A 98363-nucleotide genomic window follows, 5' to 3' on the forward strand; every position below is an offset into this window, starting at 1 on the left:
GGACTTAACCAACGCTTTTTGAAAAATGAAATACCTTCTTATTATTATCTAGTTTTGAAGGAATGAAAATTTCTTCTTGCATTTTGGTTTCATACATGGTATGATAGTAAATGTGAAAAAAAGATTAAATGTTTGGTGGCGATAGCGAAGAGGTCACACCCGTTCCCATTCCGAACACGGCAGTTAAGCTCTTCAGCGCCGATGGTAGTTGGGGGTTTCCCCCTGTGAGAGTAGGACGCCGCCAAGCTATAATCTTTGTATTCTTTTTGAGTGATTGGGAATACTATATTTATAAAAGAAACATTTATACCGTCGCGGGGTGGAGCAGTCCGGTAGCTCGTCGGGCTCATAACCCGAAGGTCGCAGGTTCAAATCCTGTCCCCGCAATCATGAAAAAAACGAAACTTAGGTTTCGTTTTTTTGTTTTATCCGAAATTCGAATAATTATGTCCCTAACTTATTTGTTTCTTCTTTTGAAACAAGGTAAACTACATATAGAATGGTTTTTGTTCCATAATATTGCGTTTATGGTTCTCGACATGAACTTTAGGACGTTTTCCTAATAATGATAAAGGTGATTGATATATGCATCAGGTTGAATGGATTTCTCAGAATGAGGAAGAAACAGCGCGATTTGCGCATGAATTGGCACAAAAGCTTTCAAGTGGCGATGTGCTGGCTTTAGAAGGTGACTTGGGTGCTGGAAAGACGGCATTCACAAAAGGGTTGGCTAAAGGATTAGGTGTTACCAGAATGGTGAATAGCCCTACCTTTACGATAATAAAGGAATACATGGGTCGATTGCCTTTATATCATATGGATGTATATCGGGTAAGTGAATCGGAAGAAGATTTAGGCTTTGAAGAATATTTTGATGGTGATGGTGTGACTGTCGTTGAATGGGCCCATTTAATAAAGGATCACCTTCCAGAGGAAATCCTGACCATCTATATTTATCGTCTGAGCGATACAAGCCGGCGTTTTGTTCTGGAAGCCAAAGGCGAACGATATGTAAAGTTATGTAAGGAGATTATTTGATGAAGGTTTTAGCTATAGATACATCGAATTTCACATTAGGGGTTGCCCTGGTAAACGGGAGTCAAGTAATTGGTGAGTATACGACGAACCTAAAGAAAAATCATTCGGTGCGGGTTATGCCAGCAATTGAAACACTGCTGAGGGATTGTGATACTAAACCGAAGGATTTGACTAAGATAGTGGTCGCTCAAGGCCCGGGATCCTATACAGGCGTCAGGATTGGAGTGACGATTGCAAAAAGCTTGGCATGGACACTTCAGATTCCGTTATCGGGTGTTTCCAGCTTAGAGGTTTTAGCAGCTAATGGACGTTATTTTAACGGGGTGATCTCTCCATTGTTCGATGCAAGAAGAGGGCAGATTTATACTGGATTATATGAAATGGAAAATAACTCTTTAAAGACAGTCATTGAAGATTGTAATATTCTATCCTCTGAGTGGGCGAATCAATTGAAGGAATTAAATCGTCCTGTTTTATTCGTTGGTCAAGATGTGGACATTCACCGGGATGCAATTACGGAAGCATTAGGTGATTTAGCTGTATTTGCTCCGGTACAGACATATAACTCAAGACCAAGCGAACTGGCCTTCATTGGCCTTGATAAGGCTGAAGTCGATGTTCACCAGTTTGTACCGAATTATATCCGCATGGCTGAAGCAGAAGCTAAGTGGCTTGAACAGCAGGGGAAATAAACAAGGAAAGCGACCGATTATTATGAGTAAAACATTGACGTTCCGAAAAATGAATACGGAAGATATCGAGCAAGTGCTTAATGTGGAAAAACAGTCCTTTACTTTGCCTTGGAGCCGGGAAGCTTTTTTTAATGAACTGAATCATAATCAATATGCTGTATACATGGTGATAGAGGATGAAGGGAAAATTGCCGGTTATTGCGGTGCGTGGATAGTCATTGATGAATCGCACATTACCAATATAGCGATATTGCCAGAATACCGAGGGCAAAAGCTTGGGGAAGCTTTGCTCAGGAAGATGATTGAAATCTCCATTTCGATGGGTGTGGTGAGGATGACGCTTGAGGTCCGTGTCAGTAATGCAGTAGCCATTTCGCTTTATGAAAAACTTGGTTTCCAAAAGGGTGGAATCCGAAAAAATTATTATACAGACAATCAAGAAGATGCTTATGTTATGTGGGTGAATTTTTCATGAAAAAAGATCAATTTATATTAGGAATTGAAACGAGCTGCGATGAAACTGCGGCAGCTGTCATAAAAAATGGAACGGAGATACTGAGTAATGTCGTGGCTTCACAAATCGAAAGCCATAAACGTTTTGGCGGTGTTGTCCCGGAAATAGCTTCCCGTCATCATGTAGAACAAATTACGATCGTTCTTGAAGAAGCACTGCTTCAGGCAGGTGTGACATATGAAGACTTGGATGCCATTGCCGTTACAGAAGGTCCCGGACTTGTAGGGGCACTATTAATAGGCGTGAATGCGGCGAAGGCTGTAGCTTTCGCACATGGAATACCTATTGTCGGTACGCATCATATCGCGGGTCATATTTATGCGAATCGGCTTATTCAGGAGATCGAATATCCTGCGCTTTCTTTAGTCGTTTCGGGAGGCCATACGGAATTGGTGCTTTTAGAAGAACCGGGTTCTTTCAAGGTGATAGGGGAGACGCGGGATGATGCAGCAGGTGAGGCGTATGATAAAGTGGCCCGAACCTTGGGGCTCCCTTATCCTGGCGGCCCTCATATCGATAGGCTGGCACAAGAAGGCTCACCAACTTTGAAACTGCCTCGGGCATGGTTGGATGGCAGCTATGACTTTTCTTTCAGCGGGTTGAAATCAGCGGTAATCAACACTTTGCATAATGCTGAACAGCGCGGGGAAAAAATTGAACCTAAAGATTTAGCGGCAAGTTTCCAAGCTAGCGTGATAGAAGTGCTTGTAATGAAAGCTGTAAAGGCAGCAAAGGAATATAATGTGAAGCAGGTATTGCTTGCTGGAGGAGTTGCCGCAAATAAAGGCCTTAGGGAAGCATTAACGGAAGCTTTTAAGGATTTACCTATGGATATATCCATTCCGCCCCTATATCTTTGTACGGACAATGCCGCCATGATCGGTGCTGCTGGCAGTGTCATGTTTGAAAAGGGAAAACGATCTGGTTTGGATTTGAACGGAAATCCTGGATTGGATATCGAAGCATTTTAATTGAAGAGAAGACAGGATCCCTCACTTTGGCATCCTGTCTTTTTATCGTGTTTATAAAAAAATAGAATATTCTGTGGATAAAGTTTTTTTGATAATCATACTGCATGTGTATAAGTGGTGTTTTTGTGGATAAGTGGATATGTTTCTGTGGATAATGTGTATAACTCAAATTAATGGCTAGTGAACGGTAAGTGGTTTGTTAACAAGTTTGTGGATAACTTTCAAGCGACGTTTTGAATGGAAAAGAAAAAGACCGAGTCAATTGACTCGGTCTTTTGTCATTCTTCCAGTTCAGTCCATTCTTCGAGAAGCTGGTCCAAACTTTCCTGTGCAGTATCAAGCTTTGTTTGGACCTCCATTACTTTTTCATGGTCCTGAAAAACATTTGGATCACAAAGGAGGTCATTATATTCGTTTATTTCGATTTCAAGAAGCTCCATGGCTGCCTCGATTTCCTCAATGCGCCGTTTTCGCTGGCGTTCAGCTTTTTTTGCTTCTTTATCAATTTTGTAATTCGTTTTTTCTACAGCTGCATCTAAAGTATTAGCCTTTTCCTGCTGTTCAAGTGCTTGGATTTCAGCCTGCTCCTGTTTCTTCTCTAGATAGTAATCATAATCACCGAGGAATTCTTCGTTGCCGTCTTTGGAGAGCTCTATCACTTTCGTTGCTATTCGATTTATGAAATAACGGTCATGTGAAACGAAAAGAATAGTTCCCGGATAATCGATCAATGCGTTTTCAAGCACCAATTTACTATCGAGGTCCAAATGGTTCGTTGGTTCATCAAGAATTAAAAAATTCCCTTTTTGCATCATCATTTTGGCTAGAGCAAGCCGGGCCTTTTCGCCCCCGCTTAGTGTGGAAACGGTTTTCAAAACATCGTCCCCGCTAAAAAGGAAATTACCGAGTACGGTGCGAATGTCCTTTTCCGGTTTAAGGGGATAGTCGTCCCATAATTCATTTAGTACGCGTTTATTGGAAACAAGGTTAGCCTGTTCTTGATCGTAGTAGCTGACTTCTACGTTCGTTCCAAAACGGAAACCCCCAGAAAGTGCAGGCAGCTTAGAAATGATCGTTTTCAATAAAGTAGATTTTCCAACTCCATTTGGGCCAACAAGTGCTATGCTCTCACCTTTAGTCATCCGGGAATTTATATTCTTTGATACCGTTTCCCCTTCGTATCCAATAGCCAAGTCCTGGAGGTGAAGTACTTCATTTCCGCTTTGCCTTTCAATCTGGAAAGAAAAATTCGCAGATTTTTCATCACCTTGCGGCTTGTCCAATACATCCATCTTTTCGAGCTGTTTGCGTCTGCTTTGTGCTCTTTTCGTGGTGGAAGCCCTGGTGATATTACGTTGGACAAAGTCGCGAAGCTTTTCAATTTCCCCTTGTTGCTTCTCGAACAGTTTCATGTCCCGCTCATAATCCTCCGCTTTTCCCTCTAGGTAAGAACTATAATTACCATGGTATTTTTTAATGTTATTTCGGGAAATCTCATATACGAGGTTTACTACTTTATCTAAAAAATAGCGATCATGGGAAACAATAAGGACAGCTCCCTGGTAGCCTTGTAAATATTGTTCAAGCCAAGAGAGGGTTTCGATATCCAAATGGTTCGTCGGCTCATCCAGAATCAATATATCCGGTTTCCTTAAAAGCAGCTTCCCTAATGCAAGCCTTGTTTTTTGCCCACCGCTTAAAGTGGAAATTGGGGTAGAATAGTCAAAGTCAGCAAACTGAAGTCCATGCAATACGGAACGGATATCCGCTTCATATTGATAACCGCCCTTCTCTTTGAATGTCACCATCAAAGTGTCGTATTCATTCAGCACTTTTTGGTAAATTGTTTCGTTTTCAAAGATGTCAGGTCTGGCCATATCAGCCTCAAGGCGACGCAGTTCCTTTTCTTGCTCTATAAGATCCGTGAATACAGTCAGCATCTCATCCCAAATGGACAGTTCGGATTCCAATCCCGTATCCTGGGCCATATAGCCGATGGTGACGCCTTTTGGTTTGATTATTTCACCGCCATCATGGGAAAGCTGCCCAGCTATGATTTTAAGCAGAGTGGATTTACCGGCGCCATTTCGGCCGACAAGTGCAATTCGATCTTTATTTTGAACTTCGAGCTTCATATTTGATAAAATAAGTTCAGCTCCATAATATTTCGATAGTTGATTGATTTGTAATAAAATCATAGATTTCACCTCAATTGATTATTGTTAGTGTAACGTATTTTAGTTATTATCGGCAACAGCTTGGTTCCAAGCTGAAACAAAAGCTGTTACATAAAGTGGAATAATAGTGTATGATTTAGGAGGGGTTACTTAAATGGGAGACTTAACGCATTTTAATGAACAGGGCAGGGCCAAAATGGTCGATGTGAGTGCTAAGCCTGAAACAACCCGGACGGCAGTAGCTCAATCGAGCATTTTATTGAATGATGAAATATATGAATTGGTCACGAACCATAAAATGAAAAAAGGTGATGTACTGGCTGTTGCGCAAGTTGCAGGAATAATGGCCAGCAAAAATACATCCAATATAATTCCGATGTGCCATCCCATTGCTCTGCAAGGGGTCAATATAGCCTTTGATTGGGAAAAAGAAGAACAAGGATATAGGCTTAGGATTGAAACGGAAGCTAAGACAAAAGGGAGTACAGGTGTGGAAATGGAAGCGTTAACAGCTGCATCCGTGACTGCCTTGACTGTTTATGACATGTGTAAGGCCATTGATAAGGGAATGGTGATCGGGCCTACATTCTTAGTGGAGAAAACGGGCGGAGTGTCTAGTAGCGATTATAAAAGGCAAGTAAAACAAACAGATAGAGATTAAGTTGAAAAGCATGTGTGAAAGCGGGGAAGAACAATGAACCATGACCCAAAGATACCGCAGGCGACAGCCAAAAGGTTGCCATTGTATTATCGATTTTTAAAGAACTTACATTCCTCAGGCAAACAAAGAGTTTCCTCGGCAGAGCTAAGTGAAGCTGTAAAAGTGGATTCTGCCACAATTCGCCGTGATTTTTCCTACTTTGGCGCGCTTGGGAAAAAAGGCTACGGCTACAATGTCAATTATTTATTATCCTTCTTTAGAAAAACACTAGATCAGGATGAATTGACCAAAGTCGCTTTAATCGGGGTAGGAAATTTAGGAACCGCTTTTTTAAATTACAATTTCATGAAAAATAATAATACTAAAATTGAAATGGCTTTCGAAGTTTCTGAAGAAAAGGTCGGCAAGCGAATAGCTGATGTGCCCATCTATCATATGGATCAAATCGATACACTATTGCAGGAAAATAATATTACTGCGGCTATATTGACAGTGCCTGCACAGGTAGCCCAGACGATAACCGATCGTCTAGTCAAAGCTGATATAAAAGGAATATTGAATTTCACACCTGCACGGCTGACCGTGCCTCCATCCATAAGGGTTCACCACATTGACCTGGCCGTGGAGCTTCAGTCGCTCATCTACTTCCTGAAACATTATCCAGTAGTGGAAGAAGCCGCATTGGAGGAATGAAAAAAACGCTGCATCATTGCAGCGTTTTTTTATTTTTTCTTATTTTTTTGTGCGGCTTTAATCTTAAAGTGCAGCATGATCATGCGTAATCCCGATCCAAAATCAAGAGTTGCAATAAGGACAAGTATGTAGGCAAAGAGTCCCCATCCGGAAGAATTGACGGTTTGAATCGCGATAGCGGTAAAAAGAGCTCCTAAGCCTGCATAGATGATGCCCATGAATAATGGTGATTGACGTTTCATAATAAACCTCCGATGAAGGCCTGTGCAGTATCTAGCATCTTCTCAATATCCTCCCGATATACCACTTGAAGGATGATAACAAGCGTATTCATCGCAATATGTGCGCTCATGGAAACAAGAATGCGGCCTGTTTTCGCATAAAGGAAAGCAAAGGTGAAGCCCATTGCCGTATATAAAAGAAGATGTTCAAATTCACCATGCGCCAAGCCGAAAATAACTGAGCTGATTAAGGCTGAAATAAAGAAGTTAAAGCGTTTATGAAGTGATCCGAAAATGATTTTCCGGAAAATTAATTCTTCCAATATAGGTCCAATTACTGAAGTGACGAAAATGACCATGGGGACTTTGTAAATGAGTGAAATAAGTTGCTGCGTATTTTCAGATTCAGACTCCACCCCAAGCATTTGTTCAATGCTGCCGGCAATGCTTTGTGCAAAAAGAGCCATGAACACTCCTGCAATTGCCCATAATACGGACAACGAAACGGAAGTTTGATTTCTCGTGTCCAACTTTTCCCTCATATCTTTTCTTATTAAAAAAAGAATCAATAATAAAGCAACGAGAAAACTGAAAACTATCCAGTATGCTGCAGACTTCACTTCGAGTTCATCTGCCGGCATTCCAGTATAAGACCCGATCAGCATGAAAATGGGTACCCCAACAATACTGGATAATTGCATGGCAATATAAGTGATGATGACGAACCAATATTCTTTTTTCAAAAATGAAAACTCCTTTTATAGTCACCCATCCCGTTCGGAACGTTCCTGATATGGGGACAATCTATAAACGCATACTCCAAAATGGTATCAAATATTGAGGCAGAACACCACTTAAAGGTACCCCTAACATAACATTTCAATTACATTGTTAAGGAAATCATTATGCTAAAGTAGTTTACCCATAATTTATCAGAAATTAATAAAAAATTTTCAATAAGATACTTGCAAAAAAGGCTCGGTTTATTTAATATTATAAATGTGTTAGCACTCGATGATGAAGAGTGCTAATAATCATGAAACAAATTATCAAGAGAATATGAGGAGGTTGTTTCACTTGTTAAAACCATTAGGTGATCGCGTTATTATTGAACTAGTTCAAACTGAAGAAAAAACTGCAAGCGGTATTGTTCTTCCTGATACTGCTAAAGAAAAGCCACAAGAAGGTAAGGTAGTAGCAGTTGGTACTGGCCGTGTCCTTGAAAATGGCGAACGTGTTGCTTTAGAGGTTGCCCAAGGCGATCTAATTATCTTCTCAAAATATGCAGGTACTGAAGTTAAATACGAAGACACTGAATACTTAATTTTACGTGAAAGCGACATTCTAGCTGTTATCGGCTAATTATACATCATACTTAACTGAACGAAAATTTTCTTAAAATTTTAGGGAGGTACTTATAAATGGCTAAAGAAATTAAATTTAGTGAAGAAGCTCGCCGTTCCATGCTTCGTGGTGTGGACGCACTTGCAGATGCAGTTAAAGTAACGCTTGGACCAAAAGGTCGTAACGTGGTTCTTGAGAAAAAATTCGGTTCACCGCTTATCACAAATGACGGTGTGACGATCGCTAAAGAAATCGAATTGGAAGATGCATTCGAAAACATGGGTGCGAAATTGGTTGCTGAAGTAGCAAGCAAAACAAACGACGTAGCTGGTGACGGTACAACTACTGCAACGGTTCTTGCACAAGCGATGATCCGTGAAGGTCTTAAAAACGTAACAGCTGGTGCTAACCCAATGGGTATCCGTAAAGGAATCGAGAAAGCGGTCAATTCAGCAATTGCAGAATTGAAAGCCATTTCCAAACCTGTTGAAAACAAAGAATCAATTGCACAAGTTGCTGCCATCTCTTCAGCTGATGAAGAAGTGGGCCAACTGATTGCAGAAGCAATGGAGCGCGTTGGTAACGACGGCGTCATCACAATCGAAGAGTCTAAAGGTTTCACAACTGAATTGGACGTAGTAGAAGGTATGCAGTTCGATCGTGGATATGCATCTCCATACATGGTTACTGATTCAGATAAAATGGAAGCTGTCCTTGAGAATCCATATATCTTGATCACAGATAAAAAAATCACGAATATCCAAGAAATCCTTCCTGTCCTTGAGCAAGTTGTTCAACAAGGGAAACCGCTATTATTGATTGCTGAAGATGTAGAAGGCGAAGCGCTTGCAACTCTTGTTGTGAACAAACTTCGTGGAACATTCAACGCTGTTGCGGTTAAGGCTCCTGGATTCGGTGACCGTCGTAAAGCAATGCTTGAAGACATCGCAGCTCTTACAGGCGGCGAAGTAATCACTGAAGAAATCGGACTTGATCTTAAATCTGCAACAATCGATTCATTAGGCCGTGCGTCTAAAGTGGTTGTTACAAAAGAAAATACAACGATCGTTGAAGGTGCTGGAAATACAGCTCAAATTCAAGCTCGTGTAAACCAAATCCGTGTTCAATTAGAAGAAACAACTTCTGAATTCGACCGTGAAAAATTACAAGAACGCCTTGCTAAATTAGCTGGTGGTGTAGCGGTAATCAAAGTCGGTGCAGCTACCGAAACAGAATTGAAAGAACGTAAACTTCGTATTGAAGATGCATTGAACTCCACTCGTGCCGCTGTTGAAGAAGGTATCGTAGCCGGTGGTGGTACAGCGCTTCTTAACGTATACAATAAAATCGCTGAAATTCAAGCGGAAGGCGACGTAGCAACAGGCGTGAAAATCGTTCTTCGTGCAATCGAAGAGCCTGTTCGTCAAATCGCTCACAATGCCGGTCTTGAAGGCTCTGTAATCGTAGAGCGCCTTAAAGGCGAAGCAGTAGGCACTGGCTTCAATGCAGCTACTGGACAATGGGTGAACATGATCGAATCCGGTATCGTCGATCCTACTAAAGTAACTCGTTCAGCTCTACAAAACGCTGGTTCTGTAGCAGCTATGTTCTTAACAACAGAAGCTGTTGTTGCTGACAAACCAGAACCTGCTGGCGCTGGCGGCATGGGCATGCCTGATATGGGCGGCATGGGCGGAATGGGCGGCATGATGTAATCATTCGCTAAATCCCTTAGAGGGGTTTAACGAGGATTCAGAATGAATGCTCACCAAACATGTGAATATCTTTAAAGTTGAAGGCCTCCCACAGTTTACTGTGGGAGGCCTTTTCTTTATATTTGAATTCTGTATGTCCTAATCGTTGTTGATTTTTTTATTTCCTGCAGCTGCTTGATCAGTAACTATGTATGCGTATGCCTGAATGGATGCAACGTAATTTTCTTGTTGTTATGCGGTAATTTCTTAAGAAGACGTTGTAATCGTATTGCAGGCAGTTTTTGCACCAATGTATATCCCTCTGGTGAAGTGAAGACAAAGTTTTCATCCATGTAATGATGACTGTTTTGAATTTTCATTTTATTTTGCTGTAGTAGATGCCTTTTTAATAACTTCATGACCTGATCGTCCATCAAAATGGTAAATCGCCTAGGGGATGTAAAGGTAAACTTCATACATCCAATTTCAACGAAAGACATACATATAGTTCCGGGCGATGGGGGGACAACAACTACTAGAGTTTTTTCAAGTAAAAGGAACTGTTGAAAGTTGGATTAAAAATGTTTTTAACTTAGTGAAGGATCATCCAAAGGCGGTTTTCCCTTATTTCGTTGGATGTTTGATTTGTAGATCGGTAAAATTGTTAACGCTTACATTTTTGCAGATTGAAGTTGCAAAAAGATGTACTAAACTATTTGAATATGTCCATTTATAATCAAATTATGAAAGGGGTTACTATCATGAAAGAACGGTCTCAACGAGTACTTACCAGATTTTTGAAAGTAAATACCTTTTTAACTTGTGAGGATTTAAGTAAAGAGTTCAATATTAGTGAGCGTACTTTTCGAAACGAATTGGTTCTGATTAATAAATATCTGTCTGAAAATAATTATCCATCCATTACGACGATAAGAGGAAAGGGGTTGAAGTTAGACCTGTCTGATGTGGACCGCGGAAAGCTCCAATTGAAAATTGGTGATGATAGGGAAACGGATTATTATAGGCCCAATGAACGTTTTCTTGCCTTACTTTTAGATATTGCCGATACCACAAAAAGGACAATGCTTTTTGAAATGGAAGAAAAACTGCAGGTATCGAAAAGTACATTGGATGAGGATATGAGAAGACTTCGCCAGTTTTTAAAGGAATATGGTATTTCTGTAGTGAGTTTAACGAAGCAAGGGATTGTATTAAAAGGAGATGAACGATCAATACGCACTATGTTGTACGACGTAATTAATAGTGTTACAGATATTTCCAATCTATTGGGGTACCGAGATAGAGATACTGTGAATACCTTTGCAGATCAATTTGTCCTTGATTATTTGGATACAAGTGCATTGAGGGTCATTGGAGAACATTATGACGAAGTCTTTGAAAAGTCTAGAGTAGAGATTAATCATGTATATCGAAATCAAAGCATTCTATTTTTAGGTATATGGGTAAGGCGGTTGCAAGAGGGAAATAACCTTAGGGAATTAGCCAAAGTTAGAGCCGAGATAAAAGAAGATCCTGTCAGAAATTTTGTGGATTTCATCTGTATGGAGTTTGGTTTATATCCATCATTAAATGAAATAAAATATACTACCTTTACAATCGAATCTTTTAATCCAAAAGATATGAATAATTCATTCGATTGGGTTACCGCACAATTATTAGCTATTCAATTAATTGAGCATGTAGAAAAAGTAACCAGAATCCCCTTTTCTCAGAGAGAAGAAGATTTGTATGAAGGTTTATATAAGCATATCACAGGGTTATTAAGCAGGGCGAAGAACGATTTACAGGTATTTAATCCGTTGAAAGAAACTATTAAGGAGTCCTTTGCCGAGATTTATCAGGCAGTCACATGCTTTAGTAAGCAAATAGAGGACTATATAAAAAAACCATTATCAGAAGATGAAATCGGGTTTTTGACCGTTTATTTTTCAACTTCTGCCAGCCAAATAAAACAGAAAGAACAATATGTTTATCAGGCTGTTGTGCTTTGTAATCATGGGATTTCAACTGGAAAGCTATTGGCTGCGAATTTGAAAGAGCAATTCAATATCGAGATTGTAGCAGTATTGAGTTCGTTTGAATTAGCCTTTATTGACAAGCTTGATGTTGATTTAGTTTTTACGACCATTTCAATTGATTATCCAAGAAAACCCGTATTATTGCTTAATCCAATATTAAGAGAAAGTGATAAGAAGGAAATTAAAGATTTTTTACTCAAAAATAAGAATAAGAGAAGGATCGTTTCCAATAAGTTAGATGCCACAATGCTAATGCAGGATATTCTTATGTTAATTGTAGAAAGCGGCGGTACGGTAACACAGGAAAGCTATCAGAAAGTAGAAGAGACTTTTAAAGAACATCATTTAAAAATTAATACAAGGGAGATACAGCCAATGTTGCAGGATATTTTGAGGGATTCCAACATTCTACTAAAGCAAGAATGTAAAGACTGGAAAGAAGCGATTACGAAATCTGCCCAGATATTGTTAACAGAAGAGGTCATTGAAGAGCGATATATAAACGCCATGATTAAATCTGTTGAAGAGTATGGGCCTTATATAGTAGTAGGGAAGCATTTAGCGTTAGCACACGCAAGGCCAGAAGATGGAGTAAATAAATTAGGTATTAGTGTCATGACGTTAAAGGAACCGGTGAATTTCGGAAATCCGGATAATGATCCGGTGAAAATTGTTTTTTGTCTAGCTGCAGTGGATTCTTATTCGCATCTAAATGTGATGAAAAATCTGATTGAGTTAATTAATGATGAAGAGAAATTAGACCAGTTAATTACAGCACAAGATGTAACCATGTTTAATCAGGTGTTATATGGAAGTGAAGTAATGGAATGAGGAAAGCTGTGGTTATTACAATTGGTGTAGATGCAAGTAGGAGAAGATGAATTATATAAAACAAAAAACGAAAGAGGAGAGAGTGACATGAAAAAAGTAAATATCTTATTTGTATGTGGAGCAGGTTTAGGAAGCAGTTTTGCTTGTCAAATGGCGGCAGAGGATGTATTAAGCAAGTTGGGTATTAATGCCAAGCTAGATCATAGTGATATCTCGTCTGCTGTTTCAGTAAAACCCGATATTATTATTACGGCACAGAATTTCAAATCCCAATTTGAGAAATTTTCAGTTGATCCAAAACAAACGACAATTGTTTATTTGAGAAATATTGTATCTAAACTAGAGATTGAAGAAAAAATCACCCCGGTATTAAGGGAAAAAGGCGTTTTAGCTTAAAAATAAATAGAGATAGCTAGAGATGGGGGGAGAAAATGGGTGTAGTCAACTTTATTATAGAGAATATTTTGACACAGGCATCAGTCACAATCGCGTTGATTGCTATGTTGGGGTTAATTTTGCAAAAGAAATCAACAGGGCAAGTTATTTCTGGTTCGTTAAAGACGATGTTAGGATTTATGGTATTGTCAGCCGGATCCAGCATTATAGTTGGTAGTTTAATATATTTCGGTAAAATTTTTACAGAAGGTTTCCATATGCAAGGGATTATTCCTTCAATTGAAGCCATTAATGGCCAAGCAATGAATGAGTTAGGCTTGGGTCGCGATATCGCACTAACTTTCTTAGCTATCTTTGTTTTTAATATTTTAATTGCCCGGTTTACTAAATGGAAATACATCTTTTTAACTGGTCAGGCAATTCTTTGGATGGCTACTATGACAACAGTATTTGGTTACTTTGCAGGTTTACGTGGTGTTGCATTGATTTTAGTAGGCGGTTTCATTGGGGGCGTCTTTGCGGTAGCAATGCCTGCGATTGCACAACCATTTGTTCGGAAGATTACTGGTATGGATGATATTGCATTAGGACACTTTTGTACGGTTGGGTATGTGTTTGAAGCAGGTGTAGCAAAACTAGTTGGGGGAAAAGGCGAAAAGAAAAAATCTGTTGAAGATTTGAAATTACCAGCTCAATTTGAATTCTTACAAGATACCTATCTATCTTTGATGGTGGTAATGACTCCTCTTTATATTATTACAGCAGCGTTCGCAGGTGATGAGTTCGCTTCTAAAATATCAGAAAATACAAACTACTTAATGTTTGCTTTCTTACAATCTATCCAATTCGTAGTTGGAGTGTATGTATTACTAGCAGGGGTTCGCTTATTACTAGGTGAAATTGTTCCGGCATTTAGAGGGATTGCCATGCGGTTGGTTCCAAATGCAAAGCCTGCATTAGATTGTCCAGTCCTATTTCCATTTAGCCCTAATGCAGTCATTGTAGGGTTTATCACAACTACTATAGGTTCAATTATTGCAATGTTTGTATTACCAGTCTTTGGGTTGGCAATGATCTTACCAGGTATTCTGACAGCCTTCTTCGCGGGTGGGACTGCCGGTATCTTCGGTAACTTAACAGGTGGTATTCGCGGTGCAATTATTGGTGGTATTGTACATGGTTTCTTCATTACATTATTACCAGCACTGTTAGTAACGACTTTCAATTCTATGGGATTTGTCAATGCAACAGCTACAGATGTTGATACAGTAACAGCTGCTTTACTATATGCATGGCTCATTGGTCCACTTTTAAAAGCTTTCTAGGACGTTGAAAGAGAAAAGGAGGTTCAAGTAATGTTTGGATTTGGTAAGAAAAAACCTAAAGAACCGAAAAAAGAAACAACCGAAAAGGTAGTGTTAACAGTAGAACGAAAAGAAGAGTTAGTACGTATTATCTCCACTAAAAAAGAAGAAGTAAATCAAACAGTTGGAGAAGAACAAGCAAAAATTCATGAGGAGATTGGCCTGGCATTTAATGAACTTGGTGAAGAAAATAATGCTATTGATTCGTTAGAAAAAAGTATTCAGGCTAAAAAGTCATTAGGCGAAGGTTACAAAACTTTATTAAAACTTTATAACAAGAAGCGTGCAGAAGCAGCAAAAGTGAATGATGAAGAATTATTACAGATATATCTAAAGAAAATGGATCAAATGATGCAAGTTTCTAAAGAGGTTACGCGTGGTGTTCGATAAGGAAGAAAATAAAAGAAGTATAAAGGGAGAGTAATTGATTATGTATATAACACTAAAAGAAGTAACACTTAGGGCTGAAGAATTGAATTATACAGTTGGGTCATTTAATGCACATAATTTAGAGATGTTACCTGATATGATACGTGCAGCAAAAGAGCAAGGAGCACCAATTATTATTCAAACAAGTATAGATACTGCGAAATACATTGGTCATGAAAATTTTGTTGCTGTATGTAAAACTATGGCCACAAATGAAATGGTAGATGTGGTATTGCATTTAGACCATGCAAGGGATTTTGATGATATTAAAGAGGCAATCAATAAAGGATATACATCAGTGATGTTTGATGGTTCTCATTTACCATTCAAAGAGAACATTATGAAAACAAGAGCAGTAGTAGAATATGCACACAAATATGGTGTTTCGGTAGAGGGCGAACTAGGGACAATTGGTGGTACTGAAGAAGGGATTCATGTAGATGAGGATGATAAGGTTTATACTGACCCAAAAGATGCAGAAGAGTTTGTTAAAGCAACAGGGGTTGATGCTTTGGCCATTGCAATCGGTACTAATCATGGTCAATATAAATCTAAAACAGAAGTAAATCTACCGCTATTAAAAGAAATCAATGCTGTAGTAGATGTACCTTTAGTTATTCATGGAGGTACAGGTGTTAATGAAATGGATATTCATGAATTAATAAATAATGGGATTCGTAAATTTAATGTTGGTACTGAGTTGTTAGTAGCATGGACGAAAGCAGCGAAAGAAACATTCGGAGAAACAAAAGTAACTAAATCATTACGACATAATATTATTCCATGTAATAAGGCAGTAAAAGAAATTGTCAAACATAAAATTGGAATCTTCATGAATAAAGAAGACAGTACGCTTCAAGTAAAATAGTCAAAAAAAAGTTCATTTGGCATTTTTATAAGAGTTGGAGAAGATGGATAATAAAGAGAGTACGGGGTATTCCTAGTACTCTTTCTTTATTCGTTAGATTATGAGGTGGTAAGATGGATAAAGCCTTAATCTTATTAGCAGGTTTACCAGGAACAGGGAAAACCTACTTGAGTAATATCATCAATAGTAAATTAGGGTCATTTTATAATCTTTCTCAGGATGACTTGAAAGAATATTATTGTGATATATATGGTTATCGTAATTTAGAAGAAAAGCAGAAGATAGAAAAGATAGCATGGGCGAAGTACTATGAAATAATGGAAAAGCAAATGCAAGTAGGCGACAATATTATGTCTGATTATCCTTTTAGTCAGAAACAAAAGCCTCATATTCAGCAATTAGTAGATAGATATGGTTATGAGATCGTTACTATTCGGTTAATTGCAGATTTAGATATTTTGTTTGAACGGCAAAAAAAGCGAGATTTGGATCCGACAAGGCATTTGAGTCATATCGTGACTTCCTATAAAAAAGGGGATCATTTAGCTAATAGAAGTAATGCAGATAATTTATTGATCTATGAGGAATTTATAAATAGATGTACAACAAGAGGATATGACACGTTTGAATTAGGGAAATTATATGAAGTCGATGTATCAGATTATACAAAAGTGAATTATTCTAGGTTGTTGGAAGATATAGAACGGGGGATACATTAAAAGGTACATTTCTGAAACTAGCAAAGAATTGTGAAATCCAAAACTTAGAGGCTGTTCTTCAAAAAGCTGAATTCCCTCCACACATTTTTGTTCAATGTGTTAAAAAAATCATTGTAACTATTAAAGAGATAGTCATCAAAATGTTTTTTAAAACGGAATTCTTCAGGTAGAGCTGTATATGCCCTACAATTAATTTGAAGTACGCCTGGCCTTGAAAATTTTATGGGAAATGTGATGGGTACTGATGAAAATGGAATATATGAGTTTAACAAAAAATACCTAAAATGATCAAGTGATTAAATCTAGATTTGCGTTCGAAATGAATAAGAAGAAACAGCATAACTAGAGCCCATCTCAAACGAGAAGGGCTTTTTTTGTCCTCGGGTTTGTCCTCTTCTTAATAATATCGCATTTAAATTAATTTAGTTGAATTCTTGCGAAATATTGATATATAGTCCTTTTTTGTATCCTATTACTTTCTATTTTATTTAAAGATGAATGGGTGGCATGATGTAATCATCGCCTAGAACCCTTGGTATATAGAGGGTTTAACGACGATTCAGAATGAGTGCTCACCTAACATGTGAATATTTTTAAAGTTGAAGGCCTCTCACAGTTTACTGTGGGAGGCCTTTTCTTTATATATGAATTCGTTATTTCCTAATCGTTGTTGATTTTTTAATTCCTTCTACAGCTTCAATCAATAGTGAAGTGCAGGTATGCCTAAATAAGTGTGGAGTAATGTTCTTTTCCATTCCTGCTTTTTTCGGAAGCCGTTTAAGTTGGGTATCAACTATTCGGTGCTTCTATGACATGTTAACAGCATTTCATCAATCTTAATCGTACGTAAAGAACCCTTTGTTTTTGGTGTTAAAAGTTGCCCATTTTAAGGGGAATGATCACCGATTCTTGAACCGGTATAGGGAATACACGATTTCTACCAGGGAAGCATCGCTGAAAAATAAGGGAATTATGAAATTTAAATTATATCGTTTCACTTTTGGGACGAGAGGATTTACTAAATATATTAGTATAAAGTTAGAAGAGCGGAAACACTTACCCTACCCCTACCCCTAACCCCATTGTTAAAAGGAGTTTGACCACAATGAAAATTATTAGAGTTAGAGAAGTTGCAATCGCACTTTGGGTATTATAATAGTAGGAGTTGAATTTAATGGATGAGTTAATAGATGAGTTTAAAAAGATGAAATATCATCAAAAGTTATTACTTTCAATTGCTTTGGATAAAAATCCTGAACAATATACTTTTTTTCATTTCATTTTGAATAATGATCTGAGTGAAAAGGATTCAAAGGTAATTTTTGATATACTTCATGCTTTAGAAGATAAAAAGGAAGGTACTTACCAAAAGGGTAAATATGAAGCAGCCATTGCATCATTATTAGGAGATAATCCTTCAGTGTCCATGGATACCTTTGAAAAGGCATTATTACATGTAAATATTGATGTGAACCCTATTTATCTAATTAAATCCTTGAGAAATCAATATTTTCAAGTTGATTTATGTAATTACCTCTTGGAACAATAAAGAATAATCTCAACAAGCATCCGTATATAATATTATTTTGGCAAACTAACTAAATATGCAAAAGCGAGAAACCCCCTTTTTTCTATAGTTGCACTGACCTAAAAAATGAGAAAAGTAAACACCTTTCGTTGAAAAGTAGGTATTGAATATCAGCCAATCAATGTGGAGGTGTTTTTTCACTTTCATGATAATCTCTCCTTCTGAAATTAATAGGGGGTTAGATGATATAAAAATTCACCATCCAGGGTTGCTAAATTTTTTGAATAACCCAATTTTTCCAACGTATACAATCTCCATTCTTAAAATCCAGGTTACTCCAAGAATTTGCCAACCCATATAAGAGCAAAAAACCACCTTTTAGTTGGGCGGCATGATGTAATCATCGTCTAGAACCCAAGGAATATAGAGGGTTTAACGGCGATTCAGAATGATTGCCAACCTAACATGCGAATATTTTTAAAGTTGAAGGCCTCTCACAGTTTACTGTGGGAGGCTTTTTCTTTTTATGTAAAGTAAAATTCAGTATAAAAATTCTGAAAATTTTAAGTTGTTTAACACATATTCGGGTGATATACTAATTTCACAAATATAATCATGATTATAAAATTACTATGATTGTTTTGTAATTACGATTAAAAGTTTATAGAAAGCGCTAATAGTGAGTTAAAAATAATGATAATGACCACCTTACGGCGGATGAAAAATGACTAAGAGGAGGATGAGAAATGTCAACAGATTATAAAGAAAAAGAAATTATCACTAATTTTCCTTATGCGTTTCAAACCATTGAAAACACTTGGATTGTTTTAAAAGATGGAACTAGACTTTCAAGTCGTATCTGGTTGCCTGAAGTTAGGGAAGGGCAAAAAGTACCTGCCATTTTGGAGTACATTCCTTACAGAAAAACAGACGGTACAAGGGCAAGAGATGAACCGATGCATGGTTATTTTGCCGGGCACGGTTATGCAGTTGTCAGAGTGGATATGAGAGGTTCGGGGGAATCAGATGGTCTGCTAAGGGATGAATACTTAAAGCAAGAACAAGATGATGCTCTGGAAGTTATTGATTGGATATCAAAGCAAAATTGGTGTGATGGAAATATCGGTATGATGGGTAAATCATGGGGGGGCTTTAATTCCCTTCAAGTTGCAGCCAGAAGACCCAAAAATTTAAAAGCGATTATTACACTCGGGTTTACCGATGACCGGTATAACAATGATATCCACTATAAAGGCGGCTGCCTCTTAAATGATAATTTCTGGTGGGGGGCCATTATGCTAGCCTATCAGGTGCGTCCGCTTGACCCTTATATTGTTGGGGATAGCTGGCGTGAAAAATGGCTGGAAAGATTAGAGGAAATGCCTTTATGGATGGCGCAATGGATGGAGCACCAAACGAGAGATGCTTATTGGAAGCATGGTTCAGTTTGTGAAAATTACGATGACATTGAAGTGCCAGTTCTAGCCATCGATGGTTGGGAAGATTCTTATACGAATACCGTATTAAGTTTAATGAAAGGGCTTTCAGTTCCCAGAAAGGGGATTATTGGTCCTTGGGCACACGTATACCCTCATGATGGTGTTCCAGGACCAGCAATGGGCTTTTTGCAAGAAGCTGTTAAATGGTGGGACCATTGGCTAAAAGGAAAAGAGAACGACGCGATGGATGGACCGATGGTGAATGTATGGCTTGAGGAAAGTATGCCTCCTTCTTCCATTAAACCAGTAAGTAAAGGAGAGTGGATTGGACTCGATTCCTGGCCATCAAATGAAGTGCTAACGCAAACTTATCAATTGACTCATGGTAAATTGCTAGAGGAAAGAGATGAAACAGAAGAGCGAGTGTTATTAAAAACACCTTTAAATCACGGCCTTTTATCAGGTGAATGGATGGGTGCCGGAGTACCGGGTGAAAGTCCATCAGACCAACGATTGGATGATGGTATGACGATGGTATTTGAAGGGGATGTCTTAGAAGGCCCATTAGAAATAGTTGGTTATCCAAGATTTGAAGTACAAATGACAAGTGACAGACCAAAGGCAATGCTCTTCGCACAACTATCAGATGTGGCACCAGATGGAGCCGTTACCCGTGTTTCTTATGGAGTAATGAATTTAACCCATTTAAATGGACATGATCAAGTAGACTTGTTAACCCCAGGTGAAAAGGTAAATGCATTTGTTAATTTAGACTGTTGCGGGCATAAATTTAAAGCCGGGCACCGGATACGTTTGTCCATTGCAACAACTTTTTGGCCAATGTTTTGGCCAATGCCTGAGGATGCAACACTTACTCTGAATCTTGAAACCGCGAAGTTTTCATTACCAATCTTTAAAGGAAGCCGGGTATCTGGACCGAATATGAGTCCTCAAAGCGCCCCATTAACTCCGACAACTATACTTTCAGAGGGAAGAGTCGATCGTTCCATTACATACGATATTTTAACGGATACATGGACTTGCATAACCGATGGTGTTGGAGGGGTATTTGGTGAAGGGGTCTATCGCTTTGATGACATCGATGTTACGGTTGAACACAATTTGAGACGAGAGTTGACATTAAGTAATGCTAATCCTCTTTCCGCGAAATATACAATTTATCAAAAAATGAGGATTGGGCGTGAGGGTTGGTGGATTGACGCTGACATTACCGTTACCCAAACTTCTGATGCAGAAAGCTTTATGATTGTTGGGGAAATGGATGTTAAAGAAAACGGCCGACCGGCATTTCATAAGAATTGGGATCAAAAGATTGAGCGTTCAGGACTTTAAAAAGCCAGGGATTGGAGAGAAAAGAGATGAAAGGTAAACTAAGGAAAAATATACCTACTCTAGTCATATTAATCATTGCAGGTGAAATGATTTATACATTGCCTTATTTTCGAAACTATTATTATGATGTATTCTTAAATGCCTTTCACTTGACCAATACACAAATGGGTACGCTTGGCAGTGCATATGGAGTTTGCTGTTTGATTTCCTATATCTTTGGAGGGTATGTGGCAGATCGATGGAGAACGAAGCACTTGTTATCCATATCCTTATTTGCGACAGGGATTCTAGGCTTTGCTTTACTATTGTATCCCCCTTACCCTGTGTTGCTGCTAATCTATGCAGCTTGGGGTATAACATCCATCATGACCTTTTGGGTAGCGTTAATAAAAGCCGTCCGTTCGTTAGCATCTGAAAATGAACAAGGAAAAGCATTCGGCTTTTTTGAAGGCGGACGCGGTGCTGCCAAAGTTATCGAATCTGCTTTGGTATTAGGACTTTTCGCCTTTTTAGCAAAGCAACTGAGTGACAAGCTGGCATTGTCCTCTGTGATTATTTTTTATTCCGTGATGTGTATTCTTTTAGGGATCATGATTATGTTACTTTATAAGGAACCTGATGGTAACAACAGTAGTGATGAAATAAAAGAAAAGGCAGATAAAAAATTTGATTGGGCAATACTTTTGAGGATTCTTAAAATGCCAACAACCTGGTTGGCAGCCATTCTTATTTTAACGTCTTATGCGATGATTAATAGTTTCTATTATATTACGCCTTATGCAACGGCCGCCTTTGGTGCTTCAACAATAATTGCCGCTGCTTTGGGTTACTTTTCACAATATTGTCGCCCAATCGGAAGTTTTGGCTCTGGCATTATCGGGGATCGAATTGGTATTTCGAATATGGTCATAATTGGCTATTGTGTTCTGGCAATCGGTTTAGCTGCTCTCATCGTATTACCCGGAAAGCCTTCTTTCATCTTATTACTGTTAGTTTTTATAGCGATTATTTATATATCAATGTATGCATTACAGGCAACGCACTTCGCTATTTTGGTGGAAGGAGACTATCCTGTCGAAACAACAGGAACAGTTGCCATGCCCTTGATGATTATTGGGTATAGCGGAGAAATCTTTATGCCAATTGTTGCAGGTGCTTGTTTGGACCACTGGAGTGGTACAGACGGTTATAAGGTATTATTTACTATTTTATTAGGATTAACGATTGTTGGGTTGATTACGGCTATAATTTGGCAAAGAGTAACGAAAGAAAAACGAAAAGAGATTGCGCTTCTGAAGAGAGAAATGAAAGCAAGTTAGCAAAAAACAAAAGGATCAAAAGGTTGCCAAGTGATAGAATAATAAGGTTTTCTTAAAGATCCCCAAAAATGTAAAGAGGCTGGCGATAAACGTTTTGTTTTTTGCCAGCTTTTTATTTTTATACGTTTCTATTGTGGGCTATTGTTCTTTCGGCTTCCATGCCATAGTTTGGTATAATTTATCCATCAGCACTTTATTGATTAGCATGCCACTATAAAATATAGATAAGAATACAGAAAGCTTTGTTTTATAGGGTTCAGTGATTGAAATGGACCTATATCTTTTTAAAAATGTGAGGGGAATAGATATGAAAAAAAAAGAAATACAAATGGGCCGCATGTGGAAATACTTTGTGGACGCAACAGCTGAAATTATCGAAGAAGAAGGTTTAGAGAATGTAACAATAAGGAAAGTTGCGGATAAAGCGGGCTATAATAGCGCAACCATTTATAACTATTTTTCTGAGGTCTCCCATTTGATTTTTTTCGCTTCAATGAAATTCTTGAAATGCTACACAGATGAGGTAGCTGTTTATATTGAAAAAGGAAAAGATCCAATTGAAAAGTACTTATTAGCATGGGAATGTTTTTGTAATCACTCTTTTCAGCAACCACAAATTTTCCATGCGGTTTTTATTATGGACCTAGCCGATCAACCTGAAAAGCTGCTCGAAGACTATTATAAAATCTATCCTTCTGATTTGATTAACATTCCTGAAGAATTAAAGACTATCCTATTCGAACGTAATGTGTCAAAAAGAGGCCGATCCTTTTTAGAAATTGCATTAAGAGAGGGCTACATTAAAGAGGAAAACGTTGATGCGATTAATGAATTGACCATTTTAGTATGGCAGGGAATGTTTACGAATGTTTTAAATAATCGCAAAAGCTACGATTTTCAAACGGCTGCAAAAATCACCATGAACTATATAACAGAGATTGTACACAACGCAAATCTCTTTCATTTTAAAAAAGATCATGCCAATCAGCAGAATCATTCTCTACCATTTGACAAATAAAATTTACTATATATTTGTTTTTCTAGCGACATCGAAAAAGCCTTACTCTATTGATCGAGAAGGCTTGGGATAAGGATATTTATTTTATTATTTCTTGTTTACCTTCGATAATCTTCCTAATGCAAAGGCACCGGCTCTTAGAGCGCATTTCTTGCCCCAGAAACGCGCCTTTTTCTTGAAAAACTTAGGTCGTTGAAACGGGACATACCTATAGAATATTAGCCATCCGTGAATGATATAAAACCTCAGTTAAAAATGACGTTACAAAACAGTTCAAGTACATAATGCTTTGTTCAAGATTTAGGGATTACTTGCAAGCTGTTCGAATTTTTGCGCCAGAACCCATTTTTTTATAATTTTCATAATGACGATGAATTACGTATAATGAGATTATGGAATATGGAAGGGTATACCTAACTTTAAATACATACGAAATGAAAGATTTTTATCATTCTATTCTAAGCAAATTAATATATTAAAGGTGAAATGATTATGATAGCTGGTCTTATGAAGTCTTGGACAATATGGATGAAAATTGGAGTAATTTTATTCGGGGTATTCTTACTATCGTGGTTGGGTCCTGATGAAATTGGTCTTACTGATTTGCTTATTTCATTAAGAGAAGGTGAAGAAACAGGAAATAAGTTAATGCTTGCCGTTTTTTTGTTAATTTCTTTAAATACAGTTTTGGCTTTGTTTCATTATATTGGTGCACTGCTGTTGGGAGACGAAATCGGTGATCGTTTAAACCGTCCATGGTTAAAAATTATCATTCCTCTTATTGTTATTCCTCTCGACTATATCGTGATAAATGCTTATTATTCTTTAACATACTCATTTAGCGCATATGCGTTGTTATTGTTGTTAGCAATCTTATTATTGCAAGCCTTTGAAAAGGATAGGCTAAAGCCAATTATTAAAACAATTATTTGTTCTCAATTAATCTTTGGGATTGAATGGCTGAATGAGATTCCTTCTTTATCCCAATATGGATTTGGCCAAGGGTCGATTTCAAAGGAATTAAAAGATATAGCAGTTCAAATTGGATTTGAGCAATCTTTAACATTGTACAGTTTAACTTTGTGTTTAATTTTTGTTATAAATGCTGTTATTTTAGCTGTGTATTTTTCATTAGCTGAACAAAAGTGGCGGATAAAGCAAGAGCTTCATTATGCGCAATTAGAAGCAATGCAGTCAAGATCAGGACGAGAAGCACTATATCTGGTCCATGATTTAAAAACACCTCTCACAGCAATTGAGGGGCTAAATTCTTTAATTAGTTTGAAAGTGGACGATTCTAAAATTAAAGAATATTGTCAAAAAATTTCATCATCGATTCATTCTGTTAGCGACATGATTTCTGAGATTTTATATGATGATAAAAAACATTGGTGCCGTATAAAAGATTTAGTTGGATACGTGGAAGCAAGCAGACTGAGCGGGACAAATCTTAATCTGAAAGTAGACTTTCAAGCAGATCCTGAAATTAAAATTTTAATTAATAAAATCCGAATGACAAGGGCATTAGTGAATTTAATTGACAATGCTTACGATGCAGTGAATGGAATAGAAGATGGAAAGATTTTGCTTAAGATAAAAACCTATGAAAATGAACTTTGGTTGGGTGTATCAGATAATGGGAAAGGGATTTCACCTAAAGAGCAGGAGAAAATATGGAAAGCTGGGTTTAGTACAAAATCGCATCCAGGGATGGGTTTAGCTTTCGTACAACAAGTTGCTAAAGGACATGGTGCATCTTTAGAAATTGACAGCAAGCTTGGACACGGGACAATAATTTGGATAAAACTAGCTGAGAGGAGTGTGTCAAGATGAACATCTTAGTCATTGATGATGATGCATCAATTCAATATATGCTAAGTGAAATTTGTGAATTTGCCGGCTGGAATGTAGATACGGCAAACAACGGAAAAGAAGGGTTAAATGTGTTTGCAGAAAAAGGAGCAGATGTTGTTTTAGTTGATTATCATATGCCGGAAATGGACGGAATAAAAACAGTGGGTGAGCTTCGTAACCTTAATGCTGATGTTCCGATACTTGTATTAACAGTCGATGAACGACAGGAAATTGCTGATCGCTTTCTTGAAGCAGGCGCAACAGATTTTGCATTAAAGCCTGTAAAAGCGCCTGATTTGATTTCAAGAATTCAACTGCATGCACGCCTTGCAAAATTAACTCAATCAGCTACGCAGCAAAAATCCAGTGAAGAAAAGGATGTATTTGTAACAAAGGGAATTAGTAAGAGAACACTCTGTCACGTTAGTGATTTTTTACACTCTAATCGTGAACCTTTTTCCGTTGATACAATTTCTAAAGAAGTTGGTTTGGCTTATCCGACCGTCTATCGCTATATTATGCATTTACTTGATGAAGGAAAAGTAGAAATTATTGTGAGTTATCAAAAAATAGGAAGACCGAAAAATTTATATCAATGGATTGTTGACTAAAAAACTGCCTTAATACAAGGCAGTTTTTTTATTATAATGGGCGTCCCCGTTGCTACACAGATCGCTAATGCAGCAAGAGTTTTTTTCTTTTTTTTCTGTATTTTTATATTTTCTGATAATATAAAATTATTTTACAACACTAAAAATTCTTTAAAATTTACATGCTTTCATTGAATGTCATTTTTTTAAGCAATAAGAATTGTTCATTTAAAGAGATTGATTACACTGAGGGGTGACATTGTTAGTGGACTAAGAACGTTGGCTTGGCTTGGTTCAGGTGTAACCTTAAATGTTGTCAAAATAAACACGGAAATATAGTGAAAACACCGAACATTATGGAAGTTTGCTATCTGATTCTTTTTGCACCAGAGCGAAGATTAAAAAAATGTAAACGCTTACCCATGGTGGGTTGGATGGCATGCGTGGCCATCATCGTATTAGGCGTAGGTGGAACGAACGAATCAATAATAAAATAAAAACCATGCAATTATTTTGTGAATGTAAACGATTTGTGGATGGTTTAATATTTAACCATATTTAGGGGGACTTTATTATGCAAGCAATTTTAAAAAATGATGTTCAGCAGCCAAACCAGTCCAGAAAAAAGCATCCTCCTGGACTGTATATGCTCTTCGCGACTGAGGCATGGGAGCGCTTCAGTTATTACGGAATGAGAGCAATTCTCGTTCTTTACTTAACAGCAACTGTTGTAAATGGCGGGCTTGGAGTCGACAAATCTACGGCTATGGGCATATACGGATTCTTTACTGGTGCCGTTTATATTACGCCAATGATTGGCGGATACTTAACTGATCGTTTCATAGGCAGAAGATTGGCGATCACGATTGGTGGTATTTTAATGGCGCTTGGTAACTTTTCGCTATTCGCAAGTCAGAGTTTGACAGCACTTTACATTGGTCTTGGTTTATTGATTATCGGTAATGGTTTCTTCAAGCCAAACATCTCGACAATTGTTGGTGATCTTTATGAAGACAACGATCCGCGTCGTGATGGAGCTTTCACCATCTTCTATATGGGTATTAACGTTGGGGCTTTCTTCGCACCATTAGTAGTTGGACTTATGAGCTATAAATATGGGTTCCTGACAGCAGCAATTGGTATGATTGTAGGGCAGTTAGTTTTCAACTTATTAGGCAATCGCTATTTAGGTGATATCGGTAAAGAACCTACTGGTAAACCGGATGTAACAGCTGGTCAAAAATCAGCTGCACCGTTAACGAAAAGAGAACAAAAACGTACAGCGGCTATCGTGATTTTGGCAGTCTTCGTTATTGCGTTCTGGGCCGCTTTCGAGCAGGCAGGAAGTTCATTGACATTGTATGCTAATGACCAAATTGATCGGAATGTATTTGGTTTTGAAGTTCCAACTGCTTGGTTCCAATCATTGAACCCATTATTCATCGTGATTTTAGCGCCAATTATGTCTGCTTTATGGTACAAGCTTGGCAGCTCAAAACGCGGTGACTTAAAAACTCCAACGAAGATGGCTCTTGGTTTAGTCACTGTTGGTTTAGGTTTCTTAGTACTGCTTCCTGCTGTTATGTATACAGGAAACGATACAGCGCTGAAAGTAAACATCCTGTTTATGATTGTAACGTATTTCCTTCATACATTAGCCGAATTAATGATTTCGCCAGTTGGTTTATCAATGGTAAGTAAAATTGCTCCAATCAAGCTTGCCTCTCTTCTAATGGGAGTATGGCTGGCAAGTTCCGCGGTGGCTAATATGGTAGCCGGCCAATTAGCTGCATATACACAGTCTTTAGGTTACCTGGAAATCTTCAGTGTAATTGGTTTTGTAACAATTGGTTTAGGTATTGTATTATTGCTTCTTTCGAAGCCAGTAGCAAAGCTGATGAAATAATGAGAAAAGGAGCTCGACCCAAAAGGCGCATAATGTGCCTTTTGGGTCGAGCTTTTTTATTTAGTATAAAAAAATAAAAGAATCGGTCCAAACTGGGGTAGAGGAGTCACCACAACGGCCCAAACCAGAAAGGAATGATTCTCTTATGAAACATAATCATCTTTCTTTTAAAGAGAATACCATGGATAACCGGTTTCGGTGCAAGAAATCCATCCAACTTGCTCACACCCATAAAACAGTAATGAAACAAGTGCACATCATATAAAGTTATTTATATAATACGGACTATAGTAAGTATCGAAAATAATAGAAGAAACTGATCAAAAAGAAGCCTTTGCTCAACAGGAGCAAAGGCTTCTTTTTGATTCGGAATTAAACATCAATAAAAGAGAGAGCTTTTGTAAAGTATTAGCTCTCTGCACATAATTGTGTGTATTTAAAATGGATGCTAAGGACTTCTATTTTTTTTGCCCGAAAAATCATTTCACTACGGGACCAGGCGCCAGGCCCAACCAGATGTAACACCCACAATGGATAAGGATAGATAGAGGCTATGCAAGAGAAGGAGGGAAGCGAATAGATGATCTAATCCTAGATGGAAACAGAAGAAAGGAAAAGGAAATCTTATCGGTATCCCTAACAACTTCTTGATAGGCTATACTTATCTAGACAGAAAATTTAAGGTCAGGTAGACTACAGATACAACTAGTTATAGAAAAGAGGTCCGATATGCGACGTGATATACAACTAAATGAACGAGCTTTCTCATCCAAGGAAGTGGCAGAAGAAGTGGGAATTGCAACTCCCACTGTTCGAAAGTATGGTCAAATCTTAGAGCGGAATGGATATGAGTTTTTGAAAGATGGAGATCGACGTATCTTTGTTCAATCTGACATCGTAGCGCTTATAGCGCTACGCGATACGGACAAGCCCCTAGACGATACAGCTAAAGACCTTGTATCTCAACAAAAAGAAAGATTAGAAGAATCCAATGAAACACAGATAGCGATACCCGATACATATGAAAATTTACCCTACGACCCCAATCAATTAAACGAGGCCCTAATGTTTTTAGTCAATGAACTCGCAGCCACACGTGAAATGAATGTCCAATTGACAAACGATATGTCACAGCTTAAAACAAAGGTTTCCCGGCTCCAGCAGGATCATCATGTTATAAGTTCTAGTATTGGAAATTCAGCGCAAAGAACTAATACTAAAATTGAACAATTAACTGAACAACAAAATACCCATTACGAAACATTGCTGGAACAAGAAAAACAAAAAAGTGAACTCTTACAAAAAGAAATACAAAATATGCGGGACGAACAGAAAAAAGAATGGAGTTCACAAAATGAATTTAATAAACGTTTAGAAGTGACTATACAAAAACGTTCCGAAAAATGGCGGGGGCTTTTCTCCATATTCAAAAAATAAGGTGACTGTTTTTTTGCCTAGCTGTGTATTGTAGAAACATTTGATAAATCTTTTTTAAATAAATAATGATGGATAAAAGCATTGAGTTGCGAATCCACAAAACTTATAAAAAATCATAGTGCCATATATGATTCGCGTAGCTAAAACACAGAATTAAGAAAGAATATTTCAAATTCACAGGATTTGGTACCTGCTATGTAAGAGCTCGGGACACCAATGTATCGGACGTTCTACCAAAGGCAAACGAAGGCCCAATTGAAATTCATTGGAGATTTGTTTAAGCGATATGCATCTAAAACAAAATACACAATTTGAAGCAAGCAAAAAAGGCAGTTTGATAAAATGGGAGTTGAGGCGGTTAAGAACTTGCATTCAAAAACAAGAGTCATCCTTACTAGAGTTGATCCAGACAGGGATTGATCAGCTCTTTTTTTGTGTGTTTCATATCGCTCAGCGATATAACTTGCAAATAAATTCGAAACATTTAGGTTTAATAGAAAAGCGGCGTTCGATATGCAAACATGAAAAACATCCTAATGAACGAGTATTCTTTTCTAAGGAGTGGAAGAAGAAGTGGGGATGCAACACCCACTGTTCAAAAGTATGGTCAAAACTTAGACCGAAACGGATATGAGTTTTTAAGATGGCGGTTGCCTATCTTTATTCAATCTGACATCGAATCGAACATAGCGTTACGCGATACGGACAAGTCCCTAGAGGGTACAGCTAAAGACCTTGTGTATCTACAAAAAGATAGATTAGATGAATCTAATGAAACAGAGATAGCGATACCCGATATATATGACAACTTAACCCATAATTCCAAACAAATAAAAGAGATTTTAATTGTTTTAACCAATGAACTCCAGCTACGCTTGAAATGAACGTCCACAGACAAAGGATATTTCTCAGCTTAAAACAACGGTTTCGAAGCTCCAGCAAGATCCATGTCCCTAATAGTGTTCCTTAAGAAAGGTGCTTATCGGTTCTTTTGTGTGTTTCGTATCGCTGGGCGATATAACATGAAAATAAATCCACAGAACCTTTATCTTTTATAGAAAGGGAGGTCCGATATGCGACAAGATATACATCCAAATGAATGAGCATCCTCTTCCAAGGAAGTGGCAAAGAAGTGGAGATGCAAAATCAATGTTCGAAAGTAAGTTTAATACGTAGAGCGAAATGGATAATTGTTGTTAAAATATGGAAATTAACTCCCCTTCGTTCAATCCGATATCGAAACGCTTAAAGCGTTACGCGATACGGGCAACCCCCTAAACGATAAAGCAAGAGACACTTGTATCATGAAAAAGAAAGATTAGATGGAACCAATGAAACAGAGATAGCGATACCCGATACAGATGACAATTTAACCCATGTTCTCATTTGAGAGCTTAATTTTTTAATCAATGAACTCGCAGCTACGCGTGAAATGAACATCTCACTGACAAACGATATGTCATAGCTTAAAAATGAACAACAAAAAATCCATTACGAAACATTACTTCAATAAGAAAAAGGTTTCATTACCTTTTTTTAGTCTCTTTTACGAAATTGGGGTGTTAATAACTATTTAAACCTAAGGCAATCAAATCGAAAGTGTAAATTCTATTCAGAATCACTATTTTCAAGTTTCAACAATTTCCCGAGAAATATCTACAAATTCTGAGTAGATATCGACAAAATTAGAAGCTTCTAAAAGATGTAGTAAAACATAAGTACATTGAAAAGAGTTAATATGGCTAAATTCTTAGCCAGGCACACTTATTGGGTAAAATTGATATCAATGCAGTAATTATTGCAGGATTTTCAGATAAAGTTGCAAAGATATATTTTTATGATGGCTTGATTTTTTACCTTACTAGTAATAAGTCGGTAACTTTAGCTTTGGTAGTGGGGTATTAAAATAAAGATTCAGATAAGAATGTAAATAACATATATGATGACGCTTTTTTAACTTATATACAAGTTGCAAAAGAGGATTTCTATATCGAGCATAACGAAGAGTTTAATATTAATGTTGAATTACAAACAACAAAGCAGTGATCCCAATTTTCGGGATGCACTGCTTTGTTGTTTGTAGATTTTCTACGCATTTATAATTAGCTCGATAACTTCTTACCATTCCGTAAATCAAAATCAGCAAAATCCTGAACCCTTTCGATTTTACCAACCAAGAAAATGTAGGACATGGCTCCCGCAAAGGTTATACAAGCAATAAAGGTAAGTGCAGGAGCAAAATCACCGCTCTTTGACAATCGGTATAATAATTGATGCTGTACCATCAATGAAATTGAAGATACCTCCAGCAATCCCAATCAGCCTTTTTGGGGCAAGCAATGAAACAAACACCCAGGTGATTGAAGCGAAACCGTTTCCAAAAAAGGCGATACACATGAATAAAATAACTAGATTAGTATTGTCAACGAAATTCGCTCCAATGATTGAAGTGGAAAGCAATAATCCTGATATTACCGGAACTGTATCTGAACAACATTGTGGAATAAGATCATCGTTTTATAAAAACGGATCCGTTCCATGTGGGGATTGAAATCGTTTCGAACAGCGATCATATTTTGTGTGGTATCGAAGCTATGCATAGGGTTAAAAAAAACCAACCTCATCAACGGGCAAAGTCTGCCCAAAATGAGGTTGGATTCATTCATAAGTTATTTTTGCACCAGAACCTTCTAAAATCCCAACAAACTTTAACTATATTACCAGTATCCGGTTACATTCAAAATGCTTGCATTATTCATTATCTTTATTATAAAATACTTGTATACAAGTGTACTTGAACTCTATTAGAAGGTGAATTTATGGCTGAATCAAAGGAGTTTCTATATCCTGTAAAATGGCTTTCAAAAGCTTCAGCTGGTGATCGCGTAACATCCGAGCTTAGAATGCGTATTATTTCGGGGATGATTGAAAGCGGTGCCATCCTATCTGAAAATAAAATAGCTGCCGATTTCGGTGTAAGCCGCTCACCAGTTCGTGAAGCGTTAAAAATATTGGCCTCTGAAAATATCATCCGATTGGAAAGAATGGGTGCGGTTGTCATTGGTTTAACAGAAAAAAAATATGCAGAAATTTATGATGTGCGTATACTCATCGAAACGTTTGTATTCGAACGTCTAGTAAAGATGGAAACGAATGAATTAGTGACGGAACTTAGTAAAATAATGGAAATGATGAAAATTTCCATAAAATACCGAGATGCTGATGAGTTTTCCTATCAGGATGTCCTATTCCACGAAACGATCATTCGGTCCATCGATCATTCCTACATCCTGATGATCTGGGATAATTTAAAACCTGTGATGGAAAGTTTGATTCTTCTATCCATGCGCAGTCGTTTTAAAGAAAAGTATGAAGACTTTACACGGATCATAAATAATCATCAACTTTATATTGATGCGATCAGAACAAAAAATCGGGACCTCATGATTAAGTCGTTACATGAAAACTTTGATGATGTTCAAGGGAAAGTTGAAGACTTATGGATGGCCCAACAGATGCTTTCAAAAGGAGTCGAACAAGAAAATGACTAGCTATATGTTAGGTGTAGACATCGGTACAACAAGTACAAAAGCTGTATTATTCACTAAAAAAGGCGATGTCATCCAGCAAGAGAATATTGGTTATCCTCTTTACACACCGGATATGACAACAGCGGAACAGGACCCTGAAGAGATTTTTCAGGCCGTTTTGAAAGCCTTTACAAATATAACGAAACAGCATTCAGATAAACAGATATCTTTTATTTCATTTAGCAGTGCGATGCATAGTGTTATAGCCATGGATGAAAATGACCAGCCGCTGACCCGTTGTATCACTTGGGCAGATAATCGCAGTGAAGCTTGGGCCCATAAAATAAAAGATGAATTAGATGGGCATGAAGTTTACAAACGGACCGGAACACCGATACACCCAATGTCACCATTATCCAAAATCACCTGGATCGTGAATGATCACCCAGAGATCGCAACCAATGTTAAAAAGTACATCGGGATTAAAGAATATATCTTTAAAAAGTTATTTGATCAATATGTTGTCGATTATTCCCTTGCTTCATCGATGGGCATGATGAATCTCAAAAATTTGGATTGGGATGAGGAAGCCCTAAGAATTGCCGGAATAACGCGTGGGCAATTATCTGAACTCGTACCAACAACAAAGGTCTTTAACAACTGTGACCCGAATTTAGCCAAACAGATTGGGATTGATCCACAAACCCCCTTTGTCATTGGGGCAAGTGATGGTGTCCTTTCAAACCTAGGTGTAAACGCTATCCGGAAAGGCGAAATCGCAGTCACGATTGGGACAAGCGGTGCGATTCGGACGATTATTGACGAGCCGAAAACAGACGAAAAAGGAAGAATCTTTTGCTATGCCCTAACGGAAAAGCATTGGGTGATTGGCGGGCCGGTAAACAATGGCGGGATGGTCCTTCGCTGGATTCGTGATGAGTTTGCTTCTTCTGAGGTAGAAACGGCTAAAAGACTCGGAATCGACGCTTATGAAGTCTTGACCAAGATTGCCGAACGTGTAAGACCAGGCGCTGATGGATTGTTATTCCATCCATATCTTGCAGGTGAACGTGCACCATTATGGAATCCGGACGTAAGGGGTTCATTTTTCGGATTAACACTCTCGCATAAGAAAGAACATATGATTCGAGCGGCTCTAGAAGGAGTCATTTACAATTTATATACAGTATTTTTAGCCTTAACTGAATGTATGGATGGTCCCGTGACCCGAATTCAAGCTACGGGAGGCTTCGCAAGGTCGGCTGTTTGGCGGCAAATGATGTCCGATATTTTCGAATCGGAAGTCGTGGTTCCAGAAAGTTACGAAAGTTCGTGCCTGGGTGCTTGTATATTGGGGTTATATGCCACCGGGGAAATTGATTCCTTCGAAGTCGTTTCTGAAATGATAGGCAATACCCACAAGCACACACCGAAAGATGATTCTGTAAAAGAATATAGGCAACTACTGCCGATTTTCATTAACCTATCAAGGGGATTGGAAAACGAATATACACAGATTGCGAATTATCAAAGAAACTTAATAAATGCTACAAAGTAAAGACATGGAGGAATTACAATGCCATTAGTTATTGTCGCTTTAGGAATTGTCGCTTTATTAATATTAATAATGGGTTTAAAATTAAACACCTTTATTTCCTTGATCATTGTATCGTTTGGAGTGGCTTTAGCACTTGGGATGCCACTTGATGGAATTGTCAAAACCATTGAAGCTGGATTAGGCGGGACACTTGGTCACTTAGCGTTAATCTTTGGACTTGGAGCGATGTTGGGTAAGTTGATCGCAGATTCAGGCGGAGCGCAGCGCATTGCCATGACCCTTGTTAAAAAATTCGGTGAAATGAATATTCAATGGGCTGTTGTGGCAGCATCATTTATTATCGGTGTCGCATTGTTTTTTGAAGTGGGATTAGTATTATTAATTCCAATCGTATTTGCAATTTCAAGGGAATTGAAAGTTTCGATATTGTATCTTGGTATTCCAATGGTTGCAGCATTATCGGTAACACACGGTTTCTTACCGCCGCACCCAGGACCAACCGTTATCGCTGGTGAATATGGTGCTGACATTGGTCAGGTTTTACTTTACGGCTTCATTATTGCGGTTCCAACCGTTATTTTAGCTGGACCAGTATTTACGAAGATAGCTAAAAGATTAGTACCTGAATCATTTACGAAAACAGGCAGCATTGCCTCTTTAGGAGAACAAAAATCATTTAAACTTGAAGAAACACCTGGATTTGGGATCAGTGTATTTACTGCTTTACTTCCGGTTATATTAATGTCAATTGCTACGATTATCACTTTGATGCAAAAAACAATGGGATTTGAAGATAATGGTCTACTAGCAGCTATCCGTTTTATTGGTGAGGCCGGTACTTCCATGTTGCTTTCCTTATTATTTGCGGTCTATTCAATGGGATTAGCAAGAAAGATTCCAATGAAAGATATTATGGAATCTTGTACATCAGCAATCTTGCATATCGGAATGATGCTTTTAATCATAGGGGGCGGAGGAGCCTTCAAGCAAGTATTGATCGACGGCGGTGTAGGTGACTATGTAGCTGAATTGTTCAAAGGAACATCATTATCACCAATCTTGCTTGCCTGGATCATCGCGGCAATCCTGCGTATTTCCTTAGGATCTGCTACCGTTGCTGCCTTAACGACAGCTGGTTTAGTAATTCCGATGTTAGGTCAGACGGACGTTAACCTTGCTCTAGTTGTGCTTGCTACAGGAGCGGGAAGTTTAATTGCTTCACACGTTAACGATGCTGGTTTCTGGATGTTTAAAGAGTATTTTGGTTTAAGCATGAAAGAAACATTTGCAACGTGGACCTTGCTTGAGACGATCATTTCAGTAGCTGGATTAGGATTTATTCTATTACTAAGCTTATTTGTATAAGCCTTTCCTGGCAGTAAATCCCCCACTATGGCAGGGATTTACTGCCTATTATTCTTACATAGAAGGAGCAGAAATAAATGTACAATACAATTGGTGTCATTGGTTTAGGGGTAATGGGCAGTAATATCGCTTTAAATATGGCTAGTAAAGGGGAACGAGTAGCTGTCTATAACTACACAAGAGATTTAACGGATCAGCTTGTAGCTGAATTGGATAGTCAGTCGCTCCATCCGTATTACGAAATCCAAGACTTTGTTCAGTCACTTGAAACTCCAAGAAAGGTTTTTCTAATGGTGACTGCGGGTAAGCCGATCGACTCGGTGATCAATTCATTGCTTCCTCATCTTGAATCAGGCGATATTATCATGGACGGCGGTAACTCCCATTACGAAGATACTGAACGCAGATATGATGAATTGAAATCTAAAGGAATCAGTTATTTGGGAATTGGTATTTCTGGTGGAGAAGTCGGGGCATTAAAGGGACCTTCAATCATGCCGGGTGGAGATAAAGACGCCTATGAAAAAGTAGCTCCGATTCTGACAAAAATCGCAGCACAAGTAAATGATGATCCTTGCTGTACCTATATCGGTCCAAAAGGAGCAGGTCATTTTGTAAAAATGGTACATAACGGGATTGAGTATGCAGATATGCAATTAATCGCCGAAGCCTATACATTTTTAAGAGAAAAGTTGCATTTGGAAGTTCATGAAATTGCTGACATCTTTGAAACATGGAATCAAGGCGAACTGAAAAGTTATTTAATCGAAATCACTGCTGAAATTTTAAGGAAAAAAGATGAAGTAACCGGCTTACCCTTGATCGATGTGATTCTTGATAAAGCAGGACAAAAAGGTACAGGCAAATGGACCAGCATGCAAGCTATTGATAACGGAATACCAGCATCGATTATTACTGAGTCTTTGTTTGCTCGCTACATTTCCGCTTTAAAAGAAGAACGGGTTAATGCAGAAAATATTCTAACAGGCCCTGAGAACGATCAGCAAAAATTAGATAAAAATGAGTGGATTGACTATATTAGACAAGCATTATATATGGGAAAAGTTTGTGCATACGCGCAAGGTTTTACTCAATATAAAATGACTTCCGAACTTTACGGCTGGGATTTGCCTTTAAAGGATATTGCGCTGATTTTCCGTGGTGGCTGCATCATTCGTGCAGAATTTTTAAACGTCATTAGCGAAGCCTATCAAGAGCAGCCGAATCTGGCTAATTTATTAATCTCACCATATTTTGCCGAAAAGGTTACGGATTACCAGGTAGGATTGCGAAAGGTTGTCTGTGAGGGAATAAATTCCGGTATCTCGTTTCCATGTTTAAGCGCTTCACTCACTTATTACGATAGTTATCGAAAAGGCATCTCAAATGCTAACCTTTTGCAAGCACAACGTGATTATTTTGGTGCACATACCTATGAACGACGTGATTTGGCAGGAGTCTTTCACACAAACTGGCAGTGATGGAAAGTGACAAAGACACAGTCATTTTTCAATAACCGTTCATGAATATGAGACAGGTACTTTACTTCAATAAGAGAGTTGCTTTGGCAGCTCTTTTTCTTATGTAACAAAAGTGGGTCTATCTATATATTAAAACAAAGTTATTGGAGGGGGTGTGCGAGACTCCTGCGGGAAAAGCGTGTCCAAGGCAGACCCCGCAGGCTGTAATTAAAGAGGAGGAAATTTTAGTTATGGCATTTTAATTGGTGCATTCAATTGATAATAATCCCTATATGATCGATAAGATACAATTTTTTTATCCTGATAATGTCCATCCAACTGCAAAATTTTAGATTTATTGGTTTCTAAATAATAATTATACCCTTCTGTTTCTAAACTATAGAAGGCATAGGAAATTCCAAGCATTTGTTTCTTGGTGACTTTTGCATCAGGGTGATGTTGTATAAAATCAGCCAATTGTTGTACAGATGTTGATGGAATGTCTGCGATATTAAATAATGTTTCCTTAATATTAGTCTTTACTTTATTCAAAGTAGTTTTTGCTTTATGTTTGATTTTGTTGGAGCGCCTTGTCATAAATATCACTCCTACTCTGATTATAGTTAAAAGATTTATTATGTTATTTCCAATCAGCAAACGGAGTAAACACAAATTTGAACCCTGGGAGAACTTCTACTAAAAGAGAAAAAGTCTTGGTGTGAAAGATATGTTTTTTGGGAGGTTTAATACTCAGTATAAGTGGTATATAAAGGATATCGGTTTATAGCAGTTTATTCCCCCTGCTACCTTAATTATGTTAGGGGTTCTTTACGAAAGAGTATCGTTTCATGAATAATGTCGACAAGTAGCACATATTCTTCTTTTGATTATTACCAATTATTTTCAAATAATAAAGGAGTGATATATCATGAGGCAAATGTGTATTTACTGTTTTAAATGGGCTGACATAGATACGATGACACCAATTTTTGAACAAGGTAGGGAGTTCGTCAATTATTATTGCGAAGATTGTGTTACTGATGTTATGGATAATTTGTTTAAGCTCCCATACAAACATGGTCGTTCCTATTCCGATGTATGCGAACAATCAAGAACCCACTAGCATCAAGCAAAGCCTTTTAAAAGTTAAGCGATTGCTCATAGGCCATCTCAAAAGAGAAGGGCTTTTTTTGTTCGGATTTGTCCTCTTCCTAATAATATTGCATTTACTTACTTTATTTAAATATGAATGGGAGCATGTGTATCATCGCTCAAATCCCTTAATATAGGGGGGACGGGGATTCAGGAATGAGTGCTCACCTAACATGTGAATATCTTTAAAGTTGAAGGCCTCCCACAGTTTACTGAAGGGTGGCCTTTTGTTGGATTTCTTTCAATTCTACTCCTACATTAAAGAACTGCCTGGGTGAAAAGAAATGTTACCGTCACTTTTAAAAACAATGTAACTGCAAGTAATTCCTCACGTAATTTGTATCCAGTAATCAGTAGGTTTAACCCTAGTTATTTCAACCCACTTAAACAATATGATCATACCGAATATTATTAAGTGGTACTTATGAGGCAATATATCGGAGTGAGGAAAAATTAAATAGGATGTACATGATTTGATTCTGCAAATTATTGAATTAGATATTAAACAAAATATTCTTGTATACAACAGATGGGTATCTAAATGAAGTTATCGTAATTTGTCTTTAGCTTTTTATTTCTTGTAAGGGTTTTATCAAACTAAAAACAGTTAAGAAACTAAAGCATTTAAGGGGAAGATTAACCTGTTAAAGGAATTCTATGTTTGTTATACTCTTGACGCTGATGTTAAGTGGGAGAAAATAAAAAAAGGATTGTGTAGTAAAAAAGAAGATGTTTTACAAGAAGTCCTAAAAAGGATGGAACACTGTGAGTATTTTATTGTAAAAAGTGAAAGTAAGCATCATATTATCAATACATCTTTAATACGTTATATACGTATCTTTGATGGAAAAAAGTAATCTCACTACTGCTTTCTTATAATATAAGTTATGGTTGTATTCTCCTAACAGTCTATCTGGGAGGGGATTTTTCTTTGGAAAAAAAGGGGCAAACCTTTCATGCATAAACAGAATAATAAAGCGGAAAGTTGCTAAAAGTGATGTGCAAATAGATTATATCGAACAGTAAATATTGAAGAAGAAAATTTTTATCTGAAAGCGCAGGCGGACTATTTTAAAAAGTCTATATGGGCAGAGAAGGTATATTTGGTACAAAAACAGCAGAGCAAGCTTATGTTGCTATTCATGGTTGGGTAACACTTTGAAAGGAGTGTAAAGATGAATAAAGAACTAGAGGATGATTTTATTGAGGCATTAATGGTTTCCCTTCAAGACGAAAGGGTCATTAAAAAGATAAAAGAAATAGTAGAAGCGGGCTCGTTTAGTCAAATGGGGGTACCTAAGGAGCAACTGAGAGAAAAAGAAAAGGAAATTGCAAAGCTCCAGCAAGAGATTGAGTCGAAAAAAGAGGAAATTAGTGAGTGCCAAATAATGATCCACCAACTAAATGAGAAAATGGAATCCTATTTTAATGAATTGCAAAAGAGAAGAGCAGACTATCGGGAAGCAGAAGAACTTTACGAAGCTGTTCAACAATTATCAGAAACGACTAAAAATTCCTTGAAAGGAATCTTCAAGGGCGGCTCAGTGCAGGAATTTATTGTCTGTGGTGTGCAATATGAAAACATTTCATCTTTGTGGGATTTTATAAAAAACGAGATTATGGAAGGGAGGGAGCAGGAAAGAGGGATTTTGCGTGCCCTTTTTCAGTATTTCTTTCAAGAATACAGTAAAACATACGATACTCCTTTATATAAATTACAGGAAGTGAAAATGAATGAGGTCTTCAGAGAGGACTTGTACATAAGAGCCCTTAATAGCAAAATATCCGGGAACATTACGGACATCCTGCTGCCAGGATATATGAGCATTAATGGTAAAACCATTAAAAAATCCGTTGTGAGAATCTAGCAAGCGAAAAAGAGAATGATAATAAAGGAGAAATAACAATGACATCGATTATTATCCCAGAGATTGAAGAAGGCATTGAAAAAATCCTTCTTATGCAATGGTATAAACAGCCGGGCGATTATATTACGGTGGGCGAAAGCTTAGCCAAATTCAGCTGTGAGGGGATCGAATTTGACCTTTTTTCAGAAAAGGAAGGTACCCTTAAAGAATTGAATGTAGCGGAGGACACTATAGTCAAGATTGGTGATCTGATATGTTATTTGGATTCTGGTGAAGCTCTTTCAGAAGAATTATTAATAGAAGTTGAAAAACAAGAAATGATAGAAGATAAAGAGCCCCTTGAGAACGTAACAAGTTTAGCTGAAAAAAATAACATAGACAGTTCTATATACTTAATGAATAAGAACGAAGAGCAGGTTCAATTATCACCTGATTCCCAAACCGTTCCGGTCTCTACCATTTCAATGACTTATAAAGAAGTGAGATCTTTAATTAGCCATTTATATCAGAGTGCAGAAGAAACCTTTTTTAAAGATGAAGCGAGCTTCTTTCAAGACATTAAAAAGATGCTCCGTTCCAGATGGGTTTACATGAATAACGGGAATGTTATATATGATCACAACATTGCAGCTTTATTTCCTTATAGAAAATACTATGAATTAATGGACGAAGATTTTGACTACAAAGAGCATCTGGACGTTTCCGGTTTTAAAGGTGATGCCATGACTCGGGAAGAAGCTGCCAAAAGTTTCAATACAACCGATCACCCTATATATAAGAAAATAATAGCTTTAGATGATTACTCCACGAGTAAAAATCCTTCCATTTCAAGGATATTTGCCAATCAAACGGCTAACTCTTCTAAATCAATAGCGTTTAAATTCAACGGGTACGACATTCAAAGTTTCGATGTAGTAAATCAAAAAAATAATGTGCTAGGTAAAGGATTTTTCGTTCCTGTTTTCCGTTTAAATGGGGAAAATGCCTTTGGAATCAATGATCAAATGGCTCTCCATCTCTGGCTGGAAAACCGATTGGTACCAAGTGGATTAAGCGCAGAACGCCAGAAGGAGTATGATTATTTGCTGGCATTGTATCAATTAAAGGGTTTAGATCATGAAAGTTTTCTAAAAGAATTGCCATCAATCGCTATCGATTCCAAGACGTTTTATGAGAAGCTTTTAAACTCTGAAAAAGTAAGAGCTGATATTGATACATATGATGAAAAGATGCTAACAGATCCAAACCGAGGGCATTGGGATTTATGGCCTGTCCTCTCTGATGAAAAACCTTTAACGATAAAACTGAATGAAGAAATAATGGCCAGAAACCCTAAAATGGATATTAGGGAGGACGGCATAGTTGGCATTGATTTTGGAACGAAAAGTACAGTGGTAGTTCATCAAGAGAAAAGTGATTTTACTCTTCCCATGCGTATTGGGGTTGGCTACCTTAACACGGAGGTACAAGACTGGCATTATGAAAATCCAACCGTGATTGAATTTATTGATTTAGAACATTTCCTGGAGCTTTATCAAGAAAAGGAAGGAAGACCAGATACAAGGTGGCAGGATGTGACGGTTTCCCACAATGCTCTTAACAATTTGATGAATGGAAAGAGTGACCATTATTATTCCATATTGAATAATCTAAAGCAGTGGGCTGGAGAAAAGAAAAACGAACTCCGATTAAAAGACAAGAGGGGATATGCCGTTGTACTGCGTTCCTTTCTGGACTTAACCGATCAGGACATCAACCCGATTGAGTTATACGCTTACTACCTCGGTTTGTATATCAATAACCAGAACAATGGGATATACCTGGACTACACCTTATCTTTCCCGGTGACGTATGAAAAAGAGGTAAGAGAAAAAATTCTAAAGTGTTTTGAGCGTGGGTTAAAAAAGACGCTTCCTATGCCGATTCAGCAGGATGAAGAATTAATGAAAAAGTTTCGTGTCACCGCTGGGGCGAGCGAACCTGCTGCTTATGCCGTTTGTGCGTTACAGGAATACGGGTTTGAACCGGAAGAGGATGAAAGAACGTACTATGGTGTGTTTGATTTTGGTGGAGGAACGACAGATTTTGATTTTGGTATTTGGCGTGAAGCAGGCCTGAAAGAAAGCAGATATGATTATGTCATTGAGCATTTTGCAGCGGGCGGGGACCGTTATTTAGGTGGAGAGAACATGCTAGAGCTTTTGGCGTTCCAAGTGTTTAAAAACAACCAAAGAACAATGCGTGAGCTAAATATTCCTTTTACTCTCCCAGCAGAATGTGTGAAGTTTCCCGGAAGTGAAACGCTGATTAATGAGTCACAAGAATCCTATTTAAATACGAAACAATTGGTAGAAAAATTAAGGCCGCTTTGGGAAAGACATGAACGGTATGAAGAACAGTTTGGAAAAGGAATGATTCGGGCAGACTTGTTTGACAAAGCCGGCCACGCAAAACTCAATGTGGAACTTTTGATTGATCAAGATGAAATGGAACAACTGATTGAGGAAAGAATTGAAAAAGGCATTAAAAATTTCTTTGAGTCATTAAGGCGTGCTTTTGCCCGATCAGAACCCAGTAATATTAAGAAAGTAAATATACTGCTTGCGGGTAATTCAAGTAAATCCCCGGTCGTTATGAATTTATTTAATAAATGGATTGAAAGGGAAGTACAGAACACTCAAAACTGGGGAGAAGTGTCTGATAATCTTTTTGAGATTCTTCCACCGCTGGGGACGGAAGGCGCTTATTTAAAGCAACAAGAGAGAAACAGAGTGGTTAACAGAGATATTCTAACAGCCCCTACAGGAAAAACAGGCGTTGCCTTTGGACTTGTACAAAGCAGAAAAGGCGGAAGTATAAAAGTTATTGACCGCGATATGGTCAATGGTGAATCAAAGTTCAAGTATTTTCTTGGCATCGGGAGAAAAGGGAAATTAAAAACAGTGATTGATCAAGAAGAAGAGTATAACAAATGGCATCTTTTCATTGATGCGTCAGAAGAAGATTTTGAAATTTATTACACAAGCCTGCCGGAAGCTAGTACCAACCAGCTTGATATTAAGCAGGCACAGAGGAAAAAGCTTCGAATTGAGCATGTAGATGATTCAGCTTTTGTTTATATTCGAACCATAAGCCCGACTGTTATTGAATATGTTGTTGCAGACGAAGACTCGATTTTAAATGGGGTTTATTTAAGTGAAATTACTAAAGTGGAATTAAGCTAATCTTTCGCTTAAAAAATTTAGGAAGATATGTTAAACGGAAAATATTTTCGTAAACACACTACAAAAATGGGTTACCCACGACAATCCAAGTATATACTGATATACTGCAACAAATGAGACGTGAGATAGCTGAAAGTGCGCGAAGACGATAACACCACGTAATAAATTTAGGATATCAATAAATAAAGAAGCTATTTAAGTGTTATAAATGGAAGATGTCCCACTTGGTCCATCGGTTAAGGTTTTATGTAAAAATGGCCGTGAGTGGAAAACAACTCACTTTAAAGGCCTCCCACAGTTTACTGTGGGAGGCCTTTTCATGTCTCCGTTTAATAGCTTTCCGTGGTACTTTATAATGTTTAAGAAAAGTTTTCATTTTCAATATTTAATGCTAGAAGCTCTATGTGTTTATCCTGAGGGTTCACTTCTTTGATCCTCCTGATGTTCCATAATCATTAATCGTTATTTTTACATCGTAGTTGATCTGAGTTTTACTGAATGTTTGGTCCCAATCCTTTTTGACTTTCTTCCATACTTTGGGGTGCTCAATTCTCAATCGATTTCCGAAGCCAGCAACGTCCACTTGGTATTCTTTTTGCACTTTTTCTAATACATTCCCCACCAAGCGTTTCACTTCTTTTTCAGATGATTTTTCTGCTTTTTTTAAAAATTCATTTTTAAAAGTATTTCCTGAAGTCACCCAATTTTCAGACAGTCTACCCACTGATTCAATGTTTACATCAAAAGAGATGTTGTCTCCTTTAACTCGAGGTACGATACTGCTTTTCATGGATTCTATCTCATACACAATCAGCTGACCGGTTTCTTTATCAAAGCTTTTCACTACACCGCCTTTCCCCTTACCTGTTATCCATGTTACGCCCTCCAGTTCTTCCTCATTCAAAAAACCAGTCATTTTGTGTGTCCTTCCATCGATCACGGCAGCACCCGCAAATTTGACTTGCCCATCCACTGATAGAACTTTTTGGATTAGAAAACTAGATCCTGATTTGATCTTGCTTTCTACTTTAATATGCGACATGGGAGGTAAAATCCTCGTTGTTCGATATGCATTTTCTACAATGCCAGCCAGACGAAACGCTGGAATTTCTCCATCTTTCTTTGTTTCCAGTGTCTTGCTTGCTCTTCCTTTACTGATGAGCACAAGACAGCTTGGTCTAACCTCACTTTCTCGAAAATTTTGATCAAGTAATTGTTCCAACTTATACGATTTTGCAAGATCTTCACCTATAACAACCACTTTCATATGGTGAGCGGTTACGGGCTGTTCACTTCTCAATGATAATTCACGAACCATTTGGTGGAGGGAATCACCAGTTTCGGAAACGTTAAGATAAGATTTTTGTTCTGGTCCTGATTGTTTCGTTGTTGAACTTGCTACTTGTGGAGTGATAAATTGATAGGTTGCAGTAATCCGGTCCTTTTTTGAATAACCACCCCCTTGTTCGTTTAATTTTTTCTCGATGGAGGACGGCTTGGCTTTATCGAATGCCAAACCTATACCTAGACTTTGCTCTTCGATTTCATGACTGCTCCAACATCCTGTAAGGGATAAGAACAAAAGAACGGAGAGGGAAATGAAGAGGGGGCGTATATTGTTATGTGATTGTTTCATATTTTCCTCCCTTTATTCTTGAGATAATAAGCAGAAGAAGCGGAAGTAAACCAAATAAAAACAGTGCGATATTGCCGACGAAATCTCCTTGTTTAAATAGGTCATTCATATTTTTCGGAATCATGGCAATGATGTATAGAATCGGAAGCAAGCCAAACATAAATGGGTGAATGCTCTTTTTCGTAAGTTGAGCCAGCCCTAAAGCAGCTGCAAAGTATGTGATGGTAAATGTAGCAAATATTTGCATGATCCAAACCACGAGCAATAAAGATTCAAACCGTTCAAAGATCAAACCGGAGATTTCAAAACTGCGTATAAGATCCAGAGTCGGCCATGTTCTCGTGACCACTCCATCAACAGATAATGCCCCGATAACCATTACGACCGTTATTACATAAAAAATCAATGGAATGGAAACTCCAACAAGCAGGGCTTTTACTGCTTTTTTTGGCTGATTCATAAACGGAATAAGCAGTAACATGATTTCAGGCCCTGAAAAAGCGAGAGCCGTTGTTTTTACCCCTTTTAGTACAGGGATGACTCCGTCTCCTAATACAGGACGCAGATTATCAATTTCAAATATTTTAAAGCTCATAAAGGAGACTACTAAAAAAATGATAACCGTCAAAGGTAATATAATTTCAAAAAGACGGGCGATCGGGTTAATGCCGCCGCTTATCAGATAGAGACCCACCCACATAAACATCATAATAATTGCCCATGTAGGAGTACCTTCAAGAAGTAAATACTTTACTACCTCAGCCATTGCACGGAGCTGAAATCCGGAAGTCATAAGAAAATAACATATAATAACTAAACTAAGAAAACTCCCCACCCATTTTCCTACAATTTCATTGATGTATTGATAAACGGTTTTTTCGGGAAACTGTTGGCTTAATTTGACCATGATCACCCCCGCGATAATGGCAATAACCCCGCCTAAAATAACGCTTATCCATACATCTGGTGTATGTACCTTCTCCGTCGATGATCTGGGTAGGGTGAGTAATCCTGTGCCGAGTATAAAGTTGATGACAATGACAGCTGATTGAGGAGTTGTAATTTGGTCTTTCGGACTGAGAATCATTCTTTAACCACCCTTTCACCGATAGGTTATCCTTTACGTATGGGGTTTTTTGTATGCATCATCTTTGGACGGCGTTTCATCATCATAAGTGGCATGCGAACGATCAGGTCTTTCCACTCACTTAAGCGATAAGGAACGGCTGGACTCAAATAGGGCACACCAAAGCTTTTTAATTTAACTAAATGGCTGGTCATTAAAAGAAAAAAGAGAATGACCCCGTATAATCCAAATGTGGCAGCACAAATCATAGCTGGAAAACGCAGAATCCGTAATGTAATCCCAATACTATAGTGCGGAATAGAAAATGATGAAATAGCCGTTAAGGCTACTACAATGACCAAAACAGGACTAACGATTCCTGCCTGTACAGCAGCTTCCCCAATGATTAAACCGCCGACAATTCCCATTGCGGGACCGATTGGCTTAGGTAAGCGGAGTCCTGCTTCCCTCAAAATTTCGATGGATATTTCCATGAATAATGCTTCGATAAGTGCCGGAAACGGAACCCCGGACCTAGTTCCTATAATGGAAATGGCCAATTTGGTCGGAATCATCCCTGAATGAAATGAGATGAAAGCTATATACAAAGACGGTGTAAAAAGGGCCAGAATAGCTGCGAGGTAACGAAGCATACGGATGAATGTACCAGGAATCCACCTTTCATAATAATCTTCTGGTGATTGTAACATCATGCTTAAGGTGACCGGAACGATCAAAGCGAATGGCGTCCCATCTAATAAGATGGCCACTCGACCTTCCATCAAAGCTGCCATCACGCGATCAGGACGCTCAGTATTTTGTACCTGCGGAAAAGGGCTAAGGTAATTATCTTCGATAAGTTGCTCTACATAACCTGATTCCGGCACATTATCAATATCGATCTTCTTAATTCGGTTTTCTACCTCTTGAACTAATTCGGGATCAACAATATCTTTTATGTAAGCGACCACCAAGTCTTTTTTTGAACGCTTTCCTACTTGGAATTTTACTAAGGATAAATTCTCGATTTCACCACTACCCCTTAAAAAAGAGGTATTATCACTCAATGACTCAGTGAAACCGACCCGTGGACCCCTGACTAATGCCTCTGATACCGGCTCTTCGATCGTCCTTGTTTTAAGTTTTGTAGTTCCAAGGATCAGCGCATCCATTGATCCATCAATTAAAAGAGCGGTAGAACCTGTGAGTACTTTAGATGCTAACTCTTTAATAGAACCAACCTCTTCTACTTCACTAATAGATAATACTTCATTTTTTATGAATTCTTTTGAAATGCTTCCTTTGGTGTAAGGAAGCTCCTGTTTATATTCTGCTGAAAAATCAACCATCAATGATGTCATAATATGTTTATCAATGAGATCTTTATCCGATAGTCCATCCGCAAAAATGATAACTGACCGTATACCGGTACGTCCTAGATTAAATTCCCGAAAATGCACATCCCAATTATGGCCAATTTCTTGCTTAACACATTCAAGATTGGAATTAAAATTATCTGTTAACTGACACGTTGCATCTTGGGAGGTAGTTGCTTCTTGTTTGTCTTTATCAGTACCTTTTCCTTTTTTACCAAACTTCCACTCTTTCATCATCATCACTCATCCTTTGAGGTACGAAGCCAATTAAACAATTTGCTGATTGAATACGGTATAAAAAACACAATAAAAGCTTGTATAAAAACCTGCCATTCTGGAAGGTAGGAAACAATCGTTTTCCACATTTTCATCCCCCTATACTTGTCTCAGATAGCAGCTAAAAATCTGTAAAATTCCTTTATTTCTCAAATAGTATTAATATCTTCTGCGTTTCTTATGCAATGAAGTTAAAAGCCATTACCCGTTTTACATCACCGTATACTTAGTATTAGCTATGTAGAAAAAGTGATTTTGAACATAGTGGAGGAGAGAAGGAGGAGAAATCGATTCTGGGACTTATCCGAATGATCATGGTGAGATTTAATGAACATGAATCGTGAACAATTTATTGGAATGTATTAGTGAAGTTTTTAGAAAGTAAAAAAGAGGGTGTTTTTTTATCAGTGCTTTTACTGGGCATTTTAATTAATGATTTTAATAATCGGCTTTTCCTCGTTGAAATTGAGAAGATTTATGCTCAAGATTTGAAATGTAATTTTAAAAATATAAATATCAAATTGAAATGATGTTCAAAATCATATATACTGAAAATTGAGAATTATTGGAAAAAATTAGCTAGCTTTGGGAAATATCCTATTTATCAACTTAAGAATAAGATACCCAATCGCTACCCGGAACGGAAAAGGATACACGATGATCGCTTTATAGGATTGTGATGCCTGGTTAAAAAATAGAACGGAATGAATGAGAAGATTATCTTTCGATATGGGTCAAAAGGCAAATTTGTTCCTTAGTTACTAAAGTGCGATTTTAAAGGGGTGGAAAATGATGAATATATGGACAAGCTGCACACTTAGTTCAATTCTGGCTCTTTCCTTACTAGCACCATCCGTGTCTTTCGCTAATGAAAATCCAAATCAGGAAGCCGCTTTTAGTAAGGAAACTGCCAGCCAGTATCCCATGTTAAAGAAAGCAAAAAAACCTGAAGAAGCGGGCTTTTCGTCTGAAAAGCTGGAAAAGGTGGATCAGCTTATTGAAATGGAGGTGGCTGCCGGTTTCCCTGGTGCTGCCCTGATTGTCATAAAGGACGGAAAAATCGTTAAAAATGAAAGCTACGGGTACAAACAGAAATATAATGAACATACACCTCTTAAGAAGTTTCGGAAAATGGAAAATGAAACGTTATTTGACCTTGCTTCAAACACGAAGATGTATGCAACCAATTTTGCCATTCAGAAATTGGTCAGCGAAGGCAAGTTAAATATCCAGGCAAGAGTCCAGCAATACATTCCTGAATTCAAAGACACAAAGGAGGATGTGATCAAAGGAAAGGATAATCTGAGGATTATTGATGTTCTCCATCATACAGCAGGGTTTAGACCTGATCCGCAATATCATAATCCAAAGGTTTCGAAAGAACTCTACTCCCAGGAACGGGATAAAACCATCGAGTTCATTTCCAAAACACCGCTCACATATGTACCCGGAACACAGAATGTATACAGTGATGTCGATTATATGCTGCTTGGCGCCATTGTTGAAGAAATAACGGGTAAGCGGCTTGACACCTATGTTGAAAATGAATTGTACAAGCCGCTTGGTTTGAAAAATACAAAGTTCAATCCTCTTCAAAAGGGCTTTAAGCCAATGGATTTTGCTGCAACTGAATTGCTTGGTAACACCCGGGACGGCGTGATAGATTTCCCTAACATTCGCACATACACACTTCAAGGGGAAGTACATGATGAAAAAGCCTTTTATTCGATGGGGGGCGTTTCAGGGCATGCAGGTCTTTTCTCGAATACGGAAGATATGTCCGTCCTCCTGCAGGTGATGCTGAATGGCGGGGGATACGGTAAACATATGTTGTTTAATCAAGAAACCATCGATGAATTCGTCGCACCTTCCGCGATGAATCCGACATATGGACTTGGGTGGAGACGAAATGGCGATGCTAGCATGGAGTGGATGTTCAGCCCTTATGCGAGCGACAGTGCCTACGGTCATACTGGATGGACTGGGACTGTAACGATCATTGATCCGGAGATGGATTTAGGAATTGTTTTACTTACTAATAAAAAGCACTCTCCGCTCGTTAACCCTGTAGCCAATTCCAATCAGTTTTTTGGCGACCTCTTCAAAACAGGAAGCTATGGAAGTGTTGTGACTGCGATTTATGAAGCATTGGAAACGAATGAATGAATGAATATCACCATAAAGTAAAAGGCCTCCGATTAAAAGTCGGGAGGCCTTTATTCTTGTTATATGAATGTCTGGATTTCTTTTAGCCACAATTTAATTTTTTTATACAGTTTGGGCAAGGATCAGATTTTTGTATGCTCCGTCTTGATGGAGCAAATTATCATGGGCATCTTGTTCGATGATTTCCCCATTTTGTACAAAGATGATGCGGTCGTTGTTTTTAATTGTCGCCAATCTATGTGCAATGACAAGTGTTGTCCGATTTATCGAGAGCCGTTCCAATGCTTTCTGAACTGCTTTTTAGGTCTCGGTGTCTAGAGCTGAAGTGGCTTCATCAAGGATTAATATCGGGGGATTCTTCAGGAATATACGAGCAATCGAGACAAGCTGCTTTTGCCCTCCCGATAATTTCACTCCCCCTAAAAGATTTATTTTAAAAAAATATATTGACTGAACAGCTTGTATCCGCTTACAATAATATTTAGTTATTAGTGTATTTAGAAAATTGTAAAAGAGGTACCTGCATGACAAATGAATTCGACAGAAGAATCGGGCGCCATGCAATCATGTACGCGTTTGCGGACGAAGAGGAAGAAGTCATATTGACAAATGATCTAAAGCGGATGGATTGGCTTTATGGAAAAGGTAAAGTCGGTTCAATGGAGCTGCAGAAAATAGTTGCGGCCATTGAGACATCAGCGAAAAGACTTGGATTAGTCAATCCCGATATGTATCGTGAAATGCATGCGCTGTATCATGCGATCATCGAAGCACTCCAAGGAGTGACACGCGGCCAAGTCGAGCTTGGCGGTCTTTTGAGGACTGCGGGCCTTCGGTTTGCAATCGTTCGGGGCAGGCCGTTTAAAAGCGGGGACGAAGGTGAATGGATTGCTGTCGCCGTGTATGGAACGATTGGAGCACCGGTTCGGGGATTTGAACATGAAGCCGTTGGCTTGGGAATTAACCACATTTAAATAATTAAAAGCCTATAGTTATTTTAGTGAAATAGGGGGCTGTATTGAAAGACTGGATAAGTCTGTCAATATGGCCTCCTTTTGTGTGTTTAAAAAAAGAATAGGGGTGCAGGAAATGATTATGTTAACGGGTCAAACTTTAACGATTGAAGAAGCGAAAAAAGTATTGTATGGAGAGGCATTTGTCACGGCTTCTGCCGAGAGTGTTAAGAAAGTGGAAAAAAGCCGGGAAGCGGTTGAAAATATCGTGAAACAAAAGAAGGTCGTCTATGGCATCACAACAGGTTTTGGAAAGTTCAGCGATGTTTTGATTGATGCAGAGGACGCAGAGCAGCTACAGTGGAATTTGATTCACTCCCATGCGTGCGGAGTCGGGGAACCATTTCCAGAGGTGGTTTCGAGAGCTATGGTCCTTCTCCGTGCCAATGCGCTATTAAAAGGGTTTTCAGGCGTCCGTCCTGTCGTCATAGAACGTTTGATCGATCTTTTGAATGCTCATATCCACCCGGTAATCCCTCAGCAAGGTTCTCTTGGTGCAAGTGGGGACTTGGCGCCGCTTTCCCATTTAGCGCTAGTATTGATGGGAGAAGGAGAAGTGTTTTATAAAGGAGAGCGAATGGAGGCCATCGTAGCTTTATCGAAGGAAGGCATTCTTCCAGTGACACTTAAAGCAAAAGAAGGTCTTGCATTAATTAACGGAACACAGGCCATGACGGGGATGGGCCTAGTAAATTACATTGAAGCTGAACAGCTGGCCCACCAAACTGAAGCGATTGCTTCACTGACTTTAGAGGGATTACGCGGCATTGAAGATGCCTTTGATCCGGATGTTCATCTAGCACGCGGTTACCGCCAGCAAACAGAGGTTGCGGAACGGATCCTTCGCATGATCAGCGGCAGCCAGCTCATCACCAAGCAAGGAGAACTGCGGGTACAGGATGCTTATTCGCTCCGCTGCATCCCGCAAGTGCATGGTGCATCATGGCAAACTCTTGATTATGTAAAAGAGAAATTGGAGATTGAAATGAATGCTGCGACGGATAATCCACTTATTTTTGACGATGGGGAAAAGGTTATTTCAGGGGGGAACTTCCATGGCCAGCCGATTGCATTTGCGATGGACTTCATGAAAATCGCTGTTGCTGAGCTTGCGAACATTTCAGAGCGCCGCATTGAGCGACTCGTCAATCCTCAGTTGAATGATTTACCGCCATTCTTAAGTCCGTCGCCTGGCTTGCAGTCGGGAGCGATGATCATGCAATATTGTGCAGCTTCACTCGTCTCTGAGAATAAAACACTCGCACATCCTGCAAGTGTTGATTCCATTCCATCTTCAGCGAACCAGGAGGATCATGTAAGCATGGGAACGATTGGGTCCCGACACGCACATCAAATCATTCAAAACGTTCGCCGCGTTTTGTCGATTGAGCTCATTTGTGCCTTACAAGCGGTGGAATACCGTGGAATAGAAAAGATGGCTCCGTTTACAAAAGAGTTTTATACGGAAGCAAGAAAGCTCATTCCAAGCATTACACAAGATCGTATCTTTTCAAAAGATATCGAAGCAACGGCAAGCTGGTTACATCAGATCGATTGGAATTCATTTATTAATAGGAGTTTACCTACAACATAAGATGAAGTGCGGAATATCCGAATAAACGTTAGGCTTATAGCCCTTTGACTTGGGTTTTAAGCCTAACATCGTTATGTAAATGCAACATAGATCCCAGAAATCCAAAAAGGTCCCGGCATTAGAGAAAATGACCTTGAAATAGTAATAAGTGCAGGAAATGACCATTGATGAAATGATCGGCTTTACCTATTCGTGCTAGATTAAATATGCATTTTTGGAGGGGAATCTAATTTGGAAAATCGGCAATTGCAACCACCTGTCATAAATGAAAAAAACCAGCCGTCAAATACTTTACAAAGGAAGCTAAAAGCGCGCCACCTTACGATGATTTCGCTGGGCGGTGCAATTGGAACAGGGCTGTTTCTCGGAAGCGGTCCAGCCATTCACTCTGCAGGGCCTGGCGGTGCTTTGGTCGCTTACGCCGTAATTGGTATAATGGTTTATTTTATTATGACAAGCCTTGGAGAACTGGCATCATTTATGCCAGTCAGCGGAGCTTTCAGCACCTATGCTTCGCGTTTCATCGACCCAGCATTAGGGTTTGCGCTTGGTTGGAACTATTGGTTCACTTGGGCGATGACCCTTGCCGCAGAACTATCTGCCGCAACGATGGTAATGAAGTTTTGGTTTCCTGACAGCTCGTCTTTTTTATGGAGTTCTTTGTTTCTAGTTTTGATATTCTTATTGAATTACGTATCTGTTAAAGGGTATGGTGAAGGGGAATATTGGTTTTCCCTCATTAAAGTCGCAACCATCATCATTTTCATTGTTGTCGGAATATTGATGATATTCGGAATTATGAACGGAGAAGCGATTGGTTTTAAAAACTTCACAGTTGGTGACGCTCCGTTTGCCGGTGGTTTTTTGGCAACATTGGGTATCTTCATTGCTGCTGGATTTTCTTTTCAGGGTACAGAAATAGTCGGTGTTGCAGCCGGTGAAAGTGAAGACCCGGCAAAAAATGTACCTCGTGCAGTTCGCAGCATTTTTTGGAGAATCTTCCTCTTTTACATCCTGGCCATAGTTGTTATTGGATTGATTGTTCCTTATACGAATGGCAATCTGCAGGGACACACGATCATGGTTAGCCCGTTTACGATGGTGTTTGAAAAAGTGGGACTGGCATTTGCTGCTTCCGTGATGAATGCCATCATTTTGACAGCCGTATTATCCGCTGGTAATTCAAGTCTTTACGTGACAAGCCGAATGTTGTACTCAATGGCAAAAGAAGGGCTGGCACCGCGTATTTTTGGGAAGCTCAACAAGCGCGGCGTTCCCATTTGGGGACTGGTTGTCACTTCACTTGTAGGAATGTTGGCCTTTTTTGCTTCCATTTTCGGTGATGGAGTTATTTATATTTGGCTTATGAATGCGGTTGGAGTCACTGGATTTATATTTTGGCTGGGTATAGCGGCAAGCCATTACAGGTTTAGAAAGGCTTATATTGCTCAAGGGTATTCACTGGACGACCTTCCCTATAAGTCAAAATGGTTTCCTTTCGGACCGATATTTTCCTTTGCTCTTTGTTTTTTCGTTTTATTGGCGCAAAACTATCAGGCCTTCATTGGCGCTGACATTAACTGGGCAAGTGTAATTGCTGCCTACCTTGGCATCCCATTCTTTTTGATAATGTGGCTTGGTTATAAGTTCATTAAGAAAACAAAAGTAGTTCCGCTAGAGGAATGCAAAATCGATTTTGATGAACATAGGAATGCAAAATAGACATAAGACTTCTTTATTTCTTTGTTAAGAAAGTTAGCAGCTTTGAAATGACAAGGCTCCTTACTGCCAAAATAAACAATAATTTGAAGTTGATGCCAGTTGATTGAGCCGAAGTAACTTGTTGGAGATGATTGAATCAATACGCATAATATCAATTTCATTTAAGGGATATGCCTTTTTTATCCCCTCCTAGGTAGATTAAATAATCTACCTAGGAGGGGATTTTTTTATTGGCGAAAAGGGACAAACATTTAAAACGTGAAGTAGTTCGATTAAATTTGGAGGAGGTTCTTGAATTTATGCTTTGTTAAAAAGGCAAGAGATTTCCTTGATATAGTCTAGTTAACGGTTTTGGAAAACAGAGATAAACCCTGCCAAAAGGGTTTGGAGGGTTATTTGGCATGGCCATGAATAATGTAACAAAAGGATATAAAATAATTCAGGTGTAATTGGGGAGGAAAGAATGGACACTATAATTTGCATTACAAAATGTTGAGTCTAACGTCTATATCAAATGGTCTATGAACATGTTCGGAAATAATTGTTCATCTACTTATTTAAATGTCCTTTCTTCTATATACTCACCGATTTTTCGGAACTTATCAAAACGTTGTTGGCGTAGAATGCCTTTATCTAATTGACCAAGTTCTTGTAATGCTTTTCGTAAGGTTTCTTTGATAAAGTGCGATTGAAGTGGGATGTCAATATGTGCTCCTCCTACAGGTTCTTTGATGATCTCATCAATCACTCCTAGTTCCATCAAGTCCTTAGCCGTAATTTTCAATGCTTCAGCTGCTCGTTTTGCTTGTGTGGCATCCTTCCATAATAATGCTGCTGCTCCTTCAGGTGAAATAACCGAATAAAATGTGTTTTCTAGCATGTAGATTCGATTGCCGATACCAAGAGCCAATGCACCACCACTCCCACCTTCACCAACTACAAAACAGATGATAGGCACTCCAAAACTTGCCATTTCACGAAGATTGAGGGCGATAGCTTGAGATTGTCCGCGTTCTTCGGCTTCACGACCTGGGAAGGCTCCTGCCGTGTTGATAAATGTTACGATGGGGCGATTGAACTTATTGGCTTGTTGCATAATTCTTAGGGATTTTCTGTAGCCTTCAGGTTGCGACATGCCAAAACGACGATAGATATTGTCTTTAGTATTTTTACCTTTTTGATTTCCTAAGACAGTTATAGGCATTCCTTCGAAGGTAGCTATTCCTGAAACCAATGCAGGATCTTCCCCATAAAGTCTGTCACCATGAAGTTCAATAAAGTCTTCAAAAATATGGTGGATATAATCTAAAGTAGTAGGGCGTTGTTGAATTCTGGATAGTTGAATTTTATCCCAAACTTCCATATTCTCGTTAAGATGAATTTTGATGTCATTGACTTTTTGCTCAAGATTATTTATTACTTCGTTAAAGTCAAGATTATGCTTTGTAGACACCTCTTTCAATTCAGCAATTTGATTTTCCAGTTGTTTTAATACTTGCAAGTTCATCGTTTAAAACACTCCCTGAAGTCGAGATGATGGATTTTTAAAATGGTTGTTAATGATTGTTTTAATTCACTCCTATTTACAACCATATCCAGTTGCCCATGGTCCAATAAAAATTCAGAGGTTTGGAAATTTTCCGGAAGTTCTTCTCTTATCGTCTGTTCAATTATGCGTCTTCCTGCAAAGCCAATTAAAGCTTGTGGTTCGGCAATATTGATATCACCTAATGAAGCGAAGCTAGCAGAAACTCCACCCGTTGTAGGATTCGTTAAAACGGATACGAAAAGGATTTTTTCGTAGTTTAGTTGTTCTAAAGCCACACTCGTTTTTGCCATCTGCATGAGGCTAAGAATTCCTTCTTGCATACGAGCTCCGCCGCTTGCCGAAAACAATATAAATGGTTTTCGAGTTTTTAATGATTCCTCAATGGCTCTTGTGATTTTTTCACCGACTGCTGAGCCCAAACTTCCCATACGGAAACGAGAATCCATGACACCAATCACAATCGGATAGCCACCTATGGAAGCTGCCCCGGTAATAACCGCATCATTTAATGCAGTCTTATTCTTATCAGAAATTAATTTATCTTTATATTCAGGGAAGTTCAGCGGGTCAACGGAAATTAAACTTTTATTGAATTCCGAAAAAGAACCACTATCTGTAAGCATTGAAATGCGTTCATAAGCTGAAACCGGGTGGTGATATTGGCATTTCGGACATACATTCAATTCTATTTTCATAAGAGATTCATCAAAAGTTTCCCCACATGATTTACAAGTAAAAGGGATTTGAGTAATGCTTTTGTCTATTTCAAAAAAAGAATTCGATTCTATTTTTTCTCTCCTTAATGGATAAATCTCCATCAATCCTCCTTTGGTAAGACCGCTTTTTACAAGTTACGATCACCGTTGTGTTTTTTAGCTTTTCATTTATACAATCAGCAATCATCCTAGAGAATGAAGATTTTATTTGGTGGGTCTTCATTATGAAATTATCTATTCCTGTATGAATGCATTTTTACTTGGAAAATCAGAAACGATTTTATCAGGGAAATACATAGGCTTGTATACAAATCGAGTATACAAACATTAAAAAACACTTATTATCTTCTATATAGAGAATAAAGGTTATCGATGGCTTCACCATTGATCCAGTTTTTAGAAAGAACGATTTACCAAATAGCAAGGCGTCATTTAATAAAGCGAATACTCCCATTAGTTGGTGTAAGCACATAATATGCAATTACTAATATAATTGAATGGGTCATTCTTCCATGGATAATACTTTATTGGTTTATCAGATTGTTAAAAAGATAAAGATTAATAGTTTTTTTCTTAATTTAAAGGGGCAGATTAGGAACACATAATATTCAAGAGGGCAATCTTAGAATGTAAATGAAACTTTAAGAGCTATATATTTGTATAAATTGATAGAGATTTAATCGAAAGTGAAGTTACCAGACTAATGGAAATTAAAGGGGAAATGAACCAAATGTTTAAGAAGTTTATTGCTAAGTTAGGGAAAGGTGCAGCAACTGTTGATTTACGCTACGAAAACCGTGTTTATTATGCTGGTTCATCCATGCTCCTGAGAATCGTTTCGTAGTGATCCAGGATGTCAGCCAGGGGCTGCAGGTATTTCATGTGCATGATTTTTTCCCTGCTGTTAGATTAGTGATGATATACGATAATTATGAATTGATAAGTGAAAATGAGTATTTTTTTAACAAGAAATCTAGTAATGTTAGGGATATTTTTAACTAGGGAAATATGGTTGTTATCTGCCAAGCAACGTCAAAAAAATATTTAGAATAACAAAAAATGATTGAAAATAAAATTTTTATAATGAACATTAAGGCAATAGAAGTGTAGCGATTTATCACGCCGGGTTTAGTTAAAATGCATGGTCTGTATTTATTATTATTATTGAATATTCTTTGCAGCATGGAAAGCTTGTACAGCCAAAGAAGCTATGCTATGAATGGGCTAATTGAAAGAAGGCAATCCACTAACTAAAGTAGCCATATTTTTTGTACTTCTGGTTTTGTTCGTAAAGAGTATTCGATTGTGAGATAATTTCACATTTATAAAAAAATGATAAATCGTGTGTCTAGAAATATATTTTCAATGTCGCATTTTTGGCTTTAACCGTTGATAAATCAATGTTTATAGAAGGATGGTGCCACTTTCATATGATGCACCATCTTAACATATGTACTCAACAATTCCGCCGCACATCATTTGAATTTATATTCATTGTTTGTTAAGGTAATGAAGTGCTTTAGGGTTACAGGTTCATTCCATGTGTGCTCGGACTGAACAAAACTCTAAAATAAAAAACCATTATATTTCAGTTGGTATATGCTGTGCCTGTTAGTTTCCTCAGTTGTATTGCACCTCTTTTCCCTGCAAAGCTCAAATTAGACACATTGGGAATCCCATAATCATATTTCTATGCGTTTTGGTGTTATACTGCACTGCAAGTACCATTCCATCTGGTTAAGGAAATGAAGTACTTTAGAGGGTAGTCGTAAGTCCATCATCCGGACCTAACTCTAAGTGGAAATCGTTTATATTACAGTTGGTATATGTTGTGCCTGCTAGTTTCCTCAGTTGTGATTGCACCTCTTTTTTTCTACTTGAAATGCTCAATTTATCACACATAATATAATCCAAGTAAAGAATTATTTCTTGGGAATAATAAATTTAGATTATTTTTTTATGCACGTTATGCCCTGTGCCACTGAATAAGTGTCACTTCCGCTTTTTTTGAAGAAAAAGTAATGGGGTAGAATTTCGGTTATTTCAAGGTACTTGTGCATTAATAATCATCACTCGCATAAAACGGGGAAATTCAGCAAAACTGAATATCATATGGGCAACTATTAGAATGAGGTGACTTGATGAAGCCGTATGTTGAAGTCAGAAATGTCTCGAAAATTTTTGGCAAATCTCCAAAAGCAGCAACAGACTTATTGAAGCAAGGCAAATCGAAAAAAGAAATCTTGAAAGAAACGGGACAAACGGTCGGAGTGAATAATGTTAATTTCGAGATTTATCCCGGCGAGATTTTTGTCATCATGGGCCTATCCGGAAGCGGAAAATCCACTTTGATCCGCATGTTCAATCGTTTGATCGATCCCACTTTGGGTGAAATCTTAATTGATGATGAAGATATCGTGAAGATGAACGCTGCCCGGTTAAGGGAAGTCAGACAAAAGAAAATAAGCATGGTCTTTCAGAACTTTGCTTTATTTCCGCATAAAACGATATTGGAAAACGCTGAATTCGGGCTCGAAATTCAAAAAGTGGATCCAGCAAAACGTCATGAAAATGCGATGAAGGCTCTTGAGGCCGTTGGATTGAAAGGCTACGAAAATCAGCTGCCATCACAGCTTAGCGGCGGTATGCAGCAAAGGGTTGGGTTAGCCCGGGCACTCGCAAGTGATACGGATATCCTATTGATGGATGAAGCCTTCAGTGCCCTTGATCCATTGATTCGTAAGGATATGCAGGATGAACTGATCCAAATCCAGGATCAGTACAAAAAAACGATCATATTCATTACCCATGATCTTGATGAAGCATTAAGAATCGGGGATAGAATTGCCCTCATGAAGGATGGAAGTGTAATTCAATTGGGAACCCCTGAACAAATCATGATGAATCCAGCCAATGAATTCGTCGAGAAGTTTGTGGAAGATGTTGATCTATCAAAAGTATTGACAGCGTCTCATGTGATGATACGCCCAGAGAAAATCGCGGTGGACAGAGGTCCGAGGGTTGCCTTGGAAATCATGCGTAAACAAGGGTATTCCAGTATTTTTGTTGTGGATAGAAAGCAGAAGTTATTGGGGGCCGTGACTGCTGAACAGGCTCGTCAGGCAATGAGCAATAACCAATCGATCTCAGAAGTGATGTCAACTGATATCCCAACTGTAAAAGAGGATGAATTACTTGGAAACCTCATGGATGTGATGGCGACTTCAAGCTTGCCAATCTCAGTCATCGATGATCAGAACAGAATTAAAGGAATTCTTCTTCGCGGTGCCGTTATCGGTGCTTTGGCAGGAAATAAAGATTCCTTGAATGAAATGGAGAGTGAATAATTCAATGAATATGCCGAAAATCCCACTAGGAGCTTGGGTCGATTCTTTAGTGGATTGGATAACTATTGTATTTGCTGGATTATTTACATTTATTACTAATGTAATCGAGGGTCTATTGAATATCTTGGTCGATGTAATGAGTGCAGGACCTTCGATCGTTTTAATCATCGTCCTGACCCTTCTGGTTACTTATACAAGCAAATGGCCATTGGGAGTATTTGCATTCATCAGCTTACTATTGATTGATAATCTGGGTTATTGGGAATCAAGCATCCAAACTCTGGCAATCGTTATATTGTCAGGAGCTTTAACGATAGTGATCGGGATACCGATCGGAATATGGTGTGCCCAAAATAAAACTGTGCGCAGTATAGTAACCCCGATCTTGGATTTCATGCAAACGATGCCTGCATTCGTTTATTTGATTCCTTCGATATTATTCTTTGGAATAGGGGTAGTGCCTGGGATCATTGCGTCATTCATTTTCGCTATCGCACCGACAATCCGAATGACCAATCTTGGGATTCAGGAAGTGCCTAATGATTTGATCGAGGCATCGGATGCTTTTGGTTCAACCAGCAGCCAAAAGTTATTCAAGGTACAAATACCATTGGCTACTCCAACGATCATGGCGGGAGTTAACCAAAGCATCATGCTCGCACTGTCAATGGTCGTTACAGCCTCATTGGTTGGAGCACCCGGACTTGGGGCTGATGTCTACAGAGCTGTCAGCCAAATTAATGTGGGGCAAGGATTTGAAGCAGGATTATCCATCGTAATCATTGCAATCATTTTAGATCGTATCACGCAAAATCTTCGTAAACCAGCTTACGAACATATCGTTAGCAGGAAAATCATTTTTACAATATTGGCTTTACTAGTTGTGGGTACTGCACTATTCGGTGCTTTTACAAAAGAAAAAGCTGTGAACGGGGATGAAAACAGTCTTGCTGCCAAGGCCAATTATGAAATCATCGGAATTGAACCTGGAGCAGGAATAATGAAGTTGACTAAAACGGCTATAGATGATTATAAGCTGGATGATTGGAAAGTGGTTGAAGGGTCATCGGCAGCGATGGTTGCAGAATTGAAAAAAGCAATTGATAAAAAAGAACCAATCGTCGTTACAGGATGGTCACCGCATTGGATGTTCTCGAAATATGACTTGAAATATCTCGAAGATCCGAATGAATCCTTCGGCAAGGCTGAAAATATTAATTCGATTGCCAGAAAAGGTCTTGAACAAGATGCCCCTGGCGCTTATAAAATTCTTGATCAATTCTTCTGGGATACTAAAGATATGGAAGATGTAATGGTCAAAGTTACTGAAGGTATGTCTCCTTCAGAAGCAGCAGAAAAATGGATAAAGGAAAATCAGGACAAAGTATCCGAATGGACCAAAGGTGCTGAATCAGGAAATGGTGAAAAAATCAAACTGGTTTATGTTGCTTGGGACACTGAAATTGCCAGTACAAATGTGATTGGCAAGGTACTGGAGCAGAATGGCTATGATGTAACATTGAGTCAGGTCGAAGTAGGGCCAATGTTTGCTGGTGTAGCAAACGGAAGTGCGGACGCAATGGTGGCTGCATGGCTCCCGGGAACACATCTTGAATACTATAATAAGTATAAAGATGATATCGTTGACCTTGGACCAAACTTAAAAGGAACAAAGCTTGGTCTGGTCGTACCGGATTACGTCGATATTGATTCGATTGAAGACTTGAAATAAGAAAACGAGGGAAATTTGTATTATCCCCTACAGGTAGACTGTTCTTAACAGTTTACCTGTAGGGGATTTTTTTATGGCAAAAAAGCGACAAAGAATTTATGCGAGAAGTCAAACGATTTAAGTTGGATGAAGGGTTAGTCATATAGTCAGCTTCGTGAGCGATTTGGTTTAAAGAGTGATACCAAAAGGAAGATGCCCAATAAAGCTTTTTGAAGATAAACGTGATGTATGGAAGCACGTCAGAAGTTAGCCGCAAATTTTGTTCATGTAAGACCTATCCAGCTCAATTTTGGCCTGGCTTAGGATTGAACTGAAGGACGACAGTATACATCCAGCTTTAAAATCTATAATACCAGTAACGTTAAATCGCCTGAATAAATTTAGGGCGATTTTTTCTTTCATCAGAAGTAACACAATAACATTGTTTATGTATCCTATTTCAGTTAAACGATAACCGATATGTTAATGAACCATTTTATACAAGTTGATTTTATTACAGGTGCAAAAGTAGTTCCCATTCTTAAGAAGGCATCAAGCTTGATGAGAAAGTCTTTTTAAGGGGGATGGTGGCAAAATTGAGAATTAATAAAGTGCGGGGTGTGTAAAACAAGCGGTTTTACAGGAGAAATTAGTTGGCATGGTTTTTGCTTATATAAATAAGAGTAAATCAAGAAAGGAGGGAGAGCTGAATAGCCAACTATTTGTTGGTAAGAGTCTCGGAGAGAATGACGACTATTAAAGTACTCCTCTCCATTGTTTCAGGAACTATTGTCGGATTCGTACTTAGTTTGCTCGGCGGATATGGATCAATTTACGGACGATATGGAATATATCATCGTTGAGAACAAAATATAGGGAGGATTGTAATTATGAAAGAGATCAAAACTGAGCAAGAGTTTGATGAGGCGATTTTATCAACAAAACCAGTTGTTGCCAAATTTTATGTTGAATGGTGCCCGGACTGTCAGAATACCAATTTATTCATGCCAATTGTAGAAGAAGCGTATAAAGAAAAAATAGATAAGATCGCAGTAAATCGAGACCATTTTCCGGAGCTATTAGAGAAGCTAGATGTGTATGGAATCCCAAGCTTTATTGCTTTTCAAGAAGGGAAGGAACTTAATCGCTTTGTAAGTAAAATCGGAAAAAGCCAGGAAGAGGTTGAACAGTTTCTCAATCAAATCGTAGAAAGTGGAAAATTAAAAAGATAATCATTTACTAGTATTTAATTGGAGGGCGCCTATCCAAAAAGATTATCGTGTCGTTTCCATACAAATCCAATACTGAAACTCAATTAGAGCTGCTCTACTTTGTAACGTTAATCAGAGACCCGCATTAATCTGAAGCCAATAAATATTGAGTAGTTACACAATATTTATTGGCAATATATTCAAAATCACCGATTTTATCATCTTATTTTTTTATAGGAACTATACAGTGTTTAGGGCTAGAAGAGAAGAATAGATAACTTTTAATATAACTTTTTTGCTTTAGGGGATTATGCTCGCATTTGTTGGAGGGGGAGCTGTCGGCGAAACAAGCTAATCATTAATGCTGAAGCGTTAGATTGGTGAGGTACTTTATAAAATTGAGATGAGGTGCTTAGAATGGCAAAGATGAAGGATGAAAACCATTACAAAATTTTGATTGTAGGGGGTGGCAGTGCCGGGATTACGGTCGCAGCTCGTCTCTTGCGTGAATCACGTACTCTGAGCGGAAACATTGCCATCATTGATCCTGCGACGAAACATTATTATCAGCCATTATGGACACTTGTGGGAGCTGGCGAAGCTGACAAAACCGTAACACAAAGGGAGGAAGCATCCGTTATTCCGAGCGGAGCCGTGTGGGTACAGGATGCGGTTAACACATTTGAGCCCGATGAAAATGTTGTTGTAACAGCATCCGGAAAGAAATTGCACTACGAATATCTAGTTGTCGCAGCCGGGATTCAAATTGATTGGCATAAAATCAAAGGTTTAAAAGAGAGTATTGGAAAGAATGGGGTATGTAGTAATTACTCTTATGATTATGTTGATGGCACATGGGAGGCGATCAGAAACTTCAAGGGGGGGACTTCCATTTTCACCAACCCGAACACGCCGGTAAAATGCGGTGGGGCTCCTCAAAAAATTATGTATATGGCAGAAGACTATTTCAGAAAATCGGGAGTTCGCGAGCAATCTTCGGTTATTTTTGTTTCAGGGAACCCATCCATATTCAATGTGAAAAAATATGAACAGGCACTAAATAAAATAATTGAACGAAAAGAAATAGAGACATATTTTATGCATCATCTTGTTGAAATTGATGGTGACCAGAAGCGAGCGACATTTGAAAACCTGAACACAGAAGAGCGCGTGAATATGCAATATGACATGATACATGTGGTACCACCGATGAGCGCACCTGATTTTATCAAGAATAGTTCGCTCGCGGCAAGTAATGGGTGGCTGAATGTGGACAAATATACACTTCAGCATCAACACTATGACAATGTATTTGGGATAGGGGATTGTACAAACCTGCCTACGTCGAAAACGGGGGCTGCGATTCGCAAACAAGCGCCCGTGCTTGTGCAAAATTTGCTTCATCGGATGTGTGCCAAACTTATGGTTCATAAATATGACGGCTATACATCATGTCCGCTTGTTACCGGATATGGGCGGCTTATACTGGCTGAGTTCAATTATGATTTACAGCCGCAAGAAACCTTTCCAATCGATCAATCCCGTGAGAGGTTCAGTATGTATTTATTGAAGAAAAACTTGCTTCCCATTATGTATTGGAACGGAATGCTTAAAGGAAAGATGTAAAAACGTTGCTAGTCATAACAAAACAAAAGTATCCGAGGTGCTTGAAAGGAGAAGGATTTATGCTATTGAAGTATTTTTATGATGAGAAACTGGCTCAAGCTTCATACCTTGTGGGATGTCAGGCTACCGGTGAAGCGATCATTGTCGATCCGTCACGTAATATAGAGCCTTACATAAAAACGGCAAGAGCACATGGTGTGAGGATCGTGGGCGTAACGGAAACACACATTCATGCCGATTTTTTGTCTGGTTCGCTGGAGCTGGCTTCCAGGCTTGAAACGACATTGTATTTGTCTGATGAAGGAAGGCCGGACTGGAAATATGAGTACGCAACTGGGTATGACCACCGCTTTCTGAGAAATGGAGATGTATTTGCCATTGGAAATATCAATTTTGAGGTGGTGCATACGCCAGGACACACACCTGAGCATATATCGCTGCTCGTAACAGATGGGGGTGCGGACCCACTTGGCATATTTACCGGGGATTTTATATTTGTCGGTGATGTGGGGCGTCCCGACTTATTAGAAAAAGCCGTAGGGGTGCATGGTTCCTCAGAAAAAATGGCACGCATGATGTATCGGTCATTGCAACAATTTAAAAACTTTCCAGATTATTTGCAAGTATGGCCAGGGCATGGAGCGGGCAGTGCCTGTGGTAAAGCGCTAGGTGCGATTCCGTCGTCAACCATCGGCTATGAAAAACGGACAAATTGGGCACTGCAATATAATGATGAAAATCTCTTTGTTGAAGCGCTGTTGGCTGGGCAGCCTGAGGCACCCCCTTATTTTTCAATGATGAAGCGGTTGAATAAAGATGGAGCGCAACAAATCCGAAGGATAGCAGCACCACTTCCAATGGTGGGGTCAATAGATACTGTGCAGGAGTGGACGGAACAGGGAATAGTCTTGGATACGCGTCCGGCCAGTGAATTTGCCACCAAGCATATACGAGGCTCAATTAATATTCCATATAACAAATCATTTGTAACGTGGGCGGGGTGGCTGTTGGATTATGACTTGCCTATATATCTTCTGGCAAGCAATGCTGATGTTGCAGATATTGTGAAAGATCTCCAGTCCATTGGGTTGGATCGCGTCATTGCAACATTGGATCCATATATCATTGAGCAGGCTGGCGAATCTGATTCACGTGTTATGAAATATGAAGAAGTGACAATGGACATGATAGATGACGCAATTCAAACAGAAAGCATATATGTGCTAGATGTCCGAAGCATGGCCGAATGGAAGGAAGGCCATTTTCCACAAGCTAATCATGTCATGCTTGGCCATTTACAAGAACAGGCACCTAAACTTCCACATGATAAACCAATTTTGGTTTATTGCAAAACCGGAGGAAGATCAGCCATCGCTGCAAGCCTTCTGCAAGTTCATGGTTTTAAAGAGGTACAAAGCCTTGTAGGTGGATATGAGGAATGGAGGAAACGGAAGAAGTTGTGACTCACCAGGAATCTTAATGAATGTTTTGATTTTATCATCTATAAGAAAATATTTCCTAACATTGCAAAAGTGCTAAAGCTTAGGATAAAAGGGTTTTAAAAAAAGACCGCGTGTTTAGGGTAATCAAACAAGATATTCTAAGGAAATAAGGAGATTTTATAAGAGAAATGGGTTGGCATGACAATTGCATATATAAAGAGGCAAGGTACACAAGCAAACATGAGAAGGAGAGATACTCGATGAAATATAATTTTGACCAAGAAATCCGTCGACTGAACACTGACTGCGAAAAGTGGGATGATCTTGAAAATCATTTTGGCGTAAAGGATGTTATTCCGATGTGGGTGGCGGATATGGATTTTAAGTCTCCGCAACCAGTCATCGATGCATTGGAACAACGTGTGGTCCACGGTGTATATGGATACACGCTTAGACCGGACTCGTACATGGAATCCATTGTTGGTTGGCTGAAAAGAAGACATCGATGGTCCATTGAGAAAGAATGGATTACCCACAGCCCAGGAGTGATCCCAGCTCTATCGTTGGCGATTCAGTCCTTCACGCAGACAGGGGACAAAATAATTATCCAACCTCCTGTATACCATCATTTTGCCCGTGTAGTCCAAGCGAACGGCCGTGAAATTGTAAACAACCCGCTTAAGCTTGAAAATGGGCGTTATTCCATAGATTTCGAAGACCTAGAGGCAAAGATGGATACAAAAGTGAAAATGTTGATCCTATGTAGTCCCCATAACCCAATAGGAAGGGTATGGAGCAGAGAAGAATTGACGAGACTGGGGCAGCTTTGTATGAAGCACAATATTCTCGTTGTCGCAGATGAAATTCACTTTGACTTTGTTTATAAAACACATACCCATATTCCTTTTGCTTCTATTTCAGAAGAGTTTGCGAATTATTCTCTTACCTGCATTGCGCCAAGCAAAACTTTTAACCTAATGGGTGTGCAGACGTCAAGTATCATTATTCCAAACCAGCAACTCCGTGAAAGGTATAATCAAGAACTTAATACATTATCCATTGGTTCGCCGAACATATTTGGTGTTGTTGCGTTAGAGGCTGCATACCGCTATGGAGAAGAATGGTTGGATCAGCTCCTTGAATATTTGCAGGGGAATCTGGAGTTCACTCTGAGTTACTTCAGCAAAAACATCCCGCAAATCAAAGTCATTCAGCCTGAAGGCTCATACCTTGTATGGCTTGATTGCCGGGAATTGGGAGTTGAAGAAATGGATCAATTTATGTTGCGCCGAGCAAGGGTTGCAATGAATGAAGGGCAGATCTTCGGTATGGAAGGTGAAGGGTTCATGCGACTTAATATCGCTTGCCCGCGTTCGATGTTGAAAAATGCTCTGGGTGGCATAGAAAAAGCTGTCTCCTCTTTGTGCAAAGCGTAGAAATTTATTTTATAATAAATTTATTTTATTATTTCATAAAGCGCAATAGCAGAGGAGGATAATATGGCAGGCTTTATCGGCATGCAGCAGTTTATTCAAGATTACGCTGAGAACACAGCAGGAATCCTTGGTCTGGATATAACGGTGCTTGATGAAAAGGGGGTTCGCATTAGCGGAACTGGCTACTATAAAGATCTCATTGGCAAAACGGCTCCGGAAGGCTCCTTTTTCAGAATGATATTGGAAACAGGGGAGCCTGGAGTGGTTTACGATGTGAAAAAAGATGAGTCGCAGTGTAGGAGTTGTAAATTCGTAAATCAATGCAAAGAACTCGCTACCATCGGGTTTCCTATTGTAAAGCAAGACAAACCGGTTGGCGTCATCGGCATGATTGGTTTTTCCCTTGAACAAAAGGAGAAAATGATTATAGAATCAGAGAACCTGATACAGTTTTTACGCAATGTTAGTACATTATTAGTCAATAAATTAGCAATGCTGGACCTTGGTAAAGAACAGGGGTGCAAAATTCAAGAAGATATACCGATACCTACGAAATCTATTACTTTTGAAAACATTCTTGGTAAAGATTCCGGGCTTCAAGATGTTATTAAAAAAGCAAAAAGGATTGTAAACAGTCCATCCACTGTGTTGGTTAGGGGAGATAGCGGTACGGGTAAGGAATTATTAGCTAAGGCGATTCATTTTGAAAGCAAGCGCCGATTGCATTCATTTGTGGCAGTTAATTGCGCTGCCATACCTGAAAGCTTGTTAGAAAGTGAATTGTTTGGATACGAGGGCGGATCATTTACTGGCTCAAGGCGGAATGGGAAAATGGGGAAATTCGAATTAGCGCACAACGGAACCATTTTTCTTGATGAAATTGGAGATATGCCGCTTTTCTTGCAGCCAAAGTTATTACGGGTTTTACAGGAAAAAGAGATTGAAAGAATAGGTGGTAATAAATCAATCGAGATTAATGTACGGGTGATTGCAGCCACTCACCGTAACCTGGAGGAAATGGTGAAAAACGGAACTTTTCGCGAGGATTTATATTATCGTCTCAATGTCCTCCCTCTCCATACCAAACCCTTGAAAGAGCGGCGTGATGATATTGCTTTGTATCTCGAACATTTCATTCATAAACATTGTATGATCATGCAAAGGAATCCACTGAGACTTGACCCCATGCTGGAGCGATGGCTTATCCGTTATGATTGGCCTGGGAATATACGGCAATTGGAAAATGCCGTAGAATATATGGTCAATATGGCCGAATCGGATATTGTGGGCTTTCAAGATTTACCTGACTATCTCTTTCAACAGGACCATCTCTCTGTTGAGTGCAGTGGATTAAGCTTAGAACAAATGATTTCAGAATACGAAAAGGACGTAATCCAGAGCTATTTCCTGGCTGAAAAATATCGAGATGATAAAGAACAGATTGCCAGGGAACTACAGATTAGCCTGTCTACTCTATATCGCAAGTTGGAAAAGTATAAATTATGTTAACTTCATCTATTTTACTCAATTAAAATTAATGCGGGAGAGTGCTTATAGCATTTTCTCTTCTGAATTTGAGAGGAGGGGATAAAAGCGGAAGGTAGAGGTATTTTACAAGTTAACAGAAAATTATAAAAACATTTCAATGAAGAGATTTTTCAAAAGAACAACAAGATGAGCCTGCATACAAATTGTATTTGAACGATGAGTAAAAAGGGGGATACTCTATGGGGAAATTAGAAGCAGAGATTAGTAACACCCTAGAAGAGCGAAATACAAAAGGATCATTACAAAGGAAGCTGCAATCCAGGCATTTAACGATGATGGCTATAGGTGGCGCTATTGGAACTGGATTGTTTGTATCCAGCGGATCGACGATTAGCACTGCGGGGCCGGGGGGAGCGCTTGCTGCATACATTCTGGTAGGAATCATGGTCTATTTTGTCATGAATAGTTTAGGAGAGCTATCGGCCTTCTTACCGGTCCCGGGGGCCTTTGACATCTATGCCTCAAAGTATATTGATCCTGCGTTAGGCTTTGCGTTAGGTTGGAACTATTGGTATACAACCGCGATAACGGTTCCTGCAGATTTGGTGGCCTCTACTCTTATTATGAAGTATTGGTTTCCAGACTCACCTTCTATATTGTGGAGTGCACTATTTCTGGGTTTGTTGCTAATCTTAAATGTTTTATCAGTCAAGGCATATGGGGAAAGTGAATACTGGTTTGCCGGCATTAAGGTCATCTCGATCATCGTATTTCTCGTTATTGGGGTTGCCATGATTTTTGGAATTATGGGAGGACATGCGGTCGGGTTCAGTAACTTTACCCAAGGAGATGCTCCTTTCCATGGCGGGCTTGTATCTATCTTTAGTGTAGTGCTCATCGCGGGCTTTGCGTTCCAGGGAACTGAGGTGATTGCGACGGCAGCAGGTGAAACCGAAAATCCATCGAAAAACGTACCGAAAGCGATTCGGTCAATCTTCTGGCGAATCCTTATTTTCTACGTGCTGACGATCTTTGTTATCGGTTTGATTATCCCTTATACGGATCCAAACCTGCTTAAATCAGGCGTTCAAAATGTATCTATCAGCCCCTTCACTCTTGTTCTTCAGAGAGCTGGGTTGGCATTAGCTGCTTCCGTCATGAATGCGGTGCTTCTTACATCTGTTTTATCCGCAGCGAATTCAGCAATGTATGCTTCTTCACGTATGCTATGGGCACTGGCGAAAGAAGGAAAGGCACCACGGGTCTTTGCAAGGCTTAACAGGAGGGGAATTCCCATGTGGGCCCTTTGTACAACTGCTTTTATAGGACTTGCCTCTTTTTTGGCTTCCCTTTTTGGAAATGGTTCAGTTTTTATTTGGTTGGTAAATGCTTCAGCCCTTACCGGATTTATCAAATGGTTCGGGATTGCCGTTAGTCATTACCGCTTCCGTAAGGCCTATGTAGCCCAAGGCAGAGATCTAAATGAATTGCCGTTTAAAGCCAAATGGTACCCGCTGGGCCCAGTTATCACGCTGTTATTTTTTGTGGTTTTCATTTTTGGACAGACTCTTTTTTACGGAGATCAAATTAGCTGGGCAGAAATTATAGCGACGTATATAGGTCTTCCTATTTTCTTGCTTCTCTGGCTTGGGTATAAAATCATTAAGAAAACAAAAATGGTGCCGCTAATGGAGTGTGATTTTGAGCGCAAAGAATAAGAGGGAAGGCTTGTGTTGAATGTAAGCGTTTTATTTAAAGGGAATTAAATTCAATTCCGTTTTTTAATAGGATTACAAAAAAAAGAGGTGGTTTATATGATAAAAGAAACAATCATAACCAATGAAGCTCCCAAGGCGATCGGTCCTTATTCACAAGGAATTAAGGCAGGGAATGTAGTGTATACTTCAGGGCAGCTTCCAATTCAGACTGAAACTGGAGAAATGCCTGATAATATTGAGGAGCAAACAAGGGTGTCATTGGAGAATCTTAAGAAAGTTATAGAAGCGGCGGGATCAAGCTTACAGCAGGTAATAAAAACAACGGTTTTTTTAAGTGATATGAATCACTTTGCCGTGATGAATCAAGTATATGGAGAGTTTTTCCCTGATAATTATCCGGCAAGAAGTGCGGTTGAAGTTGCTCGTTTACCTAAAGATGCTTTTATTGAAATAGAAGCGGTGGCTATTATTTAATTATATATAATTGAAAAGGGAAGATTGATATTCAATTTTCTTTAATGTAATATGGCTAGTCTTAAACAGAAATATCAGGAGGAGTTTTAAAAATGAATTTAGCACAATTTCCTAGACAGCGATATACACCAACAGATACACCCATTGAGAAATTACATCATTTTTCCGAAGTTCTTGGTGGTCCTTCTATTTATCTTAAACGAGACGATATGCTTGGTCTGACGGCTGGGGGAAATAAAACAAGAAAACTGGAATTCCTTGTTGCCGATGCATTGGATAAAGGGGCGGATACGTTAATTACATGTGGAGGCATTCAATCAAATCATTGCCGTTTAACATTAGCGGCAGCGGTTAAAGAGAAAATGAAGTGCATTCTTGTGTTGGAAGAAGGTCTTGCAAATTCTGAACCAGATTTTAATGGTAACTATTTTCTCTATCATTTATTGGGCGCTGAACAAATCAAAGTAGTGCCTAATGGGGCGGACTTAATGCAAGAAATGCAGAAAGTGGCTAAAGAGGTAACAGAGAATGGACATAGCCCGTACATCATTCCGGTTGGGGGATCGAATGTCATTGGTGCAACGGGATATGTTGCTTGCGCACAGGAGATCTTGGCACAGTCCTTTGACCAAGGAATTGATTTGAAAGCTGTTATTTGTGTAAGTGGAAGCGGTGGAATGCATGCTGGTTTGGTGGCCGGATTTCATGGAAACCAAAGTGGAATATCAGTAATTGGAATAAACGTAAGCAGAGGAAAAGCTGAACAAGAAGAGAAAGTTTATCAGCTAGTTAAAGAAACTTTAGCACACATCGGCATTTCAAATTCAATTCCTCGTGAGGCTGTTACGTGCTTTGATGAGTATGTCGGACCGGGTTATGCTTTGCCTACACCTGAAATGGTGGAAGCAGTCAAGCTAATGGCAAGAACGGAAGGGATTTTGCTGGATCCGGTATATACGGGTAAAGCGGCAGCGGGACTCATCGATTTAATACAAAAAGGCACCCTTAAGCCTGAGGATAACATTCTATTTGTTCACTCTGGTGGAGCTTCATCGTTATACGCCAATACTTCTCTCTTTAATTGAAATTTGATTATTATATGGCGATAGTGTGAATCAAAAAAACAATAAAATAGAAGGCAAAGGAGCTTCTGATTCTAAGATGCATTTATTTGAAAGAGATATATAGAATCAGCCCCATGAAGCCATACCAAATAGTATATGAATGAACTTCATCTGATTTGGTACAGACTTTAACAATGCTTTCTCCTGCTGTGGGATAGAATATGATGAAAATTTCCGCCTCATTAGAATCATAGTTTTTAAGAAAACATTCACCATAATGTACATGTCCTTTCCTTCCTCATATTCAGTTTTTTTCAGTCGCCGGTTCAATCCCAGCGACTTGGAAAGGAAAAGCTCCATTTGGCTAAGCAGCTTCCAGCTTAACCAAATGGAGCTTTTTAAATCAATGTATGGAAACGAATTTACTCCTCAATTCCTCTTCCGTTACTTCGATCTTTCCTTTCAAATCTTCAGCCAGTAATACATAACTTTTCACGCCAATGAATTCTGAATGTGATATTAAAAAGAATTTTGTTCCTTTTTTATACGCAGAAGGAACATCTTCAATCAACTTAAACATTTTCATCCTTTTTCCACCTTGGATATCATAAATTCGTAACGCGTGTATTCATAACTGCTTTTGTAGTAGACGTAATAGCTTTGACAAAGTTGAAAAGGATTGGTCACTACTAAGATACAACTTCTTCTTTTCACTTTTTATATCATTGATATTTATGAGCGGTCAACTATTATTACTGGTAGATACAAGAAGCAGCTGGCATTGTCATTTGTTTGCAAATTAAGAGTATTCCTAACTTTCTGTGGAACTGCCTATCGTTGAATGTTAAAATTCAGTTGGAAAACAGTGTTTCATGATACATAAGAAAGAGAAAAGTGAAGGCAATCAATTTGTTATTTCTCTATTGAAAAAGCTCTCAAAAAGTGATTTTGGAAGGTGTGGAAATATTGAAACCAATCATATTCGATGTTGATACTGGGATTGATGATGCCATGGCGATGGCATATGCTTTAAATTCCCCGGAATTGGAAGTGCTCGGATTCACCACTTGCTTTGGTAACGTGCCCGTTGTTGAATCGACCCGCAATACACTTGCCGTTTTGGAGAAATTAAACAGGCGTATTCCGGTTTTTGAAGGTGCTGACCAAACTTTGGTGCGCGGAAGGAAGAAGAAATATCCGAAGCATGTTCATGGGGAAGACGGGTTAGGAAATACTCTTCAGTTTGAACCAACCATCAAAGCATCACAAGGAAATGCAGCAGATTTCATTATCGATCAAGTGAAAAGCCGACCGCATGAAATTACGATTATTGCAGTTGGACCACTGACTAACATCGCATTGGCGATTAAAAAAGCCCCAACGATCATGTCCTTAGTAAAAGAGGTCATTATTATGGGCGGTGCCGTAAACGTACCAGGAAATGTAACGCCCTATGCTGAAGCGAACATAATATCAGATCCTGAAGCAGCTGATCAGGTATTTGCTTCAGGACTGCCAATCACCCTAGTGGGGCTTGATGTGACACTCCAAACATATCTGTTGAAATCGAAGCTTGATGATTGGCGTGCCACTGGTAAGGAAAGCGCCAAATTTTTAGCGGAAATGACCGATTATTATATGAAAGCATATGAAAACTCCCATCCAGGTTTGGGCGGTTGCGCCCTTCACGATCCGCTTGCTGTCGGGGTTGCGATTGATTCAAGTTTTGTGAATACAGAATGGATGAACGTCAAGGTGGTGACCGAGGGTGAAGAAACAGGCAGGACAATTGGTCAAGAGGATGGCGAACCTAGAATCCGCGTCTGTACGAATGTGGAAAATGATCGGTTTTTGAAACATTTTTTGGAACGGGTTATTTGATTAAGCAACGTAATTGAATCATGTATTAAGTATAAAGGCCATCACTTTTCCAAAAACCTTTGGGAAGAGATGGCCTGTTTCTGTTGGATATACCGATTCTCGCTATATGACGTATTCCTGCTGTAGCTGAAGTGAGTGGTTGGCCGAAAAAGGGAGTCAGGACAATATATCTTTGCAAAAAAGGTCCCCCGTTCATTCGGATGTCCATTTTGAATGATTTGGGATCGATCAATTAAAAAGGCGAACAGTATGGAAACGTTTGATTTTCAGACTTTAATCAAACGTTTGATTAATTTCCTAGAAAAGAAAGTCTAAAGTCACTATTATTATGGTGTAAACCATATTATTCGATAATGGTTCAGAAATATTGGGTATAAGGAACTTTTTTTACCATGAAAAAGTAAAAAGTTAAAAATTAATTAAAAAAAGGGTTTAAATATTTGAGAAAACAGGTACATAGACTTTCATAATGCCATATTTAGGTTTTTTTGCATAATCATAATTTACCATTTTTCGACTTTGCGCTTATTTATATGGCAGAAAATGTATGGTTCTATTAAAATGTACTATATAAGATAAAAGGAGGATTTTTTCTATGTCACAAATTCGTGTAACACCTTCAGAACTGAAAGATGTAGCTAGACAATATGATAATGAGAGCCAACAAGTAACGGATATGATTGGTCGTTTAGATAGAATGAGAGATCATTTAACTGGTATTTGGGAAGGTTCTTCCAGTGAGGCTTTCGTAGGTCAGTACGAAGAATTAAAGCCTTCATTCATGGATATGGCTCGTTTGTTGAATGAAGTTTCTCAACAATTGAATAAATCAGCTCAAATCCTTGAAGACACAGATAATCAGATTGCTAGTCAAATTCGCGGATAATCATTAGGTCAATGAGATAAAGAATTTTCTAGGAAAAAGCGCCGCGACTCTTTATGAAGATCGTGGTGTTTTTTTGCTTTAAAAGAGGTGGTTTCCATATATATTCAACTGACGATCGATTTAAACAGGTATACAGGGGAAGTGTTTGATTTGCAAGTGTCGAATTACCGATCCATCAAGAAGGTTGTGGAAATAATATGGCAGGTAAAGGATATTGCCAGTGCACCTAAAGAAGGCTATTGGGTGCGGGTCCAGAATAAAGAGTTCGTATGTTCAGGTTATGAAACCCTGCTTGATAGCGGAATTACGACGGGGGACCGCCTTGAGATCCTCTAATGGATTAAGTGTGGACTCTTTATAGGAAAAAAGTCTAAAGCCCTTTAGCAGGGGTAAAGGAGTTACATAAAATGGATGAGAAAAAATCCTCATATCTGGAGAAAAAAACAGAAGCTGCAATGATGAAGGATGATAATGGGCATTTGTTAGTTTTCCAACGGGCAAAATTATCGATGCAAGACCCACTGGAATTACAGCTTATTCATGAAGCGGATGATACTCTCCAGAAACATATAGAAGTGACAGAGGACGAGGTGCAGATCAGAGTAAATCCACCAGCCTCTTTTTTTGTTTTTTCCAAAGCTAAAGAAAAAAATCCGTTAAGTAGATGGTTATCGTCTTATCAAATCTTGAAGAAAATCAGGAATCATGAATTGAGTCGCCTGCAACTAGTCGTCTGTCCGGAAAATATCGTTTTTGATTCAGGCTTGGCCCCATATTTCCTGCATTATGGCGTAAAAGACAGTTTGCCTCCTTATGAGCATGATCAAGATGAGCTATTTAAAGAAACGAAGGCAACGATTTCGGCACTTGTGGATGGGCAGTATACATTCGAAGAGTATTTGCTTTACCATAAAACATTAAAACTATCGAACGAATCACAAAGTATATTGGAATCGGGGACTTGGGATGAACTTTCCACTCTCATTCAAACTCGGATAGAAGCTTTAGAGAAGGAAGAAAAAGCATTTGTGCATATCCCTGAAAAGAAATGGAAAACGGGCCGTTATATACTTTGGGGTACGGTTATCGTTCTAGTGCCACTGCTGTTGTTCGCGATTTACACACTATTCTTCTCCCAACCTAAGCAGGAGGCGTATGTAGAAAGCGGTGAAAGCTTCTTAAAACAAAAATATAGTGAAGTCATTGACCGTTTGGAAAACTATGATCCGAAAAAAATGCCGTATGTCGTTCAGTATGAACTGGCGAAGTCCTACGTCACCTATGAACCGTTGGAGGGAGTAGCTAGGAAAAATGTGGAAAATGCAATCACGTTGCAGACCGATAGCCAGTATCTCCTATATTGGATCTATATAGGCAGGGGCATGAACGAGGACGCGATCGATTTGGCGAGAATCATGGAGGATCGCGAATTAATTACATATGGTCTGTTAAATCAGAAAGAACAAATCAAGTTGGACGATAACCTTTCTGGGGAAGAAAAGGAAACGCAAATTAAAGAAATCGATACTGAGTTGTCCGAATATGAAAAGGAACTAAAGGAATTGCAAAAGCAATTGGAGGAACAGCAAGATCAGAACCAGCCTTCAACAGAGGCGAATATAGAGGATAAAGGCGCAGCGGAAGCAAAACCTGCTGTAAAAGAAGAAGCGGAAAAGGAATCTGCTTCTGAGGGGAAAGAGGAAAGTAAGGATTCCTCCAATAAATCATCTGAAGAAAAAGAGAAAAGCAAAGAGTGAGCAATGGGCCTTTTGCGGAGGTGAGATTTAATGAGTTTATTATGGATTTATTCTAAGGAAACCTACCAATCCTATACGATCAAGGATGATCATAACGGTCCAATTACGATTGGGCCATCAAAACAGGATACGATCACGGTTTATTCCATTCCCTTTGAACATGGTCCCATCAAGCTGAAAAAACATGAAGGACTTGATGGATATGAGGTGTTTAGAGAGGACAAGAAGCTTGGCGATGTAAAGCCATTCCAAAGCTTCACCTTTCATGAAGGAGAAGAAACGGTCGAGATTTTTTATACAGCAGGGGAATTGGAAGAAAGCCTCTATTATATAGGCAATTTGAAAGAAATCACTTTATCGGCCAAGGCGGGAGCGACTATCCGTAAAGAAGGACCAGTTTCCGGCAATGGATTTTCCTTTTTGCTTCATAAAGGGCAATGGCTTCTCATGCCTAAGGAAAATAGCACGATATTCCTGAATGGTGAAAGGGTGGCGAAGGCTGTTCCCATTCAAAATGGTGATCTGATTTGCTGGCCGAATATGGCGCTGAGGTTGGTTGAAGGCGACTTATTGATGATCCACTGTGCCGAGAGTTATGAAACTTCTTTATCTAAAATGAAGAAGCCGATCTCTGAAATGAAAAAAAACTATCCCCAATATCGCAGGACACCAAGGATGATCTACGAATTGCCGGATGAGAAAGTGACGATATCTTTTCCGAGCCAGGAATCGGAAGATAATAATAGAGGGTTATGGCTAATCCTTATGCCGCCTTTAATGATGTTAATCGTCATGGGGGTCATCACGATGATTCAGCCTCGGGGCATTTTCATCATCATATCGATTGTGATGTTCACAACGACTTTAGTTACTTCGACGGTACAATACTTTAAAGACAAAAAGAAGCAAAAATTCAGAGAAGAAAAACGTCAACGTGTATATACCAGGTATTTAGAGCAGAAGAGGGAAGAGTTGCAAGAGCTGTCTGAAAAACAAAAGGATGTGCTGTCCTATCATTACCCTTCCTTTGAAAGGATGAAGCTTCTAACTGATAGTATCAGCGACCGTATATGGGAGCGGACTTTGGAAAGTGAAGATGCCCTGCACTTTAAGATCGGAACGGCGACCATACCCTCAAGTTATGAGGTATCGGTAAATAGTAGCGATATGTCCAATCGGGATATAGATGATTTACTTGAGCAGTCGCAAGAACTTGTGGATGTATACAAAAACCTGGATGATCTTCCGTTATCCATCGATTTATCAAGCGGATCGATGGGCCTGGTCGGAAAGGAATCGATTGTTAAACGGGAGCTGCAACAACTGATTGGGCAACTGGCCTTTTTTCATAGTTATCATGATGTTCGATTTGTGGCCATTTTTCCGGAAAAGGATTACCAAGAATGGGAATGGATGAAATGGCTCCCTCATTTTCAATTGCCGCATGCCTATGCAAAAGGCTTTATATATAATGAGCAATCACGTGACCAGCTACTGACCTCGATTTATCAGCTATTGAGGGAAAGAGATTTGGATGAGAACAAAGGGAAAGTGAGATTTACTCCCCACTTTGTCTTTATTGTCACGGATCGTAATTTAATTGCGGAGCATGTCATATTGGAATATTTAGAAGGTAAAACAGACGATTTAGGTATCTCGACGATTTTTGCAGCGGATGCAAAAGAAAGTTTGACTGAAAATGTCCATACGCTTGTGAAGTATATAAATGATCTTGAAGGTGAAATTCTCATCCAGCAAACGAAGGCCGTACATACTCCTTTTAAGCTTGATGCCCATTCAAAAGAAGGGAATGAGCGTTATGCACGTACGCTGCGCTCACTAGATCATCAAAAAGGCATGAACAATTCCATACCGGAAACGGTATCATTTCTGGAATTATTGAAAGTACGTGAAGTGGAAGATCTGCCTATTAGCCAGAACTGGCGGACCAATCAGTCTTCCAAATCCTTGGCAGTTCCCATTGGATTGAAAGGGAAAACGGATAGGGTTGAATTGAACTTGCATGAAAAGGCGCATGGCCCCCATGGATTGGTTGCTGGAACGACAGGTTCGGGGAAGAGTGAATTACTGCAAACCTACATCCTATCATTAGCCGTTCATTATCATCCACATGAAGTTGCCTTTTTGCTCATTGATTATAAAGGTGGGGGAATGGCACAGCCATTCAGGCAGATTCCACATCTGCTCGGAGTCATTACGAATATTGAGGGAAGCAAGAACTTCAGTGCCAGGGCACTAGCCTCCATCAATAGTGAATTGAAGAAACGCCAGCGCATGTTTGATCGATACGAAGTCAATCATATCAATGATTACACGGACTTATACAAAGAAGGCAAAGCGGATGAACCGTTACCGCATTTATTTTTGATATCAGATGAGTTTGCGGAACTTAAAAACGAAGAACCAGATTTCATCCGTGAATTAGTGAGTACGGCGCGTATTGGACGGAGCTTGGGAGTTCATTTAATTCTTGCTACACAAAAGCCAGGCGGTGTAATTGATAACCAGATTTGGAGTAATGCCCGTTTTAAAATTTCCTTGAAAGTGCAGGATGCCAATGATAGTAAGGAAATTCTTAAAAATAGCGATGCGGCAAATATTACTGTCACCGGACGGGGATATTTGCAGGTAGGAAATAACGAGGTTTATGAATTGTTCCAGTCTGCGTGGAGCGGTGCACCATATTTAGAGGATACGGTTGGATCTGAGGATGAAGTGGCACTTGTTACAGACCTCGGCCTTGTTCAAATCTCAAATGTATCGGAACAGATCACTAATAAGAGGAAAGAAAAGATTAGTGAAATTGAAGCCGTGGCAGATCGAATTGTGGCGACACAGGAAAAATTGGAGATTAAGAAGTTGGCAAGCCCGTGGCTGCCGCCTCTTTCAGATCGTTTATCGAGAAACACTGAAAGAAGCTTGACGAGCAATCAATTCCACTTGGGAATGAAGGATGAGCCCGAATTGCAGAGCCAGACAAATTATGAATATAACTGGATTGAAGACGGGAATGTTGGGGTTTTTGGTTCTTCCGGATACGGCAAGTCAACCACCGTTTTGACACTTCTCTTTAGTTTTGCAGATCAATTCAGTCCAAAAGAGCTGCATTATTATATTTTCGATTTCGGGAATAGCGCTCTATTGCCAATGCGGCAGCTGCCTCATACAGGGGAATACTTTAGGTTCGATGAGCTAAGGAAAATTGAAAAATTCATGTTATTCATGAAGGCGGAAATGGAAAGGCGTAAGCAGCTTTTTTCAGAAAAGGAGCTTAGTAACATAAAGCTTTATAATGCATTAGTGGAAGATAAATTGCCGATTATTTATATCGTGGTCGATAATTTTGACTTAGTGAAGGATGAGATGCAAGACCAGGAAGCGCAATTCGTTCAGTTTGCACGTGATGGACAGTCACTTGGTATATTCATGATTTTAACGGCAACGAGAATCAATGCGATTCGCCAGCCGTTAATGAATAGTCTTAAGACGAAGGTCGTCCATTACTTAATGGACAGTTCGGAACAATATTCTGTTTTGGGGAGAACCCCTTATGAAAATGAACCTGTTCCGGGTAGGGCGTTGGTGAAAAAGGACCAAACCTATCTCACGCAGGTTTATTTACCAGCCGATGGTGCGGATGATATAGCCGTTTTAGAAGAAATGAAACAAGCTGTGGCAGAACATAAGGTTAAATATAAGCAAACAGCCAAACCGCCGGCGATTCCGATGTTACCGGCACATCTTGATTCCAGCAGCTTCAAGCGTTATTGCTCACAAGCCATTAAGAAGGATTCCATTCCAATCGGGCTTTCAGAGGAAAGTGTTGCACCTGTTTTCGTGGAGTTGAATTCCAATCCATTCCTGCTTGTCGTAGGACAGTCACGTAAAGGGAAAACGAATGTCATTAAAGTGCTCTTGGAATCGTTGCTTACACAGGCAATTGGGGAAATTGGTTTATTTGACGGAGTTGACCGTGGCCTATCTTCTTATGCTTTAGAGGAGAAGGTGAGCTATGTGGAAACAAAAGATCAGATAATCGAATGGCTCGATCATATCACTGAAATATTTGAAGAACGTGAACGAAGTTATCTAGCGGCATTGGAAATGAAATCGATGAAGCAACTGGAATTCCCGCCGATCATGTTTGTCATAGATAGCATTTCAAGGATCCAGCAGACGATAGACGGCAGGATTCAGGATAGGATCAGCGGTTTGATGAAACAGTACAGCCATCTCGGCTTTAGTCTGATTGTCGCTGGAAATGCCAACGACTTCACGAAGGGGTATGATTCTTTGACAACCGAACTGAAACAAGTCAGACAGGCTGTTTTGCTTCTTAAAAAATCGGACCAAAGCTTGTATACCCTCTCCTATTCCAGAAAAGAAGAAGAAATACAGCCGGGTTACGGATACTTTGTGCTGAATGGCCAGGAGAGTAAAATCCAAATACCACTAAGTGAAGAAAGAAGGAGAGTGCAAGAGAGTGTCTGAAAAAATAAAACCGATGCTATTAATCGGTAAAATACTGGTGATATTAGCGCTGCCAATCTTGTTTTTTTCTTATATTGGCCAAAATCCAATGAAAAAGACAGAAACGGCTTCTCGTGAAATTGCCATTGTAAATGAAGATAATGGCACTGAATTTAATAATAATCCTATTTTCGTGGGCTCAGAGCTTGTTACTACATTGGACAAGGATTCTGAATATGAGTGGTTTGTGGTTAATAGAAGTACGGCGGAAAGTGGACTTGCAAATGAAAAGTATGATGCAGTTATATATTTCCCATCCGATTTTTCAGAGAATATTTATACGTTCGATGATGAACAGCCTGTCAAGGCGGGGATAAAGTACAAGGTGCAACCTAGTTTGAATGCAGAGAATATGGAAAAGGTACAAAAGGAATTAGAGAAGACAAAGAGTAAAATGAATAAGCATATTTCAACACAGTATTGGAGCTATGTTTCCCAATCGGTCGAGGACATCCGTAAGAAGTTCGATAATGTCCTTGCTAAAGAAATCGCTTTTCAAAACACGATGTATGAGTTTTATACTCCAAGCTCGGAAAGCCTCGCCGGCGAAATCAAGCAGCATAAGGAAATGCTTGAAGGAGTCTTTGCCCAAACGAAGGATGCTGGCAAAACGAGTAATGAAACAATGGATGAAATAGGCAACACCAAGACTCAAATGGCTTCCTTTGTAGAAGATGTAGTTTCTTTTGAGGAATATCAAAAATCTCAAAGTATTCTTTTTGAGAAGGCTTCGGCTCAGAATCAGCAACTTGTCAACGAGAGTGTTCAATCTTATGACAAGGTGCTGAATGAGGGGAACCAGTCGTTACCGGAGATTCAGCAAGGGATGAATACGAAATACAGCCTTAATGATCAAGGCATTAGTGAGAATGTTGGAATCATGCAGCAGAAACTCGATTCCAGCAGTAATGAATTGGAACAATTTTCAACAAGCATGAAAGACAAACAAGTAGAACAAATTACGAAAATCACCCAAGATCAACAAAGCTCGATTGAACAATTGAAACAATCTGAAGAGGCGGGTCTTGATAACCTTCAGTCTACTTTGCTTGTGCAAAGAGGAAATCTTGCAAGCAGCTCTGGTGATGGGGGGGTTATTGGTGAAGGAACGGCGCCTATAGAAGATATTGAAACGGAAACGGGCAAAGGTGAATCGGTTGCTGCACCTGAAAAGAAGGACCCGATTGATGAACTGTCGCTACAGGTACTGCTGGATCAAATCAATGGGATCAACACGGCACTTCAAAGTTTGGTGCCGGCAGAAGGAAGTGAAGGTGCTGCTGAACAAATCAACATCCTTACAGCAGAACTCCAAACGGAAATCAATAATCTCAGCGGAACGGTAAACGGCAGGACAGGAAATTATAACCAAATGATAACTGAGTTTAATACGCTGGTAGATTCATATAATGATCTGCTGGCGCAGTTTACGCAATTACAAGCTGATTATAATGAACTCGGCACGAATTATAAGGATTTAGGTGACCAATGGAAAAAGTCACAGGAAGATATTCAAAAATTACAGGACATCCAGAGTATGACAATCGATGAGGCCATCGCAGAAATCAAGACTCTCGAACGGTCACTTCTTGAAAAAGTGGGGGGAGAAAGGCGAGCGGTGCTGGTGAGGGCCTTTGAGAATCCTATCTCCAACCGGGATTCAACTACCCTCCTTGCCTATTACGGTTCTCTCTCATCTTATGGTGAATTGGCTGAAAGAGTCACGGAAGCAAATGTAGATAAGGTATTTGCAGCCAATATAAAAGAATTGGAAAACTTGAAAAATGGGGTTTCCGGAAACGTAGATGAAGAAGCGAAACTTGTTAAAGCCAGCTTAGCAGGAGTCAATGAGAACTTCGGCATGTTCTCAGATTCCATTAAGGGTTATATGAAAGAATATGATGCTAACGTTGAAACGGGGCAGAAAGCCACTTTAGCTGAATTAGCGGCAATTACCGGGAATGCTCAAGAAGTGTCTTCCAATTTGTCAGATCATATAGAAGTTCCTGAAGTGGAAGCCGAACCTCCAGTTAATCTTGATGGAGAAATGTTTGTATCACTTCAAGACAATACGGCAACAACTGTCGGCTTCATTTCCGAACTTGTCAATTCAGTAGCGGAACGACAGGACACGGTCACGAAGGATACAGCGGACCTGCAAGCGAAAGTGGGGTCAGTACAGGAAAGGGCCGATCAGCTTAATGACAATTGGTCCCAAAATGTAGACTCAACCGAAAGAATCAAGACGGACGTATATAGTGTCTTGAACAACACTCTAGTCGATGATCAGCAGAACGGGTATGTGTACGAATATTTAGCGAATCCCGTACAAATCAGCGGGGAAGTCCTTCATCAGGAAAAGGTTAATATCCCGCCGATCGTCATGTTGGTGATCATACTCATTTCTGGGTTATTGATCGGTTTCTTCCTGCATCATTATGAAACCATCCCAATGATGGTCCATGCGGCCTTGTTTACCTTATTGAACCTGATCGTAGGTTTAATCATCAGCATGTATGGTTTGAAGATCTATCCGCTGGGAGATATGCAGGAGATTAAATGGACCGTTTTCACCGTCCTGCTTTTATTCTTCTGTTCAGCGTTTACCCGACTTGCCTTCTCGATTGGGCCGTTTGTCGGTGCTATCCTGGTGATTGGTTTGATCAGTTTCTTTACCATTCCATTATTGGATTTAATCATGCCAAATTTCAATGTAGACCACCTGGTTGCGGACGTATACATGTCCATTCAATTCGGTAATCAGTCGGCATTCATTCCGGCTAGTATCATCTTGATTGTGCTGACGCTTATTGCAACGATCATTCCATATATAGTGAAGCGTCTTACAGAAAGAAGAGCAATGGCCCATGAAGTGGAATAAATACGTAATGCCTGTCTTGCTCATCCTGTTTTTTAGCCATGCACCTAATGGCGGGGCGGAAGAGGAACCCATGGTGGAGCCCAATGAATATCAAGAAAAGGATATTGATATTCAAACGGAGTATTTCCATGAAGAAGGATTGTTGGAACAGAAGCGGAAACTGCCTGAAGAACAAAAGGACCTCACTTTTGAAAGAGGGAAATATGATGCCGTTGACTCGGTGAAGGACTCACTGTTTCTGTCTCCTGTAACGGAGAATCAGAATAATACCATTGCTTCAAAATCAGAACAGCTTGGGTTATTCTCGGAAGTGGCCATTCGAACGAGAAGCGAAGAAGAAACAGAGCCTTCCCTTAATTTTGACCTGACGATATTGCTCGGCATCGTTTTGGCACTTTTGGTCGTTTGTTTGTTTTTTATCCTTATCCCGAAAATGGGGAAGCTGAATGGTGATGTTAAACGAAAATGAAAACAGCCCGATTCCTAAAAGATCAGGAATCGGGCTGTTTTGCTACATTTCCATAACGGTTTTAATAATCCCTAGAAGAAGGGCGGCTGCGAAGATCAAAATGAAGAATTTTTTATACATGATCAGTACCTCTTATATCTTATGAGTGGATTGCATTCATTTTAGCATAAACAAGACGGAAAGGAAGTTTCCTTAAAATGTACAGATCGGAAGGGCGTGGCTTCATTGACCTGATGAAAGGTGCGGAAAAAGGAAAAGGATGCGCCGATTAATTTTGGCGCATCCTCCTATCGTGTTATTTGAACAAGTCAGGATAAACAGTTTTTGCTGCGAGTTCAACAGCTTCCCCGATCCTTGGTCCAGGACGTGACATGACATTTTCATCAAGCAAATGGACGTCATCGTTCTTCACCGCATCGATATCTTCCCAGCCCTTACGAGATTTAATTTCACCAACGGCATCATCTGAATACGTGGCGGTGGTGATGATGGATTTAGGGTTCCTTTTGACGATTTCTTCATCGGATACTTTAACCCAGCCTTTTTGGTCATCAAAGATGTTTTTTATGCCGGCAGTGTCCAGGATTTCATTTTGGAAGGTCTCCGATCCTGTTGTATAGATTTCCGGAGCAGGGCTAATTTCAAAGTATGTTTGTTCCTTTTCATCTAAAGTTTTCACTTTTTCTTCGACACTTGTAATTTGGGATTTGATATCTTTCACTAATTCATCCCCTTTTTCGGCAACACCCATCACTTTAGCAATCTGCCCGATATCACCATATACATCATCGAAATTTGCCGCAGATTTAATGATGAATACAGGGATGCCGGCATCTTCGAGTGGTTTCAGTGCCGTTTCATCACCAATGGTATAAGCAATAATGGCATCAGGTTTCAAGGCAATGATTTTTTCTGCATTTATATTAACAGAGTCTGAAACATGTTCGATATCCTTCGCTTCCTTTGGATAATTATCGAAGTCTGTCACGCCAACGACTTTATCACCCTGTTCAAGGGCAAATAAAATTTCCGTATTGCTTGGCTGTAGTGAAACGACCTTTTCCGGGATTTTCTCGAATTTTATTTTCTTACCAGTATCATCCGTAACGGTATAATCCTTGATTTCTTCGCCCTTTTTAGTCTCTTTATTATCCTTTGAGGATTGATCATCGTTCACTCCGCATCCGGTAAGGAAAAGCATAAGCATCAGCATGGAAATCCAACTGAATCGTAGGGTTCTCTTCATTATTTATTCCTCCGTTTTCTTTTTCATGGGTTTGGTTGGGTATGATTTACTTATAAAAGGAATCTCCTCGATCCCCTGTTGCTTATTGACATAGACTGCCATCACGAATAATACATTTGCAAGCAAGTGAGCGTAATCAAAAAGTATTCCTGGAATTTCCTTTTCCAGACTTACCTTGTGTAAAGCTCGCACGGACTTTTTGGCTTCACTGCGGCAAGTATGCAAAGTACATGCTGCGGTTGATCCTTGTGGAAGGACGAATGTTTCGATTTGATCCTTCACTTCAGCGACATACCGGTCGTAGATTGCACTTAAACGGTCGAGATCATCGCCGGTAATGGCTAATTTCCCTCGGACTGAACCATTTAAATGGTAAGCCATGGGCAACAATTCCATTAAGTCACGGTATACATCGGGGACGTCCTCAGTTAGCGAGGCGGCCAAGCCGATTTGTGTCGTCAATGAGTCTGTGCGGATTTCAAAATCGACGGTCGATACGGACTCACGCATGTATGGGTAGCATAAAAAACGAAAGTCCTTCTTTGCCATAAATCTTCCTCCTTTTACGTATTGGGTGAATGACCTCCGTATTGCTTTTCCCTGCAAGACAAATAGCCGACCAAGAGTTTTGGTCGGCTTCGGGCATCTATGTATCTGTAGTAGAAAAAAGATGGGAGAGCCGTACAATCTCCTATCTTCCGAAGAGCATAATACGATTAAAAAAGGCAGGTCTCCTGGCTTGTGCATCATTTTACTCTAAGAACCTTCCCATTTGGGTTAAATGGACGGTAATCGGCGTGCGATTACATCCTCAAATAGTGGTATGCATCTTATTTCATTAGCACTTACAGTTGCGGAAACAGCTTCGGTTTTAAACCGAATTCCCTATTAAGCTGACAATGCAGCACCTTTTTCTGCAAGGTTCATATTCACTTAGCAACAGTTTACCATACCTTTTTCAATAGACCGCATTAATATTTTTTAGACAAATTCGTTTATGGTTTACCGAATATCTAGTAAACTTACAATGTAAGGTTTAATTGGATCTTAATGTAAAATCCTTGATATAGAAAAGGTATGAAATAATAGTGATAATGTGAATCTGTGAATCCCGGGAGGTAGAGAATGATTTATAAGCAGGTCAATCAAAAACTGGAAATGGTTCTGGGGAATATCGAAAAGGTGATTATCGGAAAACGAGATATAGCAGAACTAAGTATCGTGGCACTCCTTTCCGGTGGACATGTCTTATTGGAGGATGTTCCGGGCGTGGGGAAGACAGTCATGGTAAGGGCACTGGCAAAATCTATAGGTGCAAGCTTTAAGCGAATTCAATTCACACCTGATTTACTTCCTTCTGATGTTACTGGTGTTTCGATCTTCAATCCTAAGGAACAAGAATTCATTTTTAGGCCGGGTCCGATAATGGGACATATTATTTTAGCCGATGAAATTAACCGGACCTCGCCGAAAACTCAGTCTGCATTGCTTGAAGCCATGGAAGAGGCAAGTGTGACGATTGATGGTGTCACAAGGGGATTGGAGAAGCCGTTCTTCGTAATGGCGACACAAAATCCGATCGAGTACGAGGGAACATATCCGCTTCCGGAGGCTCAATTGGATAGATTCCTATTAAAAATGAAAATGGGCTATCCAGGTGTGGAAGAAGAGATAGAGGTTCTTAATAGAGCTCAATACACGGTGCCGCTTGAAGAGCTGGAATCCGTCATCACATTGGATGAATTGATAGAATTACAGGCTGAGGTAAAAGCTGTGATAGTGGACGACACAATAAAACGATATATTGTTGAATTGGCGAATCGAACACGTGCGCATGAAGGGGTCTATTTAGGTGTAAGCCCGCGTGGATCGATAGCATTGATGAAAGCATCCCAAGCTTACGCGCTGATCCAGGGCAGGGACTATGTTCTGCCGGACGATGTTCAATATTTAGTTCCATTCGTATTTTCCCACCGGCTTATTTTGAAACCTGAAGCGAATTATGATGGCTTCGATGCTGGAATGGTGATACATGAAGTTGTGGCGACAACACAGGTGCCTGTGAAGCGGGTTATGACCTAATGCGCAAATTCATCAACATTTTAAGGGGAAATATGAGTGTGGTCGGACTTGTATTACTCATGACCGTTTCCTTTTGCTATGCAATGTTTCAAGGCGGTTTTGTCAGTTGGTTCATTTTTTATTCGTTTTTGCCGTTTTCTGTGTACGCTTCGATTCTGCTGTTTTATCCGCTGCATGATTTGACCGTTGAGAGAAAGGTCAATAAAAGGGAATGCCAGGCCGGCGAATCTGTTGAAATAGCATTGACGTTTACCCGTAAAAACCGGCTGCCCCTATTATTTATGGTGGTAGAGGAGGAATTGCCTCAGCGGCTGGAAGATAGGGGATTCCAAAGGAAAATAATTATCTTTCCGGGATTCAGGCGTACTTTCAGCATGTCATATACCTTGGAAGACATGGAGCGTGGAGAGCATTCGTTTCAATCGATCCGCTTTTGGATTGGGGACTTTTTCGGGTTAGTCGAAAAGGAAGCGATATATAGTTCACCTCTGAAAATAACTGTTTTTCCTCGTTATCATGAGCTTGCCTACAGTGATCTTGATCGAGTGTTCAATCAGGGGGCAGTTGTTTCAACAAAGAAAACACAACGTGAACATTCAGTGGTATCCGGAGTAAGGGAATATCAGCCAGGCGATCAGTTATCATGGATTAATTGGAAGGCGACGGCCAGAACGAGTGAAATCATGACGAAGGAATTCGAAGTGCAGAAAAACCGGGATGTATTCATCATGCTTGATGATAAGCCGTCGGATTTATTCGAAGAATCCATTGTAATGGCGGCTTCCGTTGCCCACGCCATGTTAAAGAAAGGCATGGAAATTGGGTATGTGAGTATGGGATCGAGGATGATCATACCGGCAGCAGCAGGCAATAACCAGAAACGAAAGATTTTTTACAGACTTGTTAAAGAGGAGCCGAGTGTTGTAAACGCATTGAACGAAAACGTCAGGAAGGGAATTCTTCCGGCAAACGCTTGTGTGATATTCATCGTTTCAGACTTAACATTAGAAAAGGTGGACATATTGAGTGCTTTTCGGCCTAATCAGGGATTAATGTTATGTGTTAAGAAACAGGCGGATCTTACTGATGAGGAAAGGTTGTCAAGTTCAACAGCTGTTTCGAGGGGGATAAAGGTTAGCTTTTTTGAACATGGCCAACTAAAGATTGATAGATCAGAGGTGATGGCAAAATGAATGTCACTACCGAAAAGTTGGAAAGGTTCATGCATGTCCTGATGTATGTATTTGGTCTGGTGTTGATTACTGAATGGTTAAGGCCTGTCGATAAACTCACCGATACAGGTAATATCATCATTTTTATCTTATTTTTGCTCTATTCCCTGCTACTGCATTATTTCCGCATACATTGGTCAATCCGATTTATTCTCATTAGTGCTTATATAATGATTTCATTACAGTTCCTCCATTCAAAAGATGCTTTATTTCAATTGTCATGGCTGAAAGGATTTCTAGCGGATTTTAAGGGCAATCTTGGTTTTATATATGATGGGAATTGGGAGTTGATCACAAATCCATTTCGAACGTTGCTATTTTTTGTCCTTCTTTGGCTTGTAACATATTTGATCCATTACTGGGTGATGGTGAGGCAAAGCATCTTTTTCTTTTTTATGTTAACGGTGATTTTTATATCTGTACTTGACACATTCACTCCTTATGTGGGGGATATGGCAATGATTAGAATCATCATCATCGGCTTCTTGATGCTAGGCTTACTGTCCCTGCTGCGGCTAACGATACAGGAGAGGATTAAGTTTCCGATGGCTTCCATCAATAAGTGGATCTTGATGCTGACCGGCATGATTTTGGTAAGTGTCCTTGTTGGTTTCGCTGCCCCGAAGCTCTCTCCGCAGTGGCCGGACCCAGTGCCTTATATTACTTCCTATTCTGATAAAGCGGGGAAAGAAGAAGGTGGTTCGAAGCGTAAAAGTGTCGGATATGATGAAGACGATTCGGAACTTGGCGGTTCGATAGAGCCGGATAGTTCCATCGTTTTTTATAATAATGCTCCTGCAGGACATTACTGGAAAGTCGAGAACAAGGATACTTATACCGGTAAAGGGTGGGTTTCGATACTGGAAACGGACTTTCACACTTTTTCCAACGGACAGGATATGGCTTCTTTAGATATTTACGACGTACCTGAAGTGGTGAGGACAGAAGAAATGACGGCAAAAGTGTCCATGACGGAATCATATTCCCATATCCTTCATCCGCAGTCCGGGTATTTAAAAAAGATTGAGGCCAAAAACGGGATGGATTTCAAATATTATCAGGGTATGGACAAAGTTATTTCCGAACAGGATAATGGCGAACAACTGTCCCTGAAAGAGTATGAGCTTTTCTATGATATGCCGAGTTTTGATATAGCTGAGTTAAGGAAGGTAACGGATCCCGACGAATCGATGGATTTAATAATGGAAAAAAACACTCAGCTTCCAGAGGGGTTGCCAAACCGGATATATGAATTGGCATCCCGGCTTACAAGGAATGAAACGAATTGGTACGATAAAGCAAAAGCTATTGAGGATTATTTTGACGGACCTGAATTCATTTATTCTAAGGACGATATTCCGTATCCGGAGAGCAATCAAGATTATGTCGATCAATTTTTATTCGAGACACAGATAGGGTATTGCGATAATTTTTCAAGTGCAATGGTCGTTTTACTAAGAGCCGCCAATATACCTGCAAGGTGGGTAAAGGGTTATACGGAAGGGGAAAAATCAATCCTTGATGGCGAATCCGTTTATAAGGTGACCAATAATAATGCTCATTCCTGGGTCGAGGTTTATTTTGCAGGGATAGGCTGGGTTCCCTTCGAGCCGACAAAGGGTTTCGATGGGGAAGTTGAATTTTACGATTCGGAATTGAAACAGGAAGTGATGAACCCTGAAGAAACCCCAACTAATGAAGAGCAAACAAAGAAAGAGACCAGGGAACTTCATGATACACCCGATAGGGAAACTCAATCATCCGTGAAAACTGGTATTGGGAACATGGAATGGTTCTTAAAATGGACTGCCATCACACTGTCAGGTGTATTGATACTTGCTTCTATTGGTTATTTCTTCAGAAGGAAGTGGATTCCTCATCTGCAGATTCTTCGTTATAGAAGGAAAACCGGTGCTCATTTCTCGACAGCCTATTTAATATTATTGAAACAATTAAAACGAGCTGGTTTGGTTCGTCCGAAGGGGCAAACTTTAAGGGAGTACGCCGCCTATGTGGATGCAGTATACGATACGGATGAGATGAGTGAATTGACGGCTAAATACGAGTTAATGATATATCGTGGAGACGTGGAAGATGGCGAATGGAAACACTTACAAAAGGGTTGGGAAAGTTTAATGAGAAAAACTAGCTCTTGACCAGGTTTTTATTATATTGATACAATAACAAAAACTAACTTAAACTAATATATCCTTCATATATCCTCGATAATATGGATCGAAAGTTTCTACCGAATCACCGTAAATGATTTGACTATGAAGGCGGATTTTAACAGGAAAGCTGAAAATCTGCCTTCGTCTATACTTTTTCTGTATTTTTGAGGGTGGATTTTTAGTTTTTCTTTTTTTATGATAATATTTTTTATAAGAAATTATCACTCGATTTTATGAGTGAATTACATTGATAGAGGTGACGTTTGTGCCGGGGAAAACAGAATTGCAAAAAAACCAGGAAATGATCGTAGTACTTGATTTCGGAAGCCAATATAATCAATTGATCACTCGTCGTATCCGCGAATTTGGTGTGTACAGTGAGCTTCATCCTCATACAATTACTGTAGAAGAAATCGAGAAAATGAACCCAACGGGAATAATTTTCTCAGGGGGTCCGAACAGTGTTTATGATGCAAATGCATTTGGTTGCGATGAACGCATATTCGAAATGGGCCTTCCGATTTTCGGTATTTGTTATGGCATGCAGCTTATGACTAAACATTTTGGCGGTAAGGTGGAGCCAGCGAAAAACCGTGAATACGGAAAAGCGACACTTTCCATTCAAAATGAGTCTAAGTTATTCAGCGACCTGCCGAAAGAACAGATCGTCTGGATGAGCCATGGTGATCTAGTGGTGGAAACGCCTGAAGGTTTCCAAATTGATGGGACGAACCCATCTTGCCCAATTTCGGCTATGAGTGACGAGTCACGCAAATTATATGCCGTGCAATTCCATCCTGAAGTCCGTCATTCCGTATACGGTAATGACATTTTGAAAAATTTCGTATTCGGCGTTTGTGGCTGTAAAGGTGACTGGTCAATGGAGAACTTCATTGAAATTGAGATGGAGAAAATCCGCCAAACGGTCGGGGATAAAAAAGTGTTATGCGCATTGAGTGGCGGTGTGGATTCATCCGTGGTTGCTGTATTGATCCATAAAGCGATTGGCGATCAGCTAACATGTATTTTCGTTGATCATGGGTTACTTCGTAAAGAGGAAGCCGAAGGTGTAATGGAAACATTCAGTGAAGGCTTCAATATGAACGTAATCAAGGTCGATGCAAAAGAACGTTTCCTATCGAAGCTTGCTGGCGTTTCAGATCCGGAACAAAAACGGAAAATCATCGGTAACGAGTTCATCTACGTATTCGATGACGAAGCAACGAAGCTCGAAGGAATTGATTTCCTTGCACAGGGTACACTTTACACAGACATTATCGAGAGTGGTACAGCTACTGCACAAACAATTAAATCGCATCACAACGTTGGCGGTCTGCCGGAAGATATGCAATTTAAATTGATTGAGCCTTTGAACACTCTATTCAAGGATGAAGTGCGTGCACTTGGTAGTGAAATGGGCATTCCGGATGAAATCGTTTGGCGTCAACCATTCCCGGGTCCAGGTTTAGGTATTCGTGTATTAGGTGAAATTTCAGATGAAAAACTTGAAATCGTTCGTGAATCTGACCATATCTTACGTGAAGAAATTAAAAAGAATGGTTTAGAACGTGAAATCTGGCAGTACTTTACGGTGCTTCCTAACATTCGAAGCGTAGGGGTAATGGGCGACGCGCGTACGTATGATTATACAATCGGGATCCGTGCGGTTACATCCATTGACGGAATGACGTCCGATTGGGCAAGAATCCCTTGGGATGTACTTGAAATCATCTCAACGAGAATCGTTAATGAAGTAAACCATGTAAACCGCGTCGTGTATGACATTACGTCTAAGCCACCTGCAACGATCGAGTGGGAATAAAAGATTAAAATCATTTAATCAGTGAAGGAATTAACCTTCACTGATTTTTTTTTGGTTAAAATAATTTTTGAATATGTAGATTACTTACATTTCACGTATGTTGGCGAATATATAGCCATAATAAGTAAGGAATATATAGCGAAAAGCGAACATTGCCTAAAATTACATAAAAAATATTCGTTTGGTATATTGACGATTATTTTAGTGATTGGTACACTATACCTATAATAATAAAAAAACATAATTGTCGTATAATATTGGGGATATGGCCCAAAAGTTTCTACCAAGCTGCCGTGAACGGCTTGACTACGATGTGTATGGATTGGCGAGTATGGATAAACCGCCACTTCTTTACATGACCGCAGTCAAGCCCCGTTCGAAAGTGAATGGGGCATTTTCTGTTGGCTTATGATTTTATGATAGGGGAGACTCATAATGAAAAATTATTTTCGGTTTAACGAGCTGGGAACTAATTATCGACGTGAAATACTTGGCGGTCTAACTACGTTCCTTTCAATGGCATATATCCTGGTTGTTAACCCTGTGATGCTGACTTTACAAAGCATCGAGGACTATCCGGATGAATTGAGAATGGACTACGGAGCGGTTTTTGCAGCTACCGCCTTAGCAGCCGCAATTGGCTCGATATTGATGGGACTTATAGCCAGGTATCCAATCTCTCTTGCCCCGGGCATGGGATTGAATGCTTTCTTCGCTTTTACCGTTGTACTTGGTTTTGGGATTCCTTGGCAGACGGCTTTATCAGGGGTATTGATATCAGGTATAATATTCGTTTTGCTTTCATTATCGGGAATACGTGAGAAAATCATTAATGCAATTCCGGTCGAATTGAAATACGCAGTTGGAGCCGGTATCGGTTTGTTCATTACCTTTGTAGGGTTTCAGAATGCTGGAATCATCACGAATGATGACAGTGTACTTGTCGGACTGGGCGACTTGACATCAGGAAATACTTTATTGGCTGTGTTCGGAATTGTCGTAACCGTCATTTTGATGACGAGAGGCGTCAAAAGCGGCGTGTTCATAGGAATGGTCATTACGGCCATTGCAGGAATGATCTTTGGACAAGTTCCGGTGCCGGAGAAAATAATCGGTGCCGTTCCTAGCATAGCGCCAACATTCGGGGTTGCGTTCGATGCCTTCGGAAATCCCGGTGATCTTTTCACTGGTCAAATGTTAATCGTAATATTGACCTTCTTGTTCGTAGCTTTCTTTGATACAGCCGGTACGTTAGTGGCTGTTGCGCAACAAGCTGGACTGATGAAGGATAATGTACTTCCTAGAGTGGGAAAAGGGTTACTTGCTGATTCATTATCCATCGTTTCAGGTGCAATTCTTGGTACATCCACCACGACATCATATGTAGAGTCTACATCAGGTGTTGCTGCTGGTGCTCGAAGCGGTTTTGCGGCTGTAGTGACAGGGTTGCTGTTTGTCCTATCCCTTTTCTTCTTCCCGCTTCTTTCAGTTGTGACATCTGCGGTGACTGCGCCGGCATTGGTTATAGTCGGAGTGTTAATGGCATCATCACTTAAAAATATTGACTGGCAGAAGTTCGAAATTGCGGTTCCGGCCTTCTTTACGGTCATCATGATGCCTATGACATATTCAATTGCGACAGGTATAGCTTGCGGATTCATCTTCTATCCTATCACCATGTCGATGAAAGGAAGAGCTAAAGAGGTTCACCCAATCATGTGGGGTCTTGGAGTCGTCTTCCTGCTATATTTCATTTTCTTGAAGTAATTATGCAAGTAAGTAAGGAGAGTCCCGATTTCGGGGCTCTTCTTTCATGTTGTAAGAGAAAGCTCATATCGTGTATAGTAAAAAGACTAAGTATTAAGTACTTTATCCTGTACGGGGCATAGGGACTTTGAGAAAAAAGAGGGAGAAAAATGAATGGCTTTATCGTTGAAAAGGTTTTGAACAATAACGTGGTGATTGCCACGCATCCGTCGTATGGAGAAGTCGTTTCTATTGGAAAGGGCTTAGGCTTCAACCGAAAGAAGGGCGAAGAGTTAAGTCCGGAACTTGCGGAGAAAACGTTTGTCCTGAAAAATGTTAAGGAACAGGAAAGTTACAAAAAACTTTTGCCGCAGATCGATCAAAATCTTCAAGCTGCCATTATAGAATCCATTCATCTCATTAACGACCGAGTAACTGGGAAACTCAATGAACATATACATGTCGGTTTAACTGATCATTTATTGTTCGCCCTTCAGCGTGTTTCACAAGGAATGACCATCAAAAACCCATTCTTGAAAGAAACGATAACCCTTTATCCTTTTGAACATGATATTGCTGTTGATGTAATCGAATTAATTCAAGATAAGACAGGCATAGGCCTGCCCCAAGGGGAAATTGGTTTTATTACGCTTCATATTCATAGTGCAATATCAAATAAAGACTTATCGGAAGTCAATCAGCATTCGCAGTTAATCTATCATCTTATCCAGGTCGTTGAAGAACAGCTCAACGTAAAAATTAATAAGGATAGCATAGACTATTCACGTTTGGTCCGTCATTTAAGATTCATGATAGACAGGGTGTTGGCAGGGGAACAAGTAGAGGAACCCGAAAAAATAGCAATGCTATTGAAAGAAGAATATCCTCTGTGTTACAATATCTCTTGGAAGCTAATAAAAATTATGCAGCAGAAATTAGGCAGACCGGTTTGTGATGCGGAAGCTGTCTATCTAACGATGCATATCCAGCGATTACAAAAGAAAATTAAATAAACATACATTAACTTACGTGTTACTGATTCGATCAGGCATAAGTGAGGAGAATGATTGTTATGAAAGAGGGTATTATATACCTGAATTTTCATTTCAATCCTATCTTTGCTTATGCCTTTTTTGTATTTGAATTCTGATGCGTGGGAAGATGAATACCATCGTTAAATGTAACCGTTTTATTAGCGTGGAAAAACAGTAAAGAGGAGGAAAACCTATGTTTAAGAAGTTGTTTGGTGTTTTGCAAAAAATCGGAAAAGCTTTGATGCTTCCTGTAGCCATTTTACCAGCGGCCGGAATTTTGCTTGCGTTTGGTAATGCACTGCAAAACGAAACTTTGTTGGATATCGCCCCGTTTCTTGCGAGTGGCGGAGTGGAAATGGTTGCATCGGTAATGGAGAATGCCGGAAATATTATTTTTGGGAATCTTCCCTTGTTGTTTGCTGTGGGGGTCGCAATTGGGTTAGCTGGCGGAGAAGGTGTTGCCGGCCTGGCTGCGATTATCGGGTTCTTGATTATGAATGTAACGATGGGAACTGTTCTTGGGATTGACACTGCCGACATTGAGAGCAATGGTGCGGTGTATAGTAATGTTCTGGGAATCCCGACGTTGGGGACGGGCGTGTTCGGCGGTATTATTGTCGGTGTCATGGCTGCTGTTATGTATAATAAATTTTATGAAATTGAACTGCCTTCTTATTTAGGATTCTTTGCAGGTAAACGATTTGTACCCATTGTAACAGCCGCAAGCGCAGTTATTCTTGGGTTGTTGATGATTTTAGTTTGGCCGACGATTCAATCGGGGTTAAATTCATTTTCCGAAAATATGTTGGGTGCTAACCTGACTCTGGGAGCTTTCGTGTTTGGGGTTGTAGAACGTGCGTTGATTCCTTTCGGATTGCATCATATCTTCTATTCGCCATTCTGGTTCGAGTTTGGCAGCTATATCCCTCAAGGGGGGGGAACGCCAGTCAGAGGAGACCAAGCCATCTTCATGGCACAAATTAAAGATGGTGTACAGAATTTAACGGCAGGTACCTTCATGACTGGTAAGTATCCATTCATGATGTTCGGGTTACCAGCTGCGGCTTTGGCCATTTATCATGAAGCAAGACCGGAAAGAAAGAAAATAGTCGGGGGCTTGATGGCTTCTGCGGCACTTACATCTTTCTTGACGGGGATTACTGAGCCACTTGAATTTGCATTCTTATTTGTTGCACCGGTACTTTTCGGGATCCACTGTCTGTTTGCGGGTCTATCATTCATGACCATGCATTTACTGGACGTAAAAATCGGGATGACGTTTTCTGGTGGTTTGATCGATTACGTACTGTTCGGTTTAATTAATCCGCAAACCAATGCATGGATCGTTATTCCGGTTGGTTTGGTCTTTGCGGTTATCTATTACTTTGGATTCCGATTTGCGATAAGGAAATTTAACCTTAAAACTCCTGGCCGTGAAGTGGAAGAAGATGAGGAAGCGGAAGGAACTGCAAGTACAGCTGGAAGTCTTCCTGGAGATATCTTGGATGCTATGGGCGGAAAAGAAAATATTTCTCACTTGGATGCATGCATTACCCGTCTTCGTGTATCAGTCAATGACATCGGTAATGTTGATAAAAATAGGTTGAAGAAACTTGGTGCCGCTGGAGTTCTGGAAGTGGGTAATAACATCCAGGCAATCTTCGGACCGCGTTCAGAAACTATCAAGGGGCAAATGAAAGATATCATCGATGGAAAAAGGCCTCGTAAAGTAGAAGCGTCTCCTGAAGTAGGTGTGGAAAAACAAATTGAGGATGTCGTCCCGAAACCTTTACGGACGGATGAAGTTTCCGAGCGTTTTGTTTCTCCTATTAAAGGGGAATTAAAACCGATCACGGAAGTGCCTGATGCAGTTTTTGCTGAAAAAATGATGGGTGATGGATTTGCAATTGTACCGGAGGAGGGGTTGGTTGTTTCTCCTGTAGACGGTACTATCGTTAACCTATTCCCGACTAAACATGCAATAGGTATCGTTTCCGAAGCTGGACGTGAAATCTTGATTCATGTCGGGATCGATACAGTTAAGTTAGAAGGCAAAGGTTTCGAAGCACTTGTCGCTCAAGGAGATAAAGTGACAAGCGGACAGCCACTTCTTAAAGTTGATATAGAGTATGTCAAAAACAATGCCAGCTCTATCATTACGCCAATCGTCTTTACTAACCTTTCCGAAGGTGAAAGTGTGAAGATTGAAAAGGCCGGAAATGTAGATAGGGAAGAAGCGGACGTAATTTCCATCAATAAATAATCATTAATAACAGGAGGGCAGCTATAATCGGCTGCCCTCTTTGTTATTGATAATTCATTAGCAGGGTCCGGCTTCCATAGAAAGAAAGTGGTGTATATATAGAAGAAGGTGGTTCATGAAAAAAATGAAAGGAATTTTAAAAGATTAAATTGACTTATCTATATGCAAGTGCTAATATATTAAATACACCGCTTGAGACAAAAAAAGACAAGCAAGTAAATGATAACTTGTTGTTGACTTTATGTTTGGAAGGTGTTATAATGATTAAGTCGCTAAAGAGGCGATGGAAAATATTGCTCTTTGAAAACTGAACAAAACAAAGCGCCAACGTTAAATTTTAAGTGAGCACACACTATTAAAAAAGCAAATGAGCAAGTCAAACATTTCTTCGGAGAGTTTGATCCTGGCTCAGGACGAACGCTGGCGGCGTGCCTAATACATGCAAGTCGAGCGAATCGA

At 39.4% G+C, this 98363-nt stretch carries 71 protein-coding genes, 1 tRNA gene, 2 rRNA genes, 2 pseudogenes and 3 riboswitches; of the genes and pseudogenes, 61 read left to right on the plus strand and 15 right to left on the minus strand.

The window, feature by feature from the left end; all coding sequences use genetic code 11:
• Window positions 1-131 precede the first annotated feature (131 nt).
• From rrf to tsaD, 6 genes are all read left to right on the plus strand, one after another.
• Window positions 132-247, plus strand: a 5S ribosomal RNA gene (gene rrf / locus FNK51_RS11395).
• Window positions 248-313: 66 nt separating this feature from the next.
• Window positions 314-387 (plus strand) — tRNA-Met (locus tag FNK51_RS11400).
• Window positions 388-585: 198 nt separating this feature from the next.
• Window positions 586-1038: a tRNA (adenosine(37)-N6)-threonylcarbamoyltransferase complex ATPase subunit type 1 TsaE gene (gene tsaE, locus FNK51_RS11405; protein ID WP_098373463.1), complete on the plus strand. Its 453-nt coding sequence runs from the start codon at window positions 586-588 to the stop codon at window positions 1036-1038.
• Complete coding sequence (tsaB, locus tag FNK51_RS11410; protein ID WP_141993389.1) at window positions 1038-1730, plus strand: tRNA (adenosine(37)-N6)-threonylcarbamoyltransferase complex dimerization subunit type 1 TsaB; 693 nt, start codon at window positions 1038-1040, stop codon at window positions 1728-1730. The genes tsaE and tsaB overlap by 1 nt, the downstream gene beginning before the upstream one ends.
• 22 nt (window positions 1731-1752) lie before the next feature.
• Window positions 1753-2205 carry a ribosomal protein S18-alanine N-acetyltransferase gene (gene rimI, locus FNK51_RS11415; RefSeq protein ID WP_098373465.1) on the plus strand — a complete coding sequence of 151 codons (453 nt, stop codon included), beginning with the start codon at window positions 1753-1755 and terminating at the stop codon, window positions 2203-2205.
• Window positions 2202-3215 (plus strand): tRNA (adenosine(37)-N6)-threonylcarbamoyltransferase complex transferase subunit TsaD, encoded by a 1014-nt coding sequence (gene tsaD / locus FNK51_RS11420; protein ID WP_076372381.1) that lies wholly within the window; start codon window positions 2202-2204, stop codon window positions 3213-3215. Before rimI ends, tsaD begins: the two co-directional genes overlap by 4 nt.
• A gap of 278 nt (window positions 3216-3493) precedes the next feature.
• Here the strand turns inward: tsaD and FNK51_RS11425 are convergent, their stop codons facing one another.
• The gene (locus tag FNK51_RS11425; protein WP_141993390.1) at window positions 3494-5413 is read right to left on the minus strand and encodes an ABC transporter ATP-binding protein; all 1920 of its coding nucleotides are present in this window, start codon (window positions 5411-5413) and stop codon (window positions 3494-3496) included.
• Between the two features lie 133 nt (window positions 5414-5546).
• Here FNK51_RS11425 and moaC point away from each other — a divergent pair, with 133 nt between their 5' ends.
• The gene (gene moaC / locus FNK51_RS11430) at window positions 5547-6053 is read left to right on the plus strand and encodes a cyclic pyranopterin monophosphate synthase MoaC (RefSeq protein WP_098373467.1); all 507 of its coding nucleotides are present in this window, start codon (window positions 5547-5549) and stop codon (window positions 6051-6053) included.
• Between the two features lie 33 nt (window positions 6054-6086).
• Entirely contained in the window at window positions 6087-6746 is a 660-nt protein-coding gene (locus FNK51_RS11435; RefSeq protein WP_034306345.1) for a redox-sensing transcriptional repressor Rex, read from the plus strand.
• Window positions 6747-6775: 29 nt separating this feature from the next.
• Here FNK51_RS11435 and FNK51_RS11440 read toward each other — a convergent pair whose 3' ends face one another.
• Complete coding sequence (locus FNK51_RS11440) at window positions 6776-6988, minus strand: YdiK family protein (protein WP_034306342.1); 213 nt, start codon at window positions 6986-6988, stop codon at window positions 6776-6778.
• Window positions 6985-7710: a CPBP family intramembrane glutamic endopeptidase gene (locus tag FNK51_RS11445; protein ID WP_141993391.1), complete on the minus strand. Its 726-nt coding sequence runs from the start codon at window positions 7708-7710 to the stop codon at window positions 6985-6987. The genes FNK51_RS11440 and FNK51_RS11445 overlap by 4 nt, the downstream gene beginning before the upstream one ends.
• A 334-nt stretch (window positions 7711-8044) precedes the next feature.
• Between FNK51_RS11445 and groES the strand changes: the two genes are divergently transcribed.
• Window positions 8045-8329 (plus strand): co-chaperone GroES, encoded by a 285-nt coding sequence (gene groES, locus FNK51_RS11450; protein ID WP_034306337.1) that lies wholly within the window; start codon window positions 8045-8047, stop codon window positions 8327-8329.
• 59 nt (window positions 8330-8388) lie between these two features.
• On the plus strand, window positions 8389-10026 hold the full coding sequence (gene groL / locus FNK51_RS11455) for a chaperonin GroEL (RefSeq protein WP_098373469.1): 1638 nt from the start codon (window positions 8389-8391) through the stop codon (window positions 10024-10026).
• Between the two features lie 185 nt (window positions 10027-10211).
• Here the strand turns inward: groL and FNK51_RS11460 are convergent, their stop codons facing one another.
• Complete coding sequence (locus tag FNK51_RS11460) at window positions 10212-10442, minus strand: hypothetical protein (RefSeq protein ID WP_141993392.1); 231 nt, start codon at window positions 10440-10442, stop codon at window positions 10212-10214.
• Window positions 10443-10766: 324 nt separating this feature from the next.
• Here FNK51_RS11460 and FNK51_RS11465 point away from each other — a divergent pair, with 324 nt between their 5' ends.
• The 15 genes from FNK51_RS11465 to FNK51_RS11540 all read left to right on the plus strand — a co-directional run bounded on the left by FNK51_RS11465 (window position 10767) and on the right by FNK51_RS11540 (window position 29979).
• Window positions 10767-12875: a BglG family transcription antiterminator gene (locus tag FNK51_RS11465; protein WP_141993393.1), complete on the plus strand. Its 2109-nt coding sequence runs from the start codon at window positions 10767-10769 to the stop codon at window positions 12873-12875.
• A gap of 87 nt (window positions 12876-12962) precedes the next feature.
• On the plus strand, window positions 12963-13271 hold the full coding sequence (locus FNK51_RS11470) for a PTS sugar transporter subunit IIB (protein ID WP_098373543.1): 309 nt from the start codon (window positions 12963-12965) through the stop codon (window positions 13269-13271).
• Window positions 13272-13306: 35 nt separating this feature from the next.
• Complete coding sequence (locus FNK51_RS11475) at window positions 13307-14596, plus strand: PTS sugar transporter subunit IIC (RefSeq protein ID WP_141993394.1); 1290 nt, start codon at window positions 13307-13309, stop codon at window positions 14594-14596.
• 30 nt (window positions 14597-14626) lie between these two features.
• The gene (locus FNK51_RS11480) at window positions 14627-15025 is read left to right on the plus strand and encodes a tetratricopeptide repeat protein (protein WP_141993395.1); all 399 of its coding nucleotides are present in this window, start codon (window positions 14627-14629) and stop codon (window positions 15023-15025) included.
• Between the two features lie 40 nt (window positions 15026-15065).
• Window positions 15066-15932, plus strand: coding sequence for a class II fructose-bisphosphate aldolase (locus tag FNK51_RS11485; protein WP_098373474.1), 867 nt, complete (start codon window positions 15066-15068; stop codon window positions 15930-15932).
• A 113-nt stretch (window positions 15933-16045) separates the two neighbouring features.
• A complete protein-coding gene (locus FNK51_RS11490; protein ID WP_098373475.1) occupies window positions 16046-16651 on the plus strand; it encodes a P-loop nucleotide/nucleoside kinase family protein in 606 nt (201 codons plus the stop codon).
• A gap of 1174 nt (window positions 16652-17825) precedes the next feature.
• A complete protein-coding gene (locus tag FNK51_RS11500) occupies window positions 17826-18200 on the plus strand; it encodes a DUF1878 family protein (RefSeq protein ID WP_141993396.1) in 375 nt (124 codons plus the stop codon).
• A gap of 725 nt (window positions 18201-18925) precedes the next feature.
• On the plus strand, window positions 18926-20971 hold the full coding sequence (locus FNK51_RS11505; protein ID WP_141993397.1) for a CocE/NonD family hydrolase: 2046 nt from the start codon (window positions 18926-18928) through the stop codon (window positions 20969-20971).
• Between the two features lie 26 nt (window positions 20972-20997).
• Window positions 20998-22290: an MFS transporter gene (locus FNK51_RS11510; RefSeq protein ID WP_141993398.1), complete on the plus strand. Its 1293-nt coding sequence runs from the start codon at window positions 20998-21000 to the stop codon at window positions 22288-22290.
• 307 nt (window positions 22291-22597) lie between these two features.
• Window positions 22598-23308 carry a TetR/AcrR family transcriptional regulator gene (locus tag FNK51_RS11515; protein WP_141993399.1) on the plus strand — a complete coding sequence of 237 codons (711 nt, stop codon included), beginning with the start codon at window positions 22598-22600 and terminating at the stop codon, window positions 23306-23308.
• 492 nt (window positions 23309-23800) lie between these two features.
• Entirely contained in the window at window positions 23801-25141 is a 1341-nt protein-coding gene (locus FNK51_RS11520; protein WP_286178650.1) for a sensor histidine kinase, read from the plus strand.
• Entirely contained in the window at window positions 25138-25773 is a 636-nt protein-coding gene (locus tag FNK51_RS11525) for a response regulator (protein ID WP_141993400.1), read from the plus strand. The genes FNK51_RS11520 and FNK51_RS11525 overlap by 4 nt, the downstream gene beginning before the upstream one ends.
• A gap of 553 nt (window positions 25774-26326) precedes the next feature.
• Window positions 26327-27658, plus strand: coding sequence for a peptide MFS transporter (locus FNK51_RS11530; protein WP_098373497.1), 1332 nt, complete (start codon window positions 26327-26329; stop codon window positions 27656-27658).
• A gap of 729 nt (window positions 27659-28387) precedes the next feature.
• Window positions 28388-29095, plus strand: coding sequence for an SH3 domain-containing protein (locus FNK51_RS11535; protein ID WP_141993401.1), 708 nt, complete (start codon window positions 28388-28390; stop codon window positions 29093-29095).
• A gap of 536 nt (window positions 29096-29631) precedes the next feature.
• The gene (locus FNK51_RS11540) at window positions 29632-29979 is read left to right on the plus strand and encodes a hypothetical protein (RefSeq protein ID WP_141993402.1); all 348 of its coding nucleotides are present in this window, start codon (window positions 29632-29634) and stop codon (window positions 29977-29979) included.
• 1218 nt (window positions 29980-31197) lie between these two features.
• On the opposite strand, the gene FNK51_RS27185 is transcribed toward FNK51_RS11540, so the two are convergent.
• Window positions 31198-31407 (minus strand): hypothetical protein, encoded by a 210-nt coding sequence (locus tag FNK51_RS27185; RefSeq protein WP_185150941.1) that lies wholly within the window; start codon window positions 31405-31407, stop codon window positions 31198-31200.
• A 171-nt stretch (window positions 31408-31578) separates the two neighbouring features.
• Here FNK51_RS27185 and FNK51_RS27190 point away from each other — a divergent pair.
• From FNK51_RS27190 to gnd, 5 genes and pseudogenes are all read left to right on the plus strand, one after another.
• Window positions 31579-31770, plus strand: a pseudogene (locus FNK51_RS27190) (DDE-type integrase/transposase/recombinase); the annotation flags it as partial.
• A 144-nt stretch (window positions 31771-31914) separates the two neighbouring features.
• On the plus strand, window positions 31915-32646 hold the full coding sequence (locus FNK51_RS11550; RefSeq protein WP_141993403.1) for a GntR family transcriptional regulator: 732 nt from the start codon (window positions 31915-31917) through the stop codon (window positions 32644-32646).
• The gene (gene gntK, locus FNK51_RS11555; protein WP_098373502.1) at window positions 32639-34183 is read left to right on the plus strand and encodes a gluconokinase; all 1545 of its coding nucleotides are present in this window, start codon (window positions 32639-32641) and stop codon (window positions 34181-34183) included. The genes FNK51_RS11550 and gntK overlap by 8 nt, the downstream gene beginning before the upstream one ends.
• 18 nt (window positions 34184-34201) lie before the next feature.
• A complete protein-coding gene (locus FNK51_RS11560; RefSeq protein ID WP_141993404.1) occupies window positions 34202-35548 on the plus strand; it encodes a GntP family permease in 1347 nt (448 codons plus the stop codon).
• Between the two features lie 77 nt (window positions 35549-35625).
• Window positions 35626-37029 (plus strand): decarboxylating NADP(+)-dependent phosphogluconate dehydrogenase, encoded by a 1404-nt coding sequence (gnd, locus tag FNK51_RS11565; RefSeq protein ID WP_098373503.1) that lies wholly within the window; start codon window positions 35626-35628, stop codon window positions 37027-37029.
• 228 nt (window positions 37030-37257) lie between these two features.
• Here gnd and FNK51_RS11570 read toward each other — a convergent pair whose 3' ends face one another.
• A complete protein-coding gene (locus tag FNK51_RS11570; RefSeq protein WP_141993405.1) occupies window positions 37258-37605 on the minus strand; it encodes a hypothetical protein in 348 nt (115 codons plus the stop codon).
• Window positions 37606-39335: 1730 nt separating this feature from the next.
• On the opposite strand from FNK51_RS11570, the gene FNK51_RS11575 reads away from it, so the two are divergent.
• Entirely contained in the window at window positions 39336-40028 is a 693-nt protein-coding gene (locus tag FNK51_RS11575; protein ID WP_141993406.1) for a coiled-coil domain-containing protein, read from the plus strand.
• 38 nt (window positions 40029-40066) lie between these two features.
• The gene (locus FNK51_RS11580) at window positions 40067-43252 is read left to right on the plus strand and encodes a biotin/lipoyl-containing protein (protein ID WP_141993407.1); all 3186 of its coding nucleotides are present in this window, start codon (window positions 40067-40069) and stop codon (window positions 43250-43252) included.
• Window positions 43253-43673: 421 nt separating this feature from the next.
• Here FNK51_RS11580 and FNK51_RS11585 read toward each other — a convergent pair whose 3' ends face one another.
• From FNK51_RS11585 to FNK51_RS11595, 3 genes are read right to left on the minus strand one after another with little or no spacing between them, the layout of a single operon-like run.
• On the minus strand, window positions 43674-44888 hold the full coding sequence (locus FNK51_RS11585) for a Ger(x)C family spore germination protein (protein ID WP_141993408.1): 1215 nt from the start codon (window positions 44886-44888) through the stop codon (window positions 43674-43676).
• Entirely contained in the window at window positions 44872-45975 is a 1104-nt protein-coding gene (locus tag FNK51_RS11590) for a spore germination protein (protein WP_141993409.1), read from the minus strand. Before FNK51_RS11590 ends, FNK51_RS11585 begins: the two co-directional genes overlap by 17 nt.
• A gap of 26 nt (window positions 45976-46001) precedes the next feature.
• The gene (locus tag FNK51_RS11595) at window positions 46002-47564 is read right to left on the minus strand and encodes a spore germination protein (protein WP_483296118.1); all 1563 of its coding nucleotides are present in this window, start codon (window positions 47562-47564) and stop codon (window positions 46002-46004) included.
• Window positions 47565-48398: 834 nt separating this feature from the next.
• On the opposite strand from FNK51_RS11595, the gene pbp4b reads away from it, so the two are divergent.
• On the plus strand, window positions 48399-49772 hold the full coding sequence (gene pbp4b, locus FNK51_RS11600) for a penicillin binding protein PBP4B (protein WP_141993433.1): 1374 nt from the start codon (window positions 48399-48401) through the stop codon (window positions 49770-49772).
• Between the two features lie 102 nt (window positions 49773-49874).
• On the opposite strand, the pseudogene FNK51_RS27195 reads toward pbp4b, so the two are convergent.
• A pseudogene (locus FNK51_RS27195) lies at window positions 49875-50189 on the minus strand (ATP-binding cassette domain-containing protein); the annotation flags it as partial.
• A gap of 107 nt (window positions 50190-50296) precedes the next feature.
• Between FNK51_RS27195 and hutP the strand changes: the two are divergent.
• The 3 genes from hutP to FNK51_RS11625 all read left to right on the plus strand — a co-directional run bounded on the left by hutP (window position 50297) and on the right by FNK51_RS11625 (window position 54101).
• A complete protein-coding gene (gene hutP, locus FNK51_RS11615; RefSeq protein ID WP_141993412.1) occupies window positions 50297-50746 on the plus strand; it encodes a histidine utilization transcription antiterminator HutP in 450 nt (149 codons plus the stop codon).
• A 115-nt stretch (window positions 50747-50861) separates the two neighbouring features.
• Complete coding sequence (hutH, locus tag FNK51_RS11620; protein WP_141993413.1) at window positions 50862-52379, plus strand: histidine ammonia-lyase; 1518 nt, start codon at window positions 50862-50864, stop codon at window positions 52377-52379.
• A gap of 324 nt (window positions 52380-52703) precedes the next feature.
• A complete protein-coding gene (locus FNK51_RS11625; RefSeq protein ID WP_141993434.1) occupies window positions 52704-54101 on the plus strand; it encodes an amino acid permease in 1398 nt (465 codons plus the stop codon).
• Between the two features lie 553 nt (window positions 54102-54654).
• Here the strand turns inward: FNK51_RS11625 and FNK51_RS11630 are convergent.
• Window positions 54655-55608 carry an acetyl-CoA carboxylase carboxyltransferase subunit alpha gene (locus tag FNK51_RS11630; protein WP_098373517.1) on the minus strand — a complete coding sequence of 318 codons (954 nt, stop codon included), beginning with the start codon at window positions 55606-55608 and terminating at the stop codon, window positions 54655-54657.
• Entirely contained in the window at window positions 55605-56468 is an 864-nt protein-coding gene (accD, locus tag FNK51_RS11635) for an acetyl-CoA carboxylase, carboxyltransferase subunit beta (RefSeq protein ID WP_141993414.1), read from the minus strand. Before accD ends, FNK51_RS11630 begins: the two co-directional genes overlap by 4 nt.
• Before the next feature lie 2039 nt (window positions 56469-58507).
• Between accD and FNK51_RS11640 the strand changes: the two genes are divergently transcribed.
• From FNK51_RS11640 to cuyA, 10 genes are all read left to right on the plus strand, one after another.
• Window positions 58508-59713: a quaternary amine ABC transporter ATP-binding protein gene (locus FNK51_RS11640; protein ID WP_098373519.1), complete on the plus strand. Its 1206-nt coding sequence runs from the start codon at window positions 58508-58510 to the stop codon at window positions 59711-59713.
• Window positions 59714-59717: 4 nt separating this feature from the next.
• The gene (locus tag FNK51_RS11645; protein ID WP_098373520.1) at window positions 59718-61445 is read left to right on the plus strand and encodes a glycine betaine ABC transporter substrate-binding protein; all 1728 of its coding nucleotides are present in this window, start codon (window positions 59718-59720) and stop codon (window positions 61443-61445) included.
• A gap of 869 nt (window positions 61446-62314) precedes the next feature.
• Window positions 62315-62656 carry a thioredoxin family protein gene (locus FNK51_RS11650; protein ID WP_141993415.1) on the plus strand — a complete coding sequence of 114 codons (342 nt, stop codon included), beginning with the start codon at window positions 62315-62317 and terminating at the stop codon, window positions 62654-62656.
• 405 nt (window positions 62657-63061) lie between these two features.
• Complete coding sequence (locus FNK51_RS11655) at window positions 63062-64261, plus strand: NAD(P)/FAD-dependent oxidoreductase (RefSeq protein WP_483296119.1); 1200 nt, start codon at window positions 63062-63064, stop codon at window positions 64259-64261.
• A 59-nt stretch (window positions 64262-64320) separates the two neighbouring features.
• Window positions 64321-65724: an MBL fold metallo-hydrolase gene (locus tag FNK51_RS11660; RefSeq protein WP_141993417.1), complete on the plus strand. Its 1404-nt coding sequence runs from the start codon at window positions 64321-64323 to the stop codon at window positions 65722-65724.
• 239 nt (window positions 65725-65963) lie between these two features.
• Entirely contained in the window at window positions 65964-67139 is a 1176-nt protein-coding gene (locus FNK51_RS11665; protein WP_141993435.1) for a MalY/PatB family protein, read from the plus strand.
• 63 nt (window positions 67140-67202) lie between these two features.
• Window positions 67203-68648 (plus strand): sigma-54 interaction domain-containing protein, encoded by a 1446-nt coding sequence (locus tag FNK51_RS11670; RefSeq protein WP_141993418.1) that lies wholly within the window; start codon window positions 67203-67205, stop codon window positions 68646-68648.
• 218 nt (window positions 68649-68866) lie between these two features.
• The gene (locus FNK51_RS11675; RefSeq protein WP_098373526.1) at window positions 68867-70345 is read left to right on the plus strand and encodes an amino acid permease; all 1479 of its coding nucleotides are present in this window, start codon (window positions 68867-68869) and stop codon (window positions 70343-70345) included.
• 96 nt (window positions 70346-70441) lie between these two features.
• Window positions 70442-70819 carry a RidA family protein gene (locus FNK51_RS11680; RefSeq protein ID WP_098373527.1) on the plus strand — a complete coding sequence of 126 codons (378 nt, stop codon included), beginning with the start codon at window positions 70442-70444 and terminating at the stop codon, window positions 70817-70819.
• A gap of 92 nt (window positions 70820-70911) precedes the next feature.
• Window positions 70912-71904: a D-cysteate sulfo-lyase gene (gene cuyA / locus FNK51_RS11685; RefSeq protein ID WP_141993419.1), complete on the plus strand. Its 993-nt coding sequence runs from the start codon at window positions 70912-70914 to the stop codon at window positions 71902-71904.
• A gap of 382 nt (window positions 71905-72286) precedes the next feature.
• On the opposite strand, the gene FNK51_RS11690 is transcribed toward cuyA, so the two are convergent.
• On the minus strand, window positions 72287-72469 hold the full coding sequence (locus FNK51_RS11690; protein ID WP_098373529.1) for a hypothetical protein: 183 nt from the start codon (window positions 72467-72469) through the stop codon (window positions 72287-72289).
• Between the two features lie 380 nt (window positions 72470-72849).
• Here FNK51_RS11690 and FNK51_RS11695 point away from each other — a divergent pair, with 380 nt between their 5' ends.
• From FNK51_RS11695 to essA, 7 genes are all read left to right on the plus strand, one after another.
• Window positions 72850-73764, plus strand: a complete 915-nt coding sequence (locus FNK51_RS11695; protein ID WP_141993420.1) for a nucleoside hydrolase — start codon at window positions 72850-72852, stop codon at window positions 73762-73764.
• A 595-nt stretch (window positions 73765-74359) separates the two neighbouring features.
• Window positions 74360-74650, plus strand: a complete 291-nt coding sequence (locus FNK51_RS11700; RefSeq protein WP_034306171.1) for a WXG100 family type VII secretion target — start codon at window positions 74360-74362, stop codon at window positions 74648-74650.
• A 96-nt stretch (window positions 74651-74746) separates the two neighbouring features.
• Entirely contained in the window at window positions 74747-74986 is a 240-nt protein-coding gene (gene yukD, locus FNK51_RS11705; RefSeq protein ID WP_053537134.1) for an ESX secretion system protein YukD, read from the plus strand.
• 71 nt (window positions 74987-75057) lie between these two features.
• Complete coding sequence (gene essB / locus FNK51_RS11710; protein WP_141993421.1) at window positions 75058-76407, plus strand: type VII secretion protein EssB; 1350 nt, start codon at window positions 75058-75060, stop codon at window positions 76405-76407.
• 30 nt (window positions 76408-76437) lie between these two features.
• Window positions 76438-80919 (plus strand): type VII secretion protein EssC, encoded by a 4482-nt coding sequence (gene essC / locus FNK51_RS11715; protein ID WP_141993422.1) that lies wholly within the window; start codon window positions 76438-76440, stop codon window positions 80917-80919.
• Window positions 80912-83839 carry a type VII secretion protein EsaA gene (gene esaA, locus FNK51_RS11720; protein WP_141993423.1) on the plus strand — a complete coding sequence of 976 codons (2928 nt, stop codon included), beginning with the start codon at window positions 80912-80914 and terminating at the stop codon, window positions 83837-83839. Before essC ends, esaA begins: the two co-directional genes overlap by 8 nt.
• A complete protein-coding gene (essA, locus tag FNK51_RS11725) occupies window positions 83826-84308 on the plus strand; it encodes a type VII secretion protein EssA (protein ID WP_141993424.1) in 483 nt (160 codons plus the stop codon). Before esaA ends, essA begins: the two co-directional genes overlap by 14 nt.
• Window positions 84309-84603: 295 nt before the next feature.
• Here the strand turns inward: essA and FNK51_RS11730 are convergent, their stop codons facing one another.
• Both FNK51_RS11730 and FNK51_RS11735 read right to left on the minus strand, forming a co-directional pair.
• The gene (locus tag FNK51_RS11730; RefSeq protein ID WP_141993425.1) at window positions 84604-85554 is read right to left on the minus strand and encodes an ABC transporter substrate-binding protein; all 951 of its coding nucleotides are present in this window, start codon (window positions 85552-85554) and stop codon (window positions 84604-84606) included.
• A gap of 3 nt (window positions 85555-85557) precedes the next feature.
• Window positions 85558-86103 (minus strand): hypothetical protein, encoded by a 546-nt coding sequence (locus FNK51_RS11735; RefSeq protein WP_141993426.1) that lies wholly within the window; start codon window positions 86101-86103, stop codon window positions 85558-85560.
• A 158-nt stretch (window positions 86104-86261) separates the two neighbouring features.
• Window positions 86262-86481: riboswitch (cobalamin riboswitch) on the minus strand.
• A 198-nt stretch (window positions 86482-86679) separates the two neighbouring features.
• On the opposite strand from FNK51_RS11735, the gene FNK51_RS11740 reads away from it, so the two are divergent.
• The 8 genes from FNK51_RS11740 to FNK51_RS11775 all read left to right on the plus strand — a co-directional run.
• On the plus strand, window positions 86680-87636 hold the full coding sequence (locus FNK51_RS11740; protein ID WP_141993427.1) for an AAA family ATPase: 957 nt from the start codon (window positions 86680-86682) through the stop codon (window positions 87634-87636).
• A gap of 32 nt (window positions 87637-87668) precedes the next feature.
• The gene (locus FNK51_RS11745) at window positions 87669-88829 is read left to right on the plus strand and encodes a DUF58 domain-containing protein (RefSeq protein WP_181762242.1); all 1161 of its coding nucleotides are present in this window, start codon (window positions 87669-87671) and stop codon (window positions 88827-88829) included.
• Window positions 88826-91024: a DUF4129 domain-containing transglutaminase family protein gene (locus FNK51_RS11750; protein WP_141993429.1), complete on the plus strand. Its 2199-nt coding sequence runs from the start codon at window positions 88826-88828 to the stop codon at window positions 91022-91024. Before FNK51_RS11745 ends, FNK51_RS11750 begins: the two co-directional genes overlap by 4 nt.
• 36 nt (window positions 91025-91060) lie before the next feature.
• A riboswitch (purine riboswitch) is annotated at window positions 91061-91162 on the plus strand.
• Window positions 91163-91340: 178 nt separating this feature from the next.
• Complete coding sequence (guaA, locus tag FNK51_RS11755) at window positions 91341-92861, plus strand: glutamine-hydrolyzing GMP synthase (protein ID WP_181762243.1); 1521 nt, start codon at window positions 91341-91343, stop codon at window positions 92859-92861.
• 227 nt (window positions 92862-93088) lie between these two features.
• A riboswitch (purine riboswitch) is annotated at window positions 93089-93190 on the plus strand.
• A gap of 106 nt (window positions 93191-93296) precedes the next feature.
• Window positions 93297-94628 carry an NCS2 family permease gene (locus FNK51_RS11760; protein ID WP_063235528.1) on the plus strand — a complete coding sequence of 444 codons (1332 nt, stop codon included), beginning with the start codon at window positions 93297-93299 and terminating at the stop codon, window positions 94626-94628.
• Window positions 94629-94777: 149 nt separating this feature from the next.
• Window positions 94778-95620 (plus strand): glucose PTS transporter transcription antiterminator GlcT, encoded by an 843-nt coding sequence (gene glcT / locus FNK51_RS11765; protein WP_098373541.1) that lies wholly within the window; start codon window positions 94778-94780, stop codon window positions 95618-95620.
• Window positions 95621-95834: 214 nt separating this feature from the next.
• Window positions 95835-97904: a glucose-specific PTS transporter subunit IIBC gene (gene ptsG / locus FNK51_RS11770; protein WP_098373542.1), complete on the plus strand. Its 2070-nt coding sequence runs from the start codon at window positions 95835-95837 to the stop codon at window positions 97902-97904.
• A 385-nt stretch (window positions 97905-98289) separates the two neighbouring features.
• A 16S ribosomal RNA gene (locus tag FNK51_RS11775) occupies window positions 98290-98363 on the plus strand; the annotation flags it as partial.

It is taken from the genome of Bacillus sp. B4EP4a, assembly GCF_006680105.1.
GTDB classification, from domain to species: Bacteria; Bacillota; Bacilli; order Bacillales; family DSM-1321; genus Peribacillus; species Peribacillus simplex_E.

What these genes read in the sequence shown, in the direction of transcription:
- FNK51_RS11515 (WP_141993399.1), top strand. Translation starts at nt 22,598, where the DNA reads ATGAAAAAAAAAGAAATACAAATGGGCCGCATGTGGAAATACTTTGTG.
- essA (WP_141993424.1), top strand. Translation starts at nt 83,826, where the DNA reads ATGAAGTGGAATAAATACGTAATGCCTGTCTTGCTCATCCTGTTTTTT.
- FNK51_RS11570 (WP_141993405.1), bottom strand. Translation starts at nt 37,605, where the DNA reads ATGACAAGGCGCTCCAACAAAATCAAACATAAAGCAAAAACTACTTTG.
- FNK51_RS11475 (WP_141993394.1), top strand. Translation starts at nt 13,307, where the DNA reads ATGGGTGTAGTCAACTTTATTATAGAGAATATTTTGACACAGGCATCA.
- FNK51_RS11595 (WP_483296118.1), bottom strand. Translation starts at nt 47,564, where the DNA reads ATGAAAGAGTGGAAGTTTGGTAAAAAAGGAAAAGGTACTGATAAAGAC.
- groL (WP_098373469.1), top strand. Translation starts at nt 8,389, where the DNA reads ATGGCTAAAGAAATTAAATTTAGTGAAGAAGCTCGCCGTTCCATGCTT.
- FNK51_RS11510 (WP_141993398.1), top strand. Translation starts at nt 20,998, where the DNA reads ATGAAAGGTAAACTAAGGAAAAATATACCTACTCTAGTCATATTAATC.
- FNK51_RS11550 (WP_141993403.1), top strand. Translation starts at nt 31,915, where the DNA reads ATGGCTGAATCAAAGGAGTTTCTATATCCTGTAAAATGGCTTTCAAAA.
- tsaE (WP_098373463.1), top strand. Translation starts at nt 586, where the DNA reads ATGCATCAGGTTGAATGGATTTCTCAGAATGAGGAAGAAACAGCGCGA.
- FNK51_RS11650 (WP_141993415.1), top strand. Translation starts at nt 62,315, where the DNA reads ATGAAAGAGATCAAAACTGAGCAAGAGTTTGATGAGGCGATTTTATCA.
- FNK51_RS11480 (WP_141993395.1), top strand. Translation starts at nt 14,627, where the DNA reads ATGTTTGGATTTGGTAAGAAAAAACCTAAAGAACCGAAAAAAGAAACA.
- moaC (WP_098373467.1), top strand. Translation starts at nt 5,547, where the DNA reads ATGGGAGACTTAACGCATTTTAATGAACAGGGCAGGGCCAAAATGGTC.
- FNK51_RS11435 (WP_034306345.1), top strand. Translation starts at nt 6,087, where the DNA reads ATGAACCATGACCCAAAGATACCGCAGGCGACAGCCAAAAGGTTGCCA.
- FNK51_RS11540 (WP_141993402.1), top strand. Translation starts at nt 29,632, where the DNA reads ATGAACGAGTATTCTTTTCTAAGGAGTGGAAGAAGAAGTGGGGATGCA.
- FNK51_RS11535 (WP_141993401.1), top strand. Translation starts at nt 28,388, where the DNA reads ATGCGACGTGATATACAACTAAATGAACGAGCTTTCTCATCCAAGGAA.
- FNK51_RS11745 (WP_181762242.1), top strand. Translation starts at nt 87,669, where the DNA reads ATGAGTGTGGTCGGACTTGTATTACTCATGACCGTTTCCTTTTGCTAT.
- FNK51_RS11740 (WP_141993427.1), top strand. Translation starts at nt 86,680, where the DNA reads ATGATTTATAAGCAGGTCAATCAAAAACTGGAAATGGTTCTGGGGAAT.
- FNK51_RS11700 (WP_034306171.1), top strand. Translation starts at nt 74,360, where the DNA reads ATGTCACAAATTCGTGTAACACCTTCAGAACTGAAAGATGTAGCTAGA.
- FNK51_RS11525 (WP_141993400.1), top strand. Translation starts at nt 25,138, where the DNA reads ATGAACATCTTAGTCATTGATGATGATGCATCAATTCAATATATGCTA.
- FNK51_RS11500 (WP_141993396.1), top strand. Translation starts at nt 17,826, where the DNA reads ATGGATGAGTTAATAGATGAGTTTAAAAAGATGAAATATCATCAAAAG.
- rimI (WP_098373465.1), top strand. Translation starts at nt 1,753, where the DNA reads ATGAGTAAAACATTGACGTTCCGAAAAATGAATACGGAAGATATCGAG.
- FNK51_RS11655 (WP_483296119.1), top strand. Translation starts at nt 63,062, where the DNA reads ATGAAGGATGAAAACCATTACAAAATTTTGATTGTAGGGGGTGGCAGT.
- FNK51_RS11440 (WP_034306342.1), bottom strand. Translation starts at nt 6,988, where the DNA reads ATGAAACGTCAATCACCATTATTCATGGGCATCATCTATGCAGGCTTA.
- FNK51_RS11750 (WP_141993429.1), top strand. Translation starts at nt 88,826, where the DNA reads ATGAATGTCACTACCGAAAAGTTGGAAAGGTTCATGCATGTCCTGATG.
- FNK51_RS11490 (WP_098373475.1), top strand. Translation starts at nt 16,046, where the DNA reads ATGGATAAAGCCTTAATCTTATTAGCAGGTTTACCAGGAACAGGGAAA.
- FNK51_RS11665 (WP_141993435.1), top strand. Translation starts at nt 65,964, where the DNA reads ATGAAATATAATTTTGACCAAGAAATCCGTCGACTGAACACTGACTGC.
- FNK51_RS11660 (WP_141993417.1), top strand. Translation starts at nt 64,321, where the DNA reads ATGCTATTGAAGTATTTTTATGATGAGAAACTGGCTCAAGCTTCATAC.
- FNK51_RS11465 (WP_141993393.1), top strand. Translation starts at nt 10,767, where the DNA reads ATGAAAGAACGGTCTCAACGAGTACTTACCAGATTTTTGAAAGTAAAT.
- gntK (WP_098373502.1), top strand. Translation starts at nt 32,639, where the DNA reads ATGACTAGCTATATGTTAGGTGTAGACATCGGTACAACAAGTACAAAA.
- FNK51_RS11730 (WP_141993425.1), bottom strand. Translation starts at nt 85,554, where the DNA reads ATGAAGAGAACCCTACGATTCAGTTGGATTTCCATGCTGATGCTTATG.
- FNK51_RS11625 (WP_141993434.1), top strand. Translation starts at nt 52,704, where the DNA reads ATGATTTCGCTGGGCGGTGCAATTGGAACAGGGCTGTTTCTCGGAAGC.
- FNK51_RS11645 (WP_098373520.1), top strand. Translation starts at nt 59,718, where the DNA reads ATGAATATGCCGAAAATCCCACTAGGAGCTTGGGTCGATTCTTTAGTG.
- essB (WP_141993421.1), top strand. Translation starts at nt 75,058, where the DNA reads ATGGATGAGAAAAAATCCTCATATCTGGAGAAAAAAACAGAAGCTGCA.
- accD (WP_141993414.1), bottom strand. Translation starts at nt 56,468, where the DNA reads ATGGAGATTTATCCATTAAGGAGAGAAAAAATAGAATCGAATTCTTTT.
- FNK51_RS11580 (WP_141993407.1), top strand. Translation starts at nt 40,067, where the DNA reads ATGACATCGATTATTATCCCAGAGATTGAAGAAGGCATTGAAAAAATC.
- FNK51_RS11505 (WP_141993397.1), top strand. Translation starts at nt 18,926, where the DNA reads ATGTCAACAGATTATAAAGAAAAAGAAATTATCACTAATTTTCCTTAT.
- FNK51_RS11675 (WP_098373526.1), top strand. Translation starts at nt 68,867, where the DNA reads ATGGGGAAATTAGAAGCAGAGATTAGTAACACCCTAGAAGAGCGAAAT.
- hutH (WP_141993413.1), top strand. Translation starts at nt 50,862, where the DNA reads ATGATTATGTTAACGGGTCAAACTTTAACGATTGAAGAAGCGAAAAAA.
- FNK51_RS11690 (WP_098373529.1), bottom strand. Translation starts at nt 72,469, where the DNA reads ATGAAAATGTTTAAGTTGATTGAAGATGTTCCTTCTGCGTATAAAAAA.
- hutP (WP_141993412.1), top strand. Translation starts at nt 50,297, where the DNA reads ATGACAAATGAATTCGACAGAAGAATCGGGCGCCATGCAATCATGTAC.
- FNK51_RS11560 (WP_141993404.1), top strand. Translation starts at nt 34,202, where the DNA reads ATGCCATTAGTTATTGTCGCTTTAGGAATTGTCGCTTTATTAATATTA.
- FNK51_RS11425 (WP_141993390.1), bottom strand. Translation starts at nt 5,413, where the DNA reads ATGATTTTATTACAAATCAATCAACTATCGAAATATTATGGAGCTGAA.
- FNK51_RS11520 (WP_286178650.1), top strand. Translation starts at nt 23,801, where the DNA reads ATGATAGCTGGTCTTATGAAGTCTTGGACAATATGGATGAAAATTGGA.
- FNK51_RS11680 (WP_098373527.1), top strand. Translation starts at nt 70,442, where the DNA reads ATGATAAAAGAAACAATCATAACCAATGAAGCTCCCAAGGCGATCGGT.
- FNK51_RS11590 (WP_141993409.1), bottom strand. Translation starts at nt 45,975, where the DNA reads ATGATTCTCAGTCCGAAAGACCAAATTACAACTCCTCAATCAGCTGTC.
- FNK51_RS11760 (WP_063235528.1), top strand. Translation starts at nt 93,297, where the DNA reads ATGAAAAATTATTTTCGGTTTAACGAGCTGGGAACTAATTATCGACGT.
- pbp4b (WP_141993433.1), top strand. Translation starts at nt 48,399, where the DNA reads ATGAATATATGGACAAGCTGCACACTTAGTTCAATTCTGGCTCTTTCC.
- ptsG (WP_098373542.1), top strand. Translation starts at nt 95,835, where the DNA reads ATGTTTAAGAAGTTGTTTGGTGTTTTGCAAAAAATCGGAAAAGCTTTG.
- FNK51_RS11735 (WP_141993426.1), bottom strand. Translation starts at nt 86,103, where the DNA reads ATGGCAAAGAAGGACTTTCGTTTTTTATGCTACCCATACATGCGTGAG.
- glcT (WP_098373541.1), top strand. Translation starts at nt 94,778, where the DNA reads ATGAATGGCTTTATCGTTGAAAAGGTTTTGAACAATAACGTGGTGATT.
- tsaD (WP_076372381.1), top strand. Translation starts at nt 2,202, where the DNA reads ATGAAAAAAGATCAATTTATATTAGGAATTGAAACGAGCTGCGATGAA.
- FNK51_RS11470 (WP_098373543.1), top strand. Translation starts at nt 12,963, where the DNA reads ATGAAAAAAGTAAATATCTTATTTGTATGTGGAGCAGGTTTAGGAAGC.
- FNK51_RS11640 (WP_098373519.1), top strand. Translation starts at nt 58,508, where the DNA reads ATGAAGCCGTATGTTGAAGTCAGAAATGTCTCGAAAATTTTTGGCAAA.
- FNK51_RS11670 (WP_141993418.1), top strand. Translation starts at nt 67,203, where the DNA reads ATGGCAGGCTTTATCGGCATGCAGCAGTTTATTCAAGATTACGCTGAG.
- guaA (WP_181762243.1), top strand. Translation starts at nt 91,341, where the DNA reads ATGATCGTAGTACTTGATTTCGGAAGCCAATATAATCAATTGATCACT.
- FNK51_RS11575 (WP_141993406.1), top strand. Translation starts at nt 39,336, where the DNA reads ATGAATAAAGAACTAGAGGATGATTTTATTGAGGCATTAATGGTTTCC.
- cuyA (WP_141993419.1), top strand. Translation starts at nt 70,912, where the DNA reads ATGAATTTAGCACAATTTCCTAGACAGCGATATACACCAACAGATACA.
- FNK51_RS11630 (WP_098373517.1), bottom strand. Translation starts at nt 55,608, where the DNA reads ATGAACTTGCAAGTATTAAAACAACTGGAAAATCAAATTGCTGAATTG.
- FNK51_RS11485 (WP_098373474.1), top strand. Translation starts at nt 15,066, where the DNA reads ATGTATATAACACTAAAAGAAGTAACACTTAGGGCTGAAGAATTGAAT.
- gnd (WP_098373503.1), top strand. Translation starts at nt 35,626, where the DNA reads ATGTACAATACAATTGGTGTCATTGGTTTAGGGGTAATGGGCAGTAAT.
- tsaB (WP_141993389.1), top strand. Translation starts at nt 1,038, where the DNA reads ATGAAGGTTTTAGCTATAGATACATCGAATTTCACATTAGGGGTTGCC.
- FNK51_RS11530 (WP_098373497.1), top strand. Translation starts at nt 26,327, where the DNA reads ATGCAAGCAATTTTAAAAAATGATGTTCAGCAGCCAAACCAGTCCAGA.
- essC (WP_141993422.1), top strand. Translation starts at nt 76,438, where the DNA reads ATGAGTTTATTATGGATTTATTCTAAGGAAACCTACCAATCCTATACG.
- FNK51_RS11585 (WP_141993408.1), bottom strand. Translation starts at nt 44,888, where the DNA reads ATGAAACAATCACATAACAATATACGCCCCCTCTTCATTTCCCTCTCC.